The 115,343-nt window shown below is 49.1% G+C and carries 90 protein-coding genes and 1 pseudogene (1 of these 91 running past the window's edge); 26 read left to right on the forward strand and 65 right to left on the reverse strand.

Translation table 11 applies throughout. The annotated features are described in order from the left end of the window. Positions 1 to 771 (reverse strand): annotated as a pseudogene (locus PPA03S_RS34480) (YVTN family beta-propeller repeat-containing protein); the annotation flags it as partial. Positions 772 to 1,219: 448 nt separating this feature from the next. Here PPA03S_RS34480 and PPA03S_RS05535 point away from each other — a divergent pair. After that, positions 1,220 to 2,923, forward strand: a complete 1,704-nt coding sequence (locus PPA03S_RS05535) for a sigma-54 interaction domain-containing protein (RefSeq protein ID WP_062320700.1) — start codon at positions 1,220 to 1,222, stop codon at positions 2,921 to 2,923. Between the two features lie 186 nt (positions 2,924 to 3,109). Here the strand turns inward: PPA03S_RS05535 and PPA03S_RS05540 are convergent, their stop codons facing one another. Beyond that, positions 3,110 to 5,182: an nSTAND1 domain-containing NTPase gene (locus PPA03S_RS05540; RefSeq protein WP_062320702.1), complete on the reverse strand. Its 2,073-nt coding sequence runs from the start codon at positions 5,180 to 5,182 to the stop codon at positions 3,110 to 3,112. Positions 5,183 to 5,530: 348 nt separating this feature from the next. Here PPA03S_RS05540 and PPA03S_RS32760 point away from each other — a divergent pair, with 348 nt between their 5' ends. Continuing rightward, positions 5,531 to 5,815 carry a hypothetical protein gene (locus PPA03S_RS32760; protein WP_157283969.1) on the forward strand — a complete coding sequence of 95 codons (285 nt, stop codon included), beginning with the start codon at positions 5,531 to 5,533 and terminating at the stop codon, positions 5,813 to 5,815. A 55-nt stretch (positions 5,816 to 5,870) separates the two neighbouring features. Here the strand turns inward: PPA03S_RS32760 and PPA03S_RS05545 are convergent, their stop codons facing one another. Continuing rightward, the gene (locus PPA03S_RS05545) at positions 5,871 to 7,541 is read right to left on the reverse strand and encodes a PucR family transcriptional regulator (RefSeq protein ID WP_062320704.1); all 1,671 of its coding nucleotides are present in this window, start codon (positions 7,539 to 7,541) and stop codon (positions 5,871 to 5,873) included. Positions 7,542 to 7,731: 190 nt separating this feature from the next. On the opposite strand from PPA03S_RS05545, the gene ald reads away from it, so the two are divergent. Next, positions 7,732 to 8,865 (forward strand): alanine dehydrogenase, encoded by a 1,134-nt coding sequence (gene ald, locus PPA03S_RS05550; RefSeq protein ID WP_062320706.1) that lies wholly within the window; start codon positions 7,732 to 7,734, stop codon positions 8,863 to 8,865. A 155-nt stretch (positions 8,866 to 9,020) separates the two neighbouring features. Here the strand turns inward: ald and PPA03S_RS05555 are convergent, their stop codons facing one another. Beyond that, a complete protein-coding gene (locus PPA03S_RS05555; protein ID WP_062321243.1) occupies positions 9,021 to 9,938 on the reverse strand; it encodes a PD-(D/E)XK nuclease family protein in 918 nt (305 codons plus the stop codon). Positions 9,939 to 10,429: 491 nt separating this feature from the next. Here PPA03S_RS05555 and PPA03S_RS05560 point away from each other — a divergent pair, with 491 nt between their 5' ends. Further along, a complete protein-coding gene (locus tag PPA03S_RS05560; RefSeq protein WP_062320708.1) occupies positions 10,430 to 11,113 on the forward strand; it encodes a hypothetical protein in 684 nt (227 codons plus the stop codon). A gap of 115 nt (positions 11,114 to 11,228) precedes the next feature. On the opposite strand, the gene PPA03S_RS05565 is transcribed toward PPA03S_RS05560, so the two are convergent. Then, the gene (locus PPA03S_RS05565; protein WP_062320710.1) at positions 11,229 to 12,116 is read right to left on the reverse strand and encodes a helix-turn-helix transcriptional regulator; all 888 of its coding nucleotides are present in this window, start codon (positions 12,114 to 12,116) and stop codon (positions 11,229 to 11,231) included. Between the two features lie 129 nt (positions 12,117 to 12,245). Here PPA03S_RS05565 and PPA03S_RS05570 point away from each other — a divergent pair, with 129 nt between their 5' ends. Both PPA03S_RS05570 and PPA03S_RS05575 read left to right on the forward strand, forming a co-directional pair. Then, a complete protein-coding gene (locus PPA03S_RS05570; RefSeq protein ID WP_062320712.1) occupies positions 12,246 to 13,133 on the forward strand; it encodes a sugar phosphate isomerase/epimerase family protein in 888 nt (295 codons plus the stop codon). A 75-nt stretch (positions 13,134 to 13,208) separates the two neighbouring features. After that, complete coding sequence (locus PPA03S_RS05575; RefSeq protein ID WP_062320714.1) at positions 13,209 to 14,264, forward strand: Gfo/Idh/MocA family protein; 1,056 nt, start codon at positions 13,209 to 13,211, stop codon at positions 14,262 to 14,264. Between the two features lie 300 nt (positions 14,265 to 14,564). Here PPA03S_RS05575 and PPA03S_RS05580 read toward each other — a convergent pair whose 3' ends face one another. Next, positions 14,565 to 15,884, reverse strand: coding sequence for a glycoside hydrolase family 125 protein (locus PPA03S_RS05580; RefSeq protein ID WP_062320716.1), 1,320 nt, complete (start codon positions 15,882 to 15,884; stop codon positions 14,565 to 14,567). Positions 15,885 to 16,266: 382 nt separating this feature from the next. Here PPA03S_RS05580 and PPA03S_RS05585 point away from each other — a divergent pair, with 382 nt between their 5' ends. Continuing rightward, the gene (locus tag PPA03S_RS05585; RefSeq protein WP_062320719.1) at positions 16,267 to 17,325 is read left to right on the forward strand and encodes a LacI family DNA-binding transcriptional regulator; all 1,059 of its coding nucleotides are present in this window, start codon (positions 16,267 to 16,269) and stop codon (positions 17,323 to 17,325) included. Positions 17,326 to 17,475: 150 nt separating this feature from the next. Here the strand turns inward: PPA03S_RS05585 and PPA03S_RS05590 are convergent, their stop codons facing one another. From PPA03S_RS05590 to PPA03S_RS05600, 3 genes are all read right to left on the reverse strand, one after another. Continuing rightward, positions 17,476 to 19,074, reverse strand: coding sequence for a DUF4179 domain-containing protein (locus PPA03S_RS05590; protein ID WP_062320721.1), 1,599 nt, complete (start codon positions 19,072 to 19,074; stop codon positions 17,476 to 17,478). Continuing rightward, positions 19,055 to 19,627 carry an RNA polymerase sigma factor gene (locus PPA03S_RS05595; RefSeq protein ID WP_062320723.1) on the reverse strand — a complete coding sequence of 191 codons (573 nt, stop codon included), beginning with the start codon at positions 19,625 to 19,627 and terminating at the stop codon, positions 19,055 to 19,057. Before PPA03S_RS05595 ends, PPA03S_RS05590 begins: the two co-directional genes overlap by 20 nt. Positions 19,628 to 19,824: 197 nt before the next feature. Next, complete coding sequence (locus PPA03S_RS05600) at positions 19,825 to 20,340, reverse strand: mismatch-specific DNA-glycosylase (protein WP_062320724.1); 516 nt, start codon at positions 20,338 to 20,340, stop codon at positions 19,825 to 19,827. Between the two features lie 121 nt (positions 20,341 to 20,461). On the opposite strand from PPA03S_RS05600, the gene PPA03S_RS05605 reads away from it, so the two are divergent. Beyond that, positions 20,462 to 21,382: an AEC family transporter gene (locus tag PPA03S_RS05605; protein ID WP_062320726.1), complete on the forward strand. Its 921-nt coding sequence runs from the start codon at positions 20,462 to 20,464 to the stop codon at positions 21,380 to 21,382. A gap of 188 nt (positions 21,383 to 21,570) precedes the next feature. On the opposite strand, the gene PPA03S_RS05610 is transcribed toward PPA03S_RS05605, so the two are convergent. The 3 genes from PPA03S_RS05610 to PPA03S_RS05620 all read right to left on the reverse strand — a co-directional run bounded on the left by PPA03S_RS05610 (position 21,571) and on the right by PPA03S_RS05620 (position 24,507). After that, positions 21,571 to 21,822: an RNA-binding protein gene (locus PPA03S_RS05610; protein WP_062320728.1), complete on the reverse strand. Its 252-nt coding sequence runs from the start codon at positions 21,820 to 21,822 to the stop codon at positions 21,571 to 21,573. Positions 21,823 to 22,135: 313 nt separating this feature from the next. After that, the gene (locus PPA03S_RS05615) at positions 22,136 to 22,936 is read right to left on the reverse strand and encodes a nucleotidyltransferase domain-containing protein (protein WP_062320730.1); all 801 of its coding nucleotides are present in this window, start codon (positions 22,934 to 22,936) and stop codon (positions 22,136 to 22,138) included. Positions 22,937 to 23,010: 74 nt separating this feature from the next. Further along, positions 23,011 to 24,507 (reverse strand): TROVE domain-containing protein, encoded by a 1,497-nt coding sequence (locus tag PPA03S_RS05620; RefSeq protein WP_062320732.1) that lies wholly within the window; start codon positions 24,505 to 24,507, stop codon positions 23,011 to 23,013. Positions 24,508 to 24,894: 387 nt separating this feature from the next. On the opposite strand from PPA03S_RS05620, the gene PPA03S_RS05625 reads away from it, so the two are divergent. After that, complete coding sequence (locus tag PPA03S_RS05625; protein WP_062320734.1) at positions 24,895 to 26,250, forward strand: helix-turn-helix transcriptional regulator; 1,356 nt, start codon at positions 24,895 to 24,897, stop codon at positions 26,248 to 26,250. Further along, entirely contained in the window at positions 26,198 to 27,091 is an 894-nt protein-coding gene (locus tag PPA03S_RS05630) for a WYL domain-containing protein (protein WP_082704012.1), read from the forward strand. The genes PPA03S_RS05625 and PPA03S_RS05630 overlap by 53 nt, the downstream gene beginning before the upstream one ends. A 112-nt stretch (positions 27,092 to 27,203) precedes the next feature. Here the strand turns inward: PPA03S_RS05630 and PPA03S_RS05635 are convergent, their stop codons facing one another. The 6 genes from PPA03S_RS05635 to PPA03S_RS05660 form a co-directional block, all read right to left on the reverse strand. After that, complete coding sequence (locus PPA03S_RS05635; RefSeq protein WP_062320735.1) at positions 27,204 to 27,704, reverse strand: LURP-one-related/scramblase family protein; 501 nt, start codon at positions 27,702 to 27,704, stop codon at positions 27,204 to 27,206. Positions 27,705 to 27,843: 139 nt separating this feature from the next. Continuing rightward, positions 27,844 to 28,584, reverse strand: coding sequence for a hypothetical protein (locus tag PPA03S_RS05640; protein WP_062320737.1), 741 nt, complete (start codon positions 28,582 to 28,584; stop codon positions 27,844 to 27,846). Then, a complete protein-coding gene (locus PPA03S_RS05645) occupies positions 28,581 to 29,279 on the reverse strand; it encodes an ABC transporter ATP-binding protein (protein WP_062320739.1) in 699 nt (232 codons plus the stop codon). Before PPA03S_RS05645 ends, PPA03S_RS05640 begins: the two co-directional genes overlap by 4 nt. Next, complete coding sequence (locus PPA03S_RS05650; RefSeq protein WP_062320741.1) at positions 29,272 to 29,682, reverse strand: GntR family transcriptional regulator; 411 nt, start codon at positions 29,680 to 29,682, stop codon at positions 29,272 to 29,274. The genes PPA03S_RS05645 and PPA03S_RS05650 overlap by 8 nt, the downstream gene beginning before the upstream one ends. A 184-nt stretch (positions 29,683 to 29,866) precedes the next feature. After that, positions 29,867 to 30,733 (reverse strand): aldo/keto reductase, encoded by an 867-nt coding sequence (locus PPA03S_RS05655; protein WP_082704013.1) that lies wholly within the window; start codon positions 30,731 to 30,733, stop codon positions 29,867 to 29,869. A 40-nt stretch (positions 30,734 to 30,773) separates the two neighbouring features. Then, positions 30,774 to 31,343 (reverse strand): STM3941 family protein, encoded by a 570-nt coding sequence (locus tag PPA03S_RS05660; RefSeq protein ID WP_062320743.1) that lies wholly within the window; start codon positions 31,341 to 31,343, stop codon positions 30,774 to 30,776. Positions 31,344 to 31,686: 343 nt separating this feature from the next. On the opposite strand from PPA03S_RS05660, the gene PPA03S_RS05665 reads away from it, so the two are divergent. Continuing rightward, positions 31,687 to 33,687 carry a S9 family peptidase gene (locus PPA03S_RS05665; RefSeq protein ID WP_062320745.1) on the forward strand — a complete coding sequence of 667 codons (2,001 nt, stop codon included), beginning with the start codon at positions 31,687 to 31,689 and terminating at the stop codon, positions 33,685 to 33,687. A 354-nt stretch (positions 33,688 to 34,041) separates the two neighbouring features. Beyond that, on the forward strand, positions 34,042 to 35,232 hold the full coding sequence (locus PPA03S_RS05670) for a MalY/PatB family protein (protein WP_062321247.1): 1,191 nt from the start codon (positions 34,042 to 34,044) through the stop codon (positions 35,230 to 35,232). 117 nt (positions 35,233 to 35,349) lie between these two features. Here the strand turns inward: PPA03S_RS05670 and PPA03S_RS05675 are convergent, their stop codons facing one another. From PPA03S_RS05675 to PPA03S_RS05720, 10 genes are all read right to left on the reverse strand, one after another. After that, positions 35,350 to 35,952, reverse strand: coding sequence for an ABC transporter ATP-binding protein (locus PPA03S_RS05675; protein WP_062320747.1), 603 nt, complete (start codon positions 35,950 to 35,952; stop codon positions 35,350 to 35,352). Beyond that, positions 35,942 to 36,898, reverse strand: a complete 957-nt coding sequence (locus PPA03S_RS05680; protein WP_062320749.1) for an oligopeptide/dipeptide ABC transporter ATP-binding protein — start codon at positions 36,896 to 36,898, stop codon at positions 35,942 to 35,944. Before PPA03S_RS05680 ends, PPA03S_RS05675 begins: the two co-directional genes overlap by 11 nt. Before the next feature lies 1 nt (position 36,899). Continuing rightward, the gene (locus tag PPA03S_RS05685) at positions 36,900 to 37,883 is read right to left on the reverse strand and encodes an ABC transporter permease (RefSeq protein ID WP_062320752.1); all 984 of its coding nucleotides are present in this window, start codon (positions 37,881 to 37,883) and stop codon (positions 36,900 to 36,902) included. Continuing rightward, the gene (locus PPA03S_RS05690; RefSeq protein WP_062320754.1) at positions 37,880 to 38,875 is read right to left on the reverse strand and encodes an ABC transporter permease; all 996 of its coding nucleotides are present in this window, start codon (positions 38,873 to 38,875) and stop codon (positions 37,880 to 37,882) included. The genes PPA03S_RS05685 and PPA03S_RS05690 overlap by 4 nt, the downstream gene beginning before the upstream one ends. 41 nt (positions 38,876 to 38,916) lie before the next feature. After that, positions 38,917 to 40,560 (reverse strand): ABC transporter substrate-binding protein, encoded by a 1,644-nt coding sequence (locus PPA03S_RS05695; RefSeq protein WP_062320756.1) that lies wholly within the window; start codon positions 40,558 to 40,560, stop codon positions 38,917 to 38,919. Between the two features lie 313 nt (positions 40,561 to 40,873). Beyond that, the gene (nikR, locus tag PPA03S_RS05700; protein WP_062320758.1) at positions 40,874 to 41,380 is read right to left on the reverse strand and encodes a nickel-responsive transcriptional regulator NikR; all 507 of its coding nucleotides are present in this window, start codon (positions 41,378 to 41,380) and stop codon (positions 40,874 to 40,876) included. A 108-nt stretch (positions 41,381 to 41,488) separates the two neighbouring features. After that, positions 41,489 to 42,511, reverse strand: coding sequence for a hypothetical protein (locus tag PPA03S_RS05705; protein ID WP_062320760.1), 1,023 nt, complete (start codon positions 42,509 to 42,511; stop codon positions 41,489 to 41,491). Between the two features lie 326 nt (positions 42,512 to 42,837). Beyond that, complete coding sequence (locus PPA03S_RS05710) at positions 42,838 to 44,886, reverse strand: hypothetical protein (protein ID WP_217998920.1); 2,049 nt, start codon at positions 44,884 to 44,886, stop codon at positions 42,838 to 42,840. Further along, positions 44,840 to 45,742 carry an ABC transporter ATP-binding protein gene (locus PPA03S_RS05715; protein WP_062320764.1) on the reverse strand — a complete coding sequence of 301 codons (903 nt, stop codon included), beginning with the start codon at positions 45,740 to 45,742 and terminating at the stop codon, positions 44,840 to 44,842. Before PPA03S_RS05715 ends, PPA03S_RS05710 begins: the two co-directional genes overlap by 47 nt. Then, on the reverse strand, positions 45,735 to 46,124 hold the full coding sequence (locus PPA03S_RS05720) for a GntR family transcriptional regulator (protein ID WP_062320766.1): 390 nt from the start codon (positions 46,122 to 46,124) through the stop codon (positions 45,735 to 45,737). Before PPA03S_RS05720 ends, PPA03S_RS05715 begins: the two co-directional genes overlap by 8 nt. 631 nt (positions 46,125 to 46,755) lie before the next feature. Here PPA03S_RS05720 and PPA03S_RS05725 point away from each other — a divergent pair. Further along, entirely contained in the window at positions 46,756 to 47,571 is an 816-nt protein-coding gene (locus tag PPA03S_RS05725) for a futalosine hydrolase (protein ID WP_062321250.1), read from the forward strand. Further along, positions 47,568 to 48,410: a 1,4-dihydroxy-6-naphtoate synthase gene (locus PPA03S_RS05730; protein ID WP_062320768.1), complete on the forward strand. Its 843-nt coding sequence runs from the start codon at positions 47,568 to 47,570 to the stop codon at positions 48,408 to 48,410. The genes PPA03S_RS05725 and PPA03S_RS05730 overlap by 4 nt, the downstream gene beginning before the upstream one ends. A 300-nt stretch (positions 48,411 to 48,710) precedes the next feature. On the opposite strand, the gene PPA03S_RS05735 is transcribed toward PPA03S_RS05730, so the two are convergent. Both PPA03S_RS05735 and PPA03S_RS05740 read right to left on the reverse strand, forming a co-directional pair. Next, complete coding sequence (locus PPA03S_RS05735) at positions 48,711 to 49,331, reverse strand: pyroglutamyl-peptidase I (RefSeq protein ID WP_062320770.1); 621 nt, start codon at positions 49,329 to 49,331, stop codon at positions 48,711 to 48,713. A gap of 21 nt (positions 49,332 to 49,352) precedes the next feature. Then, the gene (locus PPA03S_RS05740; RefSeq protein WP_062320772.1) at positions 49,353 to 50,354 is read right to left on the reverse strand and encodes a Gfo/Idh/MocA family protein; all 1,002 of its coding nucleotides are present in this window, start codon (positions 50,352 to 50,354) and stop codon (positions 49,353 to 49,355) included. Positions 50,355 to 50,622: 268 nt separating this feature from the next. Here PPA03S_RS05740 and PPA03S_RS05745 point away from each other — a divergent pair, with 268 nt between their 5' ends. The 4 genes from PPA03S_RS05745 to PPA03S_RS05760 all read left to right on the forward strand — a co-directional run bounded on the left by PPA03S_RS05745 (position 50,623) and on the right by PPA03S_RS05760 (position 55,573). Continuing rightward, positions 50,623 to 52,326, forward strand: a complete 1,704-nt coding sequence (locus PPA03S_RS05745; protein WP_062320774.1) for a helix-turn-helix domain-containing protein — start codon at positions 50,623 to 50,625, stop codon at positions 52,324 to 52,326. A gap of 217 nt (positions 52,327 to 52,543) precedes the next feature. After that, the gene (locus PPA03S_RS05750) at positions 52,544 to 53,515 is read left to right on the forward strand and encodes a FecCD family ABC transporter permease (protein ID WP_062320776.1); all 972 of its coding nucleotides are present in this window, start codon (positions 52,544 to 52,546) and stop codon (positions 53,513 to 53,515) included. 2 nt (positions 53,516 to 53,517) lie between these two features. Further along, entirely contained in the window at positions 53,518 to 54,537 is a 1,020-nt protein-coding gene (locus PPA03S_RS05755) for a FecCD family ABC transporter permease (RefSeq protein ID WP_062320778.1), read from the forward strand. A gap of 88 nt (positions 54,538 to 54,625) precedes the next feature. Then, the gene (locus PPA03S_RS05760; RefSeq protein ID WP_062320779.1) at positions 54,626 to 55,573 is read left to right on the forward strand and encodes an iron-hydroxamate ABC transporter substrate-binding protein; all 948 of its coding nucleotides are present in this window, start codon (positions 54,626 to 54,628) and stop codon (positions 55,571 to 55,573) included. A 157-nt stretch (positions 55,574 to 55,730) separates the two neighbouring features. Here PPA03S_RS05760 and PPA03S_RS05765 read toward each other — a convergent pair whose 3' ends face one another. Genes PPA03S_RS05765 through PPA03S_RS05780 form a run of 4 tightly spaced genes read right to left on the reverse strand, consistent with a single transcriptional unit; the run spans position 55,731 to position 58,572 of the window. Then, complete coding sequence (locus PPA03S_RS05765) at positions 55,731 to 56,153, reverse strand: macro domain-containing protein (RefSeq protein ID WP_062320782.1); 423 nt, start codon at positions 56,151 to 56,153, stop codon at positions 55,731 to 55,733. 48 nt (positions 56,154 to 56,201) lie between these two features. Then, complete coding sequence (locus PPA03S_RS05770; protein ID WP_082704015.1) at positions 56,202 to 57,140, reverse strand: TIGR02452 family protein; 939 nt, start codon at positions 57,138 to 57,140, stop codon at positions 56,202 to 56,204. Then, positions 57,121 to 57,618, reverse strand: a complete 498-nt coding sequence (ybiA, locus tag PPA03S_RS05775; RefSeq protein WP_062320784.1) for a riboflavin biosynthesis intermediates N-glycosidase — start codon at positions 57,616 to 57,618, stop codon at positions 57,121 to 57,123. Before ybiA ends, PPA03S_RS05770 begins: the two co-directional genes overlap by 20 nt. A gap of 18 nt (positions 57,619 to 57,636) precedes the next feature. Continuing rightward, on the reverse strand, positions 57,637 to 58,572 hold the full coding sequence (locus PPA03S_RS05780) for an NUDIX hydrolase (RefSeq protein WP_082704016.1): 936 nt from the start codon (positions 58,570 to 58,572) through the stop codon (positions 57,637 to 57,639). A 221-nt stretch (positions 58,573 to 58,793) separates the two neighbouring features. Between PPA03S_RS05780 and PPA03S_RS05785 the strand changes: the two genes are divergently transcribed. The 3 genes from PPA03S_RS05785 (at position 58,794) to PPA03S_RS05795 (ending at position 62,891) form a co-directional block, all read left to right on the forward strand. Then, on the forward strand, positions 58,794 to 59,228 hold the full coding sequence (locus tag PPA03S_RS05785; protein ID WP_062320787.1) for a MarR family winged helix-turn-helix transcriptional regulator: 435 nt from the start codon (positions 58,794 to 58,796) through the stop codon (positions 59,226 to 59,228). Positions 59,229 to 59,299: 71 nt separating this feature from the next. Further along, positions 59,300 to 61,075, forward strand: a complete 1,776-nt coding sequence (locus tag PPA03S_RS05790; protein ID WP_062320789.1) for an ABC transporter ATP-binding protein — start codon at positions 59,300 to 59,302, stop codon at positions 61,073 to 61,075. After that, positions 61,059 to 62,891 carry an ABC transporter ATP-binding protein gene (locus PPA03S_RS05795; RefSeq protein ID WP_167665985.1) on the forward strand — a complete coding sequence of 611 codons (1,833 nt, stop codon included), beginning with the start codon at positions 61,059 to 61,061 and terminating at the stop codon, positions 62,889 to 62,891. The genes PPA03S_RS05790 and PPA03S_RS05795 overlap by 17 nt, the downstream gene beginning before the upstream one ends. Before the next feature lie 97 nt (positions 62,892 to 62,988). Here PPA03S_RS05795 and lpxA read toward each other — a convergent pair whose 3' ends face one another. Then, the gene (gene lpxA / locus PPA03S_RS05800) at positions 62,989 to 63,861 is read right to left on the reverse strand and encodes an acyl-ACP--UDP-N-acetylglucosamine O-acyltransferase (protein ID WP_217998921.1); all 873 of its coding nucleotides are present in this window, start codon (positions 63,859 to 63,861) and stop codon (positions 62,989 to 62,991) included. Between the two features lie 208 nt (positions 63,862 to 64,069). Then, the gene (locus tag PPA03S_RS05805; RefSeq protein ID WP_245683524.1) at positions 64,070 to 65,641 is read right to left on the reverse strand and encodes an ATP-binding protein; all 1,572 of its coding nucleotides are present in this window, start codon (positions 65,639 to 65,641) and stop codon (positions 64,070 to 64,072) included. Positions 65,642 to 65,898: 257 nt separating this feature from the next. Between PPA03S_RS05805 and PPA03S_RS05810 the strand changes: the two genes are divergently transcribed. After that, positions 65,899 to 66,234, forward strand: a complete 336-nt coding sequence (locus tag PPA03S_RS05810) for a hypothetical protein (RefSeq protein WP_062320792.1) — start codon at positions 65,899 to 65,901, stop codon at positions 66,232 to 66,234. 138 nt (positions 66,235 to 66,372) lie between these two features. Here PPA03S_RS05810 and mglC read toward each other — a convergent pair whose 3' ends face one another. The 6 genes from mglC to PPA03S_RS05840 form a co-directional block, all read right to left on the reverse strand. Next, entirely contained in the window at positions 66,373 to 67,392 is a 1,020-nt protein-coding gene (gene mglC / locus PPA03S_RS05815) for a galactose/methyl galactoside ABC transporter permease MglC (protein ID WP_062320794.1), read from the reverse strand. A gap of 14 nt (positions 67,393 to 67,406) precedes the next feature. Continuing rightward, positions 67,407 to 68,912, reverse strand: a complete 1,506-nt coding sequence (locus PPA03S_RS05820; protein WP_062320796.1) for a sugar ABC transporter ATP-binding protein — start codon at positions 68,910 to 68,912, stop codon at positions 67,407 to 67,409. A gap of 74 nt (positions 68,913 to 68,986) precedes the next feature. Beyond that, the gene (locus PPA03S_RS05825; protein WP_062320799.1) at positions 68,987 to 70,048 is read right to left on the reverse strand and encodes a galactose ABC transporter substrate-binding protein; all 1,062 of its coding nucleotides are present in this window, start codon (positions 70,046 to 70,048) and stop codon (positions 68,987 to 68,989) included. A gap of 121 nt (positions 70,049 to 70,169) precedes the next feature. Next, on the reverse strand, positions 70,170 to 71,339 hold the full coding sequence (locus tag PPA03S_RS05830) for a substrate-binding domain-containing protein (RefSeq protein ID WP_062320801.1): 1,170 nt from the start codon (positions 71,337 to 71,339) through the stop codon (positions 70,170 to 70,172). Continuing rightward, positions 71,326 to 73,143: a cache domain-containing sensor histidine kinase gene (locus PPA03S_RS05835; protein ID WP_082704019.1), complete on the reverse strand. Its 1,818-nt coding sequence runs from the start codon at positions 73,141 to 73,143 to the stop codon at positions 71,326 to 71,328. Before PPA03S_RS05835 ends, PPA03S_RS05830 begins: the two co-directional genes overlap by 14 nt. After that, on the reverse strand, positions 73,140 to 74,759 hold the full coding sequence (locus PPA03S_RS05840; RefSeq protein ID WP_062320803.1) for a response regulator: 1,620 nt from the start codon (positions 74,757 to 74,759) through the stop codon (positions 73,140 to 73,142). The genes PPA03S_RS05835 and PPA03S_RS05840 overlap by 4 nt, the downstream gene beginning before the upstream one ends. A gap of 215 nt (positions 74,760 to 74,974) precedes the next feature. Between PPA03S_RS05840 and PPA03S_RS05845 the strand changes: the two genes are divergently transcribed. Continuing rightward, complete coding sequence (locus PPA03S_RS05845) at positions 74,975 to 75,496, forward strand: hypothetical protein (RefSeq protein WP_062320804.1); 522 nt, start codon at positions 74,975 to 74,977, stop codon at positions 75,494 to 75,496. A 63-nt stretch (positions 75,497 to 75,559) separates the two neighbouring features. Here PPA03S_RS05845 and PPA03S_RS05850 read toward each other — a convergent pair whose 3' ends face one another. Continuing rightward, on the reverse strand, positions 75,560 to 76,483 hold the full coding sequence (locus tag PPA03S_RS05850) for a tyrosine-type recombinase/integrase (RefSeq protein WP_062320806.1): 924 nt from the start codon (positions 76,481 to 76,483) through the stop codon (positions 75,560 to 75,562). A gap of 169 nt (positions 76,484 to 76,652) precedes the next feature. Here PPA03S_RS05850 and PPA03S_RS05855 point away from each other — a divergent pair, with 169 nt between their 5' ends. Further along, positions 76,653 to 76,853, forward strand: a complete 201-nt coding sequence (locus PPA03S_RS05855) for a cold-shock protein (RefSeq protein WP_062320808.1) — start codon at positions 76,653 to 76,655, stop codon at positions 76,851 to 76,853. 123 nt (positions 76,854 to 76,976) lie between these two features. Next, positions 76,977 to 77,249 (forward strand): HU family DNA-binding protein, encoded by a 273-nt coding sequence (locus PPA03S_RS05860; protein WP_053783990.1) that lies wholly within the window; start codon positions 76,977 to 76,979, stop codon positions 77,247 to 77,249. Positions 77,250 to 77,520: 271 nt separating this feature from the next. On the opposite strand, the gene PPA03S_RS05865 is transcribed toward PPA03S_RS05860, so the two are convergent. The 19 genes from PPA03S_RS05865 to PPA03S_RS05955 form a co-directional block, all read right to left on the reverse strand. After that, entirely contained in the window at positions 77,521 to 78,321 is an 801-nt protein-coding gene (locus PPA03S_RS05865; protein ID WP_062320810.1) for an ABC transporter ATP-binding protein, read from the reverse strand. 97 nt (positions 78,322 to 78,418) lie between these two features. Then, on the reverse strand, positions 78,419 to 79,507 hold the full coding sequence (locus PPA03S_RS05870) for an ABC transporter ATP-binding protein (RefSeq protein WP_082704020.1): 1,089 nt from the start codon (positions 79,505 to 79,507) through the stop codon (positions 78,419 to 78,421). Between the two features lie 4 nt (positions 79,508 to 79,511). After that, a complete protein-coding gene (locus PPA03S_RS05875; protein ID WP_062320811.1) occupies positions 79,512 to 80,348 on the reverse strand; it encodes an ABC transporter permease in 837 nt (278 codons plus the stop codon). A 1-nt stretch (position 80,349) separates the two neighbouring features. Beyond that, on the reverse strand, positions 80,350 to 81,360 hold the full coding sequence (locus PPA03S_RS05880) for an ABC transporter permease (RefSeq protein WP_062320812.1): 1,011 nt from the start codon (positions 81,358 to 81,360) through the stop codon (positions 80,350 to 80,352). 94 nt (positions 81,361 to 81,454) lie between these two features. After that, positions 81,455 to 83,266, reverse strand: a complete 1,812-nt coding sequence (locus PPA03S_RS05885; protein WP_062320814.1) for an ABC transporter substrate-binding protein — start codon at positions 83,264 to 83,266, stop codon at positions 81,455 to 81,457. A gap of 298 nt (positions 83,267 to 83,564) precedes the next feature. Next, a complete protein-coding gene (locus PPA03S_RS05890) occupies positions 83,565 to 84,989 on the reverse strand; it encodes a glycoside hydrolase family 32 protein (RefSeq protein WP_062320816.1) in 1,425 nt (474 codons plus the stop codon). Further along, positions 84,986 to 86,650, reverse strand: coding sequence for a glycoside hydrolase family 172 protein (locus PPA03S_RS05895; RefSeq protein ID WP_062320819.1), 1,665 nt, complete (start codon positions 86,648 to 86,650; stop codon positions 84,986 to 84,988). Before PPA03S_RS05895 ends, PPA03S_RS05890 begins: the two co-directional genes overlap by 4 nt. Before the next feature lie 37 nt (positions 86,651 to 86,687). Next, positions 86,688 to 91,169 (reverse strand): GH32 C-terminal domain-containing protein, encoded by a 4,482-nt coding sequence (locus tag PPA03S_RS05900; protein WP_245683525.1) that lies wholly within the window; start codon positions 91,167 to 91,169, stop codon positions 86,688 to 86,690. Positions 91,170 to 91,369: 200 nt separating this feature from the next. Continuing rightward, entirely contained in the window at positions 91,370 to 93,619 is a 2,250-nt protein-coding gene (locus tag PPA03S_RS05905) for a GH32 C-terminal domain-containing protein (protein WP_411835233.1), read from the reverse strand. Positions 93,620 to 93,645: 26 nt separating this feature from the next. Continuing rightward, the gene (locus PPA03S_RS05910) at positions 93,646 to 95,148 is read right to left on the reverse strand and encodes a glycoside hydrolase family 32 protein (RefSeq protein ID WP_245683526.1); all 1,503 of its coding nucleotides are present in this window, start codon (positions 95,146 to 95,148) and stop codon (positions 93,646 to 93,648) included. Between the two features lie 105 nt (positions 95,149 to 95,253). Then, the gene (locus PPA03S_RS05915) at positions 95,254 to 96,870 is read right to left on the reverse strand and encodes an ABC transporter substrate-binding protein (protein ID WP_062320823.1); all 1,617 of its coding nucleotides are present in this window, start codon (positions 96,868 to 96,870) and stop codon (positions 95,254 to 95,256) included. A gap of 125 nt (positions 96,871 to 96,995) precedes the next feature. Beyond that, a complete protein-coding gene (locus PPA03S_RS05920; RefSeq protein WP_062320826.1) occupies positions 96,996 to 97,892 on the reverse strand; it encodes a carbohydrate ABC transporter permease in 897 nt (298 codons plus the stop codon). Positions 97,893 to 97,904: 12 nt separating this feature from the next. After that, positions 97,905 to 98,861, reverse strand: coding sequence for an ABC transporter permease (locus PPA03S_RS05925; RefSeq protein WP_062320828.1), 957 nt, complete (start codon positions 98,859 to 98,861; stop codon positions 97,905 to 97,907). Between the two features lie 151 nt (positions 98,862 to 99,012). Further along, positions 99,013 to 99,981, reverse strand: a complete 969-nt coding sequence (locus tag PPA03S_RS05930) for a LacI family DNA-binding transcriptional regulator (protein WP_062320830.1) — start codon at positions 99,979 to 99,981, stop codon at positions 99,013 to 99,015. Positions 99,982 to 100,406: 425 nt separating this feature from the next. After that, a complete protein-coding gene (locus PPA03S_RS05935) occupies positions 100,407 to 101,051 on the reverse strand; it encodes a Vat family streptogramin A O-acetyltransferase (RefSeq protein ID WP_062320832.1) in 645 nt (214 codons plus the stop codon). A gap of 182 nt (positions 101,052 to 101,233) precedes the next feature. Beyond that, positions 101,234 to 102,853: a glycoside hydrolase family 43 protein gene (locus tag PPA03S_RS05940; protein ID WP_062320834.1), complete on the reverse strand. Its 1,620-nt coding sequence runs from the start codon at positions 102,851 to 102,853 to the stop codon at positions 101,234 to 101,236. A 78-nt stretch (positions 102,854 to 102,931) separates the two neighbouring features. Beyond that, on the reverse strand, positions 102,932 to 104,905 hold the full coding sequence (locus PPA03S_RS05945) for a YjhG/YagF family D-xylonate dehydratase (protein WP_062320835.1): 1,974 nt from the start codon (positions 104,903 to 104,905) through the stop codon (positions 102,932 to 102,934). A 16-nt stretch (positions 104,906 to 104,921) separates the two neighbouring features. Next, positions 104,922 to 106,388 carry an alpha-ketoglutaric semialdehyde dehydrogenase GucD gene (gene gucD / locus PPA03S_RS05950; protein WP_062320837.1) on the reverse strand — a complete coding sequence of 489 codons (1,467 nt, stop codon included), beginning with the start codon at positions 106,386 to 106,388 and terminating at the stop codon, positions 104,922 to 104,924. 21 nt (positions 106,389 to 106,409) lie between these two features. Further along, on the reverse strand, positions 106,410 to 107,285 hold the full coding sequence (locus tag PPA03S_RS05955; protein WP_062320839.1) for a fumarylacetoacetate hydrolase family protein: 876 nt from the start codon (positions 107,283 to 107,285) through the stop codon (positions 106,410 to 106,412). Positions 107,286 to 107,656: 371 nt separating this feature from the next. Between PPA03S_RS05955 and PPA03S_RS05960 the strand changes: the two genes are divergently transcribed. Further along, entirely contained in the window at positions 107,657 to 108,571 is a 915-nt protein-coding gene (locus PPA03S_RS05960) for an AraC family transcriptional regulator (RefSeq protein ID WP_062320841.1), read from the forward strand. Positions 108,572 to 108,753: 182 nt separating this feature from the next. On the opposite strand, the gene PPA03S_RS05965 is transcribed toward PPA03S_RS05960, so the two are convergent. The 3 genes from PPA03S_RS05965 to PPA03S_RS05975 all read right to left on the reverse strand — a co-directional run. After that, positions 108,754 to 110,175, reverse strand: coding sequence for a family 43 glycosylhydrolase (locus tag PPA03S_RS05965; protein ID WP_062320843.1), 1,422 nt, complete (start codon positions 110,173 to 110,175; stop codon positions 108,754 to 108,756). A 291-nt stretch (positions 110,176 to 110,466) separates the two neighbouring features. After that, positions 110,467 to 114,792: an alpha/beta hydrolase fold domain-containing protein gene (locus PPA03S_RS05970; RefSeq protein WP_062320844.1), complete on the reverse strand. Its 4,326-nt coding sequence runs from the start codon at positions 114,790 to 114,792 to the stop codon at positions 110,467 to 110,469. A gap of 97 nt (positions 114,793 to 114,889) precedes the next feature. After that, positions 114,890 to 115,343, reverse strand: partial view of an extracellular solute-binding protein gene (locus PPA03S_RS05975; protein ID WP_062320847.1) — the final stretch only. The gene runs 1,097 nt beyond the window's last position; the window shows 454 of its 1,551 coding nt (coding positions 1,098-1,551); its start codon lies beyond the right edge, outside the window; the stop codon is at positions 114,890 to 114,892.

The following is a 115,343-nucleotide window of genomic DNA, read 5'->3' on the forward strand; positions in this document are numbered from 1 at the left end:
TCCCGTTACTCCAGTGACGCCCGTTGATCCCGTCACTCCAGTGGCACCTGTCGGTCCCGTCACTCCAGTATCGCCTGTTGATCCCGTTACTCCAGTGACACCTGTCGGTCCCGTTACTCCAGTATCGCCTGTTGATCCCGTTACTCCAGTATCGCCTGTCGGTCCCGTCACTCCAGTGGCACCTGTCGGTCCCGTCTCTCCGGTGGCACCTGTCGGTCCCGTTACTCCAGTGGCACCTGTTGGTCCCGTCACTCCAGTGGCGCCCGTTGATCCCGTCACCCCAGTGATGCCTGTCGGTCCCGTCACTCCAGTATCGCCTGTTGATCCCGTTACTCCAGTGGCACCTGTCGGTCCCGTTACTCCAGTCGTTCCCGTCACTCCAGTGACGCCTGTTACGCCCGCAACTACCTGAGACTCACCCAGTAATTCTTGCGAAACCAAGCGGTGAGCGGCCACCAACTCACCCTGGGCACCTTTGCCCCAAACAGAAATTTGTGCCTCTGGAGAAGCTGTATCTGAGGTTGAAAACACAAACTCAAACCCGTCAAAATTGCTATTATAATGTCTGGTTATAACCTGATTAGGCAACACATTAAGCAGTTCTTCTACATATAACGTCCTAACCTCATTAAGGAAGTAACCCATAAGAAGCACACTGAACGCATCTGACGAATTTCGGTTATCGATTTTCACCGTAACGAATTGAGTCGGTCGGGTACCCGTTATCCCTGAAATATTATTCTCTATAGGACCCGTTGACAGAATGGCCATATCTTCACTCCCCTTTGAATTAATGCATTCATTCTCTTAAGGTCCTTCGTATAGCATTATTCAAAAGGTTCTTCATGGTGTGGACAATTCGTAGACTTAATGAATAATCACTTCATCTGCCCTTAAAATGAAATGCCATAAATCAGGACTTAAATGTCATGTTTAATTACAAGGAAACCACAAGAAACCCCAATTCCCACTCCAAATTCAGCACTTGTACCCGAACCACTAAATTGAAAGCGTATTCTAAACTAATGAAATAAATATTTATTCTTCTATAGCTTTAAGATGTACGCTTCATGTCAAAAAATATATACACACTCCATACGGAAAGTTATAATATCAATAATCTCTCTTTGTTCCAAACCGATTTCTTTGCAGATCATGTGTGAGTAGCTATTAACCGTGTATTGTTTCTGAAAGTTATGCTCAAACTGAGGTGATACCCATGAAACACTTACTTCCGGATTTGATGTCTTTATTACGCACCGATAAGAGTATCCTGGATTTAGGACTCACAATGTCTGTCATCCCTTCATCTACAGAGTTGGCAGAGGCTATCCCTCTGTTCAACACTTCACCTTATCTCATGATTCAGGATGATGGACCCCTATTGGGATATATCGCTGTATCCGATGTTCTTTATGCCATGATGAATGCTCATCGCCTCCTGGAGGCTTATTTTGAAACCACGCTGGAGACGGCAGGCTCGGCTCTGACATTAATTAATGAAGAAGCCAAGGTAACCTACTGGACATCGGGGGCGGAGCATGTTTTTTCCATTAACAAAAAAGATATCATCGGAAAACCGGCAGCGGACTTCTTTCCGCCAGAACGCCTTCAATCCCTCAAAACGCTATATACCGGCGAAACGGTATACCGCAAACAACACCAACCAAGAACCGACCTTTTCGCTCTGATTAATGCACGTCCGGTGCAACTGGATGGACGCATTGTAGGTGCGGTTGCCGCCGAAGTGGACATAACAACCGAAATCCGCTTGCATCAGGAGTTATTACATATGACATCCAAAGTCCAACATCTGGAGAAGGCCGTGGCCCGTCTACGCCCGGAGTCTGATCCTTTTGCCAGAATCAAGGGCAGCAGCCTGGTAATGAAACAATGTCTGGACACCATTCGCAAAATCAGTTCCACTTCAGCTACGGTGCTCATTCTTGGGGAGAGCGGAACAGGCAAAGAGCTGTTTGCCAAAGCCATTCACGACCTGCGTGAACCGCAGACAGCTCCATTTATCGCCATTAATTGCGGTGCCATTCCTGCTTCATTATTTGAAAGTGAGTTATTTGGTTATGAGAAGGGTGCATTTTCTGGAGCTGATCCCAAGGGGAAAAAGGGAAAAATCGAACTTGCTGAAGGCGGCACGCTCTTTTTGGACGAAATAGGCGAAATGCCGCTGGAGCTTCAGGTGAAGCTCCTTCGTGTATTGCAGGAGAAGAGTTACTTCCCTGTTGGCGGAACACGCATGAAACACGCAAGTTGCCGGATTATCGCAGCCACCAATCAGAATCTGCTGAGCATGATCTCCCGAAATCAGTTCCGGGAGGATCTCTACTATCGACTGAATGTCATCAATCTCGTTATTCCTCCCCTGCGGATGCGCAAAGAAGATATTTACGAGTTGACACAAACATTCCTGCAAGAATTTTCCTTGCTGTACAACCGTCATATTGAATGGATTCCGCCCGAGGTATTCAAGCTGTTATTCAACTATGACTGGCCAGGCAACGTGCGGGAATTAAGAAATGTGATTGAGCGAATCACCATTCTCACCACGGACGGTGAGGTCAAGCCTGAATACCTGCCGGATACCTTCATCCCAGACAACGAGCTTGTACCAACCATATTGGACGACACGGGACAGCTCCCTTCCCCCTATAAGGTAAAACCAGGATCAGCAGCAAACGCTGCAGGATTGGATGAGTCTGATACCCTCCGTGACGGAGAGCTCCAAATCAAATCAGCATCAGCCGATATAACACCGGGTTCCTATCAGGATCAGCTCGATGCCTATGAGTCGGAACTTCTGCTGCAATATCTGAAAGCCGCCGAAGGCAACAAAAGAACGCTTGCCCGGCAGCTCGGCATTTCCAGAGCAACACTCTATAACCGCATGAAGAGGCTCGGTCTATGACCAGCCTCTTCTTGTGGTTATAATGAATGATACAGAAAATGATCAAGTCTCGATGATGCTGTGGAATCACGCGTCCCTCCCCCCTGTTTACTCTACAAGCTCCAATGATACATGAGTTAACCGATCCAGGCTGGCGAGTCTCTCCACGGAAGTTTTTCCTAAATATGCCGGGGATTTATTCGCACCTTACAGAACACGCGCCAACCGGATCAAAGCCGTTCGCAGATGTCGATAGAACGTAGCCCGACTCATCGAGCAAGCCCGTGCCGCGGCAGTTGGATTGCCAGCATGTGTCCAATAGGCTGCATATAACAGCATCTGATCCTGTTGAGAAATACCGTGAACACGACCCTCCAGCAAGTCCAGCACATGCATCTGTAATTGAAGTCCATCCGCCATGTTATTCACTCGCGCTGCGTACTCATGTAATTCTCCGGGAGAGTGCAGATGAGTCAACAATTTGCGTACATCCTGCTCGGACCAAGGTAACCGATCGATACGCGATGTCCTCTGCGTTACCCCCCCACTCGCTTTTGCATCCGGGTCCAACAAGGACATCACCCAGTCACCGAATTGCCCACTGCGCAGATCCAGATCCAGCACATCCGCCTGATCTGTATACACGTCACATAAGCGAGTTCGCGTTCTTCTGATCTGGAACCCAATGTTCTGCAAAAATAGCTTGAGATACGGATTGGTTGCGACCAAGATGACTCTGGCCCCTTCTCCCAGTAACGACAACCGATCCAGCGACATATAACCCACAAGTTCTTCCCGTTTGTAGCCAGGCACATCATCCCTTGCCGCTGCCAGTACCGCAAAATGGGTATCCGTCTGGTCCGGATCGCAATTCAACTCCTCCGGTGTGAAACACTCTTGCATTTCATTCGGAAAATAGTTGGAAAGCATCCCACTGCTCTCCCGGTGCACGAGCACCGTAATGAACATAGCGATTGGCTCGCCATCCTTGTCACGCATCAAGACAATCCCCTCAGGATAACGGTGTGCAAGTTCATTCAAAAAAGCAGGATAAGACGGCGCCTGCCAGGGCTCCACGCTGTACTCACACCACTGTTGGAGTAATTTTTGCAATGATGGCAAGTCCTCCGCTCTCATTACTTCCAATGGAGAGAACAGTGAATCTGCCGACACATCCGCATATTTCCGATGCTGGAGCATGGATTCCTGACACAAAAGGAGCATTTTCCTAGTGATCTGACGTCTCTCGTGCGGATCTGCTTGTTCATGGAGCGGCTTGAGCAACCCCGCAATTCGTACACGCATGGCTTGCAGACGCTGTGGCTCCCGTTGCCGAAAATCCCGGAGCAGATGCATTCTGGCCATGTCATGCAGCGCCAGCCCATTGGGTCCGGAACGAATGAACGACATGTGCCTCAGAACATTGTATTCTTCAAGCGTCACCTCGGTCTGCAGCACGGAGGCCAACAATTCCTGATTCGCTGTTTCCAGCAGCGTTAATACCTCTACCATTGGATGCAAACGGGGAAGCGTCAATTCAAGCAGCAGCCTTGCGCTTATCTTCTGTGACAATTCGGTCCACTCGGAAAGAGGAATATGCCTGCGCTGATCTGCAGCTTCAACGGCAAGCGCCAGTCCCAGCGGATGTCCATCCGTCATACGTGCAATCGTCCCTGCCATGCTCTTGTTCAATGACCCTGCTGCTGCAATATATTCGGATACTTCTTCACCCGTAAAATGTGGAAGAGGCATCTGTACAAGGCGCTGCCGCAACCTTGGATGTGTTCGCCACGCTGAAGCGGGCTCCGGCCTTGAAGCCAGAATGATCAGAACACCGCATAACGGAAGCTTGGATACGAACACTTCCATGAACCAACTTTCCAGAAGTGCCAGCTCCTCATAGTTATCCACAGCAAGGACCAGCCGTCTCTGTACCGAAGTTTGACTCAGAAGACTCAAGGGCCGAGCACTACTGTCAGTACCCATGGTCTCCAGTCCCAATGTAGAGGACAAATATTCCAGAAAAACTGACGGTGTCGAGCCGCAGGATCTGCCGTCCATCCATATGGCGGTCGCTTCCTGGTTTCGGGCAACGGACAACATCTCGGACAACAAGGAGGATTTACCAATCCCACCCATGCCCGTAACTGAAAAAATGGTTAAAGGTGCTTCTGGATTGTCGAACCATCGGTCCAACATCATCAGTTCTTTGGCTCGACCTATGAATCGTTTTCCATGACCATCATATCTATCGTATTGAACTTCACTACCGTTTCCCATCAGCGTCCTCCGTACTAGGTACTGGTACGTTCCCTAACCTTTATTTCTCACAAAATGAGACTATATTGAGACGCACAGCTGCATATGAAGTGATAAAATCTAGTTAAAAGCCAAATTATAGAAAAATGCACACAACGGCGGTGTACTAACTTTTAACCGGTTTACATACACCTTTTCACCCCGTTGTTCAGCATAATCGATTATTTATTCCGCCGATCGGGCACACCAATCAATGGAGCATTTTGCGTGATGCAAATTGCTGAAGTCCATGAACATCTATCCATTTCGAACTTCATGCTTCCCTTTCATAACCAATACAGCCCGATATTCCAGGAAAGGCGGATATATGTGAAAAAAAACCTCGATATCTGTAATCTGAGCGGACAACTAGGAATCAACCATGAGCGACTTGATGAATGGTTACATCAAAGCGGAGTCTCATCCAAAACAATGGAAACGGGAAATCTTCCGGAACGAAGCTCTTCGCCATATCGTTTGGTTACTCCTACCTCATTATCGCTTGCTCCCTCTTCCGATCAGCCCAAGCTGTTTCGCGGCCGCCGCCCAACTCTTGGCCAATCAGGATTACCGACAGCTTTACGTAACGCTCGCCGCATCAGTAAAAATTGCTAGACTGTGCAGATCTTAAGATGATGCACAGTCTCGATGATCTTGAAAACCTGGTCCATCAAGACGAAAAATCCTGTTCATCCTCGATCATGGCATGAGCAAGCAGCGCCATCTCCAGACAGATTCTTCTCTCCTGATCCATAAAGTCAGGTCCCATTAATTCTTCTAACTTCTCCAATCTATTGTACAAGGTTTGCCGATGTATGAACAATTGAGCAGCCGCATCCCGCTTGGAACCGAAGTTTTGCAAAAAGACACTCAGGGTCTCCACCAGCCTTAGATGATGGGTCCGGTCATACTCAATCAGAACGCCCAAATGGTCATTCACAAAAGGCTGAAGGAACGATTGGGGCAATGCTTTTAACATTTGATATATACCCATACGTTCGTAAAAATGAATATGTTCCAGCCGATCTACGGATCGTGAAACTTCAATCACCTGATAAGCTTCCCGGAGACTATCAGGCATGCCTGTCAAGCGGTTGCGGATTTTGCCAAATCCGGCATGGATCACAACCTGCTTCAGGTTGCGATTCGCAAACCTCTTTACATCACCAAGAATGCCTTCCAACAATTTGACCAGTTGATTTCGCGTGGTTGTCTTGCTCTCTTCCTTGGCACAACATACATATACCTGATTGTTTTTCAGCATGATGAGACTGGACAGATTGTTCTTTTTGAGCAAGGAACGCAGCAGAACCAGAATATCCTGATGGTTGGATTCCATTCGCTCACGGCCAATCCCCTTTAGACGATGCTCCATCTCAATAACCCCGCCTGCAAACCAGTACTGTCCCTTGACCAGCAAACGGAGTCCCATTCGGGTCTGAGCCTGTTCCTCATGAACAATGTTTCCGTTCATTAGATCCTGAATCAGCTCATTCTGGTTGCGCACCATCTTCTCCTCCAGAAACTGAGAGCGCAAAGTCAATGCCGCTGCTGCCTTCGCTGTATAATCGAGCAGCAGCTTGAGATACTCGGCAGGAACTGAAGGATGCATGATCATCCCTACCGCGGAAAAAACCTGCCCAAAACATACGACCGGATGACACAGCAGCACCTGTTCCTCGTCCAGATGGAACCATAATTCGATGTCCGAATCATTGAGATCCAGGTGCTCAACCTCCTGTTCATACCATGTGTAGATCGCTTGCTGTGTCTCCGAAGACAGCTCCGGCACAAAACTGCCCGGTTCCATGGACGAGATATAAACAACCGGCTTGGCTGCGTATTCATGCAGAAGGTTAAGCACAGCCGACATGTCTGTACTCTGTAATGTTCGCTGCTGGAGCTGACGGGAATAGGTTTCCAGGCTCTTCAGCAGCTGGTGTTGATGATTAATCAGCAATGCGTGAATATCTTGCGTAATCTCAACGAAACGGACCGGCTGCTCAAACACGATAAGCGGAAATTGATGCCTGTCAGCCAGTTCAATCAATTCTTGGGGAATGCCATGAATGCTCGTGCCAAACTCCACACATAGCCCCGCCGCTTCGCTCCGAATTAACTGGAGCAGATATTCTTCACGCCCTTCTTCCGATTGAAGCCATAGTCCTGTGGATAAAATAAGATCATGGGGACTTACAAATGGAGAAACATTGGTAATCTCCAACACATGGACCCAGCCAACCTGACGGGATGTTCCCTCATTCCCCGCAGCAAGACTTGCTTTGGCAAAGACGGGGCGAGCCAAGATATCCTTTATCGTAAAAACACGGTCATTTCTCAATATTGATCCCTCGTAGTGTCATTTTTTCTTACATTATAAGCGATGGACAAATGTCCTGAATAGTCTTTTCTCGACATTTTGTTGATTCAAATCCATAAAAGATAGACAGGAAGTAAGATGCAAAACCATGATCCAAGTCATAAACTTGTAGTATAAGCTAACAACCATTAAATGGACGAGGTGCATGGCGATGAGAATCGGAATTCCGAAAGAAATCAAAAATAATGAAAATCGTGTAGCGATGACACCGGCCGGAGCTGCTGATTTTGTCAGAGCTGGTCATCAGGTGATGATTGAACAAGGCGCCGGGCTCGGCAGTGGATTCACAGACAGTGAATATCAATCAGCCGGAGCCGAGCTTCGAGATACGGCTTCATCCGTTTGGGCAGACGCAGATATGATTATTAAGGTCAAAGAACCCCTAGCCAGCGAATACACCTATTTTCGTCCTGGATTGATCCTTTTCACTTACCTGCACCTCGCAGCGGAACCTGCATTGGCGAAGGCTCTGATCGAGAGCCGTGTAACCGCCATTGCTTATGAAACACTGGAGGTCAATGGCACCTTACCTCTGCTTACCCCGATGAGTGAAGTAGCCGGCCGCATGTCGGCTCAGATTGGAGCGCAGCTGCTGGAGAAAACGGAAGGTGGCAAAGGCATTCTGTTATCCGGGGTACCCGGCGTAAGCCGCGGCAAGGTTGTGGTTATCGGTGGAGGCACGGTGGGAACCAATGCAGCCAAAATCGCAATTGGTCTGGGTGCAGATGTGACCATCCTTGATTTGAATCTGAATCGTCTGCGCCAGCTGGATGATATCTTTGGCAATCAGATTCAAACGCTGGTATCAAGTCCATCCAATATTGCGGCGGCTGTTGCGGCAGCCGACCTGCTGATCTGTGCGGTGCTGATTCCGGGCGCCAAGGCGCCCACCTTGGTCAGCGAACAGATGGTCACCACCATGGCACCCGGTTCGGTCATTGTGGATGTCGCGATTGATCAGGGCGGAATTGTCGAGACCATTGATCATATCACGACCCACGATGAACCGACCTACGTGAAGCATGGTGTGGTGCATTACGCGGTAGCGAACATGCCCGGCGCGGTGCCGCGCACATCTACGGTGGCACTGACCAACGCTACCATGCCTTATGCGCTGCAGCTGGCGAACCACGGTGCAGCCGCCGCGATTCGCGGCAGTGCGTCCATTCGCAGCGCGGTGAACGTACTGAATGGACATATCACCTATGAGGCGGTTGCCCGGGATCTCGGGCATGCCTACGTTCCCACAGGACAGGCGCTGGAGAATACCGCCGCGGTCCAGTAATCTTGATATAGCCGTTCCACCCGGCGCCTTCTCGCCCGGCCTGTGGAACGTATAGAAGCGCCTGTCCGGGCAGATCCTGCCCAGGCTGGCGCTTCTTTTTTTATACACATATAAAATCGTTCTTCAAGACTTATTAGTTCAGGCACTTCCGTCTCCTACACTGCACGTTCACTGCACACCTCGCGGAAATTACAGTCCCGGCACGCGCGGCGCGAAGGCATTGGTGTGAAATAGGAGACGTCCTTGGGACGGTTGTAATACTCATCATCCACACAGGAGCGCATCTCCGCAATGTATCGCCCCACGCTCTCCTCCACCTTCAGGATATCCTCTTCCGTTGCTGTAAACTCCCGGTGTGTTCCGGTTAACAGGTACTCCACCCGCAGCTCGATCTGCTCCAGCGGTACCCGGTAATGCTCCCTTACATAGGATGCGTACAGCATCAGTTGATCCGAGAAGTCATCCTCCTTGCCTGTCTTCCAGTCCACAATGACAATGTTGCCGTTGCTGCGCCGATATAACAAGTCCATCTTCACATACACGCGCGTATCGTGCAGCATCATGGTATCCCATTTCTCAATCTCCAAAATATCCGTACTCGCACGGGACAGATCTTCCCAAGTGAGCGTCTGGTACAGATGGCTGACACAGGCCGAAGCTCGTTCTTTGATCGTCGCTATTCGGTCATTCAACGTGTCATCTCCGTAATACATTTCGGACAACATTACCCGGTTCTTGGGGTCCAGCCGCCACTGATCCTGATCCATGGATTCCATATATGCCTGATTCAGCAGCTTGCGCATCGTCTGTTCCAGAAAGTGCTCGCGAGGTTTATCCTTGCCTTCTTCCCTGCTGCGAACCGCCGATTCACACATCCGGTGTGCGAGGTCACCGAACACAAGGTACAGATTACTGAGCTGTTTTAACCGATACAGACGTACCTGCATCTCATCAGCCGACTCTGCCTTCCAGCCGTTATGGGCTCCATAATAATGATAATAATATTTGCGCAGGCACTCATCGAACATACTCGCCCGCGACTGCGAATAAGACCACTGCGGGTATTGTGCCATAAGATATTCTGCCTTTCTGTATGCCGGATCTGCATGAGATCCCTTAATGCTCACAGTATATAGGAAAGGGCAAAAATGCTGCAAGCACCCTTCCGTAATTTTCTTCTAACTGCAACCGTTTCCGATTCAATCCGTAACGTTTATATAGTTACATCACCAAAAGATGAAATTACACAGCAGAACGGATAATATACTAAAAGAGTAAGGACTTTGCTTTGATATAAGATCAAACTTAGATTTACACTAAAACGGAGAGGGCAGAAAAAATCTGAAAAAGGGAAGCGTTCGCCTGAAAGCTTTCTGAAAGAAAGCTACATCGGAAGCATAACGCTTATCACCGGATTTCACCTTTTAGAAAGAGAATCAAAGAAATCTGGGGATAACAGCGATTAAAAGATTATTCTGCACGCGGAGCGGCCGAGTGTAAAACTCATAAGTTGATCTTATATGAAAAAATAATGTACAGGCATATCCTAAAGGAGGCACCACCCATGAATCGACCGGATTGGTTCCAGGCGGAAGAGGCATTACAACAAATCCAAGTCATCGGAAGCGACCGGAATGAGCTCGTGAACATCATTGGCCAGGTAGAAGGACTGAATTGTATTGGCACAGGAACAGATGCGGCGGTATTTACGTATGACGGCTTGCCGCAGTATGCCTTCAAGATGTACTCCGATCACGCCCTGGACAAATTGGAAAATGAAAAACAGGTGTATGAGCAGCTCAAGGGCTTGCCCTATTTCCCCACCTATTACGGCAGCGGCCGAAATATTCTGGTGATCAGTTTTGAGCCTGGGGATACCTTGCTGGAATGTCTTGAAAAAGGAATTCCCGTTCCCGAGCAGGTCATGCTCGACGTGGACGAAGCGCGCGAGGCCGTACGCAGCCGTGGCCTGAATCCGCGGGACATTCACCTGAAAAATGTACTTCTCCAGAATGGACGCGGGAAAGTAATTGACGTATCGGAATACATTCAGGACGGCAATGACAACCGCTGGGAACATCTCGTCTGGGCTTACCACAATATCTATCCCCGGATCAAAGGTACGCCCATCTCTCCGCGTATGCTGCAAACGATCAAATGGGGATACAATCAACTTGACCAGGCCAATGTCAAAATGGACGACCTTTCCAAAAAGGCGAACCGATTATTCTCGAAATTTATGAAATAAACCCTCTGCATACACAGATCATGTTATGTTCTGATCCCCATAAAATAATCCGGATTACTGCCAGAAATGGGAGAGTATCCGGATTTTTGTTTGTACGGAGATAACGCTGAGTCTGCTATTTCAGTCGCCCTTGGGAAGGGGTCATGCCCTTGTATTGTTTATACAGCTTCGTAAAATAATTGGCATTCTCGCAGCCAACCCGGGCGGCGATCTCGGTAATGGTCAGGCTGCTCTCCTGCAGCAGCTGTTCTGCTATAGTCATACGGCATCCGTTCACATATTCCACGAAGGTACGTCCGGTCAGTTTTTTAAACATTTTGCAAAAATGATAGGTGTTTAGCCCCACCTGACCGGCTGCTTCGGTAACAGACATTTTCTCCGTGGGCTCGGCTTCAATCTGCTCGATCAATTGCTTGAACCGCTCCCGATTGGGGAAGTATGATCCGGCCGTTTTGTCTGGAAGTTGCAGTGGCATAAATGTACGGGCAAGCAGCGTGAACAATGCATGCAGCTTCGATTTTACAACGAGTTGGTAGGCTGGTGGCTGTAATGCCATCTCTTCCACGGCTTCGTTCAACAGGGAATAATAGCCTTGGCAAATGGCATCCTGCTCCACCGGTTTCACCGGAAATCTAACCCTTCCCTCCAAATAGGGAGCCACATATTTCAAATGAACGGGATCATGCGTAAAATCATGAAACAGTGCAGGATTGACCACGATCGAATCATAATGTACATCTCCATCTTCCAGTGCATATCCCACGTGTAATGCGCCTCCAGGTATTATAATGACCTCACCTGCGTGAGCCACATAAGGCCTGCTGTCGATATGAAATTGTGCACTTCCCTGTCGCATGACGATCAGTTCAAAGTGCTCATGCCAGTGCAAGTATAAAATGCACTCTTCCGTCTTCATTTCCCGACAACGGTTTTGGAATAATTGAAACGGGTACGATTTATGGTCAATACGGGTATTTTCGTGAAGCGCTTTCAGATCCAGCACGACGTCTATCCCCTCCTCACAAGATCCGACTAATATTGCACAAGATTGTATAGAGCCATCCCGTAGATGCCCGGCTATAATGAGTGTGTCACGAAGTACTATAAGCCAATATTGGAGTGAAATACAACCATGAATAATCCGTTACGCATAGGCACCCTTGTAGGGGGGCACGACGCAGTCCGCGTCATTCCACAGATCATGAAACATGGCTTCGAATCATTTAATCTGACTTTCTGGCAAACGACTGGTGATCTGGATCTGGCCGAAACAGCCAAACGTGTTCGTGAAATCGTAGACGAACAAGGCATTGTCATCTCTGCCGTAAGTGTATTTGGCAATCCGCTAACCGGAACAGGGGATAATGCCGATACACTGGCCAGCTGGGAACGGGTTATTGATCATGCCCAGCTCTTCGGAGCGGATATTGTCTCCGGGTTCACCGGAAGACTAACCGATCAGCCGATTGACCAATCGATTCCAAGGTTCAAGGAAGTGTTTGGAGAATTGGCTCGCCGGGCAGCGGACCGGGGTGTACGCATTGCTTTTGAGAATTGTGATATGGGTGGTACATGGCAGACGGGCGATTGGAATATTGCACATAATCCGACGGCCTGGGAGATGATGTTCAATGCGGTTCCCGATGAAAATATGGGATTGGAATGGGAGCCATGCCATCAGATGTCCAGCCTGATCGACCCGATTCCTCAGCTGCGCAAGTGGGCTAATAAAGTGTTCCACGTACACGGCAAAGATGCCACGATTGCCTGGGATATCGTCAAGGAATATGGCGTGCACGGCCCGCGTGAATTCGTATGGCACCGCACGCCCGGGTTCGGGGATACCAACTGGTCTGATATTATTACCATTTTGCGTCAAAACGGGTATCAGGGAACGATTGATATTGAAGGCTGGCATGACCCTGTCTACAAAGATGAACTCGAAATGACCGGACAGGTGCATGCACTAAACTATTTGAAACAATGCCGTGGTGGGGATTTTGTACCGAATCCGGTATAGAAATGGGATCGCACTAAGTTACATGATATCTACCCGCACAAGCATAGAAAATGAGAAGCACAAGGAGATGATAGGATGAGTCATCCTTATCGGGTAGTTGTGGCAGGCTGTGGGGCCATGTCTAACACCTGGGTCGATTACGCCATGCAAAGGCCGGACACTGAAATTGTAGGGCTTGTCGATCTATATGAACAGACTGCTGCCGCACTCGCTGCGCGGCACGGTCTCTCCTGTCCCACGTTTACAGATATCAGTGAGGCCATTCGAGCAACGGATGCCAATATTGTATTTGATGTCACGATTCCAGCAAGTCATCACAGCATTGCCATGACAGCGTTACAACAAGGATGTCATGTATTTGGCGAAAAGCCGCTGGCGGAATCCTTCTCCGACTGTGAAGATATTGTTCAGACTGCACGCCGTACGGGCAATATTCAGGCTGTGATGCAGAATCGCCGTTTCGATCCGCGCATTCGCGCTTACCGGCAGTTGATCTCGGAAGGAGCAATTGGTCAGGTCGGTTATGCGGGTGCAGACTTCTTTCTTGGACCCCATTTCGGTGGCTTCCGTGACCTGATGGATAGTCCACTGCTGCTGGATATGGCAATACATACCTTCGACCAGGCCCGTTATATTCTCGGTGCGAATCCGGTCTCGGTGTACTGCCACGAATTCAACCCTCCAGGGTCGTGGTATAAGGGTAACGCGATGGCCTTATGCATCTTTGAAATGTCCGATGGCTCGGTGTTTGACTATCGCGGCTCCTGGTGCACCGAAGGTGTGCCTACGTCATGGGAAGCATCCTGGCGCGTAACCGGAGAAAAAGGAACCGCCATCTGGGATGGGCATGATGATATTTATGCTGAAGTTGTCTCTGCTCAGCATCTGGATGCGGAAGGCAAACCATCCTTTTTCCAACCGTGTGAGCGGATCGAAGCAGAGCAGCCTGTCATGGAGAAAACAGGGCATCATGGCTGCCTCGAAGACATGTTCGCTGCGCTGGAATCCGGACAGCTACCTGAGACCGATTGCAGCGACAACCAGTTCAGCATGGCCATGGTCCTTGCATCCCTCGAAAGTGCCCGCACAGGTCAAAAGGTGTTCATTGCAGATCTGCTGAAGACTGTATAGTGTTGAGTTCTTCATTTCCTAACAAGCCAAGCCCAAACTGCGAATCTTCTGCAGTTTGGGCTTTTTGTCTGCTTACTCTTCTATTCTAGAAATGATGTAGGCAAAAAAATGTCATGCCAAATAGCAAACGCAGTGCAGGGGACGAAATCGATTCTGGAGAAACGAAGTGCTCGCCTTTATCACCGGATTTCGACTTTGCAAAAGGCGATCAGGAAATCCGGTGATAACAGCGATCGAAAGAACGATTCGTAACCGGAACGGCTGCTTTGCAGGCAGTTATTTTTTTGAACTTACATCATTTTATAGAATTCCTTTTTTCAGGGCCTTGTACACAAGCTGCGAGAATAGGCTATTAGACCAGGCAAACCAGGGCCTTGTGAACGTGTTCGGATCATCCGAATGAAAACCTTCATGCATATACCCGGTACCTGCATCCGTGTTCTCCAGCAGATCAATCATCTCCAGCATTTCCTTATCATTATCTGCGGTCAGACCCTGCATGGACAGCGCCATATGCCAGATGTATCCGGGCGGAGTATGGGGGCTGCCGATGCCTTTGGCTGCTTGTCCTTCATAATAGAACGGATTTTCCTTGCTCAAAATAAAGCGGCGTGTATTCTGGTACACGATATCCTCGGTGGATGCATACTCCAAATACGGAATGGACATAAGTCCCGGGGTACCTGCATCATCCATTAGGCAAAAGTTGCCGTAACCATCCGTCTCATACGCATAAATCTGCCCATACTCGGGGTGACGGTAAGTACCATATAAGGAAATACCATGTCGTATTTCTTCTTCCAGATGAGCCATCTCGCTGACCAGCTTCTCATCTCGAAATACCCACCTTGCAATCTCCCCCATTTGGCGCAAAGTCACCGCTGCGAACATATTTGCCGGAATATTATAATGAAAATCACATGCATCATCACTGGGACGAAATCCGGACCAGATCATCCCGGTATAGTTGACCGGCATCCCCAATCCTTCGTTGCGGAGCGTATCATGGGCTGGACAATTCCGGCGCATGAATCGATATGGCGACTGCTCGCCATGGCGCTGCTCCGTTTTCCACAGACTGACTACGCTCTCCATTACCCTCTTGAAACGCTCGTCAAATATATCCGTCAATTCCGTCTCACGCCAATACGCATAGGCGAGCCGCATGGAGAAACAAAGTGAATCCAGCTCAAACTTGCGTTCCCACACCCAAGGCGACATCTCTGTCTCATCATTCGCATCCCAGTGCCAGCCATTAGCCGTTTCGTTGAACGCATTGGCATAGATATCGATGTCCGCATAGAACGTATGCCGTTTGATCAGCCCCCCAATGATCCGCTGCAGCTGTTCGTCTTCCTTCGCAAGCGGAACGTAGTGCATCACCTGCTCCACGGAATCACGCAGCCACATGGCCGGGATATCCCCTGTAATAACAAAGGTTGTCCCATCATCCAATAGCTTTGTCGTCGTTTCCAGCGTGTTGGGAAAACAGTTACGGAACTGTGCCAGCAATCTGGGTCTATGCTGCAGTCTTTCCTCAGCCTCGGTGAGAATGTTCTGCACAGCTTCCGGCAACTCCAGATGCGGCATGGGGATTTTCGGTAATCTGAACTGATCCATGGATGTCGTCTCCTTCAAATGAAAGTTTTCCATATTGGTTTGCATCGTTTCATTCAATGATTTGTGCCATGTTGTTATTTTCGTTATGATAAATTATAATAACATTATTATTTGTAAGTGTACTGTGCCCGAAGATGATCGTCAATTGGCAAGGACTGCTTAAACCCAAATAAATAATTTAAACTGAGTATTTACACGATAACGGAGAGGCAGAAAAAATCTGGACAAGCAACGCGTTCGCCTTTATCCCCGGATTTTCCCTTTATATAAGGGATTAGAAAAAGTCTGGGGATAACAGCGATCAGAAGATTGTTCTGCTGGCAGTGATCTAGTGTAAAATCATTCGTTCAACTTGTATAGTTACATATGAAGGAGTAATGAAATGTCACGTAAAGTATCCATCCAGTCGCTGGCTGACCAGCTTGGATTATCCAAATATGCCGTCTCCCGTGCACTTAGCGGCAAGACAGGTGTCAGCGAAGCGACACGCGCCCGTGTGCTGGAATTAGCACGTGCCTTGGGATATCGCCAAAGCACCCCAGGAAGCAGTACTGTTCCTACTACAATCCACGCAGAACAATCCGAGCCCCCATTTGCTCTCATCTGCATGAATCAGCTCAACCGGGGGGAGCCCCACTACTGGCAGCGCGTCCTCTCCGGCATGATCTCTGCCTGTAATGAAAGAGGGTGGCATCATGCCATTGTATCTCCCTCTCTGGGAGTCGCTGATGAACACACGCCGCCAGAACGGGCCATCGCTCCCCACTTGGACTGGGAACGTTGTGCAGGAGTCATCGCCATGGGAGCTTTCCCTCATGCGATCCTGCAACGACTGGCTCAGACAGGCCGCCCCATTGTACTCGTAGATCATCAGGAGCCACTGTTGAACTGTGATACCATCAGCCATGATAATCTGGAAGCAGGCATTACTGTGGCGAGATACTTAATGTCGATGCAGTGCCGCCGCATCGGTCTGATTACGGATGATGGCCGGGCTGCCAGCTTTGCGCAGCGGAAGATCGGCATCGAACTGGCCTTGAACCATTTTCACGCAGACAGCAGTCGTATGACCACGTTCAGAGAATGGAATATTCCTTATGAGAACGGCGAATGGATTGACCAATTGGCTGCCACCATCCAAAACATGCCGGACGACGAACGGCCCGATGCCTGGATTGGCGTCAATGATGATATCGCCTTGCAGTGGATGAATAAGTTGCAGGAAATGGGATTCTCCACACCTGAGGATTGCCTTGTCATCGGTATAGACAATGTGCATGCCTCCGCTGCATCATCCCCGCCCCTGACCACGGTCAACCTCTGCAAAGAGGAACTCGGTCAGCGTGCAATCGAAGCTTTGCAGCGCAGGATTGAACGCCCAGGTACACCGAAGGAAACGGTCATGTTATCGACTACTTTGATTCCAAGGGAATCGGCGTAATCAATGTGGGCGACTTTTCTTAGCATCAGTACAATTTAACTTAACTTATTGCATACCAAAAAGGCCTCGCATGTTATTATGCGAGGCCTTTCATCACTATCTTATGATTCATCCAAGCTTATTCCGTTCCGTTCTTGGCATTCATAACTGTTATTTCTGCCAAGGCAGGCTTGCATACGACGGAAGATCCACTTCCCAATTCACATCACGGTACTCTCGGTTAACTACGGTTCTTTTTAAGGTGAATTTTGTTCCATTTTCTTTGTAAAAACCACGGATGACCAATTTCAGATTGTCTGCAACGTATTCTCCGTTATTATTAGGCTGGCCTGGAAAACCGATTACTTGAACAGGATACTCTTTTCCTTTCGAATCTACGGCCACCCAGTGATCGCCATTAAAAGCATTTCGGAAAGTCCCAGCTCCCTCCAAGACAAGTGAGTAGTTTTTGTCATAGGATTCCCATACCGGTTTGTAATTGAAATCAGAAAATAAAATTTCATCTCCATATTGTTCAAATTGCAGTACGTAGGTGTAAATTTCAGCATCCTTACGCATCTTTTCCAGATCTACTTCCACGGACTTCTCCTCCCGCGCCGGGATGGTGTAGCCATCTAGAATAAAGCGAATCTTCTTCGCATCCACCGTAACATAAGCAGGGTCCCATGTCTCAGAAAGCTTCATTTGACCATCATTATTCTCACTCAGTCTACTCATATCTCGGAGCCGGAATTTGGCTTGACGGGCATTGGGTCTCCTCTCGTTAAAAATTCGATACTCATTCGTTTCCGGGATTTCGATATGATACATGATGTCCATATCTTCCGCCCAATCTTCTCCAACTTTGGCACGCAGTTGATCATCCAAACTGATGTTCATATCAAGGCGGGTCCCATTTGGCGTACGTACAAGCTGTGTCATATCCAGTTTTAAGCCCTCTGGAGTAGTGTAGGTGTTGTTCATGGGAGCCTCAACAGCCAATGATTTGGCTTTGGTCATATCGATATTAAATTGGAAGCTCCAATCCACCGTTGTATTACTTGCTGTAATTTCTCCAGTATTAACATTATAATTATCAGGGATTTTTAAATAACTTAATTCTCCCCGTACAAATACGTGATCTGGAATATCATCATTCAGTTGGAATACAAATCTTTGATACGTCCCACTGCTAAGCCTCGTATCTATCGCCATGGAAGCAACACTGTTCCCTTTTTCATCTGTAACATGAATTCTTCCCGCATCCGGATAAACAACTGGTATCGTGCTGCCTTCAGGATTGCTTTGTTCGGTTATAATAATAATTTGTGAACGATCCACTAGGACATCTCTAATCTTGAGCGTATACCCCTGATCTACAATTTGAATATTCGGGTTAATTACAAGACCAAGTGGCTTCAGACGTTTGTAATCGTCCGTCAGATAATGAGCTCTTACCTCTTCTGGTACAGGTATGTCGGGAAGCCGCTGATTTACGGCATTTACCGTGGGTTGCGTGGATTTTGCTGTGTGATCCAAAGCAAACCATGCCCCTCCCACAAGAATCACAACCGCCGTCGCTGCAATCCCCGTACGGCGCATCCAGTGGGATTTGGAGGCTTTTTTCGTAAATGGATTCCCGTCTTCTGCGCTCTCCATGGTCATTCCATCCAGCTTCCGCATTACCTCATGCGTAAAATCCGCATCCGGTTCATCACGGAACAAATGCTGTCCCCACAACCGATCCTCATCATTTGGAATAGGCTTCATACGTCGATAAACCTCCTTTGCGCTCCATTTGTTTCTTTAACGTTTTCTTCCCTCGGTAAAGTGCATTACGCACTTGTGCGGGACTCATGTCCGTAATATCTGCAATCTCTTCGTAGCTCAGTTCATTCGTATATTTAAGCAGCAGCACCAGCCGATACGATTCCGGCAGTTGTTCCAGCTGGCGATATATTTCACGCTGCATCTCCTTATGCAGCACATGTTTCTCTGGCGTTTCACCACTGGTTTGTTCCAAATCCGTATGAACAGCCGTCATCACAGGCTTCTGCTGCCGCATAAAATCCCGCATCCGATTCACAGCGATGGTGTATACCCAGGACGAGAAACTGCTTCCTTCTCTTCGTGTCGGAAGATAGCGGTAAATCCGAAGAAACGTATCCTGAGCGAGATCCTGTGCATCCGGATGACTCGCACCCATTCCGCGCAAAATGCCAAAGACTTTATTTTTATATCGATCCACGAGCACAGCAAATAGCTGTTTGTCCCCCGCGATAATACGCTGAATGAGCTCCTCCTCTGGTATCTGTTGAGTCATGTAATCCCCCTTCTCTACAGCTTCCATGCATGGTTCTGTACTATATAGACGGACGTACTTCCTGAAACCTCTCACTTTATCCAAAAAAAAGAATTCGCTCCACCCGGTGCTAACCGGACGGGCGAACTCTGCAACCAGTAAAGTTTCATTTTTGCTGCTGCACTTGCTGCACTGTGAAGTTTCTCTTTTTCCGTTTTTCAGTCCTCTCTGCTTTTCACTGAGACAAAATCAGCAAGCTGTGAATAGATCGCTACGATCTCATCCATCGACATACGCACGAGCCCACTGGATGACGGGGCAACAAACTCGTGAATCTCCTTGACGACGGGGTCGTCCTGAAATCCCCATTGCGCTTTAGCACGCTGACTGTACTGGGTGTATACTCCTTTCCCGACAAAACAGGCGATGTCGGGTCGGTATTCCTCCAGCTTTTGCCGTAAAATCTTCCGTCCCTCTGCGTACTCCTCCTTGGTAATATCCTCCATGCCCCTTGTCGGCCGGGCCACAATATTGGTAAATCCATACCCCAGCTTCAGCAGCTCTCCATCCTCTTGTGCATCATATAAACGGGGAGTCAATCCGGAACGTTCAAGAATGCGCCAGAAGCGGTTTCCTTTATAAGCATAATGATGACCTGTCTCTCCAGACGTGATGCTTGGATTGAATCCGATAAATAATATCGATAAACCATAATCCAGATGATCTGGAATCATAATGAAAGGCTCCCTTCTCTTTTTTAGTCATTTACAACTTCCATCTGTGTATAAAATGATATAATGGGTGAGGTATTTTCGAAATCGGACTGAAATTTTCATGAAAAAGGAAGCTGAACTGATGATTGCAGACATCATGCTTGAAGTCGTCCTGCCCGTCTTTCTTCTGATTGCCGTCGGGTCCTGGATGCAAAAGGTGTTCAAGCTGGACTTGTATACCCTCGCCAAAATCAATTTCTATTGTATTACCCCCGCAGCCGTATTTATGAGCATGTATCACTCCGATATGTCGGGGGAGCTGCTCGGAACCGTCACGCTTTTTTACGCATTGTATGTAATTATTCTCTATATTGTGGGGTCTGTGTTCGCACGCTCGCTTCGCATGAATAAAGGCATGAAGGCTGCCTTCAACAACAGTATCATGCTGGATAACGCAGGCAATTACGGGCTGCCCATCAACTCCCTGGTGTTCCGTGGTGATCCGCTGGCCTCTTCCATCCAGGCATTGGTCATGTCTTTACAGGCATTGCTGACTTTCACCTATGGGGTGTTGTCCATTCAGGGAGCGAAGCTCAAAGGCAACTACCGTGCCGTAATCATTGGATTTCTCAAAATGCCCGTTCCTTATGCGCTGTTGCTTGGCATTTTGTTTCATATGGGGAATATTCCACTGCCCACATTCCTGTCCATGCCGCTGACTTACGCGCAGCAAAGTATGGTCGCTGTGGCACTCTTGACACTCGGGGCACAGATTGTTAAATATCCGATCCGCCTGTACCGTCTTGATGTGTATATTAGCACATTTTTGCGTTTGCTGATTGGCCCGGCTATCGGGATTTCCATTGTGCTGCTGCTCGGGTTGCAAGGGATCGCCGCTCAGGCTCTTATTATTGCATCTGGTATGCCTACCGGCGTCAATGCGTCCATTCTGGCCGAGGAGTACGATAATGAGCCAGACTTTGCCGCCCAGACAGTGCTAATCTCGACGCTCTTGAACATCATTACCATTACCGCACTGATTTCGTTTGCGAAGACATTTTGACCTTATACGTATAAAATAACTAGTCCACGCCCCCACATGGAGCTGTGGACTTTATTTTAGCTGAGGAAAAGCCACTGCAACCAAAAAAAGTCCAAACGTACCCATTCTGGGGGTGCGCATGAACCTCTTTTGTTACCTGCATATTCCATCGGATCAAATCCGTTGTACGACTTGCCAGCCAATAAGAACTAAGCTTCACATGTCGTTCGCTCCGGGAACTTGCCGCCCTCTCTGAACAAACATCGAACCAGTCGCTGAGCAGCCCGATTGAAATAAAAACTTGGACTCACTCCCTCGACCTGAACAGGCTCCAACTCTTTCACACTTTCCTTAACCTTATTCATCTCAATGAGTCCCATCTTCCGCTCATTCGGTCCGAATCGATAAATAACCTTTTCATCGTCCTCTGCCTGTTTCACCAGTAGAATCATTGACGCCATACAGGTTACCCCCTATCGTTACGTTGTGAGATTCCAATGATTACTTCCTTACTATTCATTATTACCCAGAACAGACTTGAAACATATAGGGCTTTAGTTATTTATATTAACGTTAAACCTCCTAATTTTAATTATCTTGATTAAAGGATTTTGACGAAAAATATACCAAAAAGCAGGCTTGGAATGACCAAACCTGCCCCATAACCTTACATCCAAAGGAATCCGAAGTCTTTTGCTTCAACTATTCTGTTACGAACGTGGGTCCACCGCTTCAGACTCCATGTGCAAATACGAACGACCTCATACTTTAATCTCAGGCCTCCGCCCACACCTCTTGTAGTGCAAAAAGAAAGATCCGGTCCAATTCTTCATATTGTATAATTTGCTCGTTCTCCATCTGAGAGGCCAATCGTTCAAAATGCTCAATCTTCTCTGCCAAGAAAGCCTGTATCGCTGGAAGCTGCGGCTCCAAATCCAGTTCCTCACCTGCCTTTTTCCGGCGCAGCAGTTCATGGATTTCCGTATAGAGCGGCGCGCTCTGAGGAATAAGCTCTTGTACCAGCTCTTCGAATGCCATCGGCGGCATCGCATCATAACGTTCGATCCAGCCGCAGGCGAGTAATGGGCGCAGCACATAGAAATATTTTTTGATCTTCACCTGCTCCCCCTGCAGATAATCACGGAAATTCCCCTTCGCCATATTCAGATAATGGAACATACAGGACTTCGGTGAGAACGTTAAAGGCGACAATGCACGAATATGCTCCGCCACGCTGTAACGTTCATCATACTGAATCGGGGATTGCAGCCACTCCAACAGTGGCGGATTCGACTTGCGAAACAGCTTTAAGGCCTTGCGCAAATCCCAACCATTAATGTCAAGTTGATCACTGATCGGACGTTCGATTACATCCCTTTGTTCCTCAATCGACAAGTACCATTCCAGTGGTCTGACATACAGAAAACGAACATCGTAATCGCTGTCCTGTGAAGGAAATCCCCACGCTCGGCTGCCCGATTCACAGGCATAGATGATCCGCACCTGCTCCTCCTGTTCAATCTGCTTCAGCTGTCGTCTAATCGTATCTCTCATTTCTTCATGAACATGGGTCATGTCCTTGCCTCCTTCATATCCGATCACATCTCTCCTGGTAGATCTTCATTTCCTCGGTGCATTGTTCTTCGGTTCTATTCAACGTCCATCTCCCGCACCCGATTCGCGAGTGTATCGTATCCTGCCACCGTCTCGGCAATATACGTCAGCACCGTTTCACTCCATCCATAGATATAAAAGGTTTTGCCATCCCGCGGTGGTACCATCGCCTGCTGATAAGGTGCAATATCCACGATAAATGCCTTCAGGTCCGGGTTCATCATCCGGCGATAACGTTCAAGCTCGGCATATAACGGACTTCCTTCATTCTGCTGTTCATCGGTGATCATAATGATCTGATCTACTTTTTCTCCGATATCCCGAAGCTCTCGTACAGGTCGTCCCGTGTCGGTTCCACCCTGTGCGCGAATCCGGTGAGCTTGGGAGAGGATGCTTTCATCCATCTTGGGACGAGCATCTTCAACCATATGGTCGAATAACCAGAACAGCGAGTTGCCTCGTGTTTGTTTATATAGGGCCAGTGCCAGCACCGAACCAATTCGCAAATAATCCCCTTGCATGGATCCCGAGCGATCCAGGAAAATAGCCGTTCTTCCCGGCAGCGCCGGCAGATTGCCAATCGATAGCTCCACCGCTTCCTGCAAAGCGTATCGCAGCTCTTCTCTCGCAATCATCTCATACGCACTGGCGAATCGGAAAGGTAGAATGCGCGACTTGCGCAGGGCTTCCGCATCCGTTAGACGGCCTGTTACGTAATCGATATTTTTCGATTTTTCAAAAACACCCGCCCGATCCATCGCATTCAGATGACGCAGCAATGCAAAGGTCGGCATCTGGGACATCAACGCCTCCCATACCGTTCGTGTCGGCTGCATGATCGATGTAACGACCGAATACGGCAATTTGCCTTTCTCGATCAGGTGCATCCGACTTGCCGGGTTTGGGGTAGCTTTCAGCTTCTCCAGCGCCTGCAGCTGCGGCAAGCCCTCAAGATCCACCTCATGTCCGCGCAAATAACGGAACAAGGCCTGTTGCTTTAGATCCTTCGGCTTGGGATGTGCTGTAGCGATCATATCGCCCAGATTGTATCCTCGTCCGCGGCCATTATATTTAATTGCCCAGTACTCGCTGACACCGTTCAAAAATTGACTCACCTGGCGCTTCACCGCTCGACCGCCCTGCCCTCGACCCGTTCCTCGTAGAATGGTCAGAAAATCGGCCAAGTCAGCCGGAGTCTGTACCACTTGGGAGAACACCTTTGCAAATTGCTCCGGGTCTGCCTTGGACAACACTGCCAGCCCGAATAGGGGTTGTAAGCGCATCATACCTTCATTACGAGCATAAACCAGTGCCCGTGCCATATACCCCACGTCGATCTCAGCCATCTCCTGATGACTGACCATCGCATCGTCCATCAGTTGCTGTGTATCTGCATAAAATGTATTGTTCAATGTATTGGTCATCAATATCTGTATATATTGTTCCTCCACCAATCGCTCATAGGCTCCATAACCATCATAATTGCGTGTCGTTGGCTGAGGTGAATTGAATAATTGTTTCGCTCTGCTCATCACACATGACCTCCCGGTGTGAGTCTGTTCATTCATGTTCCAACATAAAATGTTCCGAGGAAAAAGGTGGGAAGGTATAATACCCGCTCTACCGCTGAGCTACACCGCCATGAACGGCGGCGATTGGATTCGAACCAACGACCTGGTCGATTAACAGTCGAAGTAACCCTCCCTGGCGCCTCGGAACCTTGATCCGCAGAGCTTGTTGCTGCCCCGCTTCACAACCTTATTATGCCTCACACATCTGCACCCGAACATGGCGAAAGTATGGCGACGTACCCATTTCATAACTCATGAAAATATCGTTTTTATTCAACCTCCATAAGTTCGAAATGAAACCAGCCACCCATCCTGATACAATGAAGAGATAACAAGGAGTGAATGTTCATGGCTAAAGAGAGCTTTGACAAAGAAATTCAATTTCTGCGCATGTTGTCTCTGACAAGCGGAGCATATAACCGTAAACAGTATGCCGAACGACTTGGCATATCCGTACATACCTTTGATAAGACCCAACGCCGATTAAAAGAAATCATGCAGACCGTCGCTAATCAACGCTCAAGCTCCGAACAGAGTAATGAAATGGCGGATCTTGTACGTTTCCAGTATGGCGAATCCGCTGAGCCCATGCTGCTCTTCCTCTTTCGCGCCAAGTCGATGAAAGAGACTGAGGTACAGCGACTTTCCGTCCTTTTGCATACCTTACAGGATAAAGCCCTAACTGCCATGGAGCTGCTGGATGCCTGCTGCGCGGATCTGCCAGAAGATCTGGCGCTGCCTGACGAAAAGACGATTCGCTCCGATCTGAAGTATCTGGAAGAAGTCGGGGTGATCCGCAAGGAACCCGGCGGCAGGCCTTATCGTTACCTTTTACAGCAGGACATACTTACCGGGCTAACCGTGGAAGAACAGCTGGAGCTGTATGATTTTGTGGATATCATGGCAAACACCCAGGTTCCGTCTGTACAGGGATATATTTTGCGGGACAGTCTCAAAAAGGCCATTGCCGCAAGCTATCCGCAGGAAGAAGCTACCGAACCATTTATATATAAGTACCACTATTACTCACGCATTCTGGACGAAGCACATCTGTACACCCTGCTTAGTGCGATTCGCCAGCGGAAGCATGTGCAGTTCCTGTATTATTCACCCAAAAGACCATCCAGCTACAGCTCACAGAATACGAATCCACGCTTTGAACGGGAAGCAGGCGGACGATCCAACCGGATTGTGCCGCTTGAAGTTGTCTATGACCATCAGTATGGCCGGTGGTATGTCATCGGATATCAGGGACGGCGCGGCTTTGTGAAATTCCGGATGGAAGGCATTACGCAGCTGGAGGAACAGGATTCGATTGAAGAAGAATATATGCTGGAACTGAAGCAGCAGTGGGCCGAGATTAGCCGCAACAGCTGGCTGGTGGATACGGGGAACACGGTGACGGTTCAAGCGCGCTTTTTCCATCCTCAGAATGGTCAGCGCAACTTCATTCTGGATCGGGTACGTCTGCAAGGCCAATGGGGAACCATTACGCCCGAAACGGATCATACCTTTCTGTATGAAATTCAGGTCAACGGCACGACCGAGATTAAGCCGTGGCTTCGGAGTTTTGGTTCAAGCTGTGAGGTGATCGCACCACAAAGGCTGCGTCAGGAGATGATTAAGGAATGGAAGGAGATTGCGCAATATTATGAATCTGTTCGAGAAGATGTTCAACTACCAGATGATGACGAGATTGAATGAAACCGGGCTGTTCACCTGGACTGCACAGGAACGGGCCTGGCTGCGCATGATGCTGAATCACCCTGCCGCACCGGAAGCACTAGACCCTGATACGTTGGAGAAAATGCACAACATGCTGGATTCAGAGCAGGATCTGAATCTTCAGGATTACCTCACCGAAAAGGCCAAAAGTCAAGAAAACAGCGTCTTTCACCCGCTGCTCAAACCGTTACGGCAGATCATTCTTCACCAGCAGGGGTTTCGTTTGACAGGGCGTGTCCGTCATGGACGAACCAGCCAGGATCAGTTGGGATTCCCCTACAAGCTAGAATATTCCATGGTCAAAAAAGAATGGTACGTACTCTGGTATGCTCCACTCTACAACAGACTCATGTCAACCAAGCTGCACAGCATCCTTGCTGTGGAAGCCCAGCCGACCCAACCTGAAACTGCTTCTCATTACACCGCCCAAATTGCTATTTTAACGGAGAATCGGAAGACGACCGTAAAGATCGAAGTGCTGCCGGAGTACAATCAGGAATTATCGCGAATTCTGTATGCCTTCTCCTGCTTCGAGAAACAGGTCGAATTTGTGGAAGCACAACAGACGTACCGCATTGAATTAACCATCCCGCGAAATGAGATGGATTACGTTCTGTCCAAAATGCGTTTTCTGGGCAAACGGGTACGGATTGCAGACCATGCAGCGCTTCGAGAACGAATGTCTGAGACAGCAACCAAAGTATTGGCACGCTATGCTGAAACGGAGCCTGAAACACAGCATGAACAGACATATGGAGGAGCACGCAGCCACTCCATTGAGAAGCCTTTCGCCAATGCGGACGGCAGTGATTCTGCCTAGTAAAATGCAAATGAGAGCGGGTGGCGAGTGGCGTTTCATTAGAACAGATTAACGTCAACAGGCTGTCCCCATCACTTACGACCTATGGGACAGCCTCTTTGTTATATTCTGCCTACGAACTGCTGTTGCTGGAAGCCGAATTCCTTCTTTTATTAATCGCATGCACGCCCATCACAACCGCAATCAATTCATACGTGTCCAGTTGTTCCGATTGATTGTCCAGTACAAATGCCCCTGAACTGAACAAGCCACTGGTACGCCTGAAGCTGGCCACGATTTTACCGCCATTCCCGGTAATATCATATTCCAGCGAAAACGCCGGAGCAGTGATATCATACACACCACGCGGTCCTGCATCGTACTCATACTTTTTACTGAAAAAGCTCATCCTCGCCCGTAAAATACCCCATTCCCTTCCATCGGCTGAAGTCACCTCCCAACGGTTACTCAACATGCGAAATTTACCGCTGCAGATCAGCCCCGAGTTGTCGAATACATCAAGCGAAGAACCAAAGGCACTTTTCAAATCGAGATGACCTGCCTGTTCCTGTTCATGATTCATAATCTCGGTGTACCCCGCATTAAAGAAATTATCTCTGAAATAGAGTTCCATGAAATCCCTCCCATACAAGAAATAAACCTTCTCCCTTATTGCCAAACGAACGACATATACCCCTATTTACGCATAAGAACTGGGAATTGCTTCAAATAAAAAAGTCTGCCAGCTCAACTGCAGCTGACAGAACCTTAGCTTAGACTTCTACTTTCTTGTTATTCAGGTATACGGCAATGCCAACCAAAATCACAGCCACGATGATTTCAAAGATGATATTTGCCCATGTTCCATCTGACCATATGATTCGATTGGATGTCATGGAGAGCCCTGTGCTTTCTTCAGTGAACTGGAATAATTCATTCGGGTTAAAGCGTCCCGAGAAGATGACATTCTCCAGCCAGCTAATGAGATTAATCAGTACAAAAAATGCGACGATACTAATCCATGGTCCTGTTTTAAAGCGAAAGCTGCCTCCAATGGAGATAGAGAGAAAGATAATTATGATACCGAACAAAGCCACCCACCAGAGAAACAGCAGCAAATTAATAATCTCCGAGACATGAATACCCGAATCGTTCATAAAGCTGGCAAAGTTTATACCTGTGTGAGTTCCACTATAAATAAAGTAGTGAATGGCGGCCACAATCATTAAGCCCAGCCAACAGATTGTTCCGAATATGATCGGAGACAAGACGTGAGACAGTCCGTTTACAGGTACAAGACGGCGATTATACGAACGGATATTGGACCTGTATGTCTTGATCATTTTCACATAAATAGCCACGCCTGCTCCTACATATGCAATAATACCTATAATACTTCCTGTGACCTCAGACACGAACAATGCCAGACCCAACTGAACGATAATCAACACGGCAAGCCCAGCCAACAGCGTATTCCAATTCCTTCTAAAGTCATACTTCAGCAATGTCATCATTCCGCATAGACCTCCTTGAACATCTCATCCACACTTTTACCGTACTTGAGACGAAGTGTCTCCACTTCTTCCCGCATTACCAGTTCGCCTTCACGAATGAAGATGACTTCATCAAAAATCCGTTCGATATCATTTACAAGGTGTGTAGAGATGATCAGACTGCTGTCTTCGTCATAGAACTTCACAATCGCATCCAGAATTTTGCCCCGGGCAACCGGGTCCACCCCGCCGATCGGTTCATCCAGCAGATAAAGACGAGCCTTACGGGAAAGAGCCAGTGTGAGTTGCAGACGTTCATTCATGCCCTTGGACAAGTGCCGCACCCGTTCTCCCTCTCCAAGCTTCATGAAATCAAGCATCTCCCTGGCTTTGGCTTCATCAAAGTCAGCGTAAAAATCGCGATAATACGCGATCGCGTCCCGTACCTTCATCCAGTTCTCGGTCAACGGGCGGTCCGGCATAAAGGATACCAGCGACTTCGTTTCCAAACCAACCGCTTTTCCCGTGACACGAACATCTCCACTGCTGGGGTGCAGCAGCCCTGCAACCAGCTTCATTAGTGTACTTTTGCCGCTGCCGTTACTGCCCAGCAAACCTACAATTCGGCCTGGTGCGATATCAAGCGTGATGTCATGAAGGGCTTTTTTGCCTCCATATGTTTTGCTTACATGGTTCAGCTCAAGAATATTACTCATTCACTGTTCCTCCTCTTCCATCGCGATGCGATGATTGCTTTCCTTCTGCAACGGCATCCGCCACGATATTTACGATATCGTGTTCTTTGATGCCCAGTTCCTGCATTCCTGTCAGAAATCGCTCCAGCAATTCACCAGCCATCTCTTTTTTGATCGTCATAATTTTCGACTCCTCACTTGTCACGTATCGGCCCAGACCTCGCTTGGTTTCAACTACTTCTTCCCGCTCCAACTCCTGAAATGTTCGCTGTACTGTATTGGGATTGATCTGTAATTCGGCCGCGAGCTCACGAACCGAAGGAATTTTATCGCCTGCCTTAAGCGTCCCGGTCACAATCTGTCTTTTGATGTACTGCATGATCTGCAGATAGATTGGCAAGTTGTTATCAAATTCGATGCTCACAATGTTCTCGCTCCTCTCTGTATCTGTGTGTTAGTTACATAGTACACTAGTGCTTCGTTGTTGTAAAGCCCATTTGTTTAGATTGACTTCCATATAAAAAAAAGAGCAGATCCCCAGATCTGCTCCTGATGCTACTCATGAAAAATTCACTGTGTGATATAATTGGTTGTTAACAAGAAGGCATCTACACGATATCCAATGGCACTTTGCCCTTAGGTGCAGGGAATGCCTCATTCAACCGAACCACTTCATCTTGGCTCAAAACAACGTCCATCGCTGCAGCATTTTCGGCAACATGGTCCAGCTGCACAGCCTTGGGGATGGCCATTACGTCTCCGTCCCTGATAACCCATGATAACGCAATCTGCGAGGGACTGACCCCTCGATCTCTCGCAATCTCACGGATGACTGGATGCTCCAGCAAGTCCTGGCGAAGCCTGCCGCCCTGCGCCAGCGGACAATACGCCATTACAGGAACATGGCGTTCCCTTAGCCAGGGAAGCAGTTCATATTCAATACCGCGAGAAGCCGCATGATACAGCACCTGATTCACGGCACATTGCTGACCACCCGGAATGTTCCATAGTTCCTGCATGTCCTCTGTGTCCAGATTCGAGACACCCCAACGCAATATTTTACCGGATTGTTTCAATTGTTCCATCGCCTTAACGGTCTCTTCCAACGGTATACCTCCACGCCAGTGCAGCAAATACAGGTCCAGGCGATCTGTTCCCAGACGCGAAAGGCTGCGCTCGCAAGCCGCAATCATCCGCTTCCGATCGGCATGATGAGGATACACTTTGGATACCAAAAATACGTCATCCCTACAGTCTGCTATCGCCTCACCTGTGACCTCTTCTGCCCCGCCTTCTGCATACATCTCAGCGGTGTCAATTACCGTCATTCCACGTTCAATACCGTAACGCAGTGCCTGAACTTCTTCTCTCCGACTGGATTGCTTCTCCCCCATGTACCATGTTCCCTGTCCGATTGCTGGCAATGTTGTCCCATCATGCAGCTGAATCGTACGAGCCCCTTTTCCTATCATCATCTATAGCTTCCTCCAATCTGAGAAGACTCTCCATCCCGATCTATTCATTATGAAACCGATCGTAGTTACTGCCTTCATTCGCCCTTTTATTCGAACGCTTCCAACGCTCTACCATCATGACATACAATTGATCCAGTGGTAGCGTGATGCTACTCTGGGCAATGCTTACGGTAGCATCCACGATGTTGCTGTTCACTGCCATTAACTTGCGTTTCATGCCGTTCTGACGGTCCAGGAAAGCTTTCTCGTCCCACAATTTAACCCCAATCATCTTCTGTCCCATGAATTCATACATAAACATATTCTCAACATCTCGCCAGGCAATTAACCCTCCCGATGCATACGAAGATGAATCCATAAAACCATGCTCATCCACAACAAAGGAAGGTTCCTTCTTCATCATCTTCACCAGGCTGTAACAGAGACAAAGCCCAAAAAACAAAATGGAGAATAAGCCTATAACGGAAGAAATGGCAGATCCCTTGGCTGAAGCATCATCAAACATCAAAAAAAACCCGGCTGCTACAAAAATTGCCGCCCCCACTGTAAGCCATGCCATACGTTTCCGGCTCGGGTATTCCACGTGCTGTTGATCATAGGATGTGGACAAAGTGATGCTCCTCCTTCATGGTGACTGAGACAAGAATGATCTATATAAACAGGGTACAGCTCATTCAATGAGCTGGATGGCCAAATATACTTCAATAGCATTGTTCATTAAACAGATTCAATCAACATTAAACGTCATTTTCAGTCCGCATTTCGTCCATTTCATGACTATTCAACATTAGGATTCGTCATGCTTTCCATAATCCCTTTTCCGCACAGTGATATTGTTAAGAAATAGGAATACGTTCGTTCCGAATCGTATTGTCCTGCCTCATGCTTTCCGTTAATATAAATGGAAAGGTTAGGAAATTAAAACATTCTGAATCGTGGTGGGAGGACAAATAATGAACAGTCTGCGCGGCATAACATCGGAAGATCTATATCAGATTACATGGGTCAATGATCCGACTCCGTCTCCTGAGGGCGGACAAGTAATATATGTAAGCCGAAAAACAAATGAAGCACGAGACGGTTATTCTTCTCACCTGAGACTCCTCGACCTGGAGAACCAGAAGGACAGGCCATTCACATCTGGAGATAAGGATCACGCTCCTGCCTGGTCACCGGATGGAACACAGCTTGCTTTCTTAAGGGAGCATGAAGGCAAAACACAAGTGTGGCTGATTGCCGCAGATGGCGGCGAAGCGCAGCAAATCAGTCACCTGAAATATGGAGTCAGTTCCCTCCTCTGGTCACCGGATGGGCTTACTTTACTTGTTAAATCATCTGTGGATATGAGCAAGAATGACGAAGAAGAAACTGAAGATACGGATAAAAAACCGCTGCAAGAAATGGTCGTGGATCGAATCCGAATGAAGTCTGACAGCGGTGGGCTGTGGAACGGTAGACGAACCCATCTTTTTCGTGTTCCAACCAAAGGTGGAGAGGCAATCCCTGTAACGACAGGCCATTATGACGTTGGGGACTATGCGTGGTCGCCGGATGGAGAGTCCATTGTCTGGATCGCTCAATTGCCGGAAGAGGGCGAGGAACATAACGATTACACCCTGACGAATCATGTGTACCGTGCGAAGGCAGATGGATCTGACGTGCAGCAGTTGACGCCGGAAGGATATTCTTTTGGCCGACTGACGTACGCACCTGATGGACAATCCCTGGCGCTGCTTGCCAGCGATCGCTCCTATGGAAATGCTACATTGGTCAAGCTCTACACCCTGCCGATCTCGGGTGGCAAACCCACATGCTTGAGCAAGGAATGGGATGTACAGATGAATCACAGCCTCGTGGGTGATATGCGCTCACACTTAACCAATACGGGGCCGGTATTCAGTCGTGATGGTTCATCCATTCTCTGTCTTGCTACTATTGAAGGCAGTGTCCGAATTGCCCGATTTGCACGGGACGGCAGTCAAGCCGAGTATATCTTAGAAGCCGAAAAAGAGTTCTATCAGTTTGCTGAGCTGGAAAATGGTCAGATCGTAGCAGCCGCAGCTGACGTACTCAGTCCTGGTGATCTCTTTCTATATACTCAACCTGATGAGGTCGGGACTAAGCCTATACAACTGACCCATAGCAATCCTCAACTGGTTGAAGAGATTCAGCTTAGCACACCCGAGACCTTCTGGTTCGATTCCTCTGATGGTCTGCGACTGCAAGGCTGGATGCTGAAACCGGCTGGCATGGTAGAAGGAGTCAAGGTCCCCACCATCCTTGAGATTCATGGCGGTCCACATATGATGTATGGGTTTACGTTTATGCATGAGTTCCAGATCCTCGCAGCACAGGGATACGCTGTTGTATATATCAACCCGCGAGGTGGACTCGGATACGGGCAGCAATTCGTCAATGCCTGCCGAGGTGATTATGGCGGGGGTGATTACCGTGATCTGATGGAAGCGGTGGATTACACGTTGTCCCGATATCCGTTTATCGACGAGTCCCGTCTGGGCGTCACTGGCGGCAGCTATGGTGGCTTTATGACCAACTGGATCGTTGGACATACCGACCGTTTCAAGGCAGCCGTCACTCAGCGCTCCATCTCCAACTGGCTCTCGTTCTACGGGGTCAGTGATATTGGATTCTTTTTCACGGAAGACCAGATTGGCGGTAATGCATGGGATGACACCGAGAAGTTGTGGAAACACTCTCCACTCGCTTATGTCGGTAACGTCAGCACGCCGCTCCTGATTTTGCATGGTGAGCAGGATCTGCGTTGTCCGATTGAACAGGCTGAACAACTGTATGTTGCCTTGAAGCGACGCAGACAAACCACTCGGTTCGTTCGTTTCCCGGGAGCCAATCATGAGTTATCCCGCGGAGGTCATCCGTACTTAAGGGTACGTCGTCTGGAGCATATTGCCGGATGGTTTAACGAGCACCTGTAGTGCCATCATAAAATCAAATGATTATGAAATAATAGATAAATGCACTTCTCCCTGCTCCTTATGTATGCCTGGGCGAGAAGCATCTATGATCAACAAAAACCACCAGTGGAAGCGGTCATACTCCTGACCTTCTCTGGTGGTTTTTACTTTTGAACGTCCAGATATGGAATAATTACTGCGTTACGATCTGTACGGCTGCTCAGAACGCTGTTCTTACATGAATAAAGTTATGGATTTCGGGCCATACATCATGGAGTTCATCCACATGATTTGCAAGTTGCGAAATTACCGGATTTATTAGATAATAATCTGTCGATTGTAGTCGAAGGAACGGATATCAAGGGGGATTATGCAATGAACAATTATTGTACATTTGACGAGCCGATTAACCGGCTTACGACCGGATCAGAGAAATGGGATGCGATTGAAGAAATCTTTGGCGTCGCGGATGCACTGCCCATGTGGGTTGCCGATATGGACTTCGCCGCTCCGCCATCCGTCATTCAGGCGCTGAAGACTCGAATGGAACATGGGATTTTTGGTTATACGGTGCGAACAGATGCGTATCATGCTGCGCTGTCGGGATGGATGGAGCGTCGTCACAACTGGAATATCCATGATGAATGGATCGTATTCACTCCAGGTATTGTGCCCGCACTCAGCATTGCTGTACAACGTTTCACTGAACCGGGGGATGCCGTAGTGATCCAGAGCCCGGTATATGCGCCCTTCTACGATGTCGTACGTGGTCAAGGCAGAGAACTGATGACCAATCCATTGATAGAGAACGACGGACATTACTCCATGGATCTGGAACATTTGGAAACCTGCTTGAAGACAGGCCGGGTCAAAATGCTGATTCTGTGCAGCCCCCACAATCCGGTCGGGCGTGTATGGACTCGTGAGGAGCTAGAAAGCCTTGCCACTCTGTGTGTGCAGTATAACGTCATTATGGTCTCCGATGAGATTCATGCCGATCTGGTTCATCGTCGCGGCACTCATACGCCGCTGGCCCTTATTTCAGAAGCTGCCGCTGATCTGAGCATCATCTGCACAGCACCAAGCAAAACGTTCAACATTCCAGGCCTATGTACCTCCAATATTATCATTCCGAATGCCAAGCTGCGCGAGTCGTTCATGCAGGGCGTAAAGACGATGGGTCTTGCCAGTATCAGTACGCTTGGTGCTGTCGCTGCTGAAGCTGCCTACAACGGTGCTGAGCAATGGCTGGATGATTGTCTTGCCTATATCCGCGGAAATATGGAATATGTGCAGCAATACGTTACGGAACATATGCCTCAAATCGGAATCCACCTTCCAGAAGCGACTTACCTGCTATGGATGGATTTCCGAAAGCTGAATATCCCGCAATCGGAACTGTGCAGTATGCTGCTCAAGGAAGCGGGACTTGCCTTCAATGATGGAAGCAATTTCGGAGCGGAAGGTACAGGATTCATGCGCATCAATGTGGCCTGTCCACGTTCAACGGTTGAAGAAGCCATGCACAGATTGTCTCTGCTGCTGAGCCGGTTGTCCGACAAGTAAGTGGAATTAGATTAAAGTAAATCAAATTAAAGGGTGTCCGGGTAGTCATATTCATGACCAATGTTCATAATTAACTACCCGGACACCCTTTTTTAAAAAAATAGTTTTCCCCGTAAGCTATGAGGTTGGCATCTGTACAATACGGTCGCATAACCTTTCCAGCAAATTCCCATCATGACTGATGACCAGCAGCCCCAGGTTACGCTGACGGGCGATGTTCATTACGGTATGCCAGATCTGTGCCTGAGTAATGGCATCCAGCATAGTAGTCATCTCATCGGCGATCAGGTAACGAGTTACTGTGCCTAACGCGCGTGCTACACAGAAGCGCTGCAGCTCACCGCCCGACAATTCACCTGGCCTGCGATCCAGCCAATTCTCATGAATGCCCAAGGCATCAAGCAGCTCCTGATCCTCGATTGCCGCTTCCTTCAGCACACGGCGCATCCGCCAGCGTGGATTCACTGCTTTCTCCGGATGTTGGAATACAAGCTGAACCGGACAGGCTCCGGCATTGGGAAACGGCTTCCCATCCAGTAACACTTGACCTGTCATCGGCTCCACATACCCTGCAAGGATACGTCCAAGACTTGTTTTGCCACAACCGCTGGGACCCCACAAGCCAACGACTTCCCCCTGTTGTATTTCCATACTTATATCCTGAAATACCCAAGCGTCTTTACCATAACGATAACCTGTCTTTCTAGCCTCAAGTGGCATGAATGCACCTCACTTCTCCTTCGCGAACCTTGCGCAGTTCAGGACGTGCACCTGTACATGCCGTGGTCGCTCCAATGCATCGTGGTGCAAATGTGCAGCCTTCGGAAAGCAACCGCTGACTTGATACAGGCTGGGTACCCGATAAAGGTTCGAATTCGTTCTGTGGCAGCGCGTTCCAGAGCGCCTTCGTGTATGGGTGCCGCAAACGTTCGCCCTTTCCTGTAAAATCACATGCCTGTGCCGTCTCTACATTGGATCCTGCGTAAAATACGGATATGCGATCCGCTGCCGTCAAGGCAGTTGTAATATCATGAGTAATCCAAAGGATGCCGACGCCTTCATTGGCCAGTTGACGAAATTGCTTCATTGTTTCAGCCAGCACTTCAGGATGGATGCCAGGTGTTGGCTCATCTGCGATAATGAGTTTCGGTGCACCGGAGGTGGCTGTTGCCATCAACACCCGCCGAGCCATGCCACCTGACAGCTCAAACGGAAATTTGCGCGACGTGCCTGGAGGCAATCCATAGCCCGTCAGTTCCTGTTCTGCCTTTTGCATCATGGACCGGTGTTCCGATCCGTGCTTACGCCCTGTCTTTTGGCTTACGGGTTGAACCTGCCAGCCTACTCTCAGCAACGGGTCCAGGTAACTGACCGATTGTGGAATGTACACCAGTTCATCTCCACGCAGATGAAGCTGCCGCTCCATGGTCAAGGGCTGACCCGCGTAGTTAATCTGCCCTTTCAGCTTGGCATTGGCAGGGAGAATGCCCATGATCGCCTGCGCCAATACACTTTTGCCAGATCCGCTCGCCCCTACAACAGCTACAATCTCACCTGCATTCACAGACAGATCCAGATCCTGAATAACAACGTTCTCCTCATGCCCAAACCATCCCCGTGCACGCCGGAATGAAACGGATACTCCCTCCACTTTCAGAAGTGCCATGTTACCCCACCTCCCTTGAACTGCCGGTATCCGTTAATGTCTTCAGACTGCTACCCAGTACATCGAACGCGCGAACGACCAACAACAATGCGAGTCCTGGGAAAAAGGCCAGCCACCACATGCCTGCGGATAAATATCTCATCGACTCTGACAAAATAATCCCGATCGCTGGCTGCTGCGGCGACAACCCCAGCCCGAGGAACGTAATCGCTGCCTCATGCAGAATGGCATGGGGGAAGATCAGCAGCACACCAACAAACAGCTGTGGGACCAGATGGGGCAGCATGTGCTGAACCGCAATACGTAAGCGGGATTGACCCAACCTGCGTGAGATGTGAATATACTCCGCTGATTTCAGCTGAATCATCTCTGCCCGTACAATCCGGGCCAGATTCGGCCAATGGGTCAGGGCAATCGCTAACGCCACCCCAGGCAAACCTCCACCGAATACAAAGGCGAGCATGACCAGCGATACCAGGTGAGGAACGCTCAGGAAGAGGTCAATAATCCATGAGATCACCCGATCCGCAGCTTTTCCTGAAGCAGCAGCCAGACCCAGCACCAGCGCAACCAAACCTCCGCCGCAAGCGGCAAGCAAACCTACCTGAATGCTGGTTGCCAACCCTTTCCATGTGCGCATGAACATATCTCTCCCCAGCCAATCCGTACCGAAAGGATGTGCCCAGGTTGGGGCCAGATTTCGATTCATCAATGAGGTCAGCGTCGATTCAGCGGGAAGCAGTCTGCCTGTCAGCCACACGGTGGCAATCCAGATCACGCCCAGGCCACCCCAGATCATCGCCCATTTGCGAGGATGACGGAAACGAGGATTACTGCCACCTAAATAACCTTTCCCACCATGGGTACGTGGATGTACTAACCTCCAATTTCTCTTGTTCCCCGCCTCACTTTTGGCAGCGTTAACTTTCGAATGCTGTGCAGTCTGAGCCGTAGGCCGGGAGGGACGTTCCAAAGTCTGTTTCATCCTATAGTCTCCTCCTTCATGCGCGGATCAATAATACGATAAAGAATGTCGGCAATCATATTGCCTGTAAACACAAATATCGCACTGCACAGCACAAGTCCCAGCAGCAGCGGTACATCACCGCGCAATCCAGCCTGGACCGTCGCCTGGCCCAATCCGGGATAGGAAAACACTTGCTCCGCCAGCACAGCCCCACCGAACAATTCACTAAATGAGGCAAATTGCAGCGTCAATGCTGGCAGGACAACATGCCTGAACCCATGGCGACGAAACAATTGAAAACCTCGTTCACCTCGTGCCCTTGCAAAAAGAATATAGTCCGAGTCCAGCACATCCACCAGCTTCTGCCGGGTATGCAGAGCGATTGCAGCCACTCCCGTCAGACTCAACGTCAATGCAGGCAGAATCATGTGCATCGCCCGATCCCACCAAGTCACTTGATCTGCCGTCATACCCGCAGGTACACCAAGTCCAACCGGGAGCCACCCAAGCCAAACTCCAAATACCATGAGCAGTAACAGGGCAATCCAAAATACCGGTGTGGAAGCCAGTGTGTAACAATACCAACAGATCAGACGATCCAGCCACGAATCCCGTCTCATAGCAGCAACGACACCCAGACCGAATCCGATCAGACTGGATAATATCCATGCCACTGCCATAAGAGCAATAGAATTCATGAATCGTTCCTCGATGATGTCTGCAACCGGCTGCCTATAGATCATCGATGTTCCCAGATCACCCTGAACCAGTGCCTGCCCCCACGTTAACAGCCGTTCTATCGGTGAATTATTGAGCCCCCATCGTTCTTCAATAAGACTGCGCTGCTCTGCGCTCACCCTGATCATGTCTCCACCAATGTAGGCTTCCACCGGGTCCACAGGCGAGAATTGCATCAATATAAAAGACACCACGCTAACTCCCACCAGTAAAGATACGAGCCGCAGCATTTTAAAACCGACAAATCTGGCCCATTTCACTCCGTCTGACATCCAATCTCTCCCCAATTCAGGCTAAATCTACCGCAGCGTTTCTATTTCACATCGTCATTCCAGGACCATTCCTCCAGATTGGATGTTACTGGCCAGCCGTGACCATGTGGATGGATCTGCTGCTCACCGATATTCAGTCCCTTCTTCACCAGATACAGGTGATCAATGTTCACCAGCCATGCCCATGGCGCATCACCCTGATAACTGAATCCTGTTGATCCATCCCACTCTGCTTTCTGCCAGAAAGGCAATGCCTCTTCTTCCGTTGTGGCTTGGAGGGCCTGCTGCATCCAATGGTCTACGGTTCGGTTGCTGTACAATCCTGTGTTGTAATAACCTTCCCCTTTGTGGATACTGCTGTAGAGATTGTAGGTCTCAAGCGGATCATGACTTCCCCAGCCAAATAATACGGCATTGGTATAGGCCAACTTTTTCGTCTCTTCGCGGCTCTTTCCCTCTACATTGATCTTGATCCCCGCTTGGGCTGCCATATCTGCAGCAGCCAGTGCCAATGACTGTCTAGTTAAATCTCCTGCAAAATAAAGCAGGTTGAACTCGGCCTTTAAGCCGTTCTTCTCGACAGTTCCGTCACCATCTGTATCCACCCAGCCGGCATCTGCCAGGATCTGCTTCGCTTCATCCGGGTTCGCATCGGCAAATACAGAATCCGGATTACCCCAAGGCAAATCATCACTGACCGAGTAGGCCGGACGCCCATGCCCCTCCAGCACACCTTCCACCAAAGCAGTACGATCAATCGCCACATTTACCGCTTTACGAATGGAGATGTCGGATGTAACATCATTGCCTGCGGGCAGGCCATCACCAGACTTAGCGCCTGCGGGTTCCATCGGGAACATGATGCCCCGGTTATCAACTGTTTTTACCGATTCCAGCTTCATGCCGCTTACCTGCTGCTTGCTGAATGCCGCCGGGATAGCTGCGATATCGACTGATCCGGCTTGCGCCGCTGCAAAGGCCGCATCCTCATCCAGGTAGAGGAACGTCAATTTGCGGAATGCGGACGTTTTCCCGTAATAGTGCTCGTTAGCCTCGACAATCGCCTGCTGCCCCTTATCCCACTGCACCAGCTTGTATGGACCGGACCCGACCGGATGCTCCGCATAATCGGAACCATAGGCATGCTCAGGTACAATACCGAGTGTCGTAAGAAGACTGATAAACGTGGACTGCGGCGACTTTAATGTAAAGACGACCGTTGTCGCATCCGGGGCTTCCACATCCGCCATATTGGTCAAATCGATAACCGATCCGCTCTTCGAAGCCGTCTCAAACGTAAACCTGACATCTTCGGCCGTCAGTGGCTTGCCATCAGAGAACTTGACATCATCCCGGAGTTTGACGGTCCAAGTCAGCCCATCTTTACTGACGGAGTGCTCTGTCGCCAGGTCATTGACCAGTTGAAGCTTGGCATCCCTTCTCAGCAAGGTACTCTGAAAGAGTGGCGAACCGTACTGCCCCCAACCCGTAGTTGGATCAAATCCACCTTCCGGTTCCGTGCCCACAGCAAGCACCAGTTCGTCTGTGGGATGAGAAGCCGCCGACTCAACACTTTCTAGGGTTGAGGATGTCCCCTGCGTACATCCCGAAAGCCCAACTGTACATATAAGCAAAATGCCTAATCCCGCTCTAACCGATCGCCTTCTCCATGGAAATCTGCCCATCTTCACTGTTCCCCCTCTAAATTCTGCTGCCTCATTCATTTCCGTGTTACTTTTTTTGAAAATTGTAGCACAAAAAAGATTTATCGTGTCAATAAACTTGACTTCAAAATCCATTTATTTTCATTTTCGAGAAGTTCAAATGAAAACCTCAAGGAAATCAGTAGACATCACCCTATTTGAAGTGAGGTATTATAACAAATAAAAAAAACAACAGATAAACGGCATGGACCGATCATCTGTTGTTTTTACATACGGGCTGGGCTATGGGGCAAAGTCATCTAAAGCCAATGGATCGGTTAAAGAAATTTTCAAATTAATCCCTTGAAGAATCAGGATATTGTTCTTGTTGCTGATTTTGACTGTGATCATGATTGTGATGATGTTGGCTTGCCATTTTGTTCAGCTCATCTACATACGTTACGGACAGTTCTGCATACAATACTCCTTTTTGAACCTGGATCTGCTGATGCAGAAGACGCAATCGCCCTAAGTTACCCCGCACCGCAATCACCTCCAGACACTGATCATGGTTCAGATGTACATGCATATTGGAAATGATGTCATGATGTGCTGCATGCTGCAGCTCCATCAACCGAATAGGGAGATCACTGATATGGTGGTCATACACCATCACAATGGTTCCGGCCACATCCTGCTCGGCATGCAATGCTGAAGGCTCCAGCAATGTTTTACGGACCAAATCACGGAAAGCTTCTGAACGGTTTTTGTACCCCTGCTCTTCAATATACTGGTCAAACTGCTCAATCAGAGGTGTGGGAAATGCCACGCCGAACCGGGTCAAATCTTCTTTGTCTGCCATTCATATCCTCCTGCCGCCTCGTTTGCTTCGAGTGTACCACAGTCCTGTCCTCTCATCGACTATACTGTTGTTTCTCGGCAGTGGTAGAAAGGATAATGCAGCTCGCTTTTATTTCGCTCTCTTGGTCAGTTCCTGCCTGACTTTGGCATAAGTTGCACTTACCTTCTGTTCCAGTGTATAGATATGTTGTTTGGAGCCTGCCCATTTCTCTGCTGCTGCGGCTAAGGAGTTCAACGAACTTAATATGCGTGATGACTGACCTTGCTTCGTATTCTGTTTGAACTGCTGCAACGCATTGGAATATCGCTCTTTCGACAGGCTTGCCTGTTTTTTGCCCGTTTGAATCTGCTTCTTCACCTGATCGGCACCAGCAAGTATAGTACGTAATCGTTTCACTTCTGTACTTTTCCGTTTGCGGGCTTCGGCAAGCTCTTTCTTCTTGAGACGAAGATCTTCCCGTGCAAGCTGAACAACGGGTTTCAACGTATCCGCCTGGGTGCGAATGGCCGCGCTCCATTCCTTGTTTTTGATCGCTTTGGCAGCGTCAAGCTGCTTATTCACTGAACTGTATAAGGCAAACAAAGGCTCATAGCGGGTTTGGGTTTGCTTTACCTTTTCAATTAGGCCAGCGATCTTGGCATCATCGGTTTGTCTTATTTCCATACGCAATTGTTCCAGATCCTTGGTATTGGCAGTATGAAGTGTCTTTATTTTTTGTTCCCAAGCTTGTTCCTGCGTCGTCCAGTTTCCAACGTTCTCGTACGCCCGTTGCAGGGACAACTTTGTCTGTGAATCAGCCTTGCTCAGCACGGTTTCCCATGCCTTCTGGGCTGTTACGCCAAGCTCAGGGCCTGCTGCATTAACAGTAGAGGAATAATAAATCACACTCATACTGAACATGATGATGAGTCCCAGGCTCATACGGGTCCATACATTAGCTCGAAGGTTAGGGCGTGCCCCGTATCGGTCGCTCATGAAACTATAATCTCTCATGCTCCTCATACGGGATTGGTTCATCATTTTTTGCTTGTCATCATTTCCCTCATTTATGCCGTGCTCCCTGATTTGTGTTGCACACGAACAAAGACCCGCCTGATGATTTTCCTTGTCCTCCAAAATTCCAGTTTGCATTCTCTTCTGCTCCTTTCCATGTGAATTGATCGTTAGAATCTGCTAGATGTGTCTGTGTAGCGATTCGATTCAATTCGATTTGATCCGGAAACGATCCCTGATATACAAAATGGCAAAACAAAAAAAGCACCCGCAAGTCAGGCGTATTGCCTGCTCTTACGGGTGCTTCCCTCATAAGCCGTTCCATATGGGATTCGCCAAAATGGTCATCATTTCGAATCGAATCATTACCTTTTTCTAATATATTCCATATACTGGATCTGGTCAAGTCAGAATTGCAATCAGCCTGTTTTTAACGGGAGAACCCTTCCCGCTTAAAGACTATTTTACTGTTCGATCAGGATGGCTTTCATTTCTTCTGTCAGGTCTTCTTCTTTCAGGATCATGTAGACGTTCTCCCCACGGGTGACATTCAATTTGATCTGATAGATGGTATCTCTCTCTGTTTGATAACCGGACCGTTGACGTTGAAGCAATTCGCTGATAATTTTTTTATTTTTGGTAGCGATCTGTTTGTTGCCGCTTAGATTCCCGTCGATATAATCTGACTGAGGGTACACCATCTGAGGACTGCCGGGACTGTTGATCTCCTGCTTTACAAATTGTGCGGAAGCCACCTCATCTACTGAAAATTCCAGTTGCTCGTATAATTTGTTCTCTTTGAGCCAGTGCAGTACCCGGTCATAGCTTGGTTTGATCTCAAAATTCCACATCTCCTTGGGTTGTAAAGGGTCATTCGATGAGGAATCCTGATTCATTTCCGCGTATGCAAAAGACTGCCACGGAGAACGTTGTTCCTCATAGGTCTGGTCCATAATGTCCTGTTTCAGCAATTCCTTGAATTCACGAACTTGATTCGGATTGCTAATATATACTTTTCGGTATGAACTAACCGTTGAGCGAATGCCAATACTTAGCGCGTCCTCATCCAGCTTATACGTATCAAATGCAAATTTTTTGTAAGCCTGAGACTGCTTCAGCGCCATCAATTCCTGACGAAATTCAGGTTCGGGAATGTAATATTTGCGTTTCATCACCTTGCCATTATCCAACTTGTAGTTCATAAAAACATACTCATCATTTACCAGACCTGGATTGATAGGGTCACCCAGCAAAGGCAGATCGGAATCCACGATCTTCTGATGAAGATTGATAACGGCTTCCATATATTCCGGATCATCCGAATAAAATGGTCCATCATCCATCTTCTGATTGATACCATTGCTATAAGTGTAACGATCTCCGCCAAGCTTGATACTGTTAATCTTGTTTAATTCAGGCACTCGTGCTGCATACCCATTCCAATCGGCAACAGGTACGTACAGAATCAATCCAGCCACGATACCATATAGAGCGAACTTGGGCAGCAGTTTGCTGCTCCAGATCAGCCACGTCTTGCGGATAATCATCTCGGCAACAATGTAACCTACAATCCCACCGAGGATATATCCGAAGATCCCCCACCCCGATGATCCTCTTGGAGCAATAATGGTGAAGTAGCCTCCGCCAATTAAAACCAGCGTAAACATTAAACCAAATCGGAATAAGGGTTTAACAAGCGTAAACGTCACCGCTTGGGTAGCAGATTCCACCTGTCTCTTTGCATAGAATACGTAAGACAACAGAATGAACAACAATGCCAATATGGAATAAATAATGAGTTCCCAGCCGATCACAGGAGCTCCACTAATCGAACCCATGCGAAGAACTAAAGATATTTTTACTGCATTTCGCCCAACATCTTCGTACGGATATCCTAGCAGGTAATGTTGAAGATGCAAGGAAAAAATGAACCATACAACAACAGGCAACAGTAGGAGCGCATACACGGTGAGTCCCTGCAACACGGACTGTCCAATGCACATGCCTACCACCACGGTCAGCATGAACATAAACAGCGAGTAAATACTCATACTGAGGCCCCACATCCAGATTGAACTACCTCCGAATATAAATGCAGGTTGATCCAAAACGGCCCAAACCCAGCCTGTAATAGCAGTCGTTATCCAGATCGGAAGCAGGATCATCATAAATCCTGTCAACAAATTAACGGTTAACAGATGCTTGCGGCGCAGCGGCAAACTGTGGAACAGATCCGAAGGCGCACCGGATTGCACATACCGGAACAGAAAAATGCCTGCAGCCACCGGGAACGTAATGGCAAACAGAATTTGTACCTCTCCATTCGCCTGGAACAAACTCGTAATCTTCTGTGGCACTTCCCGATACTCGGTTGCGATATAAAGCGGTAGCGAAAACAACAACGTGAGCAGGTACAAGATGCCGATCCATCCATGCTGTCTGAAATTTTGGAACAGGATGCCCCGGTTACAGAACAATCGGTTGAATATCATATCCTGCATCCTCCATTTCATAGATAAATATTTCTTCCAGCGTTAGCGGCAGCACATCCAGCAGATAGGGATCAAATGCACGGAACCGTTCCGTCACAGCCTCGCGATTGCCTTTCACAATAAACAGGGATACACTTCCCCGCTTCTCTTCATGTAAAATATTCACCTGTTCGTCCATGGCCTTGGCATGATCAGGATGACGGAAAGCGACCTGAATTTTATGGGTATCCGCCTTCAGATCATCCAGGTCTTTCTCTACGATAATCCGTCCTTTGTGCATGATAGCAACATGGTCGCACAGGTCTTCGATCTCGCGCAAATTGTGAGACGAGATCAGAATCGTGACTTGACGCTCCGCTGCTTCCTGGAACAAAAGATTCTTGATCTGCTGCCGCATGACCGGATCAAGCCCATCAATTGGCTCATCCATGAGCAGCACTTCAGGCATACAGCTAAGACCAAGCCATACGGCAGCCTGACGACGCATGCCTTTGGACATGCGATGCAGTTTACGTTTCACGTCCAGTTTAAATACACTGCCGAGCTGTACGAATCGTTCCTCATTCCAGCGCGGATATACCGAACGATAGAAGACAGCCATCTGATGGATCGACGATTGCGGGAAAAAGTATGGTGCATCCGCCATAAAAATGGTGCGTCCCTTGAGGTCCATATTTTCATATATTTCTTGTCCATCAATGCGAACCGTGCCGCTATCCTGACGATAGATGCCTGCCAGTATTTTGAGCAGCGACGTTTTGCCTGCCCCGTTGGAACCGAGTAAACCGTAGATCGATCCCTTATGTACTTGCATCGTTACGCCATCAACGGCTTTTTCCTGTTCAAATGCCTTAATGACCTGATTCAGCTCAATCATGCGGCTCCCCCTTCTCTATACGGGCCATCGCTTCCTCAAATAAAAGCGTCATATCGGCTTTGCTCAAACCGGAATATGAAGCTTCCGCAATCAGCTTCACCAGAGCGGCTCTGATCTCATCTCTCATGGCTGCATTCGGATGTTCCACGGACGTTGATACGAAGCTCCCTTTTCCCTGCAATGAATAGATATAACCTTCACGTTCAAGTTCCCGGTACGCCTTCTGAATCGTATTCGGATTAACCGTGAGCTGCCCGGACAGTGTGCGAACGGAAGGCAGCTGCTCATCGGGTTGGAGAACACCGTACACGATCATTTCTTTGATTTTGTCCACTAGTTGCTCATAGATCGCCTTACGGCTGCGTACATCCAATTCGAACATCCCGCACCTCCTCTCTATAAAAGTTGTAATACCCTATTCATGAACGATGACTGTATGAAGTGTAAGTGTATGTATTCAACAATAAGGTGTATCAACTGTATTACTATTATTAGTACAGTTAATACAGATTGTCAACCATTAACTTTGACTTCTCGTATGATTCGCGTTAGGTTTATATATATGATTAAAGTGACATATAGACTGTGAAAACAGTTTACTTTTGTAAATAAACAAATTTCATTTCTTTCATCAGGTCGGGTGGATAAGATCGATTCGGTCGAGCATGCTGTTAACGCTGATTAAGTCTTTTCAAGGTTATATACGGTCAAAACTTGTTCTGATCTTTCCGCTTCCGTTATGATGTAGAAGAACGTTCTGCTTGTTCATTACCTTGCTTCGCTTGTTGTATGTACGGGTCCTCACCGCACGTTATGAGCGTACATATTGTATATTTTTGTTTTTAAATGGTGACCGCCGACACAGTGCAGCAGCGCCAGCACAACATGTTCATCTATCGATGTTCATAAATCCACATGTAGCTTTGAAACTAACACCTTGTAAGGGAGAATCCGGGATGAGTGAACAGAAACGAAGTGATTCTATAGAGCGTCATCGCGCAGAAACTTCAAGTATGACAAATAGCTTAGAAACAAACTCGGCTTCAGCAGCTCCGACACAGCATGTATTAATTGTAACCGCCGTTGATGCAGAAAAAGAGGCTGTACTGCGCGGCCTGGGTGACCAGGCTGCAGGCTTTGATGTGATTGCTGCGGGCGTTGGCCCCGCCTCGGCCGCAGCAGGAACCGCTGCCGCGCTGGCCTTTGCCTCAGCAGCGGCTGGCGCAAATGCGCTGGCGCAAGGCTCCGCCGCGCCAACCGAACCCGATGCGGCACAGGCATCTGCCGCATCCTCAAGGCCGGGGCCCCTGGCCGGAACCGGACTGACCCCAGCGTACACGCTGGTGGTCAGTGCCGGCATCGGCGGCGGGTTCCCCGGCCGGGCGGACGTCGGCTCCCTTGTGGTGGCCGACGCCATGGTTGCCGCCGATCTGGGCTCGCAGACGCCAGACGGCTTCCTCAGCGTGGACGAGCTCGGCTTCGGCTCGTCCCGTGTGGCGGCGGACACGGAGCTTGCCGCGCGCCTGCGCCATGAGCTGCAGCGGGCAGGGCTCGCTGTCAGCGGAGGCACGGCGGTCACCGTATCCACGGCGACCGGAACTGCCGAGACGGCCGCGGAGCTGCTGCGCCGCGTGCCGGATGCCGCCGCCGAAGGCATGGAAGGCTTCGGCGTGGCAACCGCAGCCCAACAGTTCGGCGTGCCTGCACTCGAACTGCGGGCCATATCCAACGCGGTCGGTCCACGCGACCGCGACGCCTGGCGCATCAAGGACGCCTTGGATGCGCTCCAGACTGCAAGTTCCATTTTACGGGAGGTACTTACATCATGAAAATTGCATTTTCCCCTTGTCCCAACGATACATTTATCTTTCATGCATGGGTGCATGGATTGATTCCTGGTGCACCTGAGCTGGATGTCCGGTATGCGGACATCGATATTACCAACGGCCTTGCGGCTAATCCGGATGGACCAGATACACCTGAAGTCATGAAAATATCCTATGCAGCACTGCCTTATGTGCTGAATGATTATGCGCTCTTGCCTGCGGGCGGCGCACTTGGCAGAGGATGCGGCCCGCTGGTTCTGACCGCTAACGGCACAACCGATCCGGCCTATCTCTCGGGACGCCGTGTTGCTGTTCCAAGCGAACGTTCGACTGCCTACCTGCTATTCCGTCTCTGGGCAGCACAAAATGTTCCCGGCGGCGTAGGCGAGATTGTCGTTATGCCATTCGACCAGATTATGCCTGCTGTCCGGGACGGCAAGATCGATGCCGGCTTGGTTATCCATGAAGCACGCTTCACGTACCAGAATTATGATCTCAAGCTTATGACAGATCTCGGCAACTGGTGGGAAAGCGACACAGGCCTGCCAATTCCGCTAGGAGCAATCATTGCCCGTCGCAACCTGGATGCTCACGCTCTTGCGGGTTGGGCACGTGCCTCGGTGGAATACGCTTGGGCACATCCGGAAGAGTCCAAAGCATACGTCATGGAACATGCCCAAGAGATGGACCCTGATGTCACTGCACAGCATATCGGATTGTACGTTAACGAGTTCAGCGCCAATCTGGGCGATGACGGTTACGGTGCAATTACAGCATTGCTTGGACGAGCGATGAAAGAAGGACTTGTTCCTGAGTTCAATCTGGATTTGTTGCGGATCTAATTCGCCAAAATAACGCTTCTTTGATTCGTTAGATATCAGTGTCTGTGAAATATCACCCATTAGCGTGACTCTGGTTCGTTAGATCATACAAAGGGCTGTCCTATAAAGTCATGTTCATGACAATAGGACAGCCCTTTTCAATCTATTTCAACCACAAACCCGAACCTGCACAAGATGTTGATCCAAACACTCAGCATGTTGATCCCACCATCACGTATCAAACCTAACCACTCAGCCGATTTAACCAATCATCCATTCAATGTAATCTCAAACGTTCTTCTTACAACGATCCAAATTCAATTACTCCCCCACTACCGTGCGAATCATAACTCGCAGGGCATCCAGCATCATGGGAATGGGCAGGGATGGCACGGAAGGCTGAAGCACAGCCATCTCTGTTGAAGCCGGGAAATGTACAAATCCGGCACGAATCGGAAGCTGTTTCAATCGAATATGATCCAGCACCCGGTACATCGTATTGTTGCAAATATACGTGCCTGCCGTATTGGACACCGCAGCCGGAATGCCTGCTGTCCCCATGTTATTCACCATCGCACGAATCGGCAATGTGGAGAACAGACCGTCCGGGCTGCCCTCGGCAATCAGCATGTCCACCGGATGCTGGCCCTGGTTGTCCGCATAGGAGCCAGGAGGAATGTCCTTGACATTGACGGCAATCCGTTCAGGTGTAATGGCCGTCCTGCCTTTGGCCAGACCACAGGCGATGACGACATCCGGCTGATAGGATTCCATCTCTGCGATCAGCAGATCCGCGCATTCATCGAAGTGCACAGGCAGCAGCACTGTTTTCAGCTCCGCTCCCTCTATCACTTCATGCGCAAGTGCTTCCATCAGCTCTCCCGTCGGATTCACCGTATCCCCGCCAAAAGGTTCAAATCCGGAGATCAGCATTTTCACCATCGCTTCTCCACTCCTGTCTATTTACTCGAATTTGTACCGCAGGCCCCACTGCCCACGAATCGTGTCCATCAACTTCATGATTTCCAGGGATTCGTCCAGTTGGATCGTTCTGCTCTCGGTACGCCCTTCCAGAATGCAGCGCCCTGCTTCCTCCGCCTCAAACGCATATCCGATACATGTCCGGTCATCGGTATACTTCTCGGGTTCGTCCTGCCCGTTCACGTGCAGATAGGCTTCTTTGCCTGCCAGGAATAACGGTAAACGAATGTACCCCTCTGTGCCGTATATGACCGCCTCGTTACTCAGGTTAAGACGAATGGCCCCATTCAGTGATGCAGAACGCCCTTCGGAATAAGACAACAGTACGGAGAATTGTTCGTCCACACCCGTTTGTCCAATGTTCGCCGTACTCCACACATGCTGAGGCTGCTCGCCAAAAATCATGGACGCGAACGAGATTGGATACACCCCTGCATCCAGCAAAGCACCCCCACCCAGATCCGGGTTAAGCAACCTGCCTTCCGGTTCCCAGCCTACGCGGAAACCAAAATCCGCTTTGACCAGACGTACCTCGCCGATTCTGCCTTCCGCAATCCATGCTCTGGCTTGAGTAATCGGCGGCAGAAAGCGTGTCCACATGCCTTCCATAAGAAAAAGCTTGCGCTCACGCGCCTTCTCCACCAGTTGCTCCAGCTGACGGGCATTCATCGTAAACGGTTTCTCACAGAGTACCGCTTTGCCCGCTTCCAGACAGGCAAGCACATTATCCTTATGTAACGGATGCGGTGTTGCCACATAAATAATATCCACTTCAGGGTCCTGAAGCATCTCTTCATATGAACCGTAAGCGCGTGCAAAACCATGTTCAGCTGCAAACTTCTCTGCACTTTCGGCTGTTCGTGAACCCACCACTGCTTTTACGGCATTTCCGGCATGCTGCAGATCTCGCGCGAACTGGGATGCAATCCATCCCGTGCCCATAATGCCCCAATTTACCTTGTCCCGTCCAACAACTTTCGTCATAGTAAAGCCTCCCCTGATATCAACATATTTTAAAAAGATCACGATCTCGATTAGGCCAACACGAAGTCTTCTTTATTTTACCAAAAAGAACCGCTTGCGTCAGACCGGTTTCATCTTTCACATTCAAGACTTTATATTCAATGAACTAAATTTCATGCTCTAATTTCAATGAACTACGTTCAATGATCCAATTGAGATTCACTCTCATTTCAATTATTCCGTATTTTTGCTAAGATGATTGCAGATCACGGCGGAAGGAGGTCACACCATGTTAACCCATCCGGGCACCCATAATAACCGAAATACCTCCCACATGTTGACTCAACCGGATCAGCCGAAACGTACTGATGAATCCATGACACGAACGAAAATGGATGCTTTTCTGAACGATGCGCTGCTCGAACTGCGTCAGGCAGAGCTGGTTACCGTGAATACGCATTGGCAATGGAGTCAGACCGAGCTTTCTCATCATACCTTTGTCTACATGCACAAATTCACGGGTAAGCTGGTAGCGAACGGTATCGAATCCCTTGTCGCCCGCAAGTCCGCCTTCTTGTCTACACCGGGAACTTCTCTTGCGCTCTTCTCAGATGCGGACCATGAGATTGAACTGTATATCATTCATTTCGATCTGTTTCGGGTTGCTGAGAAAACGGAAGAACGACGAATATATGAGCGAGAACTCGGTTCACCTGTAACTGGGTGGATACAAGGCCCTTACTATGGGATACAGCGAATTGCCGCCCAATTAACAACCGAAGCTTCACAGACCAGCCTGAAAGCGCAGCTCCTCCTGAGCGAACTGCTTCATATGCTGTGGCCGCAGGAAGTCCATTCGGATGCGGAAGGACAGGACGAGCCTGAACAGTGGCTGAGATCAACCTTGCAGTATATGCGGGAAAATTATATGAACGAAATCAAGCTGGAGAAGCTGGCCGAACTGGCCGGCATGCATCCGTCGTATTATTCACAGCTGTTCAAGAGCCGGATGCAGAAAAATCCAATCGAATATATCACTCATGTACGAATGAATCGGGCCAAGGAACTGCTCATGACCTCAGATTTGCGTATTCGTGATGTGGCCCGCCAGGTAGGCTATCGGGACGAATTCTATTTCAGCCGCCGGTTCAGGAACCATGCCGGTTATGCTCCAACTTCATATACCAAACAGGTGCATCGAAATATCGTCTCGCTCTCCTATCCTTACACCGATCATCTGATGACTCTTGGCATTACGCCTTGTGCGGCTCAGATCCAGGGCCATCTGCCCCATCTTCCCAAATCGTTGACGCTGCCGTTCCATGCCTATGAACCCTGGGAACAAGGGCGCCAGGCTTTCCTTGATGTGAATCCCGACTTAATTCTGACCAAGGACAATGCAGCGGCGAAAGCGATGGAACATATCGGAGATGTCGCTCCAATCATCACCATCCCCTGGAATCAGACAGACATGTTCGGTCATTTGCAGAAAATCTCCTCTATTGTGGATCGTACTCAAGCGGCAAAGGAGTGGCTGGATCGGCATGAGCGCAAGACAGAGCGGGCTCGCAAAAAGGTTATGGAGACAGCAGGTCAGGTCACTGTTGCTGTCTGTACTTTAACTGCAAAAGGACCGCGCATGTACAGCAATCGCAATTTTGGCCATGTATTTTATCGCAGCCTGCAGCTGGCTGCTCCTGATCGAATTCAGAAAGAACTGGCAGGCAAACCTGCGGGTGTCGGTTTTAACTGGATGTCCTTCACACCTGGAGAATGGGACGGGCTTGAAGCGGATGTACTTGTGATTGCGGTTACGTCCGTGCATGAACGTGCCGCTCTGCTGCAGCAGATTACTGCTGATCCGTTGTGGAAAAGCTATCCGGCTGTAAAAAATGGACGTGTGCATGTCATAGACTGGAATTCATGGGTGGTATACGCTCCGTATTCCATCAACATCCAGCTCGATAAAGCGCTCTCCATGTTGACGAGTTAAGCAGCATTTCTGTAATCTATAAAATGTCCATCTCTATAATCTTAATTTATGCCATGTACGGGCCTGAATTAAGATTTTATAATGTTCACTAATTGATAATGATAATCAATAACAACAGCAATGTATTGTTGGTAACAAAGGAGTGACCCTCATTCAACATCCGGGACTGTCACAACACCCGTCCAAATCACGAAAATCCGCAGTGAAGGTCAGCCTGATGTTTTTGGCGGCCGTTGCTGCGCTGCTGCTTAGTATGTTTGTCGCCATTTCTCTGGGGGCAAAAGGCTTAACATTGGAAACGGTATGGACTGCCATATTTCAGTACAACCCGGCTTTGACACCGCATCAGATTATTCACGAGCTGCGGCTGCCGCGTGTCATGGCAGCTGCTGTCATTGGCGCCGCCTTTGCGGTGGCCGGAGCGCTCATGCAGGGAATCACACGCAACCCGCTGGCCGATACAGGTATTCTGGGGATTAATGCAGGAGCGACCTTTGTTGTAGCACTCAGCTTTGCCTTCTGGCCGGGATTGCCTTATGGCTGGATCATGTTCCTGTCATTTGCAGGGGCTGTACTCGGCACACTCCTCATTTTCCTGCTGGGTATGGCGGCACCCGGAGGTCTGTCGTCCATCAGACTTACCGTTGCGGGTGCTGTTATTGCAGCAATGCTAAGTTCGCTGAGCACCGGTGTCGCCATCTATTTTGACCTGAGCCAGGACTTGGCCTTCTGGTATGCGGGTGGTTTCGGAGGGATTGAATGGCGGCATCTGAAGCTGATTCTGCCGGTTCTGCTGGTTACTCTCGTGCTCACTCTGCCTCTGGCCCGCCTTATCTCCCTCATGTCTCTAGGAGAAGAAGTAGCGATTAATCTCGGGATTAACCTCCGCTGGACGAGGTTTCTTGCCCTGACGGTGGTTGTTGTTCTGGCTGGGGTGTCCGTGTCTGCTGTAGGCTCGATCGGCTTCGTAGGACTGGTTATTCCACATATTTCTCGCAAATGGGTTGGGGTGGATTATCGACTCATCATTCCGATGTCCTCCCTGCTCGGAGCCGTCTTGCTGGTGCTCGCCGATCTGGGATCACGCATTGTGAATCCGCCTCAGGAACTGGCGGTAGGCATTATGGTCGCCTTTGTCGGTGTACCCTTCTTCCTCTATCTGGCCCGGAAAGAAAGGAGGGCGCTGTAACGATGAACAACCACCATGCAACCTCACGAGGCAAACGTTCCATAGCGGTCAGCGTTACACTGCTCTGCATCGCCTGTGCCGTTATCGTGATCAGCCTCAACACGGGAACGATTCGTCTGTCACCGATGGCCGTGCTTCATACCCTGCTTGGCTATGGTACACCGGATGATCAGATTGTATTGTTCGACTATCGGCTGCCACGCATTCTGGTTACTGTGCTGGCAGGAGCGGGGCTCGGCGTAGCCGGTGCTGCGCTGCAAGGCATTACACGCAATCCCTTGGCCGATCCGGGCATTCTTGGATTGCATGCAGGCGCGGCTTTTGGCTTGATGGTATTTGTAAGCTTCTCCCATTCCATGGATGGCTCGGTTGCGTTACTGATTCCATTATTTGCTTTTGCAGGCAGTGTCGCCGCGGCGTTGATTATCATGCTGCTATCTTATGATCGGAATAACGGGGTATCCCCTATTAAGCTCATTCTGGTGGGCATTGCCGTAGCAGCCGGCTTCCATGCCCTGACGCTCTACCTGTCCCTGCGTTTGGATGAAGATACCTATTCCTTCGCCGCCCGCTGGCTGGCAGGCAGCGTCTGGGGCAGAGACTGGGTGCATGTCCAGGCGCTGCTTCCATGGACTGTGCTGTGCATCTCGTACATATGGAGCCGCTCCAAAACGCTGGATGCCTTCAATCTGGGGGATGCTGCCGCAACCAGTATTGGTACACCTGTCAGATCCCAACGTGTTATTTTGCTATTGTGCACGGTAGCGTTATCTGCCGTCAGTGTGTCCATGGCCGGCGGGATCGGATTCATTGGTCTGGCAGCTCCTCATCTGGCTCGCAGACTGGTTGGGCCGATGCATCGCCATCTGATCCCGGCCGCCGGACTTATCGGCATGGTGATCCTGGTTTCCGCCGATACAGTCGGGCGAACGATCTTTCAGCCCAATTCCATTCCGGCAGGCGTCGTGGTCGCGGCGATAGGCGCACCTTACTTTCTATACCTGCTGGTACGAACCAAGTAATGGCTTTATCGGAACCATCCGAATAATTTCACTGGTACACCCAACAAAAACGACATCCATGAGATGTTCAAGGAGATTGAGATTACCCATGTTAAAGAAAAACCTGTTGCTCTTCATGAGCATCTGTCTGGTGTTTGTACTCGCAGCCTGCGGGAACGCCAATCATTCATCCTCCGCTTCGGAAGGTTCTACTACGGACACTTCGAACGCTGCAAAGGACACCAATGCCGCTTCCGGAGAACAACGCATCGCATCCATGTCGATCCATCTGACCAATGACCTGCTATCTCTCGGCATTACACCGGTTGGTTCAGTGATCGGCGGGGAAGCCAAAGCCTTCCTTTCCCATGTGGCTGACCGTCTTCAAAATACAACGCCGCTCGGTCCCGTTAAGGACCCGGACATGGAAGCCTTGCTTGCCCTGAAACCGGATGTCATTTACCTGGACGAAGAATTCTCCGGTGATGATATTGCCAAATTTGAGAAAATCGCCCCTGTACACGTCTTCAATCTGGATAATGGCACTTGGCGTGATCACCTGAAGGACATTGGTAAACTGGTCAACCGCGAGAAAGAAGCCGAGCAATACATTCAGGATTATGCAACTGAAACGGAAGAAGTGAAATCCCTGATTCACGATACCATCGGTGACGGCACCGTAATGGCTATCCGTGTTACCGCCAAAGAATTGCGTGTATTCAGTACACGCCGTCCAATGGGTCCGATTTTGTATGAAGACCTGGGGTTAACTCCAGCTAAAGGCATTGAGGAATTCGATTCGTCCAAACCGTATCAAGTTGTTTCCCGTGAAGTACTGCCGGACTTTGATGCAGATGCAATCTTCGTTGTCGTGAACTCGGATGATGAAGCTCAGAACATGTTCAAAGAACTGCAAAACAATCCGATCTGGCAAGGACTGAAAGCTGTGAAAGCAGGTCATGTCTACCCGATCGGTGCTCAACCTTGGCTGGACTATTCATCCATCGGCAATAAAATGGCCATGGATGAAGCCAAAGAAATGTTTTCTAAGAAATAAATGATCCTTACGCACAACATATAAAAAACACCAAAAAACCTCTCTTGTAGATCGGAACAGAGTCAGCAGCAAACAGCTCTCTCCATCCGCTCAAAGCAGAGGTTTTTTGTATCCAAATTGGTATCCCTGTAGATAAAAGTCCGTCGGCATGGTCTAATCACAAGGTACAAACGACGATCTCAACATCCGTTTCGGCAAAAGCATCCTGAATAATGACCCTCACCTTATCCCACTTCAACCTGTCCAGCCCGCAGCCGATTTGCGGCATTGCCAGTTGGTTGAGGCCATCTCTAACGCATATGTCACGCATGGATTCTACGGCACGGGTAAACGACTGATAGGTCGGTTTGTTCGAGAACTTGGCTTTGGTGACCAAATTCAGTGTCCGCCCTACCGGATAACATTGTCCGATCTCAAGCGGCTCCTGCTTCGCCTGCTCCTGGAGAACCTCCAATCCAAATCGCTGCCGAAACTGTACAGCAATTCCTGCACCCATCCGGGCATCTGCGGAAATGCAGTGTGCAAGCGTGTAGGAATCATCCATGACGAATAAATCCTGCTGTATTTCGCGAAACTCCATATTTATCCTCTTCCCCCTTACAACTTTTATTTTTCACCCTTCTCCAATTCATTCTCCCGTCAAATGATCCTCAAACGCCTTGAGCGTTTTCTGTCCTGCTGTCCGGTCCAATACGGCAAATACGATTCGCTCAAAGGAATGCCTGAAGTTCTCATCCACCAACACATCATGGAAATACTTCGCTACGTTCGCCGGATCATTTCTAAATACTCCACAGCCATATGCACCTAGTACAATAGTTCGATGTCCATGCAGCGCAGCCACGTCCAGAATATAGCGAATACGCCCTTTCATCACGGACTCAATCTGCTGATCATCGGCATCTCCCCGCTCTCTCACCACTCCCGCATTTACAGCAGGCGCTGTAATGAATGACGTCAGATAGTATTTGTCGAGCAGCCGATCCTCGTCATCACGGATCACCGGAACAGCAGGCGAATAGATCATATAATCCGAGTACAGACAAGATCGCTGCTTGCGATTATAATCATACATTTCGTTCATTTGGGCGATACATGGGTACAGTCCCGTAGCCCGGGCCAAGCTTTCCTCCTGTGCCTGGCTGCCTCCCAGGAAGCCGCCACCGGGATTTTTCGCTGATGCAAAGTTCAGGCAAACGACATCTTCCCTTCCTTCATCCACAGAAAGACGTGAAGCGGCTGCGAGTGTAGTCTCACCCGTAACCTCGATGCGAACGGCTGAAGCTTCGGCGGAAGGTTGCAGCTGAACCATTTCTTTACTTCGCTTTTCTCGAAGAGCGATAAGTTCCGTCGGACGATATAAGACCGAATCTCGGATCGCTCGCTGTAACTCCGTACCGATCTGAACCCTGCGATCATACCCGTTCACGTATTCTCCTTCTTCCAGGATAGCCAGCGTCTGATGCGCGATGCGGGATCGTTTGGAACGTGGATTCGTGCTATTGAAGCCTGTTGTTTTACTGCGATTGTTGTTCTGAATATTGTTCTTATATTGTTGATCGTTCATCTTCATCACTTCCTATATTTTCTCTAAGGCGGGTGAGGATCTCACCCAGCCAGTTGGTTCCCCGCCACGTTCTTCTATTACGAATGCGCGGGTCTTCTTCCGCCAGTCCAACACCCCAGATGCGGTCATCGGGGCTTGCCTCCACAAGTGTCGTTCCGCGGGTGGCGAGCAGCGTGGTCCGCAGTTGTTCGTTTTGGGTGAATTTGGCTTCGTTGCCCTCATAGACAATACGTTTGCACTCCGCTTCCCATACAGTTTGGTCGAATCCTGCGACCTGTCTGCCCAGCTTTTTTTGTACAGATGCGGAGCTTGCTTTCAGGATCTTGTCTGCCATAATCTGATCGCCGAACAGCAGTGCTTTCTGGTGCATCATGTATTGCTCTGCACTCGTGTAGTGAACGCCACTCACGGTAAAATCCGCCGGGTGCCACTGTGAGAATGGAGATGCTGTACGCCAGAAAAATGTAAACTTCTCCATCGATATTTCCTCCTAACTTTATGGGGCCAATCTTTCTGGGTTCAGTCTGTATAAACGGGATGGGCGATGTCCGGCATTCCCTGTGTACTCCCCCGTTTCGATGACCCAATCGGCGATTTTGCGCCGGAAAGCGGCAGCCAGCAGTTTTTTTCCACTGATAGTCTCGTATACTTTCTGGAGAGCAGTTAGTGTGAACTTCTCCGGCATCAGATTAAAAGCGATATCCGAATACTCCACCTTGGCCCGCAGACGATCCAGCGCGTAATGAATGATCTTCGCATGATCAAAAGCAATTCCTTGAACCTCATTCACCATGATATTGCTGCTTCGCACTCTGCCTTCTAACGTCTCCTTCGTCTCAATGACAGCCGACAATTCCTCTGTTCCATTGGTCAAAATCAACTGCACCCTGCGCTCCGTCACGCGTCCACGCTCATGGATATGGCGTTTCTCCTCCAGAAGCCGCTGCTCCATCCGGAACCAGTCCGCTTCGCTGGCATCGTCGCCAGCCTGGAGCTGCAGCTCACTGCTGTCAACCAGCGCCATGTACGAACAGCTGATTACACGAGTACGCGGATCACGATGCACATCTCCCCACGTATACAGCTGCTCCAGATAAATATCATCCAGTCCGGTTTCGGTGAACAGTTCCCGCCTAGCGGCATCTTCCAACGACTCCTGCATGGAGACAAACCCACCCGGAAGAGCCCACTGCCCCATATAGGGATGACCGCCACGACGGATCATTAACAACTGAAGTTCAGGTTCCGCAAGCTTGCGATAGTTCTCCTGCGCTTCGCTTCGTATCGTAAATACCAACATGTCCACCGTTACGGAAGGGCGCTCGAAATCGCCTGCATCATAGGTTTCAAGAAACTGTTGTTCACTTATTTTGACGTGATTCTGATGATCTGATGGATTTGGATTTTGATCAGAATTACCTGCTTGTGTCATTTCAAAAGGCTCCATTCTGTTATTAACAATTTGTTATTAACAATTAGATAATAACAATCTAACATATCGTTCAAGCCTGCGTCAATATTTCCCATCTTCTCGCGAAAATTCATTATGGCCTTCTCACACATGCTTCCTCTGGGTGTCAAAAATCTCTTGACGATATGTTAAATGAAACTTATCATTTAGTTAGTCGACTAAATAAAAGGATGGAAGCGCTTATGAAATCAGTTCGAAATGAACGTTTAATGGGCCAGTTATCCGAACTCGTCAAGCTACAGCGATACAAGGTTCATGAGAAGCTTGTCAACCACCCTGAGTTATATCCCGGACAACCGCCGCTGCTGTTCCAGCTCGAACGGGAAGATGGTCAGACCCAGAAACAGCTGGCCGAACAGCTTCGCCGCGCCCCTGCAACGGTGACGGTAATGCTGAAACGTATGGAAAGCTCGGGGTTTATACGGCGTGAAGCTGACCCGAAGGATCTGCGCAGTCTGCGTGTCTACCTGACCGATCAGGGACGCGCTGCCCTTAAGGAACTGAGAGAAGTGTTCCAGGAGCTTGATCGCCAAGCCCAGAAAGATTTTACACCCGAGGAAGCGCAGCTCATGTCAGCCCTCGCCCAGCGCATGGTCCAGAATCTCCGAGAATATTAAAGGGGTTCTTCATGGTCTGCATCTGCACTTGCAACATGATTATTACATAACGAATGAGGTGATTTTCCCCATTGTGGACGTTAAAACGATTCCTAACCCCATATAAATCAGCAGCCATGCTTGCTCCACTGCTCATGGTCCTAGAGGTGGCCATGGACCTGCTTCAGCCCAAGCTGATGTCCAGCATTGTAGATGATGGTGTGCTTGCAGGGAACCTGTCCCATATCGTGACTACAGGTTTGTTTATGCTTCTTTTTGCGTTAATCGGATGGGTTGGCGGTGCAGGATGCACACTGTTTTCAAGTAAAGCCGCCGTTGGATACGGCACCGATCTGCGTCAGGAATTGTTTGATCATATCCAGAAGTTCTCGTTCCGTAATCTGGATACCTTTCAGGAGGGCTCGCTTATCACCCGCCTGACGAGTGATATCACCCAGATGCAGACTTTTGTACAGATGCTTCTGCGCATGTTTATCCGTTCGCCGATGCTGATTATCGGCAGTATTATTATGGCGTTTACGATCAGTGTCAAACTGGCGCTCATTCTCATGTTGTCCGTGCCGATTCTGTTTATCATCTTATATATTCTGATATCCGCTTCCTATCCGCTGTTCGCGAGCGTTCAGAACAAGCTCGACAAGGTGAACGCGGTGCTTCAGGAGAATCTTGCCGGCATTCGTGTCGTCAAAGCTTTTGCACGGGCACGTCAGGAGAAGAAGCGTTTTCAGCAAGCCAATGGAGACTACACCCATACCGCAGTGAAAGCCTGGCGCATCGTATCGCTGAATGCACCGGTATTAAGCCTGATGCTGAATGCTACTATTGTAGCAGTGCTGTGGTTTGGGGGCTTTCAGGTGGTGGGAGGCGATATTGCCGCCGGGGATTTGATTGCTTTTATCAACTACGTAACCGTTGTACTCTCGTCGCTCACTTCCATCGGCATGATGATGATGAGCTTTTCCCGCGCCAAAGTATCTGCTGCCCGGATCAACGAGGTGCTTCATACCCAGCCTGATATTCAATCCGGCCGTGAGGTGTCCGGGATAAAACAGCCATCGCAGGACGTGTCCAAACATCTGCCGATTCATTGGTCCTCCAGCACAGCTGGTCAGGTGGAATTCAGGGATGTATATTTCCGCTATGATGGGGAGCATACGCTATCAGGAATTACACTGACGGCTCGACCGGGAGAAAAGGTGGCCCTTCTTGGCTCTACAGGATCTGGCAAAACATCACTGGTACAGCTGATCCCCCGCTTGTATGATGCCTCACAGGGTGAAGTACTCGTGAATGGCGTGAACGTGCGTCACTGGGATCTCCAGGACCTTCGCAGCCGTGTGTCCATCGTATTACAGGAATCCATCCTGTTCAGCGGCAGCATCCGGGATAACCTCTGCTTCGGCAGACCGGATGCAACAGAAGCCGAACTGCGTGCCGCAGCTCAAGCGGCGGCGGCTGATGATTTTATTATGAATCTAAAAGATGGGTATGACACGGAGTTGGGCCAGCGCGGGGTCAATCTCTCGGGTGGTCAGAAACAGCGGATTTCTATCGCTCGTGCCCTGCTGATGCAACCGGAAGTTCTGATTCTGGACGATAGCACCAGTGCCGTCGATCTGCGTACCGAAGCAAGCATTCAGAAGGCGCTGCATTCATTAATGAAAGACAGCACCACGTTCTTGATTGCTCAACGGATCTCTTCTGTCAAGGATGCAGACTGTATTTACGTGCTTGATGAAGGAGAGATTGTGGCCAGTGGTACACATGAGCATCTAATGGCCCATTCGTCACATTACCAATCCATCTATTATTCGCAGCAGCGGAAGGAGGATGTTCAATTTGGCTAAAAACGCTTCTTCCTCCATCCATCAGACAGTCGTTCCGCCGATCGGAAGACCTGGGCCACCCGGCCGAGGTCCGGTCCCCAAAGTAAGAGCCAAGAACGCCCGGCACGCCATTATCCGGGTATGGTCGTATATGGGACGTCATCGCAAAGGGGTTATCACGGCTCTGGTACTGACGGCTCTTGGAACGTTGCTTAATCTGGCAGGACCTTATCTGCTCGGCCGTGCGGTTAATGAACATATCGTTCCCAAAATAACGGATGGCCTGCTGAAAGACTGCATGTTATTGCTGACCGTATACGTCCTCGGCTCGTTCATGATGTGGGCTCAATCCTATGTCATGATCGGTGTGTCCCAACTGACTGTGAAGGATTTGCGGCATGCTCTATTTTCACGGCTGCAGCAGCTGCCGATTAGCTTTTTTGACAAAAATCAGAGCGGTGATCTGATGAGCCGGGCTACCAATGATATCGATAACGTGTCTACGACACTGAACCAAAGTGTAACCCAACTGATGTCCAGCGCCATCTTGCTGGTTGGCTCCCTGTCGATTATGCTAGCACTGGATGTCCGTCTGACCCTGCTCAGTCTGGTGACGGTTCCCCTGATTACGATCGCTACTCGGCTGATCGCTTCGAGAACACGCAAACATTTTACGGCACAGCAAAAGTTGCTTGGCGAGCTTAATGGCTATGCTCAGGAAACCATTGCCGGACAAAAGGTGGTCGCCGCCTATAACCGCCAGGGGCAGGCACAAAAACATTTTCAGAATCTGAACGAGAAGCTTCGCACTTCCAGTACCCAGGCTCAGAGCGTATCGGGCCTGGTTGGGCCAACGATGAATGTCATGAACAATATTGGCTTTGCCATACTGGCAGCTGTAGGTGGATGGATGGCTTATTACGATCTGACGTCCATCGGGCTGATTGTAAGTTTCCTTGCTTACTCCCGCCAGATTGAGCGGCCCATCAATGACCTGGCGAACCAATACAACCTGATTCAGGCCGCTATTGCAGGTGCCGAGCGCGTATTCCATATTATGGATACACCAAGTGAATACGTGGAAGAACAGAAGAAACAGCTGGCGAAGATTCAGGGTAACGTTGTATTTGAGGATGTATCTTTTGGCTATACCGCCGAGAGAGAAATTCTGAAAAAGGTCAGCTTCACCGCCAAGCCAGGCGAGATGATTGCGCTTGTCGGACCAACAGGTGCGGGCAAAACGACCATTATCAACCTGCTGCCCCGTTTTTACGAAATTACGGGCGGACGGATTACCATTGATGGCTGTGACATCTCGGAACTTGAGAAAGACCAGCTAAGGCGCGAACTTGGCATTGTGTTACAGGATGCCTATCTGTTCTCCGGAACCATTCGTGACAATATTGCCTACGGCAAACCGGATGCAACGATTGAAGAGGTTCAGCAGGCAGCTCGGCTCGCCAATGCTCACTCCTTCATTCGCAAATTATCGCAGGGATATGATACTCCGATCATTTCCGGTGGCAGCAATCTGAGTCAGGGACAGCGGCAACTTCTAACCATCGCCCGCGCCATTCTCGCTGATCCCGCCATTCTCATCCTGGATGAAGCGACCAGCAGCATCGATACGCGGACCGAAATGCAGATTCAGGAAGCGATGCGTACCTTGATGAAGGATCGCACCAGCTTTGTCATCGCCCACAGGCTAAGCACGATCCGTGAGGCCGATCAGATTCTCGTCATTGATGACGGCAGGATCGCTGAACGAGGCAGCCATGACGAGTTAATGCAGCAGCAAGGTTTTTACTACCAATTGCAGCAGGGTCAACTCAGCTGAGGGAGTCCATTTTCTGTGGAGTAGGACACAACAAAACACAGCAAAAAAACGCCGCTTTAGGTTCCGTCTTATCCCGGACCTTTGCGGCGTTTCCATTTTATCGCTTCATTCGTACAATTCCGCGTGTAGATTGATTTATAAAGTTCAATGTGTGTTCTTTAAATTCAGAAGGAGGTAAGTTGTTTATTTCTTCAATAGATTGATCGAGAGTTCGTTTTTGGCGAAATAAAATGGTATTAATCTTTTTTATCATGCTTATATCTTCATTTGAAAATCCGTTTCTTCTTAGACCAATAGTATTAATACCATGTATGTACGAACGCGGACCATCTGCTAAAGAATATGGAACAATATCTTGTGAAACTTTACTTCCCGCTCCAATCATTGCAAACCTTCCAATGTTACACGATTGGTGTACACCAGAACCACAACCAAAAGTGATATAGTCTTCAATATGAACATGTCCGCCAATTTGCACATTATTGACAATGACGTTGTGATCTCCCATCAACACATCATGTGCGACATGAGCATAATTCATAATAAAGTTGTTACTGCCTATTCGCGTGAAACCATCTCCTTTTGATGTGCCTCTACATATGGTGACATACTCTCTCACGGTATTATGATCTCCAATAATGAGATACGACGCTTCACCCTGGTAACTTTTATCTTGTGGAACCGAGCCGATAATAGCACCATGTGAAATAGCGTTATTCTCTCCCATGATCGTGTTAGCTCCTATGATAACGTGACTTCCAATCTTACAACCGCTACCTATTTTTGAGTTTTCTTCAATGATACTGAAAGGTCCGACTTCGACATGGTCTCCAATTACTGCGGTAGGATGAATAATGGCTGAGGGATGTATCATTTCGCACCTTCCTTTGAGTATTATTCTACTTAAATCAGAGAACCGCCCACCCTGTTTATCGTGTAAATCAGCAAACAGCCTCACTCCCTTTGACATTATTTTCACATCCGTATCCTATTCACACGTATTATATCGATTATGATTAGCTGATGTTGTCGATATTTGGAGGGTCAACGAATAACCGATGAGCAGCAAAACAAAAAAACCTTAGCACGTCATCCGAGCTGAGGTTTCTAAACGAACCATTTTTTGTTTTTTTTACGTCTATTTAACGGGATCAATTCAGTGTTTATGTCTGTTGGAATTATACCCCCATAGGCAGATAAAGGGTGAACGTCGAACCAATCCCCATTTCACTCTGAACGGTAATTTTCCCATGATGATCCTGAGCAATTTTCTGACAAAGTGCCAACCCGAGTCCGGTCCCTTCTTCCTTGGTTGTATAGAATGGATTAAAGATCGTTGCCAGTGAATTCTCCGGAATACCGCTGCCTGTATCGGTAATGGAGATCAGCGCTTGGTCTCCATCTTGCAACAGATCAATATGTACCTCGCCGGGATCTGCCATCGCTTCAAAAGCATTACGGATCAGGTTAATCAGAACCTGAACGATCTTGTCACGATCCATGTTGACCACAACTGGCTCACCAGTCATTTTAAGTGTAATCTGGTGCCCTCGCGATGCTGCATCCGATTCGGTTAACGACATGACTCGTTCAAGACAATGTCCCACACCTTCGGGCTTCATGTGATTGGCTTGGGGTTTGGAGAACTGTAAAAACTCGGCTGTCAGATCCGTTACCCGTGTTACCTCACCCATAATGACTTCATACCATGGAGCGATATTAAATGCCTGTCCTCGTGATAACTGCAGAAATCCTCGAATGGCAGTCAGTGGATTGCGGATTTCATGAGCCATGCCAGCCGCCAGCTCACCTACAGCCCGGAGTCTTTCCGAACGGAAGACCTCCTCTTCATTTTTTAGCCATTTGCTGCGCTGCTGCTGGAACAGCCTGTCCTCCGAGAGGGTAATAAATTGCTGCAAGGTCTCAGACATTCCCGGATATGGGGAAATAATGTAGTTTACCTGCAGCCCCTTTAACTCCCCGGTCAACAGTGACGCCATGCGCTCTTCGATATCTTGTATTTCAGGCAGAACCACAGCATACCGATCCCCCGCATATCGGGATACCCCATACGCATCTGCAAATTGCTTCGACACACTCTCGCCTGTGGCTTTGATCACCTGACTCCAGTTATCTTCAACCTCTTTGTCAAATCCGTTGAAATTCTGAATGTTCAAGATAATCAGCAAAAAGGATCGTTGCTCGTCCGCCGTTTTCTTCAGTACATTCATATATCCCTCGTAATTCAGTAACCCGGTGAGCGGGTCGTGGATCGTAAGATAACGATTTTTTTCCCGCAGTCTTCGTTTCTCTGCCTCGCTGTTAACCAAGGCATGATACAAGAAGATAAAGACAATTACTGCCAACATGTCAAACATGGATACCAGCAAATTATATGAATCTATCTTCACGTACGAGAGTCGAATCACGGTATATTCAAACACCATCAACATTGAAAGGGGTAACATCTGCGTGACACGCTGTTTATCCTGAATCATCGACATAATGAGCAGGTAATACAACATATTGCACCAGTTCAGTTCACTGAAATAATGGAATATGCCGAGAAAGATCCAATGGATATAGCGCAGTACAGGATACCGTTTTTCCCCGTATATACTTGCTACAAATAACACACCAGCACATATCATTAACGCAAGATGGGGAGTAAGCCCTAGAAAATAAGAGGACAGGATAACCAGCAGACATCCCAGCGGGAAAATAACCATTTTCATCGTGTAACTCAGCAAACAGCCTCGCCCCCTTTGACAATACGCACATCTAAGATCCTATTTACATGTATTATATCGATTATGATTAGCTGATGTTGTCGATTATTGGAGGATCGCCAAATTCACATGAATGTATAAGTTTATAAATAAAGTAGGACAAACGGTTTATAGGAAAAAGGAGAATGCGAAATATCCTCCAATTCATGATCCGATTGTGATACAATACATTTAATGGATTTATTTGGGATATCACCTTGGTTATGGAGGGGAAATAGTTGATACAACAAAGAAAACCGTTGGGCGTCGGGACCCTTTCTCTGCTTGTGCTTGCTATGGGGTTTGCTTTTAATTTTTCTTGGGGCACTGAAAAGGTACAGATCAGCCACTACTTGTTTAATCTACTGGATTTGCCGATCTATAGCAATGGTCATCAAGGATTTCATATTCCCTTTATGGCAGCTGTCATCTTTTGGTTATCTTCCGTTTTGATCGCACGCAAATATCATTCTCACTTTGGTACAAAAGTGGCATACAAGGTCGGTGGTTTCATGCTGATTCTTAGCGTGATGATCTTTCCACTTTACGGTGTAATATGGGTCATATTCCATTAAAAAAGCATGACACACGCAAAGCCAGCCCCCTGTCATTTCAGAGTGCTGGCTTTGTTTTACCTCTCTATAAGAGATCGAAAGATATTACTGAAAATTGCGTGGCAGGTGCAACCTTTCAAAATCAACTTATATACCCTTCTATTTTTTCGCCATATACTTGCGAATATCGAATGCCACCGCAGCCACAATAATCAACCCTTTAATAATCAGCTGCCAGTAAGGACTTACACCGATAAAGGTCAGACCATAGTTGATGACTCCAAAGATCAGCACCCCTGCCATAACTCCGGGTACCGTACCAATACCACCCGCAGTGGAGACGCCCCCCACTACGCAGGCCGCAATAGCATCCAGTTCATACATATTGCCGTAATTGTTCGTTGCCCCGCCCGTACGTGCGGCTTCCAGCACACCGCCCAGTCCATACAATGCTCCTGCGATGGCATACAGTGCGATCAGGTTGCGTGCCACATGAATGCCGGACACATGCGCAGCCTGAATGTTGCCACCGATGGCATACATGTTCTTCCCGAGGCGGGTCTTGTTGAAAACGACCCAGCAGATCAGCGCAACCGCTATAGCAATCAATACGATATACGGAATGGAATACCCACCGCCAAGATCAATGTAACCAGATCCAATAACGGTAAAATCCGGTCTCAGTCCACCAATCGGTTGGGACTGATTCGGCTCCGTATCAAAATAAATCGAGTTCAGACCATATACCGCAACCATGGTGCCCAGCGTCGCAATAAAGGGTGGAACATGTAATTTGGCTACAATGATGCCGTTGACGAGACCCACTGCCAGGCCCGCGATGATCCCGATGACGATCGGCAATCCCACCCATAAATGTGGCAGATCAGGAAAGAAGCGATTGGCATATTCGTCGATTTGCAGCATGGATGCGGATACGACAGCCGTTAGACCAACGACCCGTCCTGCCGACAAATCGACCCCGCCCGTTACCAGAATAAACGCTGCTCCCAGCGCAATGATGGCCCGTGTGGATGACTGCTGTAATATATCCCGAAGTGTAGAGAAAGCAAGAAAGTGCGGATCGGCAATGGCAATGCCAATGACGAGCAGGATCAGCACAATAAAGATCGCGCGCTGCGCCACATACTGCTTCACCTGATTGATAACCTGTGTATTCATGTGTTCCCTCCTGACTAAGCCATCCGCTGCTGTGCGGCCAGCCTCATGATATCCTGCTCTGTTGCCTCGGCGCCATCCACGATTCCGGTGAGCCGCCCTTCGCTCATGACCATAATTCGATCTGACATCCCCAGCAGTTCGGGCATCTCCGAGCTGATCATAATAATGCTTTTGCCTTGACGGGCCAGTTCCGTAATAATGGTGTAGATTTCAAATTTGGCGCCCACATCAATTCCACGCGTCGGTTCATCGAGCAATAGAATCTCCGGGTCGGTCAATAACCATCTAGCGAGAAGTACCTTCTGTTGATTCCCACCAGACAGGTTGCGAATCAGCGTGTTAACCGAAGGCGTTTTGGTTCTGAACTTCTGAGTTTGCTCGTGTGCCTCCTCTCGGCCCTTCTTTTCATCCAGCAGACCCACCCGATTCCGGTAACGTCCAAGACTCGCGATAATCGTATTTTCATACACAGACAACACTGGAAAAATTCCTGTGACTCTGCGCTCCTCGGTTAGCAGGGCAATGTTATGACGCTTCGCTGCGGCCGGTGACTTGATCTTTACCTTGCGTCCATGAATCGAGATCGTCCCTGAGGAAAGTCCGCGCAAGCCAAACAGCGACTCAATCAATTCCGTTCGCTGTGCCCCAACAAGACCGCCAATTCCCAGTACTTCGCCTTTCCGCAATTCAAACGTCACATCCCGGAACGAATTCGGCTGGCTGGAGGTTAAGCCCTCTGCCTTCAAAATCACTTCTCCAGGTACGTTCGTCCGTTCCGGGAACCGTTCATCCAGATCACGTCCAACCATGCGGGTAATGATCAGGTCTGTCGTTAAATCGACGGCAGCCCAGGTCCCGACTACAAAGCCATCCCGCATAATCGTAACCTCATCCGAGATCGTCAGAATTTCCTCCATCTTGTGCGAAATGTAGATAATAGAAACCCCACGACTGCGCAGCTGATTGATTATGGCGAAGAGCTGGTCCACTTCCTTGCCCGTGAGCGAGGACGTTGGCTCATCCATCACGATGACTTTGGATTGAAAAGAAACCGCTTTGGCAATTTCCATCGACTGTATTTTGGAAACGGATAGGGTTCCCGCCTGAGCCTTGGGATCAATATCCAGATTGAGATCCTTGAACAAGGCCAGTGTATCGGCATACATTCGTTTCTCATCCACCAGCAGCCCCCTCATCGGAAATCGTCCCAGCCAGATGTTCTCCATCACCGGACGATGAGGTACCGGGTTAAGTTCCTGATGAATCATCGATATACCATGCTGAAGCGCCGCCTTCGAACTTGGAATCTCCACCTCGTTGCCGTCTATCCGAATCGTTCCTTCATCCGGGCGATACATACCGAACAGGCACTTCATCAGCGTGGATTTACCCGCTCCGTTCTCTCCCATCAGCGCATGAACCGTACCCGGCTTCACCTTCAATGTAACCTGACTCAGTGCCTGCACACCCGGAAATGCTTTGGATATTCCGTCCATCTCCAGCAGGTAAGGTGATTCCATCTTTCATCCTCCCTTTCCATATACCCGGCAAAAAAAGGACGCCATCTCATGACGGACGTCCCTGGTTGCTGCTGTTATTGGGCGTCGGCAATGTTGTCTTTCGTAATTTTTTTGTAAGCAATCCAGACGTATTTGCCATCCGTAATGTCATAACCCGTATTTTCCTTCGTTGGTGTCTCACCCTTCGCGAGTACGGAAGCGAGTGCAACCGTCGCAGCTCCTTGGTTCTTGGCATCGTTCAACACCGTGCCCAGCATCGTACCATCCTGAAGAGCCTGAATGGCTGGAGCCGTCGCATCTACACCGACAACCGGCATCGTTTTGCCGTCTTTGAAGTATCCGGCTGCTTTCAACGCTTCAATGGCTCCAAGGGCCATGTCATCATTGTTCGCCAATACCGCTTCAATCTTGTCTCCGTGGGAGGCAAGGAACGCCTGCATTTTCTCCTGGCCTTTGACCCGGTCCCACATCGCCGTGTCTTCCGCCAGCGCTTCCACTTCAATACCGGCATCCTGAATGGCCTGAACAGAATATTTGGTCCGCAGCTCTGCATCTTGGTGGCCTGGCTCGCCTTTCAGCATGACGTATTGCAGCTTGCCGTCCCCGTTTTTATCTGCCTCCGGGTGGGCCTTCCAGTAGTCCACAATGAGCTGACCGGAGATCGTGCCGGACTCTTCCGCCTTGGCTCCAACGTAATACACTTTATCCCACTTGTTCATGTCTTCGGCAACCGGCTCACGGTTCAGGAAGACGACCGGAATGCTTGCGGCCTTGGCTTTATCGATGATGACACCTGCTGCGGTCCGGTCAACCGGATTGACGGCCATTGCATTGTACTTCTTTGATACAAACAGATCGACTTTTTCATTCTGGGTTGGCTGTGCGTTCTGGCTATCCACGATATCGAGTGTGGCTTTGCCTTCTGCTGCTGCGGTCATTGCATTCCGCACACCCGTCATGAACGTGTCATCGAATTTATAGATCGCCACGCCAATCTTCGGCGTTTCCGTTCCTGCCGCCGCCTGACCTCCTGTATCTGTTCCTGTGCTGCCGCCTGCACTGTCTCCACCACTGCTGCACCCCGCCGCCGCAACCATACACGCTGTAAGCAACAATGTCATCCACGTTTTCTTCATATCCTAATGACCTCCCCCAAGTTCATTCGGCTTTACCGATGTCTTTATTATGAAAGGGTTTACAATAAATTCGAATACAAGATCTTCCTCTGTTTTATCGAAATCTTCCTGAATTGAACCTTCATTGTACAAAAGGGAACAACAGCTTCTGATTATCCATCCAGAACATATTGTCCGTACTGACCAATTTCGTTTCAAGCGTCACCCTCGCTTGCACCTGTTGATTGTTCAGTCTCGCAACGGCCTGATTCACGCCAAGATATCCTGCACTGAATCCGTTTTGTACAATTAAGTGCTGTATCTTGCCTTCTTGCAACTGCTCCAGCTGCTGCTGCTCACTGCCAAATCCTACAATCTTCACCTTACTCCCATTGTTTCCAGACGTACGCCGATTCAGTTCATCGGCTGCGCCCAGAGAAGCAGGTTCCTGAAGGGCAATGAAACCATCCACCTGCTGCTGGTCAAGCAATTGCTTTGCCGCCTGCCAGCAACTATCCCGGGTACTGCATACAAATCGAGGCTCCACATGAATGTCCGGATACCGGGCCAGTGATTCCTCCACCCCTTGCTCCCGATCCATTAGACCCGGGTTGACCGGATCTGGACCGAGCAAAGCTATACGTCCCCGTCCTTCGAGAAGATCAGCCATGGCCTGGCCCGCCTGCCGTCCAGCCTCGATGTTATCCATCGAGATGACACTTGTAATACCTTTTACAGGAAATTCGTCGTTCAACACCATTACAGGAATAACCACTCCGTTGGCATTCATGGTCTGCGCCTTCTGGATAACGTTGCTGAGTACCCTCTCACTCAAAGGATCAATCAACAGTGCCGATACACCCTGTTCCAGTGCCAGTGATACGGCATCGACCTGAGCTAGTTCACGTTCGCTCAGCGGATAAGTCCCATTGGGGAAATGCTCTTGGTTAACCTTTCGCTGTCCTGCTGCAAAATCGGGGTTAGATGGTGCGTAAGTAACCCCTGCGGATGGGAAAGCCTCCACCGTAATCAGCTCCGCCCCCGTCTCCTTGGCAGCTGCTTCAGCGCCAAGCCTTATTGCTTCCGCCAGTTCACCTGTTCCGGCTGGCGTAATCAGTGCAATACGCGGCGACGATCCAGCTGAATCCGTATTCGACATACTGCATGCCATACATATTAACAAGCAGCACATTACAGCTGTCATTGCCATCCAACGAAGCATAGGGGCTCGGACTCCCCCACTCTTGGTCGCATTCGCCTTGTTGATTCGCTTGGACCACTTGGTATCCCGTTCCCTTTTATGGTTCATCATGAGTATCGTCCTCCTCCCGTTCCCATTGAATCGGAATCCGAATCCAGACGGTTGTGCCTTCTTCAAGCTCACTATCAAACTCAAGACCGTAAGCCTCGCCATAATAGAGCCGAATCCGATCATGCACATTACGCACAGCTACACCTGAGCCTGCTCCACTTTTGACGATAGGACCGCCCACCAAAAGTTTTGACATCTGCTCTTCTGTCATGCCGACGCCATTATCCGTAATTCGGAATACCAACTTGTCGTCCTCCCGGTATACCCGAATTTCAATACATCCCTCGTCCATATGATACTCAATGCCATGCACAATGGCATTTTCAATGAGTGGCTGGAGCACCAGCTTAAGTGTGAGACAGTCCAGCGTATCCTCATCGGCGTCCATCCTGAAATTGAATTTCCGCTTGAACCGCATCTGCTGAATCGTCAGGTAATGATGGGCGTGCTCCAGTTCTTCCCTGACCGTAATAATCGTTTTGCCTTGACTGAGACTGATCCGAAACAATCGGGATAACGAAGTAATCATCGTAATGACTTCTTCATTCCGGCTCATGCCCACCATGCGCACGACCGAATTCAACGTGTTGTACAGGAAATGCGGATTGATCTGAGCTTGCAAAGCCTCCAGTTCGAGACGACGTTTCTGTTCCTGTTCATGAATGATTTCACCCATCAAGGTACGGATTTTATGGACCATCAGGTTAAAGCGGCGGGATAAACGTTCCACTTCCAGCGGCCCCTCGATGGGCAGCTCCACGTTAAAGTCTCCTCGCTCCACCGCCTTCATCTTTCGTTCCATGCGCCGGATCGGACGTGTCAGACTGGAAGAGAGAAATAGTGAGACGAGGATGACCAGCACCAGTACTACCAGCAGTACCCGAATAAGATATCCGTTGACCTCCTGGCGGGTTGTCATGATCTCATCCAGATAGGCGACACCAACAATTTTCCATCCGATATTGGCAACTGATTTGACGGTATTCAGCCTTTTCTGGCCGTCCGCCTCATCTTCATAACTGCCTGTTGCCACCAGCGCCTGTTCGATATTTTCACGTTTAAGCCCCATATACATTAATTGTTGCTGCGGATGGTACACGATATTGCCTGCACTCTCGTCGATAATATAGACGTATCCCCGCTTCCCCAGACTGACCCGGCGGCTCAGTTCGTCCATCTGTTTGAAGTTGATATCCACCAGCAGAATGACCTGCCGATCTTGACCATTTTGGCTTACGGTAATGCCTTTGCTCATGGAAACGACCCATTTGTATGGGCCTGTGTACATGTTCTGGATATGAGGCAGCGAGAAGCTAAGGTGATCCGGCACTCGGAGCGCAGATTGAAACCACCCTTGCTGAGTCACATGGGCACTTGATTTTAATTCGGCGGAAGGTCTGTTCTTGAGCAATTGCCCTGTTGAATCCAGCAAAGTAATGGAAATGATATCTTCACGGCTGCTAAGCAGTGTGTCGAGCTGTTTGTCTACCTGCTCTCCTTCCCACGTACCGTCCCGCAGCATATGTTCTTCGATGGCTCGGTATAGATGCGACATGCTGCGAACATATTCCTCCAGATTGTAGCTCACCTGATCCACGATCTGTCTCGTCGTCAGCTCCGCACTTCGTTCCGCAGCCTGTGTGAATTTGTCATGCAGCAGCATCGCCATAATGGTCAGCACCAGTACGATGAAGACGGAGAAGGACCACGTAATAATAAAGCGGATACTGCTGACTCTCGATGAACGCAGCCTGGACCGTAGCTTGAGCCAAAGGGATCTTATCCATCCGGCAAACGATCTCATAAGCTTGTGCCTTCATTAGCTGTTATTGCAGTCTGTTTGCGATATTCTTTAGGCGAGATGCCAATATGTTTTTTGAAGCAAAAACTGAAATAATTCGGTTCCGCAAAGCCTACCTGAGCAGCAATTTCAAACGACTTCATCTCCGTGGAGCGAAGCAGCTCTTTCGCCGCCTCCATCCGGATTTGCATCAGATATTGCAGGAAGGTCAGCTGTACTTCTTTTTTGAAAATGCCACAAAAATAACCGGAGCTAATATGCAAGTGCCCGCATACCTTCTGAATGGACAGATCGGGATCGGCATAGTGTTCTTTGGTAAACGACAAAGCCTGTTCCACAATATCCTTGTATACATGCTGACGCCCGCTGGCAATCCGATGCTGTACAAGCAGACAGACCTCCCGCACCTTGCCTCGTGCCTCGGACAAACCGGGCAACCGGAACAAATCGGTGTACAGCTGAAACCCAGCACCGAAGATATCCTCCATTGCCTCGCCCGATGCCTGCGCTGCCTTCCAGACGTTCGTTAATACTTCAATTAAATACAGCTGAATGTCACTTCGCCCATGTTCTACCGTAATTTCCCGGAAAATGATCTCCAGCGCTTCCTCCAGCTCCGCCTGCGTACCCGCTTTCAGACAACGGGTCAGCGTCTGCTGCTTCAATTCGTCAAAACGCAGCCTGCCAGCCGTCTGGCGCTCCACATCCGCAATGTATATGAGCGAATCCGTACCCGGCACAAGCCGGTAATCCAGCGCAAGTAGTGCATCCTCATAGGCATGCTTCACACCTGCCAGTGTGTTCACAATCTGTCCCGATCCCACCGTTGCAGGAATGCGCAAGTAGTGATTGATGCTGCGCATTACATTTTCCAATGCCTGCTGCTGTCGTTTCTCCCCATCTTCTCCACCCCACCGGTCCACATAAAGCAGAACAATCGCCTCCTGGTGCATAAAGGCATGTCCGGCCCCGTGTTCCGTCCAGACTTCTGCGGCAATGTTCAACGCAGCAAACTGCTTCAACTCTGCATCCTCGGATTGTTCTCCGTCCATATGCAGGGTCAATACGGATACACCATAGCGTTTACCATGCAGATCCAGTCCGCATTGCTTTGCTTTGCCATGAATATATTCCGGTGATTTCTGCCGGTGCAGCAAAGTCGCCATCAGATCGGCCTGTAACAGGGGCAGGCTTGTATAATAATGGTCGCGCAGCTGCTGTACATCCTCTCGCTCGGCCACTTCAAGCGCCATCTGCGCACGCAATCTGGTAAGCAGTTCTGTCAAATGGCCCGCCGAGAAAGGCTTCAGTAAATATTCATCCACACTCAGCGAGACCGCTTGCCGGGCGTAGTCAAATTCATCGTATCCAGTCAAAATCACCACTTTCACGAGCGGATTTCGCTCCCGCAACCTTCGGGCAAGCTCCAATCCATCCATAAATGGCATGCTGATATCCGTTACCACAATATCCGGCTCTACCCGCTCAGCCATTTCCAATGCTTCCCGACCATTCTCCGCGAGACCAACAATGCGCAGATCGAGTGCTTCCCAATCTACCTCTACGACCAACCCTTCGCGTACATCCTCTTCATCATCCACCAGCAATACCCGGTACACGTGCGGATTCCTCCTTTTATTTAACAGGCCAGAAGCCCAAGCAATAATGTATATGTCGATCTGATCCAAGGTTGCCATCATAATATACAATATAAATTTAAATATGTAATCGCTTACTTTTAAGATGTTAGGATTGATATAATAGGCGCTCAAACGAAAACATGGTAAATTATTGAAAAGGGTTAATGATGAAATAGAAAAGGAGTCTATTAACGATGAATGACTTGAAATCCGGAATGATAACGACCGGTCTTGCGGCAATATTAATCTGTAGTGGTGCAATCACGGAGACGATTCGAACAGATCGATTTGAGGCATCCACCGAGTCTTCTCATTGGGAGAACCAACCTCAGGAACTTCAGGAGAAGTTATCAAAATCATGGAGGGGAGGATTAGACGCGATACGTAATACGTTGAATGAGGATGGTGAGAAAGAGAATCTAACGGAATGGAAACTGTTCTACAGCTTGGAAGATGCATTAACCGCTCTCCCCCATAAAGAGCAGTCTTCCTTCATCGCCGCCTATTACAGTAACGAACGAAGAACCATGCTGGAGAACGGAGATATCATGCCTGCTCTGCTTATACATCCCGATCATACAAAGGCGATCCAGTTTTGGGAAAAGCATGATGGAACCTATGCCATTATGACGTTAGAACCGCAGATCAATGAAAACAACAAGCCTGAATGGTTTGTAAGTCATTCGCGGATAACCAAACAGCCCTCATCCACTTGAAGTGGTCAGGGCTTCACTCATCCTACATCAGTCAATCACAAAGGATTCATTATAAACAGTACTTTAATGAGGTTCCGATTCTCCATCTTCTGCTGACGAAGATCGATTGGCATTTAACCCTTTCATATAAATCATCGTTGTGTCGGGATTAATATGCCCCATCATTTGCGCCAAAAGATGAAGCGGCGTGCATTCTGCCATGGCGTATCCGAACCGATGACGCAGATCATGGGAACTTAACCCTTCCAGCCCGGCTGGTTTCATCACCTTTTTAATCAAATGCCGCAGCGCCCTCTCTGTTAATCGATCGCTTGTTTTTTCTGAAGGAAAAAGGTAAGGGCTATCCGAATCAAGTCCAGCCATATATATCTTTAACAAAGCAATACAGGTCATGTTCAGCGGAATTGTCCGTTGAGCATTTCGTTTATCTGCCCGCACAGTGAGCTGCCCACTTCGTTCTCCCAATTCAATGTCACTCGGCATCAGATTGCATACCTCCATCGTCCGCAAACCCGTATGAAACATGAGGGTAAGGATGGTTTGGTCTCGAAGCGAGCTGCCGCTTTCGACCGCAGAGAGGAATGCTTGTTCCTCGGCAGCTGTCATCCGGCGGGGACTAACCTTGTCTTCCGGAATGAATTTCAGAGGCTTGGACGGATCCAGATTGATTTTGGATTCGGCTACCGCCCACTTGAAAAAACGCTTGAGTGTAATCAATCTGCGATTAATGGTAGATGGCTTCAATTGCAATACCTTTTCTGAATCTTCCCGGTAATGGACCAAAGTGGATGTATCCACGTCTTCGATTCGAAATGAAATTTCTTCACTTTGAGTATCGTTTCCCTTATACCATTCCGTAAAATGTTTCAAATCACTCGCGTATTCCTTCAAGGTTTTGGGAGTCAATTCTCCCTGAATCGTAAGCATATGTATGAATTCCTGAACAACCATTTCCCCTTGTACCGACGTACCAGATCCCTTATCCATTAGAAAAAACCTCCAAATCTTGACTTATATTAGCGGACATGGTATTATCATATTAATCGATACATTAGCGGACATCAAGTCTGTGGTTAGAATATACCTGATAAGCGTTAATTTCTAATTAACCTTTTCAAAATGGTCGTTTAAAAAACTTATTTTTTGGAGGAACTACATGCAAACAGGTACAGTGAAATGGTTTAACGCGGACAAAGGATTTGGCTTTATCGAAACTGAAGAAGGAACAGACGTATTCGTTCATTTCAGTGCAATTCAAGGCGACGGTTTCAAAACATTGGACGAAGGACAACGCGTTCAATTTGAAGTAACTCAAGGTAACCGTGGTCCACAGGCTGAGAACGTTACTAAAGTTTAATTATATTAAGGCTGCCTTGTACAAGGCAGCTTTTTGTTTTATTACACGAGCATGTTGCATAAATCAACAAGAGCGTCTTTTCACTCAGCAATTAATCCAAAAACGTAAAGTGAGGTATGACCAATGGATAAAGAACAATTGATCACAGAAGTAGCCAAAAACGGCGGATTCTCCAAAAAGAACGCTGAAAAAGCAGTAACCGTTGTACTGGATTCCATATTGGAAGCTCTAAAAGAAGGCAAAGAAGTTCAACTGGTTGGATTCGGAAAGTTCGAAGTGCGTAATCGTGAAGCACGTATGGGCAAAAGCCGGAGAACCGGTAAAGAAATTCAACTTCCCGCAGGTAAGGTTCCTGTATTTACAGCAGGATTAACGATGAAAGAAGCTCTGAACTAAACAGCAACAACACGATTGGAAAAGAGGTTTTTATTCAAACACACAACGAACATTTTGATGTAGATGTCGTGTTTTCTACGGTTGATGATATCATTAACTTTTATTCCGGCAAGCATACGAACCAGAATAACGCGGAAGATCACACCCATTTAACACCCCCAGCAGCAAAGTCTGAACAGACACTACAACCACCCACTCGCTAAACGAACCTTTCATCTTGGACAATAAGAAGCCCTGTTCCGCTCAACACGGTCCAGGGCTTGATTTGTGTTCAATCGAGCACCCAGGGAGAATGAATTTTGGGCACGTCATTGATTAATTGCTTGGTATAGGGATGCTCCGCATGGTGAATAACTTCCTCCGCTCTCCCTGCCTCCACCATTCGTCCATGCTCCATAATGCAGATCGTGTCGCTTACATAATAAGCCAGACCCACGTCGTGCGTAATAAAAACAATCGTCATGCGGTTCTCGTCACGCAGCTTGAGCAGCATATCCAGAATCGTTGAACGCGAGCACGCGTCCACCATGGACGTCGGTTCATCGGCGATCAACACCTTGGGATGCAGCATGAAAATGCGGGCAATCATGAGCCGCTGCATCTGTCCACCGGACAGCTCAAACGGATATTTGTTGTATAACTCCTCAAACTTCAGATTGACGAAGGAACAGGCTTCCTTCATTTTGGCATATTCTTCGTCCTTGTTCAGCTTGAGCCCCTGAAGTTTGATACAGTCCACCAGCAGTTTTTCCACCCGGTGAAATACGTTAAACGAAGAGAACGGGTCCTGAAAAATGGCCTGAATATCCTTCCAATACGCTTTACGTTCACGATACCGCTTTAACTGTCTTGGCTTGCCATCGTATTCTATTGCCCCACCCGTTTCCTTCAGCAATCCCATAATCATTTTCGCAAGTGTCGTCTTGCCGCTGCCGCTCTCTCCGACGATGGAAATAATCTCGCCTTCATGAAAATCAAAGCTGACATCGTCCACTGCTGCCTTTTTGCGATTGCCTGTACCGTACACCTTGGTCAGATGGCGGCCGCTGATCAGCACCTTGCCCATCGCCATACTACCTCACTCCTTTCGGGGAGCCTTTTCAAACCACATGTTCAGTCCATATACTTGATATGCCTACTTGCGTTGTGTACGTCCAGACAGAATCAGTTCATAAGTCTGGGTTAACATCGGTGATCGTTTGAGCATTCGTGGATGCCCCGTCGTCTACCTCCTGCTTTCCCTGGACGACATGCTCCTCCTGCTCCCTCATCTGCTCCAGCATCTCCGGTGTCAGAAGACAGCGGTATATCCGTCCATCGACATGAATGTTCTCGATTTTTCCCTGGCGGCACTCGTCGGTCACCAATGTACAGCGCTCCGCGAAGCGGCAGCCTTCTGGCACATTCTTCAGATTCGGCGGTGCACCGGGAATGGCAGCCAGTTTATGCTCCTTCATGCCTTCTTCCGGCACAATGATGGAGCCCATCAGCTTGCGTGTGTACGGATGCAGCGGATTGAAAATCATCTGCTCTGCCGTCCCTCGTTCCACAATCTCCCCCGCATACATCACCATAATCTCATCCGTGACATGGTACAGCAGCGGCAGCTCATGCGTGATGAATACCAGTGACTTGATCACCTTGCGCTTGAGCAAATCTTTCAACAGACGAATGACTGCCTTCTGGGAAGTGACGTCCAGAGCCGAGGTAGGTTCATCCGCAATCAGCACGTTCGGGTTCAAAATCGTCGAGATGGCAATAACGGTTCGCTGCTTCATGCCGCCGGACAATTCATTTGGATACATATCCAGCACATCCGGTGACAGATTCAGGGATTGGAAGCGCTCGGCAGCCATCTTCCGCACATCCGGACGCTTCATCTCCGGACAGTGCTCCTTCATAATGTCTTCAATGAACCGGATTATACGCAGCGTTGGGTTCAGTGCATTCATGGCAGCCTGCGGAATATAGGCAATTTCCTTGCCCAGGACGCGGGAACGAAGCTGCTCTTTGTTCAGCTGCATAATATCCGTACCGTTGATCCGGATCGAACCACTGCCATAATGAAGGGGCGGGAAATAAAAGCCCATCAGGCTGAGCGCCAGCGTCGATTTGCCACAGCCCGATTCACCTGCAATGCCCAACGTCTGCCCCTCTTTCAGTCCAAACTCCACCCCGTCGACGGCAAAAACATTTTCCTTAAGCCGGGTACGATAATAGGTTTTGAGACCGCTGACCTGAAGTATAGGTTGGTTCATGGTCTTAGCTCCTTATTTTCGGATTGAAAATTTCGTCCATGCCCGTATTCATCAGATAAAGAGAGAAGGTAATGACAGCAATCGCCAGCGCCGCAGGAATGAATGCCCACCACGCCCCTGCCACTGGAGCCTCAAATACGAGTGCCCAGTTCATCAGAATGCCGAGCGAGATCGTATTATACGGACCCAGACCCAACATGGAGATGGAAGCTTCGGACAGGATACCCGATGCCGTCTGGAGTACAAAGGCCATCACCACATAAGACGCGATATATGGCAAAATCTCATGGATAATGATACGCGGGGTACTGTGTCCCGATATCTTCGCAATATGCACATGATCCCGGCTGCGCAGGGATGTCGTCTGGGCTCGCACAGCCCGGGCGGTCCAGGGCCAGCTGGTTATGCCGATAATGATTGCCGTCACCAGAGAGCTGCGTGAATCAATGCTGACCGAGATCAAGATCAGAATGATGAACGATGGAATAACAATAAAAATATTGGTGATGGCTGTCAGAACGTTATCCAGCATCCCCCCGATATAGCCAGACACCAGGCCCATAACGAGACCAATCACAGTTGCAAACACACCCGCAATCAGTCCCACACGTATGGACGTCTGGATGCCATACATCAATTCAAGGAAGATGTCCCTTCCAAAATTGTCCGATCCCAGCAGCAAGCCATCACCCGGCGGCTGGAATGCCATCGCAATCATCTCCAGGGGATCACTGCGATTGATAAGCGGATAGATCGTAACCAAGAGCAGCATGCCGACAAAAGTCACCGCACCGATCATGAATTTCGGAGACTTCACCAAAATAGAGAGTGAATGCTTCATATCATTGTTCCTCCATTTGAGCGGCCTTGATGCGCGGATCGATGAAGCCATAGATGACATCAATCGTAAAATTGGCAAGCAATACAGCGATGGCAATCAACAGGGTGCATCCCGAAATCAATGGATAATCCAGCTGCCGTATGGCTGTGAACAGCCATGTGCCGATGCCTGGATAACTGAATACAATCTCACAGATCAATGACCCGCCAACCATGGTGCCTATGGATAGCGCCAGTCCCGTAATTTGCGGCAGCATGGCATTGCGGAACACATAACGCGCAATTCGGCCGTCGCGAATACCCAGCAGTTTGCTGTATAACACATAGTCTGAATTCAGCTCATAGATAGACATTTCCCGCATGCCGATGGCCTGACCGCCGATGGTCACCAGCACAATGGAGAGAAATGGCAACGTATGATGGCGAACCACGGACAGAATAAAATCGAAGCTTAGCTGCGGCACCATCTGGAAATCATATCCCCCGGACAAAGGGAACCATTTTAGTGATAACGCAAAGACATACAGCATAATAATAGCCAGAGTAAAAAAAGGGATGGAATTGATAAACAGCGCAACCGGGAACAGCACTTTATCAAAAACACCCTTCCGGTACGCTGCAATCGCACCGAGCAAATTGCCAATGATCCAGCCGACCAGGATGGCCGGAAGCTGAAGCCCCACCGTCCAAGGGACGGCGGAGGCCAGAATGTCTGTTACCTGCTTCGGGTACAATCCAAAAGATGTGCCCAGATTGCCTGTGAACAGATTTTTCAAATAGATACCGAATTGGGTCCAGAGCGGCTGATCAATGCCGAATTCAACCGTAAACGTCTCATACACCCGCTTGATGGAATCCGAGTCCGTCATGCCTGTCGTCATTTTGGAAGCGATCATGCTCACCGGATTACCTTCAATCAGTCTTGGCAAAATAAAGTTCAGTCCGATGGCAATGACCAGCGTCAAGCCGTACCAGAATACTTTCTTCGCCACATATCTGGAATAGGCATTCATAGGATCTAACACCCCCGAATTTAGCGGATAAGGGCCTTATATCTGAAATGGCGTGTAACTTCATCATGTCCTGCTTTTCACCATATGAGCTTCCTTAATTATGGATTTGATACAACGCCTTAATACCTGCTCCGTCCATGGAGATCTGCGGCGGGATGTTGGTGCCATCTCCTTCGGTCGGGAAGCCTTTCCAGACGGATTCGTTCACGGTGTCAAACACCCACGGTCTGTACATGAGCGGAATGGAAGGGATGTCTTTCAGCCAGATGGTATTCAGCTCGGTATAGAGTGCCTTCAGCTTCGCCTCGTCGGATACGGATGGAATCTCTTCGATAATGGCGTCTGCGCGGTCATTCTGGTAACGTCCCCAGTTCCAGAACGCCATCTCGCCCATTGGGGCAACCCCTTTGGAGTACATAATCGTCATTGCACGGTTCCACGGTTGGCTTGGGCTGACCCCACCCGCAGGGGTGTTCATGATGATATCGAATTTGCCGGTCTGCAGATCATTCGTCCATACCGGGGATTCCGGGAATTTGGTACGAATCTCAATGCCTATCGCCTTGGCGCTCTGTGCTACGATCTCCAGGGCAGCGTTCCAATCAGACCAGCCGTAAGGACATTCAATCTCGAAAGGTCCAAGGCGTGTGCCGTTAAGGACACGGATACCGTCTTTGCCTTTGGTCGCTCCAATCTTGTCGAGCAAGGCGTTGGCTCCTTCAATATCCATTGTCCATTGCAACGACTTGATGGCATCCTGGTCAATATATTTGGACTCGGCGTCCGAGTTCAAGGTCAGGGATGGCTGCATTGGCGCAGAATATCCGCTCATCGCCAGCTCCGAGATTTTGTCATAGTTGATGCTCATGGCTATCGCACGGCGAACGTCAGCATTATCCAGTCCGGCTTTGGACAGATTGAAGAAAATGCTTGGCATGGAACCGGGCAGATAATACGGCGCATCCTTCAGATACGTTTTGACGGCGGCCCCGCCTTCCCACATCTTCCACACCTGAGGGATAAACTGCTGGGAGACGTCCACTTGCCCGCTCTTAAACGCCAGATCACCTGCGGCATTATCTTTGTAGATCACATGCGTGATGTACTTCGGAGCAGGCAGCTTGCCGAATAATTTCTGACCCCAGTAGTTGTCGTCACGGGCAATCGTAATTTTCTGATCATTGTAAAAATGAAGCTTATACGCACCGGTACCCACCGGATTGTCATTAACCTCTTTACGAATCGCGGTCAGATCATTATTGTTCTTCTTCTCGATCTCTTCCCAGATATGCTTTGGCAGCATCGGGATCAGTTCAATGCTGTCCAGTACGGTCAGCTTGTTAGGGTTATCAGGGTTCAGCTTAATTTCCACGGCCTGCGCTCCATCCGCTTTCACTTCACTGATGTAGGTCCAGAAGCTGCTCCAGTTGATATCGTATTTTTTGCCCAGTCCATAGGTATATACAACATCATCTGCCGTAAATGCCGTGCCGTCGCTCCACTTCGCATCCGCGTTCAATTCGATGCGCAGTGTGGTTTCATCCGTCCATTCATACGACTTGCCGAGCAGCGGCTCGAGCCCGCCGTCCAACTGGTTCACCATAAACAGTGTCTCGTATACCAGCTCCCTGGAGTTGCCGTAATTCACAGGAAATGCGGGATTGCCACTTAGCAGATTGAAGTTGGTTGGCGGCCCCCATTGCAGCCCATTAATATACAGCGTCTCATTACGAGGTGTTTCTTTGTTGGTCTGTGGTGCAGGTTCGTTTTGCGTAGTTGTGGTGGGTGTATCCACCGTTCCTTGCGGCTCACTTACCGATGGCGGCTGAACACTTTGGCATCCGGCAAACAATGTGACAGACATGAACAGAGCGACGAGCGGTATGGCAGACCTCTTGAATCGCATTCTGAACCCCTCCATGATTTCATTTATCGGCGTTATTGGAAGCGCTTACTTAATTTTATTCTATGACTTATCTCACACGAAACATTCCATCTCTTTTCTCAATGCTGAGACATTATTTAGGGGGACATCCCAAATAACCAGCACCGCGGGGGGCAGCTGGTTATTTGCTGAATTATGATTTACTCCACAGAAGATCAAGAACGGTTTACTTGACGAATCCATTACGAATGGCAAAGACGACCGCCTAGACTTTGAAATATCTCGTCGACCAATTTATCGGTCTATACCACCGGGAATCCTATTCTCTGATTGTGATTTTTACACTGTTGAATTGGGCACTACCTTGGCTAACGAACAAGCCAAGCTTCCCTCGATGAATATCATACATTCTGGCGCTCATTGCAATTTGATCATCTACATACATTTCGCAGATCGTTCCGTCAATAAACACTTTGATTTCATATGGATGATTGGGAACAAGCTGAACGGGACGTTCCAGTTCAACCTCATAAGGGAACGTTTTCCCGCCCTCTTCCGACTGCATTATCGCCCCCCGGAAGGTAATACGGTTTCGTTGCGGTTCCAATGTGAGATAATAGGCTGCATCCAAAGTGTCTTCTGTTCGTAACATGAACCCAACACCTTGCGTTTCCCCGGAAAAAGAGACGTGTGCAGATATCTTGCATTGATCAGGCAAATCCTCCTGGCTCGTGCAGCCGGCAAACCCATACGGAGACTCGCAGGAAAGCGAGCTATCCAAATGGATCCAATCTCCTGCAATTCCATTGAGATGTATAGGAAACCCATCCGTAAATGCGGCATCGACCGTTTCAGGTACCTTTACGCTGAGGTTGCCATCGGGACGCTGAACGATTTCATGCACGATCAGATTCCCGCCCCAGTCCCAAGTATCGTAATCCTTGCCAAGGGATTTCGGCGGATTCCAGCCGAATAAATCGTCATTTTTCGTTGGATTCCAACCGAACAGGTAGCGTTTCTGCCCGTCATCCACGGATTTGGCCGCATAGAAAGCCCGTCCGTCGAAAGTATCCTCCTTTGGGGTAATCCAGGGGCCATCCAGGGAACGGCTCATCCGGTAAAAGGTCGCAAATCGCCCGGTATAAGAGGAGTAGATCAAATACCACCACTCCCCGATCCGAAACAAATCGGGGCATTCGTGAGCCCCTACGTGCAGATTCGGCGCGTACAGGGGCTCGCGGTACTCCCAAGCTTGAAGATCTTTGGATGACAGCAGTGCGGTACATCCTTTTCGATTGGTTGGCCCTTTCGCCATCGCTGCGAGCAGCATCCAGTATTGACCTTCCTCCTCATTCCAGAATACGAAGGGGTCACGCCAATCAGACAGTTCATAGATGCGGTCATCAGCCGCAAAGGTATCCTCAGGGATCGCTTCCCAAGTCTTGAAGTCTCTGCTGATCGCATGACATACCAGCTGCTTGCCTTCAGGAAATATGCAGTAGAACATATGGTAGATACCGTCCACTTTCAGTATATGACCGGTGCCGCCTTCGATCTTGCAAGCTCCTTCTTCCCGATAATTCACGAAATCTTTCGTTCCGACAAGATGCCAGCCGTGGTCAAGGCCCTCACGATAGTTATCCCTCCATCCGTGAAGATAAAATAACTTAAACTCCCCGTCTTCATAATATGGAATAACGTCTCCGACCCAGGCGTTATCCGGCCGGTAGAAAAACTCCCTCATCCTTCATCCCTCCTAATGGTTAAATTAGCTAAGCGCTCATTCACCGGAACAGGCATGTACGCATCGCTTGTGCCTCGTTCCTGATACCAATAAACAGTGGCGGCATACAAACATTGATTATTTGGGCCCCATTGATTCCCTTTATATTTCTCAATAAATCCTTCGAAGGAGTCCATGAAGGGAACGTTGTCACAAATATGAAATCGGTTAACCGAGGTATGTCCGTTTGCATCCAACTCGATAAACGGCTGACTGGCGAAAGCACTGTCAAACATCGGGAAAGGCGGCTCGGCCGCCCAGGCATAGCCAATATAGTCCTCGCTACCCGTTCCGAACGTGGACGGAAAGGGTTCGCCATCCACGAAAAATTTCTCGTCTCCTTCTCCCCACCACCAATCAATCGTTTTTCGATCCCATCGCCCGTACCACCATGTTTCAGCTTCCTCATCTGGTTTCTCCCAGGTATTGTACACATGTAGATGAACGCCGCAGTACCTACCCCGGCCTTTCGTCAGCAGCAGTGGCCAATCCGGCCAGCGATCCCCGCCTTCCATGAAGCGGCCCATATCCAGATCCAGATAATCATCCCGGTGCCATTTTGCATGAAAACGTAGGAGATCGTCCGTATGAGATGTCGTTAAGGGAGTATACCGGATATCAGCCGCTATCTCGCACGGTTCGACTCCATCATTTTCAATTTCGATCCTGGCGCCTTCCGAGAACGGCATGTACCAATAACTGTACATTTCATGTTCATTCATGCCCAGAGGCAGGGCTCGGTACGGCTTGATCCCGGGTGCGCTTCCAAAAAAATCACCCAGTGGAGCCCATACGGAAGGAGCTTCTTCATTGTCCCATCTCATCGAGATGACCAACTGCCTGGTCAAGATCCGCTGCTGTTCCTCGCTCTTTCGTCCAAGGTCTGTCCTAATCCGGATCATGGAAATAGCGCCAGCCCCCTTTTTATCCAAAAGCACCGCTTTGCCGCCTGCCGGTACGGATACCGTAACGCTCTCGGCGGAGGACCCTTCCTTTTTCATAAAAGAGTACGTTCCCCTTTGCTGTAAAAACCGGTCTGCTTCGGCCAGTGCTATGGCACTCTCTTTGTCGATACTGCCGTCAAATGAGGGCAGTTGGACTTCGGAAGGGAACGAGGTATAGGTTATGTGATAATAGGCTCCCCAACCTTTATCCAGCAACACCTTGCAATGTTTTTGGAAGGGGATTGGGATGAAGCAGTTTCTTCCGCGGGACAAAATAGGAGACAGATTCGGAAAATTGGATGGCGGCCCTTCCTGATTGAATTTTTCGAAATAATCCCGGAAGGGCTGATCGATCACGGGGGTATCGGCGTGATCAATATAAATCCGGATATGCCCGTCCTCAGGAAGTGCAGACCAGAATCTCCAGATCACGCCGGGACCGTCAAGCTCCATGGCGACGATGCTTTCTCCTTCCTTACGAATGAAGCCTCCTCCATCATCATTGGCTCCCCAATTCTCGTATAAGCCCGTCTCGGCATTATAAATAGAGTTTCGGTCAAAACTTGAGAAGCACCCCGATTTTTCTCCAGCCTGCGGCGGTACCGCTAGCGATTCAAGATCATATAATCGCTTCACAAGGTCTTGATAGGTATGGAACTGCTGCTCCGTTCGATTCATGTCGGGCTCTCCTCTTACCAGTTATTTGTTAATCCTTTCAAGTTGGATTCTGCACCTTAACCGGTACATTGAAATCATCAACGTTAATATGTCCAAAGCCGCCTGTGGATTCATCAACCACCTTAATGTAAAGCTCCTGGTCGATATACTCCGACGCATCCCAAATCTTCCGTTGATACTCCTCATAGTTGGTGGCGGTTTCTTTAAATAGTTCTTTGCCGTCCGATGCCCGGACCAGCGCAACATACAACTTATCGATATCACGCCCGCCGCTGACCAGGAAGTTGATCTTGCCGTTCCCGCCAAGGACGAAATTCTGCGATTTCATTGTTCCCGTTAAGCTGTCTCCGCCAGCTTCCTCGTTGAAGCCCCACAAATGATAGCCACCTGGAATTTTATGCGAAGGATTGAAGTAGATCGTGTCCCAGAAGAACTTGGCATCGGTCACATGGACATCCTGGAAGGCGTCTCCTTCAGTAATCCAACCTGTTAAGTCTCCTGTAGCAAAATCATGGTTAGGCAGATCTTTAATATCGGTATACACCGAATTGTCCCAGTTGTCAGGCACATCGACCGAAGCAGCCGGTTCACCCGTCAAGGCATTCATATTCCATACTTCCATCGACTTGACTGTAATATCGTTGTCGGCCCAAACCTGCAAGCCCAAGGAGTCGTACCGGCCTACATAGACGCGTGTTGTCAGCTTTTTCTTATAATTAGCAAAAGCTTCAACAACCGAACGGTCAAGGAAAATATGCAGTTTCAGGTTCTCTCCGTCCAGATCCACGGATCCGCCTTGAATCCCGTCCACGCGCACATCCGGATCAATGCTGCTTTTAGTCCGGTCAACATTGAAGGTCCCGTTCGTCTTGTCATAGTAAATCAGCGTTTCCTCCTGGCCGTTATCGGAGCGCCGCACTTTGAGACCGAATTTCTGGGCTTCGCCCGGATCAATTTCCATCACAATCTCCAGCATGTCGCCTTTGACATTGTGGATCAATTGATTGGCGGCAGCCAAATTTTTGTCGGAGAAATCAACCACCTTATCTCCACGGAGACTCTGCAATTCCTCAATGGGCTCAATGCGCAATTCATCATGTTCATCCAAGCTCAGGGAAACCGGCAGTGCCAGATTATGAGCCCATCCAGCCTGATATTCAGCCTGCGGCGTTCTTACATTTTGCACCATGGAGTATACGACCGTTCTTCCGTCTGGTGTAACCATCCCGCTCTCTGCGGTCAAATAACCATCCCCCACATCCATTTTGGAGGGAGCGTCCTGATCAGGTATAAACTTGAAGTTATCTCTATCCCAGGTTCCAATCCAATAAAAGACTTCAACATCTCTTTGCACATCGTCAGCTGGAGGAACCTGCTCCGGCTTCTCATGGGGATTAATCATGAAAATGTATTTTTGTTTTCCTGCACTATCCTCACCTAGCGGCAATAATACCGGCAGTTCCCATACCGTACCGAGCTCCGGATAAATATTTCTGTCACTAACATACAAAGGAACCTTATACTCCCAGTTGTGCATATCGTCAGACACGTACACCAAAGCTGTACCACTGCTGAAGTCTTGAAGACCGGATGTCACCAGCTGATACCACTTGTCGGTCTCTTGGTCATACCATACAAAAGGGTCGCGAAACTCATTATGGATGCCATTGCCGTTCTGCTCCGTTACCGGCTCAGGATATTTCACCCATTGCTCCAAATTTGGGTCCGACAGATCAGCTGGAGTCGCCAGGCCCGTTCTTTGATTTGGTGACAAAGAGTCATTGCCAGCGGTATAGAACAGAACAGGATTGCCGTCACGGTCGTACGCTGCGCTACCTGACCATACACCGTCCGGATCAAGAGTTCCCGCTTCTGGTGCAAGTGCAGGCCTCACATTTTCCCAATGCACCATATCGTCACTAACCCAATGTCCCCAATGGATTTGATGCCAGAATGGACCTTGCGGGTTATGCTGATAAAATAAATGATACTTACCGTTATAATAAATCGGTGCATGCGCTTCATTCATCCAGTTTTGCGGAGGCATTGCATGGTACTGCGGACGGTGCTGATCACCGTCAAACACACTAGGATCCTCGTCAATGTCACCATTTGGAATTTCCGGAACCGCCCCGCCGTGAAGCGCCTTCACATCCTCATACTCAGCAAGGATCTCTTGACCTGTGAGCGCTTTGTTCTGCAGTTTCACTTCATCGATAAGTCCGCTGAACATATTGTAGGAGAACAATCCCGCAAACTCTGCAGATCTATTGTTTTTTCCGATAATCAGCTTTTCTTTAGAAGGTGAAATCGGAACGTTGACAGGGGTTGCTTGAGAAGCTACTTCCTGACCATTTAGATATAATTTAATGATTCCGTCCTTTTTGTCGAACGTAGCTGCTACGTAATTCCATTTGTATTTTTCGAGTGGATGGTCTTTGACCCATACCTGAATCCACTGTCCGCCAATTCCGACCTGCATGGACCATGTGCCGTGCCGGTACATATCCAAAGCGAACCCTTCCGTCTTATCCTGATCAGACTGGTTCACGATAGCAGACAGCTTGTTTCCGTCTCCCCATTCGTAGCTGCGCGGAGCGACCCAAGCTTCAAGCGTTAACGCGTCACTTACTGGAACGGCATCCTTTGCGTTGACCTCGATATCATTTGAGTATCCATCGAATAGCAAGGCGCCACCTTTTACTCCGCGCGGAGTCCATCTTGGATCTTTGGAGTCCATATACCTGGCATTATTAAACACGTAGTTTACAGCATGCTCAAGATTGCTTACTTGCTCAAGCGCCTTTTTTCCTGCGTCTTCATCAAGATTCATGTAGAAAATGGTTCCCTTACTATTCGCTTGAAAAGCATCAACGGAGATACGTGCTTGATTGGATTGATCGATAACTTTGACGTAAAGTCTCTTATTGTAGTGTTCCTGCATTTTCCAGGAAATCTTCTCGTTCGCACTGGCATCTCCGGTCTTCTCAAGTAACGCATTGGTACTCGCATCATAAAGTGCGACGTAGGCGTCCTCCGGATTGTCGATGCCTAAAACAGTGAAGTTAATAGTCCCGGTTCCCTGAAGCGTGAAGGTACTAGAGGTAATCGAGCCCTGCCCTTCCAAGGAGGACTTGGCATAAAAGTTACCTTCTTTGCCGGCCCCAGCTTCATTAGTCACTTGAAAAGCGTTACCTTCAACGGTCCAGCCGTCTAAATTTCCGGTTTCAAAACTAGGATTCTGGATTTCGGTCGGCATAATGTTATCTGCCATAACTCCTTCTTCCGGTACGAGTTCATTGAAGGTATTGAAGGCGTCCGCAAAGATTACTCCCCAATCCGAGTGCCCATTATCGACGATCTCCACATACAGCTTCTTACCGATATACTTGGAAAGATCGGCTTTATATTGCTCCATATTCGCGAGTCTCAGGCCCTGTGCCGGATCCGGGAACCCGGACTCGTTAAATTCGGTGTTGCCGTACCTGGCAATCAGTTCACCTGTGTCTGCATTGATGACGCTCACATAAACTTGATCCGTATGCTTGCCTCCGCCCAGTCTGAAGGTAATCCAGCCTGTTCCGCCCAGCTCAAAGGTACTGGAGCGAAGCTTACCTGTTGCAGCCTCGTTATACTTCAATCCGTTTAAATGATAAGTGCCTTCCTGGTTATACGGGATTTGTTCAACCCAAAAGGTGGTTTCGTCCGACACGCTGTTCGGTCCAAATGCTTCGCCTTCTACAACCGTCCAGCCTGTTAAGGTCCCGGATTCAAAGCTGGGATTCTCAATTTGATAGCGTTTGAAATCTGGCTTGATATCCTCGGCGGCAATTCCTTCAGCTGGCTCGGCTTCATGGTACATAAAGAAGGCGTCCGCAAAGATCACGCCCCAATCCGTGGTTGCGTTGTCGACGATCTCCACATACAGCTTTTTGCCCAAATATTCGGAAAGATCCGCCTTATATTGCTCCATATTGGCAAGCCGCAGACCCTGATCGGGATTCGGGAAGCCAACGTCAGCGAAGGCGCTATTGCTATACCGGGCAATGACTTGCCCCGTCTGGGATTCCACGATATTTACATATGCCTTGTTTGGATTTTTGGCACCGCCAAGCTTGAAGCTGATCCAGCCGCTGCCGCCCAGCTCGAAGGTGCTCGAACGAAGCACGCCGGTCGCTGCCTCGTCATGCTTCCAACCGTTTAGATGATAAGTCCCTTCCTGATTGTAAGGGATTTGTTCAGCCCACCAAGTCGTTTCGTCCGATACGCTGTCCTGACCGAACGCTTGGCCTCTGACAACCGTCCAGCCTGACATATCCCCGGTTTCAAAGCCCGGGTTCTGAATTTGATAGACTGTATCCGTAACTGGCAACCCCTCGTTAGCCTTAGGGGTTAACGCCTCCCGAGCATCCATTCCAACTTCGGCTGCAGCCGATATTCCAGGAGCAACAAGCTGGAGAAGTATTACCCATATGACCATTCTGGAGATCCAGGTTTTCCTTGTTATTACATTCCTCATTCAAGATCCTCCTCCATGATTTCATATTCAGAAAACATCGATACCGGATTTCGCATGCTCCCCCTGTAACAAGAATGAATAGTCATGAAGGAAGGAGAGAAAAGATAAACGTATATGTGGAGCGCTTCTAAACTTCAGAGTACAAATTTTTTGAGCTTTGCTCCTTTATCCAAAGGGTAAGGAGCGCCTAAGCGCTCTTTTTACCAAATGGATTTCATCTCCCATATATCCATCGATTTAACCAACAATTCCCCATCTCCCCAGATCTCAAGCCCCAAAGCATCTTTACGGCTTGGATACACCCGGGTCGTCAGACTTTTCAATCCGTTTGCATAGGCTTCGACCATGGAGCGGTCCAAATAAATATGAAGCTTTAAATTCTCCCCTAGCAGTTCCAGCTTACCGCCTTGGATCCCTCGGCACTTTTCTCCCGGATGAAGCGTCGTTTTCGTTCGATCGACCAAGAGCATTGATTGATTCCAATCATAATACAGCAGGGTTTCTTCTTCGTTATCCGGCGTACACCGGACCTTGATGCCGAGTTGTTTGGCCCTGCCAGGCTCCATCTCCAGTTGAATCTCAAGCATGTCTCCTTGTACATCCCCCAGCAGCATATTAGCCTCAGCCAATGATTTGTCCCGGAGCGATAAACGCTTGGCACCACGCAAGGATTGGAGCTCTTCAATCGGCTCAATTCCCAGCCGTCCGTCATCCCTCAAATACACGCTTAACGGCAAGCCGCCATTATGAGCCCAGCCCGATTGATATTCCAGCTCGGACGTCCGGTCACCTTGCGCTATCGTAAACACAATCTTTCGGCCGGTCTTCGGATCAACCATTCCGCTCGGACCGGTAAAATGGAAATCACCGACATCAATCAATTGCGGCTCCTCTTGATCGGGAATGAATGATAGATTTTGTTTGTCAAGCTTCCCGGTCCAATAGAATACCTCGACATCCGCTCCCTGTCCCACTGGACTCACCAATAGAAGATGCTTGTTCACTCCCTGCTTGTCGCTGCCAAGGGGAAGAAGCACAGGAAGCTCCCAGATGGGTCCAAGATAAGGGAATTTCTGAATATCCGCTTTAAATAATGACCCTTTGTACGTCCAATTCAGCATATCCTGTGATGCAAATGCGAGCGCTGCTCCACCTTCGCCTTCGATCCCGGACCCGACCAAGACAAACCATTCGTCATCGTCCTTCCACACGAACGGATCCCGGAAATCTCCGAATACACCCATGCCCTTCTTCTGCACGATCAACGGCTCCGCGTGTTTGACCCAGTGAACCAAATCCGGATCTCCATCCCGAGAATAGGTGCTTCGGGCAAGCGCCACGCTCTGATTGGGCGAAGCACTGTCATTGCCCGCCGTAAAGAATAAGACAGGCAGGCCATCTGCATCATATGTCGCGCTTCCCGACCAGATCCCGTCCGGTGCGAGCTGATCATTTTCAGGGGCTAATGCCACAGGAAGATCACGCCAATGCACCAGATCCTTACTTACCCAATGTCCCCAATGGATCTGATGAAAAAACGGCCCAAGGGGGTTATGCTGATAGAATAAATGATACTGACCGTCAAAATAGATCGGCGCATGGGGCTCGTTCATCCAATGAGCCGGCGGGCTGACATGATACTGCGGTCTATGCCGATCCGGCAGCAGTGGCGTCCGATCCAGCTTGATCTCATCATACGTTAATGACGGATGGGCTCCTCCATAGGCGGTATCCAACACGTGCCGGTAGGAAGCGACCACCTCTTCCTCGCTCAGGGCCCGATTATAAACCCTGAGTTCATCGAGGATACCGCTAAACATGTGAAGGCTGAACACTTCCGCCAGGAGGCTGCTGTGATTGTTTTTGCCGATGAGCAGCTCCGTGTCCACCGCCTCGGCCAGGCGAGAACCGGGGGGCAGATCAGCCGAAGCGATTTCCCTGCCATTTAAATACAGCTTCATTTCTCCTTGGGTCCCGTCGAATACTGCATTCACGTAAGACCATTCATTCTTGGGCAGTTCATGACCGTCCGGCGACCAAACTTCCTTCCAGTCCCCTCCTTCAAGCCCGACTTGAAAGGACCAGGAGCCATGACGGTACATCCCAAGCAGATACCCCTGCTTGCGATCCATGTTGTGGTGGTTCACAATGGCAGACAACTTGCCCTCAGAGCCCCATTCATAAGAGCGCGGTGCTACCCATACTCCAATGCTTAGCGCTGATCGATATTTTTGCTTGCCGTTCGGTTCTCCCTCATTGACCGAATGGGCAATATAAGTCGAGTAACCATCGAAGAGGAGCCCGCTCCCCATTACTCCCTGTCTCCACTGCGGATCGCAGGATTCCGTAAACTCGGCTTGATTGAATACGTACTGAATATCATCCTGTACTTGAGATATGCTCTCCAAAGCGCTGGCTCCGCTTCCCTCATCAAAGGCCCAATACATCATCAGCCGCTGACTGTCTGATATTTGACTCACGCTTCATCCCTCCCTAATGTCTGTTCTGTAGTTCCATTGGGAATATGAATAGACTGAAGAGCATGGATATGAAGCGAGCTCAATACAACCTGCCCTGAATTCGTTCCTATTGAAATCCTATTCATCGTTGCATCCGGGAAAATTTGATCCGTCAAAACAACCAGGCCCTGATTCGCATACACTTCCACCGCATTGCGATCCAGCCAGATATGCAGCTTGATTTTCTCATTTACCGGAACCAGCTTGACCCCATGCTGGCATGCGAATGATGGATGAAAATCAGTCATGCCCGATTTGAAACGGTCGATGAATAGCCATTGGCGCACAGGGTCATAGCCGATGATGGTCTCACTCTGCCCGGACGATTGAATTTTGATATGAACCTCGCCCGCAGTTCGAATATCGATGTCCGCTTCAATCTCCAGTAGATCATCCTTTGTCTTTATCATAAACGGGATCTCCTGCGTAACCGTGACATCAGACCAGCTTATCGACTCTTTCCGCAGCTGTTCTATTTCCCGGACAGGCATTTGGGTTAGCACGATGCCCTCGTCCCGACTGGTCAGTGACAAGGCGCGAGGCAGAGTCATTGCGCCTCTCCAGTCTCCGGTTGGCGTCTCGTTGGCATATTTCCAGTTGCTCATCCAACCGATGATCACGCGTCGTCCGTCTTGATCATGCATATTCGACCAAGTGACCCCTGCATAGTTGTCCCGACCGTGATCCAACCACATGATATGATCAGCCGAATTGTCGTTGATGAATGTCTTTCCGTCGAACTCTCCGATAAAATATTGCGTGCGTGATCCTTCCGGAAAGGCAGGGTTATCCCCAATGCTAATGATAAGTACCCATTTGGACCGCCCACTGTCATCGATTGGCAATTCAAAGAGATCCGGACATTCCCAAACGCCATCATGCGAGCCTTCCTCTTGCCCGAATTCCCCTGTTAATGTCCATTCACGCAAATTTTCCGATCCATAAAACCGAGTATGATCTCCCGCTACAATGGTCATAACCCACCGCTCACTTGGTGCATGCCAGAACACTTTCGGGTCCCGGAAGTCTACCAGATCAGGTTCGGCAAGAACCGGATTCCCCTCATATTTATGCCAGGTTCTGCCTTTATCGCTGCTGTAAGCCAAGCTTTGCCTCTGGCGCGGCTGCCCGGTCTCTGGACAAGTATCCGCATGGGTAAAGATCGCAATCAATCCATGGGTGCCTGCGAACAGTCCGCTGCTGTTATTAAAGTCAACCACACAGCAACCAGAAAAAATGGCCCCATGCTCGTCTGGGAACAGAGCGATAGGTTCATGCTGCCAATGAATCAGATCATGGCTTACGGCATGGCCCCAGTGCATCGGCCCCCATTTATTACTATAGGGATGATGTTGATAAAACAGATGATATTCTCCCTCGTAATAGACTAATCCGTTCGGATCGTTCATCCAGTGGGATGGAGGCGAAAAATGATATCCCGGTCTAAATCTCTCATCCATAAGCTGTTTATTTGACTCCATTATCTTATTAATTTCCTCAGTCTTCGGCATAGATTGAAGAGCCCCTTCCCGTCTTGTTAATTCCATGATTCTCGATTTGTTTAATTATTTGTTTAAACTTGCGTTATAACGATCCAGCCCATTTTGATAGATCTCCATCAATTCGTTCAATCCCATCTTATCCAGGTTCTTCACATAGCTGTCCCACTGCTCATCCACGCCGCCATCAACAATGAATTTTCCTCGCTGGGTATTTACATATTTAATCAATTCGGGCTCAATTCGATTGATTTTGTCCAGTTCCTCCGGCTCAAAGAAGATACTCGGGTAGTTTTCCTCTTCCATATAGGGATCGTAATATTTCTCCAAGTCTTTAACGCGCTGCTGGGCTCTAGGCTCCAGATCTACTACTTTTCCCAAATCTTCGATGGTAATGACGCCAGGGCCGCCTGCGCCTGGAGCCACTTTTTGACGGAATTCGCCCGCGGAAGTGCCCTCAGGAATCGGCAGGTTTACCAATTTCCCATTCTCATCCTTCTTGAATACGACATCCAGCGGGCCCCAGTGGATTTGTGCAGCCATGTACGGTTCATACTGCTGGTCGATCCAACGCATTGTGATTTCCGGATTCTGGTTCTCTTTAGTGATCACGAAAGCACCGCGTCCTGGGCCGCCACCATTGCCGCGACCGATCGATTGATCCCCGTCCGGTCCTTTGAGCGGGGACAGCAAAGCATAATCCTTGCTTCGCTCCGGTCCGACCACCTCATCAACTTCCCACCAGATATAGGAGCCGAGCGTTTCGATTGTTGTTTTCCCTTTGGCCAGATACTGAGCAGCGTCCTGGGTGAACGATTCAGGATCAATCAAGCCCTGCTTATACCATTTTTCATTAAAATATTTCAACGCTTCCTTATATTCAGGCTGCGTAGCAGTAAAGATCACTTTTCCGTCGCGGACGACCCGATGTTCCATGTTATCCGGAAGTCCAAATGCTCCGAATATCCCAGCAATGTCCATACACCACTGCATATGCATAAAGCTCAGCGGAATTTCGTCGGCCTTGCCGTTACCGTTTGGATCCTGTGTTTTAAAGGCAACTAATGCTTCCGTATATTCATCCAGTGTCTGCGGCATTTTCAGCCCCAGCTTGTCGAGCCATTTTTTATTAATAACGTGAAAGAAGGGGTTCGTTCCAAGATTGTTCTCTTCCCAGGAAGGCAGTCCGTAAATATGCCCATCCGGTGCCGTGATCGAGGATTTGATGTCAGGCCTGCGTTCTAAAAGCGCTTTCAGGTTAGGCGCATATTGATCGATTAAATCCTCCAGTGGAAGGATCGTTCCGTCTGTGCCGTAATTAACCAGCTCGTAATCCGAGAATCCGGCTCCATAAAAAGCGTCAGGTAAATCTCCGCTGGCCAGCAGCAAATTTTTCTTCTCGGTAAAATCGGTATCCGGAATGTTCTCCCACTCGATCTTAACGTTGGTTTGCTCTTCCAGCTGCTTGAAAATTTCCATTTGCGAGTACTCCGGTGCCAAAGCAGCTTTCGGGGATACCATCCTTAACGATACTGGTTCATTCACAATTGGAAGACCCGTTTTGTTAAAACTCGCAGCCTGATCGGAATTTTCCGACTGGTTCTTGGAGTCTCCTGAACATCCACTCAGCGCAAAAGCTCCGGCCATCATAAGAATCCCTGCTCTTTTGAATACAGATTTCATCGTACATAACCTCCCTCAAGATCATTCCACAAGTTGAATATCTTACCTTGTCTTTCTCTATAGTGATCTGGATGCAGATATATTGATTCTGCTGCACATCCCCCCTTTCAAGTACTATGACAACATCATCCCTTGATCGAGCCGATCATTACGCCTTTGACAAAGTACTTTTGCAGGAAAGGATACAAAATCAGCAGCGGCAGACTGGATACCATGATGACTCCATATTTAATCAGTTCCGTTACGCGCATCTTCGCTGCGTAGGATTCGACATCCACCATCATGCCGGAGCTTACCTGATTCTGGACGAGTATGTTGCGAAGCACCAGTTGAAGCGGATATTTGCTTTCGTCGTTCAAATAGATCAAAGCGTCAAAGAAACCATTCCAGAAGCCGACAACATGGTATAGCACCATGACAGCTAAAATGGACTTGGATAAAGGCAACACAATACTCCAGAAAAATCTGGTGTTGGAACAACCGTCGATCGACGCTGCTTCCCGCATTTCATCCGGGATGGCGGACTGAAAGAATGTCCTTACGATAATGACGTTCATTATGCCACCGGCACCCGGGATTACAAGCGCCCAGATCGTGTTCAGCATGTGAAGATCCTTGATTAACAAATACGTCGGAATCAACCCGCCGCTAAAAAACATGGTGATCAGCAAAAACCACATGATGACCGACCTTCCAACCAGATCCTTTCGTGCTAACGGATAAGCTGCAAATACGGTAACCGCTACTCCGATCAAGGTTCCTACGCCAGCGTATAATATGGAGTTGGCATACCCGATCCATATGGAGGAGTCATTGAATATTCGTTCATAGCCGTCGAGTGTGAATCCCTTTGGTAATAACCATACTTCCCCAGAATAAATTAGATTGGGATCACTGAATGAAGCAATCAGCACAAAATACAGCGGAAATAATACAAGCAGCATAACGACGGTCAAGAAGAAATAGTTGATAGCGTCAAACCATGCGTCTCCTCTGCTTTTTCTCTTCAAAAATTGGTTCAAAGTCAATCCCCCCTACCACAAACTGGTTTCGGTTAATTTTTTGGCAATTCGGTTAACGGTGACAATCAGGATGATGTTGATGACGGAGTTAAACAGTCCGACCGCTGTAGAAAAGCTGTACTGTGCCTTCTGAATCCCCAATTCGTATACATAGGTCGGGATAATATTGGAGGTGGCATAGTTCAGATCACTTTGCATAAGAAATGCTTTCTCGAAACCGATGCTCATAACGTTCCCGAGTGCAAGAATGAGCAGGATGACAATTGTCGGCAAGATGGACGGAATGTCCACGTACCATACACGCTTCCATTTGCTTGCTCCATCCATAATCGCGGCTTCATGCAATTCGGGATTAACCCCGGCAAGGGCAGCCAGGTAAATAATTGTGGCGAAACCGGTCTCTTGCCATACCCCTGACAAAATGTACAAAGGACGAAACCAGCCTTCGTCGGCCATGAAGAGAATCGGCTCTCCACCGAACCAGGAAATGATAAGGTTCACGATTCCGCTGTTTGGCGATAAAAAAACATGGAGCATACCGACGAGTACAACGGTAGAAATAAAGTGCGGCGCATAAATGACGGTCTGGATAAATTTCTTGTATCCCTTGCCCAACATCTGATTCAGCATGATCGCGATAATAATAGGAGCCGGGAAGCTGAACACAAGCGATAAAAAACTGAGTGTCAGCGTATTTTTCATGATCGTCCAGAAGTTATAAGAATTGAAAAAATCAATAAAATGCCGGAATCCCACCCATTCGCTGCCCCAAATGCCCTGGCTTGGTGAAAAATCCTTAAATGCAATTTGTACTCCGTACATCGGGTAGTACTTGAACAGGAGGTAAACCAGAATGATCGGCAGCAGGAACAGGTACAGTTCATAGTTGCGTTTAATTCGACTCCAAGTTTTACGATTTTCTTTGATCAGGGTTTGTTCTCCTCCGGAATCTTGTGAAATCACCGTCATACTCCCTTTCTTCGTAAAATTATTATTTGTTATTGAAACGTTTCCAATTTATATGAAGCGCTTCCATTATAATTGAAACGTTTCCAATTCAACATGAGAAAAACGTCACCCGGCTAATCCACCCGGTGAAGCTTTTTGTTCTCAGGAACCATCAAGTCGTTTCACCTTGTCTAAATATGACTGGAAGACGATAAACTTCCCGGTCCAATGGTTCCCCATCGATCTTTTTGTAGAGCAGCCTGATCGTCGTACGTGCCATCTCCTCTACAGGTTGTCTGATCGTTGACAATATTGGATGGAAATAAGGATGATCCTGAATGCCATCATATCCGATGACCTTTACATCCTCCGGAACGCGAATGCCCTGCCTGCCGGCTCTTTCTATATATTTGGCGGCGAACATATCCGTAATGGCAAAAATACCATCCACATCCCCATGCTCTTTTAGAAACTCACCATAATAGGCATCATCATCCAAAACCGGGTCTGGCTTCTCGTATACAATGTAGTCAACCCCCATGGTTCTGGCTTCCTGAATGAAACCTTCTCTCCGATTCATGGTTTCACTGAAAACAGAAGTGACACTCCCCATAAAAGCAGGTTTTTTGGCTCCTGCTTTGACAAGTTCCCTTAACGCCAGACGCCCTCCTTCATAATTGTCCGACGTAACACATGTGATTTTCTTGTTGAAGTGTCTGTCGATACTGACAATCGGAATGTCATTGCTGACGTAATTTTCGATATCGTTGTACGTAATGCCGACAATACCCGCCACTTTGTTTTGCTGGAGCATATCCAGATAATATAATTCCTTTTCAGGTTTGCCACCGCTATTGCACAGCATGAGCTTGAAACCTTCCCGATCCAGCTCATCTTCAATGTAATAAGCCAGTTCGGAAAAAAAAGGATGCCAGATACTCGGGAGCAGCAGGGCTACCATCTTGGACTTCCGCATTTTGAAGTTTCGGGCAATCTCATTAGGGATATAATTCAACTCTTGTATGGCCTTCTCGACTTTTCTGCGTGTTGCGGGTTTAACGGCGCCCGAATTGTTAATAACACGGGACACGGTTCCTACAGCTACACCAGCTAAGCTGGCTACATCTTTAATACTTGACATCTAACCCCCCCGCCTATCTCTCTGATGGAATTCATAATAACACCTAATTGGAAACGTTTCAATATTTTTTCGAAAACATTAAATCAACAATTTTATACCTCACACACTTTCGCACCCAAAGCTTCTAGAAAAGCGTTCACAGGTACCATCACTCGGCCACTTTGCTCTACACTTCTGCTTTGAAACGCTGAACTTTGGCGTACAGACAATAGCGCCGGGCAGCGATACTTCCCAAAGGCAGAAACAACAGTGCACTGATGGATTAGCTCTCTTGACCTCTTCCATCCAGGGGCTTAGCGTGGGTATGCAAGGTTCCATGAAGTATGATGGTGATGATGAGCATATGGATTCCAAAATAAAACAAGCTGGCTCCGTCAGGAACCAGCCATAGCTTCGTTTTTGCAAATCAATTCTTGTTCGCCAACCTACTTGCTCTTCAGCAGCTCACGCAATGTCTGCGGATCATATGTAGAGACCAGTTGTTCCAAATGTGCGTCCAGCCACGCCTCATCCTGATCCCACCATTTCAGCTCCAGCAGCAAAGCAATGATCTCATCATTGAAGCGCTGTTTGATTGGCTTGGCCGGGTTGCCTCCTACAATGGTGTAGGGCTCGATGTCCTTGGTGACTGTCGCATTGGAAGCGACGATCGCACCGTCTCCGATGGTTACACCGGGCATGATAGTTACATTCTGCCCAACCCAGACGTCGTTCCCCAATACAGTATCTCCCTTAAAAGGCAGTTGATCCAGCGTAGGTGTCACTCTCTCCCAACCCCCACCGAAAATATTGAATGGATAGGTCGTCATCCCCTCCATCCGATGATTGGCACCATTCATAATGAATGTCACGCCTTCGGCAATTGCACAAAACTTGCCAATCACCAGACGATCACCCAGGAAATCATAATGATGCTGAATGCGGTCATAAAATTGCTCGGGTGGATGACTGTTGTCACTATAGTACGTATAGTCACCGATGTCGACATTGGGGCGCTGCGGCAAATTTTGAATGTAACAGACGGTTCGGATATTCTCGTTTGGGAAAAGCTTGGTTTTATCGGGAGCCATATCTGTCCCCTCCTTTTTCCTCATTGTACCAGAAAGAATAACGTGTCTTATAGATTTCAAGAAGAATGCTGCTGATAGAAATTTATGATGGCATGGAAGGCGAGGAACGGGTTTCCTTTTCCTTAACCAACAACAAGGCGGCTCCCCTCATAAGGGAAGTCGCCTCTATTTTGGTCTGGGTTCTAATTATGAGGATGTATATCCGTATCGGCGTAGGCCGTTTGGTAGTTCAATTCTTTATATACAAAGTAATCAAAATCCGCGAGTTTCCGGGTCCCACCCAGATCCTGCGCACAAAGACCGATATAGGTTCCCGTAAACCGGATATATTCCGGTGATTCATCGGACAGATGTGTGATGTCAATCCACCCGCCTGCCGGATACCAGGATGGATCATCATCTAACGCATAATAAAAGCAGGCACGATCGCGATCGACCACAACCTTTAACCGAATTCTATTCACAGATTCTAATGGGATATCTTCTATTAGTTCGTCATATATCCCATACCTGGATTGAATAATTCCCAAGCACGGTCCCTTCTCTTCATGATAAGTTACCCGTAAATAGAGATAGTCTTTGGTATCATAATACAGAATCAATCCGGCCATTTGCTGTGGATGGTCTGGCGCAAATTCCAGACAGGTTTCGGCTTCACAATTAAAAGCCTGCAGTCTCCGGCCGACCATGCTCTGCCTGTGCGTCGAGCTCATGGACTCCGTTCCGCGTAAGCGCAAGTAACCGGGACGTTCCGTCAGGCTGAGCCAGGTCGGATCCGGTGGTATACGAAGTGTATTCCAATCGTTCCGGAGCTCGAATTGATCGAAGTGGTCCATTGCCGCTGCCGGCTCAAATGGATGTGCCTTGATCTTCGGTGCAGGCACCTGAACCTGGGGATATCGGTCACCGCCTGCAAGCCTCAACCAGCCGTCCTCGCTCCAAGTGCACTGCTGAAGAGCGGTCTCACGTCCAAGTATGCAATATTTTTGATTCACTGGTCGGCCGACCAGATGGGCCATGTACCATTCGCCGGTGTGCGTTTCGACGAGACTGCCGTGACCGGCCTTTTGCAGATCTAAATCGGGCCTTCCGTATGACGTGAGGATTGGATTGGTCGGATCGACCTCATAAGGGCCTTGTAACGAATGGGAACGTGCTACCGTAACCGCATGCTCATAACCCGTTCCCCCTTCAGCCGTTATTAAATAATAATAATCATTGTGCTTATACAGATGCGGCGCCTCCGTCAGCCCTAATTCGGTTCCCTTAAATATATTAACAGCAGGTCCGACCATCTTTTGTTCCCGGATGGAATATTCCTGGAGTACAATGCCTGAAAACCGGTTTTTGCCCTTACGGTGATCCCATATCATATTAACCAGCCACTTGCGTCCGTCTTCATCATGAAATAAGGAAGGATCAAAGCCGCTGCTGTTCAGATACACCGGCTCGGACCAAGGGCCTTCGATATCCGATGCTGTCACAAGGTAATTGTGGGTGTCTTTAAAAGCGCCTACCCGGCTTTTAACATCGGTGTAGATGAGGTAGAACATGCCGTTGTCGTAACTTAGGCAGGGAGCCCATACGCCTCCGGAATTAATGTTTCCTTCCATGTTCAGCTGTGTGATGCGTGTCAGTGGAGAAGCGATCGGTCGCCAATGCACCAGATCCCGGGAATGGTGAATCCGTACACCCGGAAACCAGTCGAAGGTGGAAGTGGCGATATAATAATCTTCCCCCGCCCTGCATATGGACGGATCGGGATGAAAACCGCGAAGAATGGGGTTGGTGATCATATTCATTATAGTAGCAACCTCCAGTATGAAAGTGATGATCTGTACAAAACAGGTAGGAAAATGTACTAAAATGGGTTGACTTCCTTACCACCCCAGCGCTTTTTTGCCAGCTTCCAGGGCGGTTATGATCCGGTCTACATCATACACATTTCCTCTCCATGTCCCACCGCTGACCGATTGCAGCGCAGCCCACAGCCTGGTATCATCCGGCAAATCTTCATCAGGTCGCATATCCGGATGAAAGGTTCGATGTGCCAGAATGAGAGCTCCTTCTTCCGGAGACACCTCTGTCTCCCCTTCTCCAACAAAGTTAACGCTGCCCTCCAGCGTGCCCCGATCCACGACGATGTCAATCAAGTCTCCGTTCCGGAGCTTGCCGATCGGCCCGCCTGCCAGTGCTTCGGGGCCAACATGGCCAATACACGCTCCGGTGGACACACCGGAGAACCGGGCATCCGTGATGAGCGACACATATTTGCCAAAAGGCAGATGCTTGAGCGCAGACGTAAGCTGATACGTTTCCTCCATCCCGGTCCCTGAAGGTCCGCGTCCGAGCAGGACCACAACGTCACCGGCCAGTACACCGCCTGTTTTTATCGCACGAATCGCCTCACGTTCGGTTGTAAACACCTTGGCCCGGCCACGATGACGATATACGCCATGCTCATCCAGCACAGCAGGGTCAATGGATGTAGATTTGATGACAGAGCCTTCCGGAGCGATATTCCCGGTTGGAAATGTCACGGTCGAGGAAATCCCAAGACGCTGCGACTGCTCTACACTCATGATGACACTGTCCGGATCAATGCCGTCCTTCTCTTTCAATTGCTTGCGCATGAGATGACGGCGTTCCGACGATTCCCACCAATCAAGCACCTGGCCCAATGACCTACCTGTCACTGTAGGTACAGACTCATCCAGCAGGCCAAGCTGTCTGAGATGGAGCATGACTTCGGGGACACCTCCGGCCTGAAAAACCCGAATGGTCGGATGGAAGATCGGTCCGTTCGGCAGGGCACTAACCAGTCTCGGAACATTCTTGTTCACCTGTATCCAGTCCTGTACCGTAGGCACAGTTAAACCCGCAGCATGGGCAATAGCCGGTATGTGAAGAAGCAGATTGGTAGATCCGCCGAACGCGGCATGAACGGTCATGGCATTGCGAATCGATGCATCTGTGACAATGTCCGCCATCCTCATCCCCTGGGACTCCATGTGTATCAGTGCGCGTGAGGATTGGCGCGCCATTTCGAACCAGATGGGCTGCCCGGAAGGGGCAAGTGCAGCATGCGGCACCGTCATGCCCATGGCTTCTGCTACAACCTGGGCTGTTGCCGCAGTACCCAGAAACTGACAGCCTCCCCCTGGTGTAGCGCAGGCTCGGCATCCTAACTCCGACGCCATTTCCAAAGAGAGTTCTCCGCTGACGTACCGTGCGCCGATGGTCTGTATTTTACCGGCGTCCTCTCCATCAAGGGGCGGAAGCGTGACGCCACCGGGAACGATCACGCCCGGAAGCTGCGGCATGCCTGCAAGCGCTAGCATCATCGCCGGCAGACCTTTGTCACACGTTGCAACGCCGATCACACCTTTACGTGTCGGCAGCGAGCGAATCAGTCTGCGAAACACAATAGCGGCATCGTTCCGGTACGGGAGCGAGTCGAACATGCCGGTCGTTCCCTGTGATCTGCCGTCACAAGGGTCACTGACATATCCGGCAAACGGGATTCCTCCGCGGCTCGATATTTCTTCTGCGGCAGCTTTCATCAGCAAGCCGACCTCCCAGTGGCCCGTATGGTAACCGAGAGCTGCGGGACTGCCGTCCTCATTGCGGATACCGCCCTGCGTACTTAAGATCAGAAACTGTTTCCCATTCAATTCTCCGGGATTCCAGCCCATTCCAACATTCTGGGACATGCCGAACAAGTCGCCGCTTGGAGCATTGCGCAGCAAATCATCGGTTAAAGGCAGACGTCCTGCTGCCCCTGGAGCATGTGCTATGATATCGAGGCAGCCTGACTCTTCCTTCCCCATAATCGACATAATCTGTTCGTACATGAGACCCTCCCACAGTTTATGATTTCACAAAGACTGTTTTGATCGCTGTGAAAAACTCGATGGCCGCTTGCCCCTGTTCCCTGGAGTGTGAGCTAGACATCTTCATTCCACCGAACGGAGCCTGCAATTCTACGCCGGCCGTTTCCGCATTGATTCTGACCAATCCTGCATCCATATCACGAATGAAAGACAGCATAGCTCCAACATTTTGCGTGTAGATGGAAGCACTCAAGCCGTAATCGCTATCGTTAGCCGCTGCGATCGCTTCCTCTAGGGAATCTACTGCCATCAAGGCAAGCACAGGGCCGAAGATTTCTTCCCGGGCGATGGACATATGTGATTCGACACCTTCAAATACGGTCGGCTGGACATAAAATCCCTCTTCAAGCCCTGGACCGTCCGCCCTTTTTCCGCCAGCCAGCAGAACGGCTCCTTCATCCTGTCCTTTTTGGATATAGCTCAGCACGGTCTTGAGCTGTCCTTCGTTCGCACATGGACCCATCCAGCTTCCGGAAGACATACCGTCGCCCAGTCGAATCTCCTGGATTTGCGATAGGAGCTTTTCTTTAAAGGCATCATATACTTTTCGTTCGATAATGACCTTGCTGGTGGCCGTGCATTTCTGGCCCGTCGATTTCAAGCCACCGCTGATTGTGGCCTCAACAGCCAAATCCAAGTCAGCGTCTGCCGCGATGATGATCGGGTTTTTCCCGCCCATTTCAAGTTGGTACTTGGCCCCTCTTCCCAGCGCTGCGGCGCCGACCCGCTTGCCCACTTCATTGGAACCTGTGAATGTAATTCCACCCACATCCGGATGTTCAGCAAGTGCGGAACCGATTACCGAGCCTCTGCCGCATACAAGGTTGAGAACGCCAGCCGGAATGCCCGCCTCCTCAAAACATTCCAATATTTTAGCCGCAGTGACGGCGGTTTCCTGTGCAGGCTTTAATACAACCGTATTGCCGTAAATCAGGGCCGGGGCCGTCTTCCAAATCGGAATCGCTACAGGGAAGTTCCACGGAGCAATAACGCCCACAACGCCAAGCGGTACACGGGTCGTAAACATCAGCGCTTCACTGTCCGTCGAAGGAATAACATCGCCGGTTTTTCGCATGCCTTCACCAGCGTAATATCTTAAGATGGCGACTCCGCGCATTGTCTCTCCTTTGGCTTCAGGGAGTGTTTTGCCCATTTCCCTTGTCATTGCCTCCGCAACCTCATCGGCCCGGCGTTCCAGCACATTTGCTGCCTGAAATAGATAGTTACCGCGCTCCGCACCGGTTAACCTCCGCCAATCCTTCGCTGCTGCCTTGGCTGCTGCGACAGCCCTGTTCAGATCCTCAACACCCGAGTCTGGTACATACCCCACGACCTCATTCCGATTTGCCGGATTTATGCTGGGTTCGCTTTCTCCGGACACAGCCTGCACCCATTCCCCGTTAATATAATTCCTGTATGTCTGCTCTACCTGAAATGCGGTCATGGCATTCATCCTCCTTATATACTAGTTTGATATGACAGGGTTGATCAGTGTCCCGATATCGCTGATGGATATTTCAATACGGTCCCCAGGTTCAAGCGTAAACTCATTGGGTGGTACAATGCTTGTTCCTGTCAAAAGTACCGTGCCGTCGAACAGATCGTTGTCCCGCGCCAGGAAAGAGACCAGCTCATCCAGCTTTCGGTTTAATTCACCCGTACTCGCTTCACTCTTAACGACCATTTCTCCTTCACGATAGATCCGACAGACGATACTGAATTCATAGGGATTCTGCACCGTTTCCGCTAGTCGAATAGCCGGACCTATGGAACAGGAATTGCGCCATATTTTTGCTTGCGGCAGATACAGCGGGTTTTCCCCTTCGATATCGCGGCAGCTCATGTCATTGCCAACGATGTACCCCACAATGCTGCCATCAGCGGCAAGCACCAATCCAAGCTCAGGCTCCGGGATCTGCCAAGTGGAATCGCTGCGAAGCGTGACAGCCTCATTAGGTCCGACGGTCCGGGCTGCTGTGGATTTAAAAAAGATCTCCGGTCTCTCTGCATCATAGACCTTATCGTAAAAGGTCTCCGCATCCAGCTTTCCATCCGTAGCTTCATAGTTTCGCGCTTCACGGCTCCGCTGATAAGTCACACCCGCCGCCCATACTTCCGGAGATTCCACGGGCGTAATCAGGTGCAGTGAAGTCCAATCATCGGTTAGTTCATTTAACGGTTTAAGAGCGCTTTCAATCAGTTGAACGGGTGAAATCCCCTGCTCCCTCGCTTGATAGATCAGAGTCATAAAATCCGCCTGTGGCAAACGATAGGCCTTTTCATCATCCGTAACGGCTGCCAGCCACTTCTCTTGTCCGTCCAGAAATCGAATAATTCTCATTCAAGCTTGCCCCCATTCTCCCCCATCGGGTTGATATTACTACCTTAGCACCAGCTAGAGTACATGACGATGTTCTAATCACTCCAACGACTTACCCTTTTCACGCATTATTTTTCTGTTAAGATGAATCTATATCAGTTGAACTAAAGATGATTTACATGGACACTCCGATGACAGAATAACCTTCCAATCACTGTTATCCCCAGATTTTTTTGATTCCCTCTTCACTAGGGGAAAATCCGGTGATAAAGGCGACCGCTTCGCTTTTTCAGGTTTTTTCTGTCCTCTCCGTTTCTGTGTAAATAGTTAGTTCAATTGATATAGACGAAACGGTAAGATGTTGGAATACAGAACATGACGAGGAGGTTCCTGTGACCAAGCTCTCGGAAGCCGTATACTTAGGCCGTCTGCCTGATGTTCGCATGTCTTTTCAATTATTGGGGCTGCATGCAAGAAAAGTAGATTCCAGCTGGACGTATCCGTCCCATGAGCATTCCATGTATGAAATCCACTGGATGCTGGATGGTCAGATGAACATGGTGGTCAACGGACAGTTGTACAGTCAGTCTGTTGGAGACCTTCTGTTCATCCGCCCCGGTATGACCCATTCCTGCACCGGTGCCGGACCGCAGGGATTCACTTACTTTTCCGTTCATTTCAGCGTACACGATACCTCCTTTTGCAGAGAACTCAACCGCTGCAGGGACATTTATTATCCGGCAGATTCGAATTTAGCTCTGGGACTGTCCTCTTCACTGTGTACACTATATGATCTGGCCACAGAGCACTTATCCAGCCCGCTGTCTTCCTCCAAGCAGATGAAAGTTCATGCTGCCGTATTCGAATTGCTCGGCTCCCTGGTCGGCCAGTTATCTCAGAACGCATCCATTACCTTATCCAGAAAAGAAACCATCGCCCATCAAATTGCCGAGCATATTGAGGATTCCGTAAGATATATCCATCTTCATGGTGAAATTCGGGACAGCGAGCGAACCTGGATCCAAGACATTGCCAAGTCGCTGAACATTAGCCCGTCACAGGTCAATCGAATTTTTCGGCAGGTATACGGCACAGCACCGCGCAAGTTTTTATCAGAAACCCTTCTGAACGAAGCCCAGCGGCTGTTAAAGCAAACCGACCTGAACATTGACCATATTGCGATGATGCTGGGGTATAAGACCCATGCGCATTTCAGCCGGCAGTTCAAGCGGTGGACAGGCATCGCGCCAAGCGAATTCCGCACCCATTCGCAGCAAGCTGCGGCAGCCGACCATCCTGATGATTGAAGTATCCTTTCATACGAATGGAAAGACTGTAGACAATACTTTTCCCACAATAGGGAATCAAGCCATTACAGTTACAAAAATATGATCGAAAAAATACGCTGCGGATGTTCAAATTAAATAAGCAGCTGCTGGATTACCAGCAGCTGCTCTGTCTGTACGCAGATCGAATCATATTCAGCCTTTTATTCTAATGTGAATGAGGCCAAGCTTGCTCCTCCCGACCCCCTGTAAGTAAAATACAAAGCCTGTTTGCCATCCGGAACCGTTATTTCGGCCGTATATTTTTTCCATTCATTCGTAAAATGTACCGGGATCATTCCCAGCACAGGACCGTCCCATGCGGTTTTAACCTCGAAGACTCCATTACAATATCCGCGCACCTTGACCGTGACCTGACGGATTCCGTTACAATCGAAATATTTAAAACCTGCCGTGGCTGATTCCACCATATTGGCAATATATCCGGTCTCTTCATCGCCGTCTCTTCCATCCTGGGTAATCTTCGGAAAGCGGCTGTCCAGCCATGCACCCTGTCCGAAACCTCCAGTATACACTTGATCATCTTTCGTAAAAAGATTGCATGCAAGGTACGCAGGGTACTCCCCTTTTCCTTCAAGTGGCCCCCCATTCAGGCCGCAGGAAGTCAATTCCACCTGAGAAATGGCTCCGACCCCATCAAAAAAGATCCGTTCGATACAACCCTGACGGTTGAATGCGTCCCCGTTCGTATGGCGGTGATAAAAAATGTACCAGTCCCCGTTTATTTCGACAATGCTGCCGTGGTTATTGCCGCCATAATACATCGGCTTGTCAGCTGGTTTATAGGAATCAATATGTAGATCACAGTTGCTAACGATAACGCCCTGATATTCAAACCCTCTGTTTGGAAATTTGCTGGTAGCATAACATAATTCATGCATGACGATCGAGGAATAAACCAAGTAGTAGATGTCCCCTCTCTTCCGGATGGAAGGTGCCTCAAAAAATTCATGTCCTTCAAATCCGCTGCCCTCGCTGTAGGGTTGACTAGGAGCGACGAATACAGGCTCATCCACAATCGTCAACATGTTCGGACCAAGCACCGTCACCATCGCGCCATGTCTCGATTGGTCTCCAGGCGCACAGAAACCGGTATACAGGTAGGTATGCTGTCCTTCGGTGAATACGCCGGGATCGAATTGAGGCTCGTCCCCTTCTCTTTCTCCCAGTCGAGTGCCGTCGGCATATTCTACATAGCCGTAGAATTCAAATTTTCCGGCAGGTGTATCGCATACAGCCACAGAAACAACCGGCACTTTATCCAGCACATAATAAAGATAATAACGTCCGTCAGGACCTAACGTAACATCTGGTGCATAAAGGCACATACTGCCATCCGGATTTAGCGGATCATCTGTTTTTCGGTAGATCACACCTTCATTTCGCCAATTCCCCAGGTCGTTCACTGGCGCCGACCAGCATATATAGTCGTTCAAACAAAAGACATGTCCATTAAACCGGTCATGCGAACCATACACATATACTCTGCCGTCAAACACATAAGGCTCACTATCAGGAACATACTCCCAGGATGGAAGGTATGGATTTAGCCCCTGTTTCTTCATTCAGCTACACTCCTCGCAGAGACATATAGTCATTTGATTATTTAAAAGTAAGGTTTCTGACTGTTCGATGCAATGACATATCCTAAAGTATTATTGATCAATAATCATATTCAACATTCGATATTAATGACTGACTCTCGCCTCGAGCAGTACAAATTCCATTCTTTTTTTCGCCATGCATCCTTGATCGGCTGGTAAGCCCGTGTTTGGGCCATCTATTCCACTATGGAATGAAGCGAACAACAAGTAGCCCATCAGGCTGATGCCTGCTAGGCTACTTGTTCTGATCTTTTATAACTCGGTAACTGTCACACCAGCTGCTTTGTAATAGTCTTCATTCACGTTGTTTAGAATGTTGGCCTTCAGCAGAATGCCGAGCCCGGCAAAGAGACCAATTCCGTTTGTATTACCTTCAATTCGGTTATTTTCAATCACCACATTCTCGGGGTCCCCTTCGCCAACATTGCTTGCTCCGGCATCGCCTTTGTCGCGCTCAAGCCGCACGCCCCAGTAGCCGCTGGCGGTATTGTTACGGATCACATTGCCTCGAATTACCGTACCCGGTCCGTTCAGCACTTTGATTCCTGCCGCATCTGCAATCGCGGTTGTATTCTTGATAAGATTATCCTCAATTACTGTATCAGGGGTGCCCATGGTTACCGAAACGCCGATTTGGCTGTTTGTTATCGTGTTGTCATGAATGTAGTTTCCTTTACCCGACTTGCTGTGGTTGCTCGGTGCTGACCCCCCTGTATTGCCGAGTCCAATCCCTGCGCCGGTCAGCACATCCGTAATCACATTACCGGAGATTTCATTCAAATACTCCAATTCACCATGAAGATCAATAGCATCCAGCTTCGTTCCGTTAAATGTATTGCCGCGCAGCACATTGTTATGTGCCACAAACTGGATCAACGCTCCATGTCTGAGATAAGGACCCTCAAATGTGCTGTCCTCCACCACATTCCATATCGTATCATTGTCAAAGCCGAGCCGATCGGTCTTGGCCGTTCCCTGAATGGAAATGCCATAGCCTGAACCTCCAGGGCCCAGATCTGTTGCATTGCGGAAGGTTGCATGCTTCACAACAACATCGCGGCTGTGTTCGATGCGAATCGCCATTCGTTTGAATTTCTCCACAATCACGCCATCGATCGTAATGTCATACGATGGTGCCTCACCATAGTTGGCGATGTGAATCAGGCTATCCGGCCCCCCTGCGGAGGGGTTGTTGGATTTGTGATCGGTCATGTAGCTGCCAGACCAGGATGAGGTTAGGGTCATGTTGGATACGAGAATGCTATGCTGAGCCGATGCTTTCAAGACGGCGCTGCCTGTCACCTGATCCAGCGATGTCTTGAGTACCGTTCCTTCACGGCTCTCTCCTCTCAGGTTCACCCCGGATTTGAGCATCAGATTGGTAGTTCCATCCGGCCCGGACAACAAATTGTACACGCCATCAGGCAAAAACACTTCATCACCGACATTGGCCTCATCAATAGCGGCCTGAATGGCAGGTCGGTCATCACTCGTATTATCAGCCATATCAATTCCGTAGTCCCGTACATCAATCGTACGTCCAGTTACAGCATGAGGAGAATGGACTGCATGTGGTGTGCCATCGGTTTCCGTCAGACCTGGAGCGATAAAGGGCACCGTCCCCTCCGGAGGCTGGGGCTCCATGTATGGAATCAGGGCAACAGGCGTGCCTCCCCCTGCAAAAGGGGCATACAGATGCACATCCGTCAGACTCGTATAAATACTTGAATCGGAATTGCCATGCCCGGTGATCCGTACATAACGTGCAGAAGTATCCGGGATATCAAACGCCTGCATTTCTGTTGTATTCCCGTTGCTTTCTCCATTGAATACCTGGGTCCAATGATCACCGTCAACAGAGGTTTCGATCTCAAAGAAAGTCTTCCGCACATTCCCTTTGTAAAAACCAATCCCAACATAACCCACTTGCTGCGCCTGCCCCAGATCAAATGTGATCCACTGCCCCTCTCCGGCAACAGACCAGCGTGTATAGCTGTTATTGTCGATGGTGTTGGTCGCCAGGTTGCCGTCGCTGCCGCTTGCCGAGACGGAAGCCACAGGCAGGGAGGATATCGGAACGGCAAGAGTGGTCAAATCGGTTGATAGAGCACTGCTGACATGGCCCGCCTCGTCAATCGCCCTCACTTGAAATGTATACGGCGTTCCGGCTGCAAGTCCGCTGTCCCGAAATGACTGCTTTCCTTGTTCAGCCAGCAGAACTCCACCCCGATAGATCCGGTAGGCAGATACTCCCGTATCATCGATGGCCTCAGGCCATCTCAGTTCCGCAAAATCCGTTCCCCAGTTACGAATCTCCAACTCGGCTCCCTGCACCCATTCCGGTGACTGCGTGTCACTGCCCTCTTCGACTAAAGCAATAACAGATAACTGTGGACGCGGATTGCTCGTTCCGTTGGCTTCCTTGGTATATACGTTTACAGAGACGCCTGTTGCTCCTGCATCTGCGAGCAGAAATGCCACCTTCCCGACACCTGAACGGCTCTTCACATAATCAGTTACATCCACGTCATAGACGGCCGGGCTTCCATTCCGATCTGCCGTGACCTGGAATGTGCCAAGCAGCGAATCTTCGCTGAGGCTTTGGACCGGGGCATTCGACCAGGTTAACGATGATTCGCTCCAGTCCGTTGCATCCAAACCATATAGAGACAACTCGGTGTCGATATTCGATGTGCCTTTCTTAGCGGCAATCCGTAGTCGATACCGGTCTCCTTCAGGCTCATTTTCGGTCAGATCGAATTTGAAATACACATATTTCTTGGTCGATGAAGTAGAAGAGATGCTTAGTAATCCGGTGCTGGAGCCTGTGGCCTGATTGAAATTCAGGTCAGGCTTGCTGCTATCAATCGCCGCATCGTCGCTCGGTAGCTTGCTGGCGATGATCTTCTCAATCAACGGTTTTTCTTCATTCACTCCTTCATCTTCAGGCGAAGTGTCTTCGGGATTGCTTTTGAAAATAATGGGTTCCGTAACAATCCGGTTCTTCACATGTTCATCAAGGAAGGCCCATGCCTCCGCATTGGCAACCTCGGAAGCCATCCCTGTAAATCCATGACCCTGACCGGGTACGACTTTCATATCCACAATCGGGACACCCGCAGATTGAAGCTGTCCCGCAAAAGTAACACTGTCGGTATAGGGAATAGTGACGTCAGCATCACCGTGCCGAATCCAGAATGGTGGATCATCCGGTGAAGCATACGTGCCAGGCATGGCAAGTCTGGCCTGTTCCGGTACATCAAATGCACGATGCCCGCCAAGCAGAGCCGTGACCGAGCTGTAGTTATTGGCAAATGTCGTCGTAAAATCAGCCGGTCCGTACCAGTCGGCGACCGCTTGCACCTTATCGGAATATTCAGGCCAGCCACCAGACCCTTCGAGATCAGGTGCCTCAACCGTCACTCCCGTATCGAGCACTACGGGATCACCAGCGACCATGTCCCCTGTTGTTCCGAGTAATCCAGCCAGGTGGCCGCCCGCAGATGATCCCCAGACGCCGATACGACTCGGATCCAGATTGTACTCGGCTGCATGGGCCCGCAAATATCGGATAGCAAGCTTCACATCCTGAATCTGGGCAGGGAAAGGCGCTTCAGGCGTCAGCCGGTAGTCCAGAGATACACCGATATAACCACGTTTGAGTACATAATTGCATATGGAGATCAATGCCTGCTTACGGTCCCCGTGATTCCATCCACCTCCGTGGATATAGACCATGACCGGCATCGGTTCAGCTGCCGCTGTCTCGGGAACAGCAATGGAAGAATAGATTGCTCGCCCACCAGCCGTACCAATCTCCACATCCTCGTATAAAATTACGCCTGGTGGAGGCGTAAATTCAGTATTCTCCTCTCCAGGCGGCACTGGGGATGGCGCAGGCGTTACACCGGGAATAGCCTGACCGTAAATGGCAACATTGTCGATATACATGTTGGCCTGCATGACATCTCCTGTCCGAAAACGAATTTTTACCGTGCTGTTATTGTTCGCTTCCGCACCCAGCGTCCAGCTTTTTAGCGTATTCCCTTCCTTGTTCTTCAGGTCTGGAGTGCCTGGGGGAAGTTCAAATGTCTCCAGCATTGCCCAGGAACTGCCCCCGTCCTTCGACCATTCGATGATGATGCTTCCGCTTATATAGGACGAGGCGCGTGTGTAGTAGCTCAGCCGAATATTTCCGTATCCAGTCAGATCAAGCGGCAGCGCGAGTGCGTCGGTTCCGTCCATCTTGATCAGGTTGGGCAGCGAGGGTGCGGTTGTGGAAGATGACGTTTTGGCCTTGCTTCCCCCTCCCCCTTCTTGCAGCCAGGGGGCTCTCAGTGCAATTCCGCCTGTAGAGCCAAAGTTGTCCGGGTCATCAAAGTTTTCCGTGTAAATTTCCAACTCTGGACCTTCCGGATCCGGGATATTTTCTTCCTGCGTAACATTTAAAATGGAATGAGGAACAGCGTCTTCCATCGCCCGGACTTCATGCACGGGAACGGTAATACCGCTAATGAGTATGACAGACATGGCAACACGTACAACCCGCTTCTTCCACGTTTTGAACACGTCATTCACTTGTATCCCCTCCGTATTCACCTGACTTGCCACTCCGAAGACAGAACAACCTTCCGATCGCTGTTATCGTGTAAAATGTATTGTTCAGCTTAAAGAGTTAGCGACGCGGTGCGGACACGCCTTCACCCTTCTTGAATTTCTCCGTAGCCTCCTTGATGGCTTGATCGCCGCCCTTGGATTTCCATTCCTCAACTACCTTCGGCCAATCGGAGATCGGTTCCTTACCATAAACCATCTTGATCATGTGCGTGAGCAATACTTGGGGCGGTGTATCCGAATTGGGCGCAATATCGGGATTCTGTACAAAAGCTTCCAAACGTGGATCAAAGTTGATGCCATCCCGGCCTTCTTTGGCTAAAATGGTATCGTAAATATTCATCAGCTTTCTGCCTTCTTCTGTCAACGATAACGAGCCTTTATTGTACGTCGTGTCCTGTACGAACCATAAGAACGACTGACGGTAACGCTCTTCGTCCACACCAGCGGAGTCGGTTGGCGCTGTGTAAGAAATGACGCCATTATCCTCTGTGTAGGTCTCTCCTTCTGTGCCG

Source organism: Paenibacillus pabuli NBRC 13638 (assembly GCF_001514495.1).
GTDB lineage: Bacteria > Bacillota > Bacilli > Paenibacillales > Paenibacillaceae > Paenibacillus > Paenibacillus pabuli.

Coding starts and splice junctions, on each gene's coding strand:
- PPA03S_RS05535 (WP_062320700.1), top strand. CDS start 1,220: ATGAAACACTTACTTCCGGATTTGATGTCTTTATTACGCACCGATAAG.
- PPA03S_RS05540 (WP_062320702.1), bottom strand. CDS start 5,182: ATGGGAAACGGTAGTGAAGTTCAATACGATAGATATGATGGTCATGGA.
- ald (WP_062320706.1), top strand. CDS start 7,732: ATGAGAATCGGAATTCCGAAAGAAATCAAAAATAATGAAAATCGTGTA.
- PPA03S_RS05555 (WP_062321243.1), bottom strand. CDS start 9,938: ATGGCACAATACCCGCAGTGGTCTTATTCGCAGTCGCGGGCGAGTATG.
- PPA03S_RS05560 (WP_062320708.1), top strand. CDS start 10,430: ATGAATCGACCGGATTGGTTCCAGGCGGAAGAGGCATTACAACAAATC.
- PPA03S_RS05570 (WP_062320712.1), top strand. CDS start 12,246: ATGAATAATCCGTTACGCATAGGCACCCTTGTAGGGGGGCACGACGCA.
- PPA03S_RS05575 (WP_062320714.1), top strand. CDS start 13,209: ATGAGTCATCCTTATCGGGTAGTTGTGGCAGGCTGTGGGGCCATGTCT.
- PPA03S_RS05580 (WP_062320716.1), bottom strand. CDS start 15,884: ATGGATCAGTTCAGATTACCGAAAATCCCCATGCCGCATCTGGAGTTG.
- PPA03S_RS05585 (WP_062320719.1), top strand. CDS start 16,267: ATGTCACGTAAAGTATCCATCCAGTCGCTGGCTGACCAGCTTGGATTA.
- PPA03S_RS05590 (WP_062320721.1), bottom strand. CDS start 19,074: ATGAAGCCTATTCCAAATGATGAGGATCGGTTGTGGGGACAGCATTTG.
- PPA03S_RS05595 (WP_062320723.1), bottom strand. CDS start 19,627: ATGACTCAACAGATACCAGAGGAGGAGCTCATTCAGCGTATTATCGCG.
- PPA03S_RS05600 (WP_062320724.1), bottom strand. CDS start 20,340: ATGATTCCAGATCATCTGGATTATGGTTTATCGATATTATTTATCGGA.
- PPA03S_RS05605 (WP_062320726.1), top strand. CDS start 20,462: ATGATTGCAGACATCATGCTTGAAGTCGTCCTGCCCGTCTTTCTTCTG.
- PPA03S_RS05610 (WP_062320728.1), bottom strand. CDS start 21,822: ATGGCGTCAATGATTCTACTGGTGAAACAGGCAGAGGACGATGAAAAG.
- PPA03S_RS05615 (WP_062320730.1), bottom strand. CDS start 22,936: ATGACCCATGTTCATGAAGAAATGAGAGATACGATTAGACGACAGCTG.
- PPA03S_RS05620 (WP_062320732.1), bottom strand. CDS start 24,507: ATGAGCAGAGCGAAACAATTATTCAATTCACCTCAGCCAACGACACGC.
- PPA03S_RS05625 (WP_062320734.1), top strand. CDS start 24,895: ATGGCTAAAGAGAGCTTTGACAAAGAAATTCAATTTCTGCGCATGTTG.
- PPA03S_RS05630 (WP_082704012.1), top strand. CDS start 26,198: ATGAATCTGTTCGAGAAGATGTTCAACTACCAGATGATGACGAGATTG.
- PPA03S_RS05635 (WP_062320735.1), bottom strand. CDS start 27,704: ATGGAACTCTATTTCAGAGATAATTTCTTTAATGCGGGGTACACCGAG.
- PPA03S_RS05640 (WP_062320737.1), bottom strand. CDS start 28,584: ATGATGACATTGCTGAAGTATGACTTTAGAAGGAATTGGAATACGCTG.
- PPA03S_RS05645 (WP_062320739.1), bottom strand. CDS start 29,279: ATGAGTAATATTCTTGAGCTGAACCATGTAAGCAAAACATATGGAGGC.
- PPA03S_RS05655 (WP_082704013.1), bottom strand. CDS start 30,733: ATGATGATAGGAAAAGGGGCTCGTACGATTCAGCTGCATGATGGGACA.
- PPA03S_RS05665 (WP_062320745.1), top strand. CDS start 31,687: ATGAACAGTCTGCGCGGCATAACATCGGAAGATCTATATCAGATTACA.
- PPA03S_RS05670 (WP_062321247.1), top strand. CDS start 34,042: ATGAACAATTATTGTACATTTGACGAGCCGATTAACCGGCTTACGACC.
- PPA03S_RS05675 (WP_062320747.1), bottom strand. CDS start 35,952: ATGCCACTTGAGGCTAGAAAGACAGGTTATCGTTATGGTAAAGACGCT.
- PPA03S_RS05680 (WP_062320749.1), bottom strand. CDS start 36,898: ATGGCACTTCTGAAAGTGGAGGGAGTATCCGTTTCATTCCGGCGTGCA.
- PPA03S_RS05685 (WP_062320752.1), bottom strand. CDS start 37,883: ATGAAACAGACTTTGGAACGTCCCTCCCGGCCTACGGCTCAGACTGCA.
- PPA03S_RS05690 (WP_062320754.1), bottom strand. CDS start 38,875: ATGTCAGACGGAGTGAAATGGGCCAGATTTGTCGGTTTTAAAATGCTG.
- PPA03S_RS05695 (WP_062320756.1), bottom strand. CDS start 40,560: ATGGGCAGATTTCCATGGAGAAGGCGATCGGTTAGAGCGGGATTAGGC.
- nikR (WP_062320758.1), bottom strand. CDS start 41,380: ATGGCAGACAAAGAAGATTTGACCCGGTTCGGCGTGGCATTTCCCACA.
- PPA03S_RS05705 (WP_062320760.1), bottom strand. CDS start 42,511: ATGCAAACTGGAATTTTGGAGGACAAGGAAAATCATCAGGCGGGTCTT.
- PPA03S_RS05710 (WP_217998920.1), bottom strand. CDS start 44,886: ATGAAATGGAGGATGCAGGATATGATATTCAACCGATTGTTCTGTAAC.
- PPA03S_RS05715 (WP_062320764.1), bottom strand. CDS start 45,742: ATGATTGAGCTGAATCAGGTCATTAAGGCATTTGAACAGGAAAAAGCC.
- PPA03S_RS05720 (WP_062320766.1), bottom strand. CDS start 46,124: ATGTTCGAATTGGATGTACGCAGCCGTAAGGCGATCTATGAGCAACTA.
- PPA03S_RS05725 (WP_062321250.1), top strand. CDS start 46,756: ATGACAAATAGCTTAGAAACAAACTCGGCTTCAGCAGCTCCGACACAG.
- PPA03S_RS05730 (WP_062320768.1), top strand. CDS start 47,568: ATGAAAATTGCATTTTCCCCTTGTCCCAACGATACATTTATCTTTCAT.
- PPA03S_RS05735 (WP_062320770.1), bottom strand. CDS start 49,331: ATGGTGAAAATGCTGATCTCCGGATTTGAACCTTTTGGCGGGGATACG.
- PPA03S_RS05740 (WP_062320772.1), bottom strand. CDS start 50,354: ATGACGAAAGTTGTTGGACGGGACAAGGTAAATTGGGGCATTATGGGC.
- PPA03S_RS05745 (WP_062320774.1), top strand. CDS start 50,623: ATGTTAACCCATCCGGGCACCCATAATAACCGAAATACCTCCCACATG.
- PPA03S_RS05750 (WP_062320776.1), top strand. CDS start 52,544: ATGTTTTTGGCGGCCGTTGCTGCGCTGCTGCTTAGTATGTTTGTCGCC.
- PPA03S_RS05755 (WP_062320778.1), top strand. CDS start 53,518: ATGAACAACCACCATGCAACCTCACGAGGCAAACGTTCCATAGCGGTC.
- PPA03S_RS05760 (WP_062320779.1), top strand. CDS start 54,626: ATGTTAAAGAAAAACCTGTTGCTCTTCATGAGCATCTGTCTGGTGTTT.
- PPA03S_RS05765 (WP_062320782.1), bottom strand. CDS start 56,153: ATGGAGTTTCGCGAAATACAGCAGGATTTATTCGTCATGGATGATTCC.
- PPA03S_RS05770 (WP_082704015.1), bottom strand. CDS start 57,140: ATGAACGATCAACAATATAAGAACAATATTCAGAACAACAATCGCAGT.
- ybiA (WP_062320784.1), bottom strand. CDS start 57,618: ATGGAGAAGTTTACATTTTTCTGGCGTACAGCATCTCCATTCTCACAG.
- PPA03S_RS05780 (WP_082704016.1), bottom strand. CDS start 58,572: ATGACACAAGCAGGTAATTCTGATCAAAATCCAAATCCATCAGATCAT.
- PPA03S_RS05785 (WP_062320787.1), top strand. CDS start 58,794: ATGAAATCAGTTCGAAATGAACGTTTAATGGGCCAGTTATCCGAACTC.
- PPA03S_RS05795 (WP_167665985.1), top strand. CDS start 61,059: ATGTTCAATTTGGCTAAAAACGCTTCTTCCTCCATCCATCAGACAGTC.
- lpxA (WP_217998921.1), bottom strand. CDS start 63,861: ATGTCAAAGGGAGTGAGGCTGTTTGCTGATTTACACGATAAACAGGGT.
- mglC (WP_062320794.1), bottom strand. CDS start 67,392: ATGAATACACAGGTTATCAATCAGGTGAAGCAGTATGTGGCGCAGCGC.
- PPA03S_RS05820 (WP_062320796.1), bottom strand. CDS start 68,912: ATGGAATCACCTTACCTGCTGGAGATGGACGGAATATCCAAAGCATTT.
- PPA03S_RS05825 (WP_062320799.1), bottom strand. CDS start 70,048: ATGAAGAAAACGTGGATGACATTGTTGCTTACAGCGTGTATGGTTGCG.
- PPA03S_RS05830 (WP_062320801.1), bottom strand. CDS start 71,339: ATGATGAACCATAAAAGGGAACGGGATACCAAGTGGTCCAAGCGAATC.
- PPA03S_RS05835 (WP_082704019.1), bottom strand. CDS start 73,143: ATGAGATCGTTTGCCGGATGGATAAGATCCCTTTGGCTCAAGCTACGG.
- PPA03S_RS05845 (WP_062320804.1), top strand. CDS start 74,975: ATGAATGACTTGAAATCCGGAATGATAACGACCGGTCTTGCGGCAATA.
- PPA03S_RS05850 (WP_062320806.1), bottom strand. CDS start 76,483: ATGGATAAGGGATCTGGTACGTCGGTACAAGGGGAAATGGTTGTTCAG.
- PPA03S_RS05855 (WP_062320808.1), top strand. CDS start 76,653: ATGCAAACAGGTACAGTGAAATGGTTTAACGCGGACAAAGGATTTGGC.
- PPA03S_RS05860 (WP_053783990.1), top strand. CDS start 76,977: ATGGATAAAGAACAATTGATCACAGAAGTAGCCAAAAACGGCGGATTC.
- PPA03S_RS05865 (WP_062320810.1), bottom strand. CDS start 78,321: ATGGCGATGGGCAAGGTGCTGATCAGCGGCCGCCATCTGACCAAGGTG.
- PPA03S_RS05870 (WP_082704020.1), bottom strand. CDS start 79,507: ATGAACCAACCTATACTTCAGGTCAGCGGTCTCAAAACCTATTATCGT.
- PPA03S_RS05875 (WP_062320811.1), bottom strand. CDS start 80,348: ATGAAGCATTCACTCTCTATTTTGGTGAAGTCTCCGAAATTCATGATC.
- PPA03S_RS05880 (WP_062320812.1), bottom strand. CDS start 81,360: ATGAATGCCTATTCCAGATATGTGGCGAAGAAAGTATTCTGGTACGGC.
- PPA03S_RS05885 (WP_062320814.1), bottom strand. CDS start 83,266: ATGCGATTCAAGAGGTCTGCCATACCGCTCGTCGCTCTGTTCATGTCT.
- PPA03S_RS05890 (WP_062320816.1), bottom strand. CDS start 84,989: ATGAGGGAGTTTTTCTACCGGCCGGATAACGCCTGGGTCGGAGACGTT.
- PPA03S_RS05895 (WP_062320819.1), bottom strand. CDS start 86,650: ATGAATCGAACGGAGCAGCAGTTCCATACCTATCAAGACCTTGTGAAG.
- PPA03S_RS05900 (WP_245683525.1), bottom strand. CDS start 91,169: ATGAGGAATGTAATAACAAGGAAAACCTGGATCTCCAGAATGGTCATA.
- PPA03S_RS05905 (WP_411835233.1), bottom strand. CDS start 93,619: ATGATGTATTGGGCCTTTGATGAGGGAAGCGGAGCCAGCGCTTTGGAG.
- PPA03S_RS05910 (WP_245683526.1), bottom strand. CDS start 95,148: ATGGATGAGAGATTTAGACCGGGATATCATTTTTCGCCTCCATCCCAC.
- PPA03S_RS05915 (WP_062320823.1), bottom strand. CDS start 96,870: ATGAAATCTGTATTCAAAAGAGCAGGGATTCTTATGATGGCCGGAGCT.
- PPA03S_RS05925 (WP_062320828.1), bottom strand. CDS start 98,861: ATGACGGTGATTTCACAAGATTCCGGAGGAGAACAAACCCTGATCAAA.
- PPA03S_RS05930 (WP_062320830.1), bottom strand. CDS start 99,981: ATGTCAAGTATTAAAGATGTAGCCAGCTTAGCTGGTGTAGCTGTAGGA.
- PPA03S_RS05935 (WP_062320832.1), bottom strand. CDS start 101,051: ATGGCTCCCGATAAAACCAAGCTTTTCCCAAACGAGAATATCCGAACC.
- PPA03S_RS05940 (WP_062320834.1), bottom strand. CDS start 102,853: ATGAATATGATCACCAACCCCATTCTTCGCGGTTTTCATCCCGATCCG.
- PPA03S_RS05945 (WP_062320835.1), bottom strand. CDS start 104,905: ATGTACGAACAGATTATGTCGATTATGGGGAAGGAAGAGTCAGGCTGC.
- gucD (WP_062320837.1), bottom strand. CDS start 106,388: ATGACCGCATTTCAGGTAGAGCAGACATACAGGAATTATATTAACGGG.
- PPA03S_RS05955 (WP_062320839.1), bottom strand. CDS start 107,285: ATGAGAATTATTCGATTTCTGGACGGACAAGAGAAGTGGCTGGCAGCC.
- PPA03S_RS05965 (WP_062320843.1), bottom strand. CDS start 110,175: ATGAAGAAACAGGGGCTAAATCCATACCTTCCATCCTGGGAGTATGTT.